A 113,266-nucleotide genomic window follows, 5' to 3' on the forward strand; every position below is an offset into this window, starting at 1 on the left:
ATTCCTTTGCTCGAGTGACTTTCGCGGGTCTCTCGAAGAATCACGCGATGACCTTCATTCATCCGGCTACGACACGCCGGTACCGCTGATCAGGTCCGACTCGTACACCACTCTGCTGGACGCAACCTTTCACCAAGCCGATGCCGATCCCGACGCCGACTACCCAGCCGTTCTGGGATGCCCTGGCCGAGCACAAGATTCGAATCCAATACTCGCCGTCGGCGCAACGGTATGTGTTCTATCCCCGGGTGCTGGCGCCGGGAACGCTGGTCGACGACCTCCAGTGGCGGGACATCTCGGGAGCAGCCTCGCTGTACACCTACACCGTGGCGTACCGCCCCGTGGCACCGCATTTCGCCGAGGACGTGCCGCAGCTGCTGGCCGTCGTGCAATGGGACGAAGGGCCGCGATTCTCCACCGAGATCGTCAACGCCGAGCCTGCCGACCTGGAAGTCGGCATGCGGCTGCGGCCGGTGTTCTTCGACTATCCGGAGTCCGGTGTGACGATGCTGCGCTACGAGCCGGCCTGAGTCAGCCGACTTTCGAGTCGGCGTCGTCGCGGCGCGCGGCGTGAAAGTGCTCGAAGCGCAGGCACACCGTGGTGCCCAGCGCCGAGCAATCGATGGTGAGGTCGTCAGCCAAGGCCCGCATGAGCGGGATGCCGCGGCCACGGGAGCGGCTCTGGGTGGCCGGGGTGGACTCACGCCAGCGGCCCTGATCGGCAATGGTGATCGTGAGGGTGGCGCCGTCGTGGACAGCCTCTACGTCAATGGTGCCGGGACCACCGTGCAGGTATGCGAACTCGGCGGCATTTGCGAGTGCTTCGTTGACCGCGAGGACGACGTCGCTGAACCGAACCCTGTCGAGATCTCCACGCGCTCGCAGCCAGGACGCGAAGTCGTCGCGAATCCTGGCTGCATTGTGCGCATCAGCGACGACGTCGTTACGGGTGAAACGGTCACCGTCAGCTGTGGGACTTGGGTAACTCGGTGTCGTCATGGCAAATCTCTTATACCCAACTTCCGAGAATTACTCACCCAGTGCGGTGCGCGCCTCTTCCAGCGTGGCGTAGAGACCGACAATATCGGCCAACCCGACCAGTTTCAGGGGCCGGCTTGTCGCGGGTCCGCTGGCCACAACGCCGAAGCCGATGTCGGCAGAAGCCTTGTCGCGGGCCGCGACAAGGACGCCCATCCCCGCCGACGCGAGGAAGTCGACGTCGGTCAAGTCGACGATGATCGCGGTCGGGTTCTTCTGCAGCGAGGTAGCGATGCTGGTCTCCAGTTGCGGCGACGTCAGCATGTCCACCACGCCTGCCGCCGAGATGACGACCGTGCGCCCGAACCAATCCTCGCTGATCACACATCCCGTGTTGGCGGTGGTAGTCGTGCCCGTGGTGGCAGTGGCTTGCTCGTCCAAGATTCACCTCACTAGCGCGCGCCGGACGGCGCACTCGCGAATACAGCGTGTCTGCGAGGCTGCCGTCTGAACCTGGCAAGAACGTAGTAGCAGTTGTGCGCCGGTCTGCTTGCGACGCGTGATCGGCTGGGTGGAAATCAACCGGCCGACCTTGTCCAGGCTAACGCACATCGGGACCGGATGCGGAAAGCAGCGTCGTCGCCGGGACCGCGACGTCGTCGTCGGGATGTAGCGTTCGGCCAGTTCGTAGACGTCGAGTTGCTCCCGCCCAAACCGACATCTGGCCGCGCAAGTGCGAGAACAACCCTCACTTTCGTCGATCTCGGCGTGCCGGGGCGAGGAATTTCTATACTGGACTCATGTCTAATACGCCCACGCCGTCGCTGCCGCCGGGCCCCCCTCTCCCACCCGCGATACAAGCCGTTCTGATGCTGCGCTACTGGCCGCACTTCGTGTCGGCCTGCCGCCGTCGCTACGGCAAGACGTTCACGCTGCGGATCGCGTCGATGGGCACGCTGGTGTACCTTGACGACCCGGCCGACATCAAACAAGTGTTCGCCGGAGATCCGGCGATTTACCATGCGGGCGAGGCCAATTCGATGCTGTCGGGTCTGCTGGGTCCGGCGTCGGTGCTGGTGGTCGACGACGAGGTGCACCGCGATCGGCGACGGTTGATGCTGGAACCGTTCGGCCGCGACGCGGTCGCCCGGCAGACCGAGGTGATGACCGAGATCGCGGCGGCCAATATCGCCGGCTGGCCGGTGGGCAGGCAGTTCCCCGTCGCACCCAAGATGTCCGAGATCACCCTGGAGGTGATCCTGCGGCTGGTGATCGGCGCGAGTGATCCCGCGCGGCTGGCCGCGTTGCGTGAGGTTCTCCCCCGGTTGCTGAACCTGTCCGCGTTCGAGCTGCTCGCGATCGGTACGCCCCGACTGCAGCACAAGCGGCCGTGGCGCGGGGTGCGCCGGCGCATCGAAGAGGCAGACCGGCTGCTGTATGCCGAGATCGCGGAGCGTCGCGCCGATCCGGATCTGGCGTCGCGCACCGACGCGCTGGCGATGCTGGTGCGCGCCGCCGACCAGGACGGGCGCACGATGACCGACTCCGAACTGCGGGATCAATTGATGACGCTGCTGGTGGCCGGGCACGACACCACGGCCACCGGCTTGTCGTGGGCGCTGGAGCGGTTGACACGACATCCCGCGGTACTGGCCAAGGCGGTCCGGGCCGCAGAGGCGGACGACACCGAATATCTGGATGCGGTGGCGAAAGAGGCACTGCGCAATCGCCCGGTGGTGTTCGACGTGGGGCGGATCCTCAAACAGCCGGTCGAGATCGCCGGGTATCAGCTACCCGCGGGTGTGATGGTGGCGCCCGGGGTCGGGCTGGTGCATTCCGACGACCGGATCTACCCCGATGCCGACCGGTTCGACCCGGACCGGATGATCGGGGCCACCCTGAGCCCGACGACGTGGCTGCCATTCGGCGGCGGGGCGCGCCGGTGCCTTGGCGCGACCTTCGCGATGACCGAGATGCGGGTGGTGCTGCGCGAGGTGCTACGCCGTGTCGATCTGGCAACCACCACCGCCCGCGGCGAGGGGCAGCGGGTCAAGCACGTGATTCTCACCCCGAAGCGGGGAGCGCGAATCACGGTGTCGCGCATCAAAACCCCGCAGCAATCACGAAACATCGGCAGCGACAAAGCGATTCAGCGATAGTCTGGCAGGGATTTCCGTACGACATGCTGGGCCGGTCGCTTGGCCGCAAGTCGAACGTATGTTCTACTGAACGGTGTCGCCAGCCCGCGCACTGCGGGCGCTGTTCAGGAGGAGATCAACGTGACGATGACCGTGGACACCCAATTGCTTCGTCCGATCGGAGCCGAGGTGCCCGAGTGCACGCCGGCGCCCGCGCCTGGTTCCGCGGAGCCCGCGAAGGCCGTCGCCAAGAAGGCCGGCAAGAGATCCAAGACGCTCGAGCTCACCCTCACCGTCACCGGGACGGCCGATGGTGAATGGCACGCCGAACTGAAGCGCGGTACCACCTGCGTAGCCCGCGATCTTGCCGTCGCGGCGGCCGCGGTGTCCCGGGCGGCCAGGGAACTGCACGAAGATCTCGCCACCCCGATCGATGCGGTCATCGAAGAGGCCCGCTCAGAGCAGGCCGCCAGGGTTGCCGCACTCGAAGCGGAGCTGGAGGCCGCCCGAAGGGCGCTCGCGAATCTGGACTGACGTTTCGATTGCGGCGATTCTGTGAACTAACTGCGTGCCGTTTCTTCAGCGAGAGAGGTTCCCAGTGAAGCGAATCATGCACTCCGTCCTTGCAGCATCGGCGGCGGCAGCCGTCCTGAGCGGCTGCTCGGCCTCCGAGGTCATCAATACCGGCGGCGACACCAAGTGCAAGGACTTCCTCACTCAAGACGAGAAGAAGCAGAACGACGAAGTCAGCAAGATGCTCAAGGACAAGAGCGGGCAGGATCCGTCGAATCTGGAGATCACGGCCACGAAGACCTCGGTCACGCTCTACTGCCAGACACTCGGCAAGGAAGACACCAAGATCTCCGAGGCACCGCACGGCTGAGCCGCTTTTCACCACACCCGAGGTCGAGTGCCCCTCGTCTACGCTGGGTAGCGCCAACGCCGTCGGGGCGCTGTGCTGGCGCGGCAGACGATAATTGTTGGTCGCGGCGCGCGCCGCACGTGCTTGGAGGTCTCACTCATGCGTTCTGTCAGCGTGGCAGTGGTCGTCACGTTTGCCGCCATGTCCGTCTCTCCTGGGCTGGCAGCAGCGGCCCCGAAGGACTATTGCGCCGACCTCAAGGGCGGCAACACCGGCAGCACGTGCGAGATCCAGCTCTCCGACCCCGCATACAGCGTCGACATCAGCATCCCGCTGGACTACCCCGACCAGAAATCGGTGGCCGACTACATCTCCCAGACGCGCGACTCGTTCCTCAACACAGCCAAGTCCGGCGCACCGTCCACGTTGAGCATCAAGCCGACGGAATACAGCTCGGCTGTTCCTCCGCGCGGCACGCAAACCGTGGTGTTCACGGTGACCCAGACCGTCGGCGCCGCCCAGCCGCAGACGACGTACAAGGCGTTCAACTGGGACCAGAGCTATCGCAAGGCGATCGTCTACACGGCCGCGCCGGACGACAAGCAGAACACGCCGCTGTGGCGGGTGGACGATCCGCTCAAGACCGTCGCGCCGATCATCCAGTCCGAGCTGCAACAGCAATTGGCACCGCCGCCGCCGGTCGCGCCGCCCACACAACCCGGACAGCCGGCCACGACGACCCCGACCACCACGACCACCACGACGCCGCCACCTCCCCCGCCGCCGTTGCCGTTCGCGCCGGGAGCGCTGTACAACGCTGCCAACTACCAGAATTTCGCGGTGGTCAACGACGGGGTGATCTTCTTCTTCGATCAGGGTGCGCTGTTGCCGGCCTCGGCCGGGGCGTTGCACGTGCTGGTGCCGCGGTCTGCGATCGACCCGATGATCGCATAAGCGACGTGCACTCAGTCGACTTGTCGTCGAGCCGCAATCCCAAATACGTTCGGCTGCAACGGAAGCTCTTCGCATCGGTTCACCGCCGACATGGAGTTGCCTGAGCGTGATGCTCAAATCCGCCGGCGGCCAAGGCTGATCCGGTCATGGCCGGCGACACTGGGCGCCCTCAGCCCCCGCGTGCTGACCCGGAATACAACCGCCACCGATCAAGACGTTGCGCCACTGCGGTCCAGGCGAGGCTCAGGCCGCGGCCGACCGAGGTGAAAGCCTTGGCCGTATTCGATACCCAGACGAATCAGTGTCTGCAGCTGGCCGGCCGTCTCCACGGCTTCGGCGACTACCGTCGCGTTCAGCTCGGCTGCCAGCGACGTCAGTGCGGTGGCTATTGCGCGCTTTGCCGGGTCGTTGTCGATGCCAGCGATCAACTCACCGTCGATCTTGATGATGTCCGGCCGTAACCGCAGCAATTGAGTGAAGCTGGCATATCCGGCGCCGGCATCGTCGACCGCGACCTTGATTCCCCGTTGGCGCAGACACTTCAGGCCTGCGCCGAGGTCATCGGGAAACGGTTCGTGCTCGGTGATCTCCATGATCAACTGTCGATCCTGTGCTACCAGAATCTCCTGAATCGCGGGCTCCAGCACCGCGTTCGGGCTCAGGTTGACCGAGACCGGGCAAGCGCCCGGGATGCCGCGAGCTGCGGCCAAGACGGCACGTAGCGCGGTGGCCTCCAGCTCGAGGCCTCGGCCCAGGCGGCGGGCCGTGCTGAACCACTGTGCCGGGGTCAACCCCGTCGACGCAGGGAAGCGCGCCAACCCTTCGTAGGCGATAGTTCTGCGGCTCGCCAGATGCACGATGGGCTGAAACGCCACGCCGAGGACGTCAGGCTGGTCGAGCAGCGCGTCCAATCGAAGTTGGTGTCCCTCGGCCTCGACCGCTTCCGGCATCATCACCGACGCGACAAATCGGGCTGTGAAAGCCCCCTGCCCGCGGTCTTGACCATCGATGATCACATCCGTCAACAGCGTCGACAGCTCCGACTGGTTGCCGATCAACGCCGAAACGAAGTCGCTCACCGCGACCATCGGGTCGATATCTGTCTGGGTGAAGGCGCCGGCGTTCCTGGCAGCCAGCATCAGCGAACCGATGGCTGTGTCGTTGTGCACCAGCGGAATCACCGCCCACGATCGGGTGCCCCACTGCTTGTTCATCGCACGGACATTCCGCGACACACTGCGGTCCACCTGCGCATCGTGGATCAGGATGGGGTGATTCTCCCGCGCAGCGATGCCCTGCACACTGCTGTCCTTGGGGATCACGAATCCGATGGCAGGCGCTAGTACGCCGGTTGCCGACACCGTCACATAGGCGTTGTCGGAGGCGCGAAGCAGATTGATAGCGGCCCCATCGGCATTTGGCATGAACGCACACGCCTGCTCCGCGACGCGGACCATTAACGAGGCTGGATCCACCGAAGCAGTCAGTGCCTGAACCAGCCGATCCATCGCACCCCTCCTCCGCATCAGCGACTCACCGCTGCAAACATCCGTTCCGAGCGAGGTATGCGCTGTCAGCGGCGGCTCCGGATGGTTCAGGGTATCGAGTTCGCCCACTGAAAATGCCCACACAACGTAATAACCGCGATCAGCGCGGCGAACTTCAGCGCCGGGGCACTGCGGCGCAATCGCGTCATCGCTACCTGCGACCGCCCCGCAGCAATGAGCCAGGAACGCTCGACGACAGGGGCGGCTCCGGGCGACGCTGTCATGGGACCGTTGTCCTTGTGGGACAACGAATCGAGTCACGTCGGCCCGCTGACTGTTTGGCCCTATCGAGCTTGGCGACGCCGTCTCGCACTGTGCGGGATCAGAAATACACTCTCTGAGCTGGGTTTTTATGTGGTGGTCCCGGCTGGTATCGAACCAGCGACCTTCCGCGTGTGAGGCGGACGCTCTCCCACTGAGCTACGAGACCCGGGGTGGCGGACACCATCGAAGGTGGCGTGCTCGCCGGACTGGAACACTAGCACGACAACCGTATCCGGCCAGAATGCCCAAGTCGCGACCCGCGAACGACGGGATTTGTGTGGCTTCGGTTGCGTCGACTATTGTCGTCCTTCGCAGCGGGCGACGATCTCGTCCGAGGCGCGCGGATGTAGCGCAGTTGGTAGCGCATCACCTTGCCAAGGTGAGGGTCGCGGGTTCGAATCCCGTCATCCGCTCGAAGGTGCAAGTGCGGCATCAGACCCAACGGTGGAGTGGCCGAGTGGTGAGGCAACGGCCTGCAAAGCCGTGCACACGGGTTCGATTCCCGTCTCCACCTCCAAGATGTACCCCGCGCGATTAGCTCAGCGGGAGAGCGCTTCCCTGACACGGAAGAGGTCACTGGTTCAATCCCAGTATCGCGCACCACCTCTGAACAGCGGTTTATCCGCCGATCAGGGCCCCGCGCGAGCGGTTCCTGCACTGTCCTCGGGGCGAACCGATGGAGATTGCGGGCCGGAAGACGCTTCCGTTCAGCCGGGCGCAGACTCTCACGCCGGGCGAGCCAGCCGGTTACCGGCATCACGGTCCACGCGATGTACCGGGTCAGACCCGCGCGATGACGTGATCGGTTTGACGGTCAAGGACGCAGTCAGCGAGCTTCGTGACCACGCTCGGCGGCGGCGACACCGGCAAGAAAGACCATCAGGCGGTCGTTTACCGGCATTCCGTTGGATGAGGTTGATGTACACCCAGTCCTACACGAAACACCCTGCACGGCAGGATTTCCCGCCCGAGGTCTACACCCGCTCGGCGGTCATGTTCATCTCGACAGTGCCCTGGCACGCGCCGCTGAAGATCTCGGTGCGCATCGTGCCGGCGAGGGACCCGTCGGCTTGCGGGGTATAGCGCACCTCAGCGTGGGCCGGATTCCACTGGACCGTCTCATCGGGCATGCGGCAATCCCATTGGAAGTCGCTTGCCTGCGCCCAGGACGACCCATCCCAGGTGAACTGAACGGGCTGCGGAACCGTCGGGTTGCTCGGGGCAGGACCGCTCGTGATCGTGGCGGTGCACTTTCCGCTCGCACAGCTCGATTGGAAGCCATAGATTTCGGTGTGCTGTTGCTCGGGCTGACCGGCCGCCATACTCGTTCCAGCCTTGGGCCCGACGATGAACGTGATCGCGTACTCACCGTTCCAGGACGCAGGGTCGGCGGACGCCACCGACGAAAGCCACACGGCACTGGCCACCGGCACGGCGCACACCCCGAGGAGCGCGGTCACGCTGCGACGATCCATGGGAGCCACGGCTCGATAGTAGAGCCGACGCAAACAAGACCAATAGTCTTAAAAAATCGACCACACGACACACGACAGTCGTACGCTGCGAACCATGACCGCCACCGCGCAGTTGCCGTTCCGCCAGACCCATCCCCTGCAATCCCCCGATCAACTGCTCGCCCTGCAGGGCACCGGGCCGATCCACAAGATCCTGACAGCCGTCGGCGACGAGGCCTGGCTGGTCACCGGTTACACGCTGGTGCGCCGGCTGATGGACGACGAACGGCTGGGGCGCACCCACCGCGATCCGGCCAACGCGCCACGCAGCCGCACGTCGGCGTTGTTCGGCGGCCCGATCGGCGACTTCGACTCCGAACCGGCCGACCACGCCCGCATGCGGCAATTACTGCAGCCGCATTTCGGCCCGCGGCACATGCGCACCCTGCAGCCGAAGATCGAGGGCCTGTGCACCGCACTGCTCGACGACATGGAACGCCAAGGACCACCGGCCGACCTGCTGACCGCCCTGGCTCAGCCGCTGCCCATCCTGGTGATCTGCGATCTGCTCGGCGTGCCCTATGCCGATCGAGATCGCTTCCGGCTCTGGGTGGATGACGCCGCCTTCTCACCCGACGACGACGTCTCCCTGAAGGGGCTCGAATCGCTGCTCGGCTACGGCATGGAACTGGTCACCGCGAAACGCGCGGATCCCGACGACGACGTCATCTCCCGGTTGTGCGACGAACCCGACCTCTCCGATTTCGAAATCGCGACCCTGGCAATGCAATTGCTCTTCGCCGGACACGAAACCACGGTGACTCAGATCTGGGTGGGCTCACTGCTGCTGCTCACCAACCCCGAGCAATGGCAGGCATTGCTGGCCGACCCCGAGCTGATCCCGAAGGCCGTCGAGGAAATTCTGCGTGCCGGCATGGTCGGCGGGGTCGGCGTTCCCCGGTATGCCCGCGCCGATATCGACGCCGACGGGGTGACGATCCGGGAAGGCGATCTGGTCCTGCTCGATCCCGGCGCCGCCAATCACGACCCCGAGTTCTTCGCCAACCCCGACCGCGTCGACCTCCGGCGCACCGGCGCTGCCCACGTCGGATTCGGCTACGGCCTGCACTACTGCGTCGGCGCGGCGCTGGCCCGTCTGGAACTCAAGACCGTCTACTCGCAGCTGATCCCCCGGTTCCCCACCCTGCAATTGTGTGCCGATCCGGCGACCATGACCGCCGGCTTCCACTCGCTGTCGCACGGCCTGGTCGCGCTGCCGGTGACCTGGTAGAGCAAGCCTTACTGATTCGTCAATTTTTCTGGTGAAGTCGGCTTCCCGCCGGCTGGGTTTGTCGTACATTTTTCCCAGAGCTGCGAACACAGCCAACCGGTCGGGGTCCCGGTACAGAATCAACCCGAAGCCTGACCGTCACAAGCGGGTCTCCAGGGGTGGGTTACGCGAAGTGGCCACCCCCTTGGGCCACCGGCCCCCCGCCCCTGGGGACCACTTGGACGCTGGCTACAGACTCACCTCGACACCACCGGACGCAGGCTCGACGGCGCCCGACGTCAACACGTCACCCGGCGACACATCACTGCGCTCGAGAGTCGAGAACAGCAGCCCGACATTGTCACCGACCACCGCCTCGTCCACCTTCTTACGGAACTGCTCGACGGCATCGACCTGAACCGCGCGCGCACCGTTGATGCGCACCTCGTCGCCGACCCGGACCGCTCCGAGTTCGACGCGGCCCGTAGCGACCAGACCGCGACCCTTGATGACAAACACGTCCTGGACCGTCAGACGAAACATGTGGCGAGACCCTACTCGACCTGGTCCTCGGACCACAGGCAGTTACCGCTGAGCGCGATGGTGAACAACTTCGGCAGCACCTCCAGCTGCAGCGGCTGGCCCGGCTGACCCTGCGAATGCACCAGGGGCGCAAGCTCTCCCGGGCCGATGACGGTCACCTGGTCGGCGCCACACACCGTGGCCGGGTCCAACGGAGCCGCGGTCCATTGCCCTGAGCGCAGGTTCGGGTTGCGGAATCCCTGACCGTGCAACGTGATCTCCGGCCCGTAACTGAGCCACCGACTGCTGGGATCGAACGGGGTGTCGACCGGAGCCCAGGTGCCATCACGGTCCGGTACCGGCTGGCATATCAGGTAGTCACGCCCGCCCGGGAGCTGCGTCATGGCGTTCGCGAAGTTCTGCGGGCACGGCGCGCCGGCCGCAGGTACCGGATCGTCGGCAGATGCCGGCGCCGAAACCGCCACCGCGGCAGCCGCCACCGCGATCAGCGCGGCACACCGTCGCACGGCTACCCGTACAGCTGATCGATGTTGTCGTGGAAATTCTCCACGACAGCCTTGCGCTTGAGCTTCAGACTTGGCGTCAAATCGCCTGCCTCGACCGTCAATTCGCGATCGATGATGGCAACCCGCTTCACCTGCTCCCAGCGGTTGAGGTGCTTGTTGAGGGTCTCCACGTACCCCTCGACCATCTCCTTGGTCTTCTCGTCGCGGGCAATCTCACTGAAAGACTTGCCCTCCAAGCCATTTCGGTCGGCCCACTCCCGAATCGCCTCTCCGTCCAGGCTCACCAACCCGACACAGTACGGCTTCCCCTCGCCGTAGACGATGATCTCGCTGGCGAACGGGCACAGGCCCTTGAAGGCCGCCGAGATCGCAGAGGGCGCCACATACTTGCCCTGCGACGTCTTGAACATGTCCTTCTTGCGGTCGGTGATCCGCAGGTACCCCTCGGCGTCGAGTTCACCGATGTCGCCGGTATGGAACCATCCGTCACCGTTGATGGCTTCGGCGGTGGCCTCGGGCAGGTCGTGATATCCGCTCATCACACCCGGCCCCTTGAGGAGCACCTCGCCGTCGTCGGCGATCTTGACGTCGGTGTAGGGCAACGTCCAGCCCACCGTGCCGAACCGGTAGGCCTCCGGGCGGTTCAGTGACGACGCCGCCGACGTCTCGGTCAGCCCGTAGCCCTCCAGCACGATCGCGCCGACCGCGTCGAACCATTGGGCGACGTCGCGGTCCAGGGCAGCCGAGCCGGAGATGAAGAAGCGCAGCCGTCCGCCGAACCGCTGGCGAATGGTGGAGAACACCAGCCGATCGGCGATCGCGCGCTGGAAAGCCAGGCCCGCACCGATTCGGTGACCGGCCTGGTTGGCGCGCGATACCCGCAAGCCCACGTCGATCGCCCAGTCGAAGAGGGTCTTCTTGAATCCGCCCTCTTCGGCGATCGTCTCGGTGATGCGGCCGTGCACCTTTTCGAAGATGCGCGGCACCGCGCCCATGAACGTCGGCTTGATGATCGCCAGGTTCTCGACGATCTTGTCGACGCGACCGTCGATGACCGTCGGGAAGCCCATCACCAACGGCATTGCGAGCATGACCTTGCCAAACGAGTGGGCCAGCGGCAGCCACAAGTAGTTGAGGTCCTTCTCGGAGAGCACGTGCAGGGATTGCAGCGCCGCCGCGGTGTAGGTCCAGGCCTCGTGGTGCAGCCGCACCCCTTTGGGCTTTCCGGTGGTGCCCGAGGTGTAGATCAGGGTGGCCAGCTGATCGGGGCGGATCGCGTCGATCCGGTCGGTCACCGCGGTCGGGTTGTCGGCCAGCAACTGCTTGCCCAGCTGTTCGAGATCCTCGAGGGTGATCACCCAGTCGCCATCACCGGCGCCGTCGATGATCACCACCTTCTCGACGGCCGGCAGTTCGCTGCGGTGCGCGACCAGCTTGTCGACCTGCGACTGGTTCTCCGCCACCACGATTCGGCTGCCGGAGTTGGCGACGATGAACGCGGTGTCCTCGGCGTTGGTGCTCGGATAGACCGTCGTCGTGGCCGCTCCGGCCGCCAGGATGCCGAAGTCGACCACCACCCACTCGTAACGGGTCCCCGATGCCAGCGCGACCCGATCCTCGGGATTGATACCCAGCGAGATCAACCCGGCGGCGATCAGTTCGACGCGATCACCGACCTGCTGCCAGGTGACACTGGTCCACCCGTCGTTGTCGGGGTAGCGAAACGCTTCGCTGGTGGGCGTAGCCGCAACCCGGTCAAGGAACATCCGCGGCACCGACGGTGCCCGGTTGTCGATCTTGCTCAGGTCGGGCTGCTCTTGGGATTTGCGCAGGCCTGCCATGGCGCCGAGTTTATGGATTCCGCCGCACCGCTCGTGGCGGAATCTCCGAAAGGCCACGGTGGGCGGCGCGGCGTTTGCTGAACGTCGCGGCGGCCTCTAGTCGAGTTCGGCCGGCTCCCGGTGCTCAGCGAGGTTGGCCAACCGCCAGGTGCATTCGCGGTTGCGCGGCCAGATGCCGGTGAGCTGGATCCGGTCGGGGACAAACCGCATCGGGCCCTCCACGGCCACCTCCGTCATCTCGACGCGACATCCGCCCTCGATATCGCTGAGCCGCAGGGTGATCCGGGCCGCGCCGGCGGGACCGAGCCGAGCCAGCAGCACTAATTCTTCCTGCGGCATGCAGCTCAGCACGACGGTCTCGTCGTCGACGACGGCCGGCCAGACCCCGATGGAGTGCAGAATGCGCGTCCCTGGCGCCGGCCAGTCGGCATCGACCGCGCGCATGCGGCTGTTGCCGACGACCCACTGCGAGTAGCTCCAGCCGTCGGCCAACACCTCCCACACCCGCATCCGAGGTGCACTGATGTCGCGACTAGCAGCAGTTGGCATGGTTGGCGGATACCCGACGGCATGACAACTACACCGTCAACTCGCGGTTGACGAATTCGGAACGTCAACTTACGGTTGACGCATGGAAGAGCCCGCTCGCATCGCCTACCCGGTACGCCTCGATGACCTCATCGACGCCATCAAGCGCGTCCACACCGACGCCCTCGAACAGCTGGCCGACGCCGTGCTCACCGCGGAGGCGCTCGGCGAACTCGCCGACCACCTGATCGGTCACTTCGTCGACCAGGCCCGCCGCTCCGGCGCGTCCTGGACCGACATCGGCAAGAGCATGGGCGTCACCAAGCAGGCCGCCCAGAAGCGCTTCGTGCCCAAGCTGACCAACCTCGACGCCAACGACCTGGACCCCGCGCAGGGCTTCGCCCGTTTCACTCCACGTGCGCGCGCCGCCGTCGTCGCCGCCCAGAACGCCGCACACCAGGCCAGTAACGCTGAAATCAATGCGGATCACCTCCTGCTCGGCCTGCTCACCGATCCGGCCGCGCTGGCCACTCCCCTGCTACGCGCCCAGCAGATCACCAACGACACCGTGCGCGACGCCATCACGTTGCCACCCGCTGCGGCCGAAATGCCCGCGCTGATCCCGTTCGACGCCCAAGCGCGCAAAGCACTCGAACTGACCTTCCGCGAAGCACTTCGGTTGGGCCACAACTACATCGGCACCGAGCACATGCTGCTGGCCCTGATGGAAGCCGAAGACGACGACGGCACGCTGCACCGGCTCGGCTTCGACAAAGCCCGCGCCGAGACCGACATCGCCCACACGCTCGCCGCGATCACGGCGACGCAGAAATCCTGAGCTCCATCACCATTCGGCGCACCGGCATCAGGTGTCTTCGACGAGGGTCAGCGCCAACCGTGGGCACCGGGCGACGGCCCGACGAGCGTGTTTCACCATCCGGCCGGGTACTGAGGGCTCCCGTGAGCCGTCACGCGCCAGCGGATATCCCCAATCGTCACGGCTCAGGAGTTGCGGCAGAAGCTCGCTGCACAACCCACGCCCGTCACAGCGTGTCCAATCGATGTGCAGTCGCAGCGCAGCAGGTTTACCTGTCACCGCAGTTCTCCGACGGCGGCCTCACGGGCGGCCAGGCAGCAGCCACGCCGGTGATGAGCGATGTCGCTTTCGAACACGGTGAGCGCGGACCTGACGAATCGTGCCGTGCCGTCGGGGTGACGGCACGATCCACGACCGTCGATCAAGCCGACCATCCGGTGGACCTCACCGAGGAGCTCATCGCTGACCTCGCCGAAGGCGAGTTCATCCAACAGCGTCGACAGCCGCGGCAGGCCAAACCGGCACGGACCGCACTGACGTGCACTTTGGTCGGCCAGGTATGCCGCGACTTCAGCAGTGCGGGCCAAACCGCATTCGTCGTACCCCAAGAGATGCAATACGCCCGCGCCCGGTGTGGCGCCAAACGCGGCCAGACCATTCCGGGAAAGCTGGGCCTGCCTGAGAGCGGTGCCTGGAACCCAGCTGCCGTGATAACCGCCCACCAGCAGTGCTTGGAGGCGATGCGGGGTGGATCCAGCGTGAGTGACGATGTCGCCCAACACAATTCCGGTAGGAACCTCGACCACCGAGGTCGGCATGAATGTGGCCGATACCGTGGCGAGCATGGTGCCCGGTTGCGCCGGGTCGCCGACGGCGCGGAACCAGGCCGGGCCGTATCGGGCGATCAACGCGATCTGGGCGAAGGTTTCCACATTGCTGACCAACGTCGGTCTGCCCCGGACACCGGATTTCGTGGGGCGTACGGTTCGGTCGCGCGGGCGCGCGGGGCCACCCGCGACGCGGCTGACGACGGCCGATTCCTCGCCGGCGAGAAAATCGTCAGGTGCCTCGACAACGGTGATTCGGCATCGGTGTGGCGCGGTCTGCGCCCGCTCGCCCAATGCGCGCTGCACATCAGCCGACGCGTGTGCCGGCACGTACAGTGATACCGATTGGGCGGCAAGCGCATTGGCAGCCAATTCCAGGCCGTCCAGAACCAGATGCGGGGCACGGGCGAGCAGCGTCACGTCCTTCGCGCTGAGCGGCTCGCCTTCGGCGCCATTACCGATCACCACCGGGTGTCGGCTACCTAAGGAGTCGATCTTGCGGCCCGTCGGGAAGCCCGCTCCTCCCCTGCCCGTGAGCCCGGCCTCGTCCAACCTCCGGACGAGCCCATCGCGAGTCACTGCCGGCAGATCACCGAACTCCGCCCGATGCGCGGCGAAGCCTGCTCCCGCCGCCGCGAACAGCCGCTGTGCCCTCATGCGTCCACCGGGGTTCGTGCGCGGGCATATTCAGCGAACTCGGCGCGCAGACGCCAGGCCAACGCGCCGGCCACGGCCACCCCGCAACAGCCGGCGAATATCCGGAACCAGAGGTGGCCGGTGTCGGTTCCGTTGCCCAATGCGTGCGCCAGCGCGACAGGCCACAATGCATACGACGTCCAATGCACAGCGCGAAAAACGCGTAGTCCCAGCCGCTGCCGAAGCACGCTGGTGACGACCACGACGATCAGCAGGTCGAAGGCCAGGGTGCCCAGACCCTGCCACAGCGGCCGGTAGGCGCCGAGGAAGGGCAAGACGAAATCGATGATCCTCAGCTGCGCGTAGGGGTCAGCGAACAGCAGTCCCAGATGCATGGCGACAAGCAATGTTCCGGCCAGTGCCGCGAATCGATGCACCTCGGCAACGGCGGACCTCGGCAGCGCAGGAAGCGGGCGGCCCGACCGGGTGACCACGCCCAGGGTCAGCGAAAGGCTGAGGAATCCCAACGCAGTGATGCCGCTGCCGCGCCCCAGCGCCCACAGCGCCTCGCTCGTCATCGCCACCTGCACTCATCGTCTGACGGCCACCCACCGAGGGTGTGCACGATCCGGTCACGATCGACCAGTCGCGCGGAAACCGGCTGTTTACCAATCCATTCGACAGCCCGCCATCCTCGGATCACCGCTGCCGTGCTGACGGTGTTGGCGGCCAAGCAGCTCTCCGCCGTCACGCTGACGGTGCGCCACACCGGGTCCGCCGACCACGTGGATCGCGGATCGACGATGTGATGCAACAGCTGACCCCCGCGCCGCCAGCGGCGGCGCAGGGTGCTCGATGTGGCCATCGCGAGGCCGGCCGGCAGCGCAACCACCACCGCGGGCTCGTCAACACCGTCACAGACCAGCACCGGCCAACCCCCGTCGGGTGCCTCTCCCGCGGTGGCGATGTCACCCCCGAGATTCACCAACACACCCGCACCGGTTGCTCGGTGCGCCCGCTCGGCACAACGATCAGCGGCGATGGCTTTGGCCGTCGCGCCGAGGTCGAGCACCACTCCGCGCGGCACGGCAGCCACTTGCCCGGCGATAGTGATCATCGACCAGTCGGCGGGCCGGGTCGCCGACACCGCGAGTGGCATCGACGCATCCGTTGCGGCGATGTCCCGGTCGTAGCCGAGTTCGATGAGCCTGGCGCCGATCGTCGGGTCGATGTCGCCATCCGTCTGCTCTGCCGCCCGCACTGCGGCGCCGAGCAATTCGGCGAGCAAGGCGCTGATCGGCATGGGCCGACCGCACCGCGCGAGGGCATTGATCTCCGAATCGGGGTTGAACCGCGACGCGGCAGCCTCGATCGCGTCGAGTTCGGAGTTCACCGCCCATCGCGCAGGACCGAGTGAGTCCGGGTCCGTGACGATGATCTGCATATCCATTGTCCAACGCCGCCAATGGGTTTCCGCGGTCGACAGGTCGTGCTCGGCGGTGATCATGATCCGCGGGACACCGTGATGTGCGGCGGCGAGTACTTCGGAGACTGCACCGTCGTCGGGGTGTTGATCCGACGCGTGGTCGTCGGCCTCGGGGCGGCCTTGGTCGGCGCGGCCGGCGCCGGCGGCTTGCGCGCCACCGGTGGCGTGTCCCCTTGGGCACTCTGCGCCGGAACGGAGTTCGTCACCCGCGGCGCCGACGTGACCGGGGGCGGTTCCGGCACCGGCGGCGGTGGCGGCGGTTCGATGGGCGTCGGGATCGCAACCGGGACCTCGACGACCGATGTTGGCACCGCACCGGTATCGGCGGCCGTCTGGACCGCGACGTCGCTCGATGGTTCGGCTTCAGGTTTCAGAGTGTCCGCGTAGGCCAGAGTCGAGGCAACCGCAACGCCGGCGACGCCGATGCCGCCCAATGCCCATGACGCGACCGCGGCGCGGCGCAGTACAGAACTGGGTGAGTCCATCAAACGAATGCTCACACCCGAATTTTTGAATCCTCGAAGAATTCGCTGGCTAGCCGATGTGGTCAGCGGCGGGGAGACTCAGGGTGAAGGTGGCGCCTTGCCCGGGTGTCGATTCGACCGTGACGTCTCCGCCGTGGGCGTGAGCGATCTCGCGCACCAATGCCAGCCCGATGCCGTAGGACTGCCGGCCGGTCCGGGTGGTGTGCTCGGCGCCATGCGCGAATCGGGTGAACAACGTCGACATGGCATCGACGTCGATACCGACGCCGTCGTCGGCGACCTCGGCAACGATCGTCGAGCCCTGCCGGCTCAGGCGTATTTCGACTGTGCCGCCGGAATGTTCGTGGCTGAGGGCATTGTCGACCAACGCGGTGAGCGCACGGCGCAGTGCAGCTCCGGATCCGATGACATCGAATTGCCCCGTATTTCCCGGATTTTCGAAGTGAAGGCGCACACCCAATGCGTCGGCGTAGGGCGCCAGACTGTGGTGCACGCCGGCTGCCACCGATGTCAGGTCCACCCGGTCTCGTGGTGACTCGCCGGCGGTCATGGTCGCCGAAGCCAGGAGGTCATCGACGATATCGCTCAATGCCCTGGTGTCGGCCACCAGCGCACCGGCGTCCGCACGGATCGCATCGGCGTCCGCAGTGCCGGCCCGCTGAGCCAGCATCTGCGCTCGGGTGTGCAACACCGTCAGAGGGGCTCTCAGCTCGTGCGATGCGTCGGCGACGAACCGCCGCTGTAACGCCAGCGCCTGAGCCAGCGGACGTACCGATCGGCGGGTGAAGAGGACCACCACCGCGATCGACGCCAGGATGCCGGCCAGCTCGGCGAGTGCCACCGACATCAGCAGCCGGTTACGGCCCGCGTGGTAGGGCGCCAAGTCCATCATCGCCACCACGCGTCCCTCAGGCCGGTCCACGACCAGCGTTCGGTAATGCCGCTCCTCGGTCCGAAGGTCACCGAATCCCGGGGAGCCCGACAGCAGCGGGACGCCGGGCTGGCCCCCATCACTGGTTGACACCACACCGTTGTCGTCGCGCAGCGCCAGTTCCATGTCCGGGGGCGGGTCGTTGGCATCGTCGGCCGACATGGCCAGGGTCTGCAATTCGGCGTCGATCTGTCGGTTCTGCGCACGCACGTACACCGTGAAAACCACTCCACCGACCACCAGCAGAACCACGGCCAGGGCAACGGAGGCCTGGATCGCCGCGATGCGGCCCGCCCGCTTCACCACGGCGAGGTCACCCGCGGGGGTCATTCGAGCCCAAAGCGGTAACCGGCACCGTGCACCGTGCGGATGACCTGCTTACCGAGCTTCCGCCGCAGGTAGTGGACGTAGAGATCGACCGCCCCGCCGGACTCGGCACCTTCGAACACCGCATCGAGTAACTGCGCGCGACTGAACACCCGTTTGGGTGCGGCCATCAGCGTCGCCAGCAGCGAGGCTTCCCGCTCCGACAACTCGACCTCGACGCCGTCGGCCGCCGCCCCGGCCACCCGCCGAGTCACCCGGTCCAGCCGCAAGCGGCCGGCCGTGATCACGGTGGCGGAGGTGTCGATCCGCCTCAACAGGGCGCGCACCCGCGCGAGCAGCTCGGGGACCTCGAAAGGTTTGACCAGGTAGTCCTGCGCGCCCGCATCGAGGCCTTCGACGCGGTCATCCACCGCTCCCCGGGCGGTCAAGATCAGAGCGGGCGTCGCGATCCCTTTCGACCTCAGCAGCGCTATCAGGTCCGAGCCGTCCATCACCGGCAACCCGCGGTCCACGATGAGCGCGTCGTAGCCGCCCGTCAGGCCGCGGTGTAGGCCTTGCTGTCCGTCGAAAGCGGTGTCGACCCGATACCCCTCGTCGACGAGGAGCTCGGCCAACATCGCGCTGAGCTCGCGGTCATCCTCGATGACCAGGAGCGCAGGGGCGACGTTCGGTGAAGGCACTCAGCGAGAGTGCCACGCAGCGCGAGACATCGCCGCCGAACCCGGCTTCTTTGAGCGCTCATAGCCAGAGAATGTTGTGTGACCGCGGCATCGATTCTGGTCGGTGACAGGCGGCGACTTCGTACCACAAACCCGATGACGTTGGACCCTGATGCTCGCGAAGCGACCGGCAATAGCGTCGAACCCACGCCATGCTCCGGGAGGTCCGACGGTGTTGACAATCCGATCCGAAGTCACCGTTCCCGGTTTGACCGGAGCGGAGGTCACCGACTTTCTGTCCGAGTGCACCGACGCGGGCTATCAGAAATGGTGGCCAGGAGTACACCTGCATCTGCGCCCCGTCGCCGTGGGGAACGTCGACCATGTCGGCGATGCGGTCTTCATGGACGAGTTCATCGGCAAGCGTCGCCTTCGGATGACGGCGGTGGTCGTCGAGGCCGAGCCGGGCCGAAAGATCGTCTGGCAACTGAAGAAGGGCATCTGCCTGCCGGCTTGGTTGACCATAGAGGTCACCGATCGCGCCGGTTGTGTCCACGTTCGTCATACGATTACGGCCGGGTGGACAGGACCGGGCCGTATCCTCGATCCGCTTCTGAAGATGTACTTTTCGCCGCGATTCGCCGCGGCAATGGATCGGCATGTCCATACCGAATTCCCGTTGATACGTGAGCGGCTGCACCCCACCGCTCAGTGATACCGCTCGAGGAGAGGAATTCATCATGAACCGCGAAGTGTGCAAATTCTTGTCGGGACCGTTCGCCGCCCTGGCCTACGCCCACGCCGCATATGCGGTGGCGACATCCCGAGGAATCATCAGCGAGCCGGTCTTTCTTGGACGACGCTGGGGGGTGGGCTTCATGTGGTCGGAGGCGGCGATATACACCGCGGTCGCCGCGGCGCTGGGGTACGCGGGGTGGGGCACCGACGACCGAGGCCAACCCCGAAGTCGCCCCGACGATGAACCCACGGTCATCACGCACGGAACGCGACCAGTGTCTGCGCGGTGACGTTCGATACGGGGAGCCTGGCTTTGGACCTGTCGCAGATCGAGCCGTTCCTGGTGTCGTTGGCCATCGGATTGTTGCTCGGCTTCGAGCGTGAACGTAGCCACCTCCGCAAGCTGCCGGCCGGTTCACGATCGTTTGCGCTGCTGTCGCTCGCCGGCGCTGCCGCGGCGAGCTTCAACCAATGGTGTGTCGGAGCCGGAATGATCGGCGTCGCAGCCCTTTTGGCGTTGGCCTACGTTCGCACCAGCCAGGAAGACCCGGGAACCACCACCGAAATAGCGGCTCTTGTCGCCTATCTACTCGGTGCGCTCGCCTACAGCCGGTCCGCGCTTGCCGTAGCACTCGCCGTGATCGTGACGCTGCTGCTGGTCTCGAAGACCAAGATCCACCACTTCGCCCGCGAGATCGTCAGCGAGATCGAACTCGAGGACGCGATCAAGTTCTTCGTGGTCGCATTCGTGATCCTGCCGCTGCTGCCCGACCGACAGATCGGGCCGTACGGTGTCTTGAATCCGGCCAAAGTATGGCTGCTGGTCGTGCTGCTCACCGGCATCGGCTGGGTCGGCTACATCGGCGTTCGCGCGCTGGGGCCCCAGCGTGGACTGCTCGTGACCGGTTTGGCCGGTGGGTTCGTCTCGGCAAGCGCGACGACGGCGTCGATGGGGCGCGCCAGTCGCACCGCGGCCGGTATGCGCGCCCCATTGGCGGGCGCACTGCTGGCAAGCGGCGCCACCTTTGTGCAATTGCTGCTGGTGATCGGCTTGGTGGATGCCGAGGTACTGCGCAGGTTGTGGCTGCCTGTCGCCGCGGCGGCCATCATTCTCGTCGGTGTCGCACTAGCGGTCTACCGAACCGCCGCCGACAGTCGCCGCCAGGCCGGCGAGCTCGACGGGGAGTCCAAGCCGGCCGCACGGCCGTTCGCGCTGAGGCCCGCTCTTGTTCTCGCCGCGGTACTGACTGTCGCGCTGTTCGTCGGGCGTTGGGGCGCTTCCGTATTGGGACCGCAAGGGGCGGTGCTTGCTGCCTTCGCCGCCGGGCTTGCCGACGCACACGCGGGCTCAGTCGCCGCGGCAAGCCTCGCCGCAAAAGGTGATATCACCGTCGACACCGCGCTGGTCGCGATCGCCGCGGCACTGGGATCCAATCTGCTCGTCAAGATCGTGCTGGCGTTCACCGCCGGCGGACGACGTTTCGGGCTCGGGTTCCTGGCCGGCATGACCGGCCCGGCCATCGTCTTCGGCGCAGCGCTGACCGCTACCCTCATCGTCGGCTGATCGGGCACGTTCTTGGTTGCCCTGTCATTCATCGACTTACTCAGGCCCACAATATAATTCAGACAACGGCCAGATCGAAGGAATACCACCTGATCGCCTAGCCGATCGCAACGGCACCGGTATCGTCGGCTTGCGCGGCAGCCATCATGGTGGTGTGGGCGTCACCGGCATCGGTGTGGGGAGGAACCACCAGCAGAGTGATTCGACCACCCGTCATTCCGAGGACTTCGATGGTGTTGATCAGCTGAAGCTGATAGCCGTCGAGTCGCACCGGCGCGCCACCCGTGACGAGCCTGCGCGATGTCTTGGCCCACGAATCCTTGCGATACAACACCCGGTCGATGCGACCAAGCCGAACCGAGAGCACCGCCAACAGATCTGGCAGCTCTACCAGGAGCTCATCGCTGCGCGGCCACCATGCCCCGTCGACGCTTCCACTTCGTGATGCCTTGGGCCTCAATCGCAATCTCGGGGTAGCCGCCGGCAGGGTGGAGTTATGGCAATTCTTTCGTGTCTGGTGTGGCGTCATGACGACGCTCCAATCTTGGCCGTGAGCCGGCCGCATATTTCTCAACTCAGCGATGACACGGCTTGATGGCCATATGCGAAGTATCGCCGGTAACCGCGATGCTACGCGCCCTGTGTACCCGCCGATGGGTGGCGACGCGTGAACTCACCACGGCCACGCGGTCGCCGACTCGAACTCCGCTCAGCCGAACACGAAATAGCGCAGCCATACATACGGGACGGCAACACCGATCGTCAGCGCTGTGACGACCGCGCCCTTGCGGGTGAACTCCCAGAAACTGATCGGATAACCCTCCCTGGCCGCGATGCCGAGCATGACGACATTGGCGCTGGCGCCGACCGCGGTCAGGTTGCCGCCGAAATCGGCGCCGACGGCCAGTGACCACCACAGTGCTTCGCCGTGAACCGGATTGGCCACTGTCGCGGCGAGGTCGGCAACCACCGGGCTCATCGTCGCGACGTAGGGAATGTTGTCGATAACACCCGACAGCAGCGCCGACACCACCAAGATCGCCATCGCCGCCAACAAGGGATTACCGCCGGTGGCCTCCCCGGCCATCCGGGCCACCACGGCGATCACCCCGGTCTTCACCAGCGCGCCGACCAGGATGAACAAGCCTGCGAAGAACAGCAGAGTCTCCCACTCCACACTGCCCAGGTAGTGCATCCGCTCGACCCCGGAGATGACGATCAGTACACCGGCGCCCAGCAGTGCCACCACCGACGGCTCGATGTGGATCACGGAGTGGCCGATGAACGCGGCGAAGACCGCACCCAGGACCACCCCGCATTTGACGAGTAAGCGCACGTCCCGGATGGCCTCGCGCTCGTTGAGCGACATCACCTCGGCAACCCGTTCCGGCTCGACGGAGAACGAGCCGCGGAACAACAGCGGCAGCGACACCAGGAACACCGTCAGCGCGATCACCACCAGCGGCGCGAGGTGCACGAGGAAGTCGTTGAACGACAAGCCCGCCCGGCTGGCGATGATGATGTTCGGCGGGTCGCCGATCAGGGTGGCCGTGCCGCCGATGTTGGAGGCGAACACCTCCGCGAGCAGGAACGGCACCGGATTGATGGCCAGCCGTTCGCAGACCAGAAGGGTCACCGGTGCGATGAGCAGCACCGTGGTCACATTGTCCAGCAGGGCCGAGGCGCCGGCCGTGATCAGCGCCAGCAGGATCATCACCCGCAACGGAGAACCCTTGGCCCGCTTGGCCGCCCAGATCGCGGTGTACTCGAACACACCTGTCTGGCGCAGCACGCCGACGATCACCATCATGCCGAGCAGCAGAAAGATGACATCCCAGTCGATCCCGGTCTCGCGGGAGTAGAAGACGTCGTCGGAGCCGACGATGCCGACGGCCACCACCACAGCGGCACCCCCGAGGGCCGCCTTGACCTTGTTGATCTTCTCGGTCGCGATCAGCAGATAGGCCGCGACGAACACGGCGAGAGCGAGAGCGGCCATCGGTTACCTCGCGCTTCCCGACGTCAGTGAGCCTGCAACGCCACTTCCAGCAACCGCGATGCGGTGATGACGCCGACAAGCTGCTTGCCGGCCACCACCGCGACAAGCGGGGAATGATCGCGCGCCATGATCGCGGCGACCTCGACGATCGTGTCGTCGCCGTGGACGGTCGGCATGTGCGGCGCCGACTTGGGCAGCACCTGCTCGACCGACTTGCCGCCCAGCTTGTCGGCGATCCGGTCGGCCGCCTGCTCGCCGAGCACACCGGCCAGCGACGGATCGTCCTGGATGTAGGCCGGCACCAGCAACCGCACCACCTGCGAGGCCGGAAGTATCGTCAGCGGCCTGCCCTGCGGATCGGTCACCACCAACCCGGGGAGCCGCTGCTCGGCCATCAACCGCACCGCGTCCAGCGCCGCCGAATCCGACGAGACGACGGGGAACTGCTCGGCAATCTGCTCTGCGCGCACCCCCAAACCGTACGTCGCGCCGGGTGCCCATCATGCATTCTCCGGCGATGCGCGTTTGGGTGCGCCTGGCTCGTCAGGCTCTGGGCGGCCGGCGGGCAGATTGTCGGGCGGCTCGACTCGTAGCATCCGGGCCACCGGGACATCGGTGGACGAATGCAGTGCAATGGACAACGCGATGGTCACCGCGACGAGATCGAAGACCAGCTGGTTGTCGGGAATGCCCGACTGCAACACCAGCAAGCCATAGACCACTGACGCGAATCCCTTGGGCCCGAACCACGCCGCCGTCAACCGCTCCCGCCGCGGCATCCCGCTGCGCAGCAACGACACCAACAGCGACACCGGTCTGACGACGACGATCGCGAGCACGGCCAGCAGCCAGCCTTGCCAGCCGAGGTGAGACAACCGTTCGGGGGTGATCAACGCGCCGAAGACCAGCAACGCGGCGAATTTGGTGAGCTCGGCCAGTAGGTCGCCGAAGGGCTCGAATCGTTCGGCCACGACCGGGTCGAGAGTCGCCAGGGTCGAGCCCGCCGCAAACGCGGCCAGGTAGGGGTTGGCATGAGTCAGGTGGCAACCGGCGTAGACGACCACCGCGATCGCCACCGGGCCGAGCGGCTGCAATCGCGGCTCGGCGGTGAGGATCTTGCTGCGCCAGGCCAGCGCCACCAACGCCGCGACACCGAAACCGAGCACCAGCCCCAGCAGGAGCTCCTCGATGATCTGCGTCCAGTGCGAGCTCTCGTGTTTGGCCGTGGCAAGAAAGATCAGCACGAACGGCAAGGCGAGGCCATCGTTGAGGCCCGATTCGACGTTGAGCAGCCGACGCAGCCGCAGCGGGATGTCCGAGCGGCCGACCAGCGCGGCGGCGAACACCGGATCGGTCGGGGACAGAATCGCGCCGAGCAGAAACGAGGTGGGCCAGTCCAGCCCGGCCAGATAATGCGCCGGGACCGCGATGCCGACCATGGTCAGCGGCATGCCAAGGCCGAGGGCACGACCCGACAACTGCCAATTCTCGCGCAGCGCACGCATATTGGCGCGCTGACCGTCGGTGAACAACACAGTGAACAGCGCAATGTCCGCCAGTGCGGCCACCATGGCATGACCAGGCTCGAGGTCAACGAGGTCGAAACCACCCGGACCGATCAACGCCCCGGCCACCAGGAACATCAACGCGGTGGACAGCACCGTCCTGGCCGCCACCCCGGACAGCGACACACTCAGCAGCAGCACCAGACCGAATGCCAGGACCAAGGCCACGCCGGAATCTCCACATTCATGCTCGAGTCGACGCCCGACGACGCGACTGCCGACCAGACTTCCCGGCGCACCTCGGTGTAAAGATGCCGTAAAGACGGGCATCAGGCAACCGAACAGGTACCACGTCGACCCGGCGGCAAACAATTCGCCGGGGACAAGCCGGTTGGCGCTGCGCCATCGCCCCTACGGAGGCGAGGCGGGCACAAGTGTTGCCCTGGCCCCGGTGGCAGACGCCCCGATCGGGCGCATCGACGACACGCCGCGGGTGCCGTCGAACGGCGTCAGCGCCGACGTGACCAGCACCCCGTGGCGCCCTGGAATTCGCGCAGGAATCGACCGTCGGCAGCCAGTGCCCTGGGAAAGTATGTGACCCGTTCGGCCCCAACGCCTTTCGAAGCGAGCGCGTTGATCAACCCCAGAGTCGCGGTTTCTTCCAAGCTTTCTCGTTGCCGGCCACGTCGGTCCACTGCCCTGCCTCGTAGCGGTGCGGCTTTCGCTCACCCCGCCGCACGACGTCCAGCGAGCCGTCGTTGTGTTTGACATACGAGTCACCGAAGCGCATGTATTCGTCGCAATCGCCGTCCGGCAGCGTCACAGTCACACTCATGATCGCAACCTCAGCGAATCGTCTCGGGGATCGAATTGAGCGCATGCAGGACTTGCACCGCCAATTCGCCCGCAGCCTTGTCGCCAAGTTTGGAGTTGGTCTTGATGATCTCCGTAACCAGATCAAGACGAAGCAGGTAGGGCGTACGGACCGTTGTTGGCGAAGCCATGGTTTCCTTCTTTGACGGGCATGTCCGCTCGCAATCGAGCTGCCCGGTAGTGCTGACAGTACGCCCATTCACGCCATCGAGGTTGACTATGGCCAGCCCGCTATGAATCGCCTTGGTTTTCAATATCTCTCACTGCAGAGCGTAGAGTTGATGTATCGGCGCCACCACGGCCCGTAATTGAGGGCCCAAAAACATTAATGCGCAACCGCTTTCGCTGGGCATTCTCGCCCGCTCCCGCAAGGAGAACGAGCGACGACTGCCGATCCATCCGGCGCACCTGAGCAGGATCGACCCCGGGCTCCGATCGCGGATATTCCTCGAGCACGGCTACGGCTCGCACTTCGGCGCCACCGACGACGCGCTGCGCGACCTGGTCGGAGGAATCGGTACCCGCGCGCAACTTCTTGCCGACTGCGACGTCATTCTGTTGCCCAAGGTGCAGGCCCAGGATCTCGCGGAAGTCAATGAGCGACAAGTCGTTCTGGGCTGGCCGCACTGCGTACAGGATGTGGCGCTCACCCAGGCCGCCATTGACCGGCGGCTGACGTTGATCGCCTTCGAGGCGATGAATCACTGGCGGGCAGACGGCGGGTTCGGGCTGCATGTCTTTCACAAGAACAACGAGCTCGCGGGCTACTGCTCGGTGCTGCACGCTATGCAACTGATGGGGATCACCGGCAGCTACGGCCGTCGGCTGCGGGCCGCGGTGATCGGCTTCGGCGCGACCGCCCGCGGCGCCGTGACCGCGCTGAACGCTCACGGTGTCGACGATGTACGGGTCCTGACCAACCGTGACGTCGCCGCGGTCGGCTCGCCGATCCCGTCCACCCAGATCATCCAGATGGGGCCCGATCCGGGCCGACCCGACCGGGTCTGGGCCGACGCAGGAGACGGTCCGATCCCGGTCGCCCGTTATCTGGCGGGCAACGACATCGTGGTCAACTGCGTCTTGCAGGATCCTGACGCACCGCTGATCTTCGTCACCGAGGAAGAGCTGGACGCGTTCGCTCCCGCCAGCCTTATCGTCGACGTTTCCTGCGACGTGGACATGGGGTTCGGGTGGGCGCGTCCCACCTCATTCGCCGATCCGATCATCGAGGTGGCCGCTGGCGTGCACTATTACGCCGTCGACCACAGCCCTTCCTATTTGTGGAACTCGGCGACCTGGGAGATCAGCGAAGCGTTGTTGCCGCACCTCGAGGCCCTGCTGGCCGGTCCTGCAGCGTGGAGGTCGAGCCCGACGATCTCACGGGCCGTCGAGATCTGCGACGGGACGGTGCTCAACCCGAAGATCCTGTCGTTTCAACATCGCGACGCGACCTATCCACATGCGGTTCGCACCGACCAGTTGGCCACGAGCAAGTCAAAGTCGTTGGGCGGGTTAGCTGTGAACCGGCCACTATCCTCCACGTAGCCGCGGCGAGATCGCCACGTGCAACACTCGCGGAGGATGAAACTGTGACCTCAGGAGCCCGGCTGGCCATCGGCGACGCCGCAGCCACCGACCTCGACGAGCTCGCCGACGTCGCCGCCGCCACCTTCCCGCTGGCCTGCCCGCCCACCTCGCCGCCTGGCGAGATCGCGGCCTTCATCGCCGCCAACCTGTCCCGCCGGCGCTTCGCCGACTACCTGGCCGACCCGTCGCGCACGGTGCTCGCCGCCCGCGACGGCGGCCGACTGGTCGGCTACGCCATGCTCATCGACGGCCTCGGGCAGGATGCCGACGTCGCCCGGGCCGTGACGATGCAGCCCGCGGTCGAGCTGTCCAAGATCTACGTGCTAGCCGACAGCCACGGGTCGGGTGCCTCCGCGGCGCTGATGGCCGCCGCCGTCGACCGCGCCACAACCGCCGGAGCCCGCTGCCTCTGGCTGGGAGTGAACCAGAAAAACGAACGGGCGCAACGGTTCTACGCCAAGCACGGCTTCACCATCGCAGGCGCCAAAACGTTCCCGATGGGCACCCACACCGAGCACGACTATGTGCTGGTGCGCCCCCTCTGAAGTCGACAAACGCCCCTGGTTTAGCAATGTGGTCGTAGTGTGAACCCCGTTGGCCTGATCGCCCCACGCCGGATCTAGCCGAAAGGACGCTTGGTGGACGTTGGCTCGGTTTCCGGCCCCGACGATCACGTCGGCCGCGATCTGTCGAAGGTGGACTGGGCGGCGACCCCGCTCGGCGTGTCCTCCGAGTGGCCCCAGAGCCTGCGGACCGCGGTCAGCATCGTGCTGTCGTCGCGCTTCTCCATGTGGATGGCCTGGGGACCCGAGCTGACGTTCTTCTGCAACGACGCCTACCGGCGCGACACGCTGGGCCGCAAGTATCCCTGGGCGCTGGGCCAGCCGCTTCGCAAGGTGTGGGCCGAAATCTGGGACGACGTCGGACCTCGTATCAGCAGGGTGTTGACCAGCGGCGAATCGACGTGGGATGAGGCGCTGCTGCTGTTCCTCGAGCGGTCGGGATATCCCGAGGAGACCTATCACACCTTCTCCTACAGTCCGCTGCGCGACGAGCCGGGCCACGTCGTGGGGGTGCTGTGCGTGGTGAGCGAGGACACCAACCGGGTGATCAGTGAGCGGCGGATGTCCACCCTGCGCCATCTCGGCTCCGACCCGTCTGTGGTGCGTACCGAGACCGAGATACTGGCCTTCGCGGGCCGTCAACTCGAACGCAACCCGCGTGACCTGCCGTTCACCCTGACCTACCTATTCGATGACGACGGTAACGCGCGGCTGGCCGGAGCCAGCGGAATGCCCGCCGGCCATCCGGCCGCACCGCCGACGCTGCCGGCGGGCGGCAACTGGGTCTGGCCGGTCGGCGAACCCGCCCGGGGCCAATCGGTGCTCGTCGACCTCGACGGGCCGCCGTTCGACGACCTGCCGACCGGCCCCTGGCAGGATCCGCCGCGCCACGCGCTCGTCACACCTCTTCTCGCACAGGGCGGAACGCCGTCAGGATTCCTGGTCGCCGCGCTCAACCGCTACCGCCCCCTCGACGACGACTACCGCGGCTTCATCAACCTGGTGGCCGGGCACATCGCGGCCGGGATCTCCAGCGCCCGCAGCTACCACGAGCAGCAGCGCCGCGCTGACGAACTCGCCGAGCTGGACCGCGCCAAGACGACGTTCTTCTCCAACATCAGCCACGAGTTCCGCACACCGATCACCCTGATCCTGGGGCCGGTAGCCGAACTGCGCGCACACTCGTCCGGCCTCGACGAGCACGCGCATCAAGAACTCGACGTGATTCAGCGCAACGGGTTACGCCTGGCCAAGCTCGTGAACACGCTGCTCGACTTCTCCCGGATCGAAGCCAACCGGGTGCAAGCCCACTACGAGCCGGTCGATCTTGCCGAAGTGACCGCGGAATTGGCCAGCGTGTTCCGCTCGGCCATCGACCGCGCGGGACTGCGGATGGTCGTCGACTGCCGATCCGTTGAGGATCCGGTCTACCTGGACCGCGACATGTGGGAAAAGGTCATCCTCAACCTGCTGTCGAACGCGTTGAAGTACACCTTCGCCGGAACGATCACCGTGCGGGTGGTCCGCGAGGGGGACGAAGCGGTGGTGACGGTCGCCGATACCGGCATCGGCGTACCCGCCGCCGAGATGCCCCGGCTGTTCGAGCGATTCCACCGGATCGACAGCGCCCGCGCCCGCTCCACCGAGGGCAGCGGTATCGGGCTTGCCTTGGTCAAGGAGCTTGTCGGTTTACACGGCGGTGAGATCACCGCCGACAGCGTCGAAGGCGCGGGCACCACGTTCTCGATCCGCTTGCCGATGGGACCGGGTCACCTGCCCGCCGACGCGATCGTCGAGCCGGGAACGGGCCGGACGTCCTCCGGTATCGCCGAGCCCTACGTGCAGGAAGCCTTGCGCTGGCTGCCCGACGACGATGCCCCCGAGCTACCCGAGATGCCGGACCCGCCGGCGGCGGCCATCGCACCCAGCCATGTGCTGGTCGCCGACGACAACGCCGATATGCGCGAATACCTGGTCCGGCTGCTGCGCGGTGCCGGCTATCGAGTCGATGCGGTGGCCGACGGGCACCAGGCCCTGGACCGGATCCGGGCCGAGCTGCCCGACCTGGTGGTCAGTGACGTGATGATGCCCCGGCTGGACGGGTTGTCTCTGGTCACCGCACTGCGATCCGACCCACGCACCCTCGGCGTACCGGTCCTGCTGCTGTCGGCGCGAGCCGGGCAGGAAGCCTCGGTCGAAGGACTGAACGCCGGTGCCGACGACTATCTGGTGAAGCCGTTCGCCGCGGCCGACCTGCTGGCGCGGGTCCGGGCGAATATCGAGCTGGCCCGGCTTCGCACCCATCACACCCGCTGGCGCACGGCACTGGTGGAGTCTCTGCAGGAAGCGTTCTTCGTCTGCGACGAAGTCGGCGCGGTCATCGAGATCAACAACGCGTTCACCGACATCCTGGGCTTCGGTCCCGAAGATCTGCCGTATGCCCCGGAGCATCCGTGGTGGCCGGATGCCGAGACCCAGCCCGAGGCACACCGGCTGATCGTGGAGGCGTTCGCCGGTATCCCCGAGAAACCCCTTGGCAGCTACACGATTCCGGTGAATCATCGCGACGGCCACCGGGTGTGGATCACGGCGAACATCGCCCATGCTGAGGACCCCGACACCGGGCGCGACGTGATGGTCGGGACGTTTCGCGACGTCACCACCGAGCATTACAGCGGGCAACGCCAGATTGCGCTGGCTGCACTGAATCAGCAACTCGCGCAAGCAGATACCGTTGACGATGCGCTGCGTGGTGCGATCGAGCAGCTGCGCAGGCAATGGTCGGCCGAGCGTGTACTGGCCGCGATCTTCCCCGCCCGCAACGCCGCGGACACGTCGGAAATCGAACCCCCGGACCTCTTCGGCGACAACGACGTTGACTTGTGGCCGACGCTCGAGGCGGCGGTCCGTGATCGGATCGCCGCGCTGGGCAACGCCAGGGATCTGCTGGCCGTCGACACCGGCTTGAGCGGTTCGGCGGGCATCGCGCTACAGCATCCACGGGGCATCCTGGTGATCTGGATCGTCCTGCCCGCCGAACGGCCCTTCACCGCCGAAGACCAGACCTTACTGGCCGTGCTGGCAGGCCGTCTCGGCCAGGGCTTGCAGCGCGTCCACCAAGTGGACCAGCAGCGGGAAACTGCTCTGGCACTGCAGCATTCGATTCTCGGTCCGGCGTCCCTGCCCGCCGGTTTCGCGGTGCGCTACCAACCGGCGTCGCATCCGCTTCAAGTAGGCGGCGACTGGTATGACGTGATCGCCCTCGACGACGGACGCATCGCCCTGGTGGTGGGTGACTGCGTCGGCCACGACCTGGCCGCGGCCACGGTGATGGGCCAGCTGCGCAGCGCCTGCCGGGCGCTACTACTCGAAAACTCCAGTCCGGCAGCTGCATTGGCGGGCCTCGACCGGTTCGCTGCCCGGCTTCCCGGCGCGCAGTCCACCACCGCGCTGTGCGCGGTGCTGAATCCCGACACCGGTGACCTCGCCTATTCCAGCGCCGGACATCCCCCGGCGATCCTGGTCTGCGCCGACGGCACCACCCGCCTGCTCGAAGGCGGGCATTCGATCGCGTTGGGCATCCGGCCGGACCGGGTTCGGCCCGAGGCCCAGCTGACCATCCCGTCGCAGTCGACCCTGCTGCTCTATACCGACGGCCTGGTGGAACGCAGGCGCCGCTCGCTCGATGACGGAATCAACCAGGCAGTCAACCTCATTCGCGATGACAGTGCCCTAGACCTCGACCCACTGGCCGATCGGATCATGCACAGCCTGGCACCGCCGGGCGGATACCAGGACGATGTGGCCTTGTTGCTCTACCGGCATCCGGCTCCGCTGAACGTCGTCATCCCGGCCGACGCCATCCATCTGGCCCCGGCGCGCGCCGCGCTGCGCGAGTGGCTCAACTCGGCCGGTATCGACCATGACCAGGCGCAGGATGTCCTGGTCGCCGCCGGCGAGGCCGTCACCAACTCCATCGAACACGGTTATCGCCACATCGACGGCGGCACCATCACCCTGCAGGCCATCTCGGAGGTCGACCAGCTGCGCCTGACGATCACCGACACCGGCGAGTGGAAACCCAAGGACACCGGGTACAGCCACCGCGGCAAGGGCATTCAGATCATGCAGGCGCTGATGGAGGACGTGTCGATACTGCGTGACACCACCGGCACCATCGTGCATCTGGCGACCAGGATCCGCCGATGAGCACCCCGTTGACAGTGCGCATCGACCGGGCGGCCGACGGCCGACTCGTGCTGTTCGCCGCCGGGGAGATCGATGCCAGCAACGTGGCCGACTTCGCCGAGGCCCTCGACGCCGGCACCAACGGTGACTCCGACACCCTGACCGTCGACCTCAGCGAGGTCGAGTACCTGGACAGCGCGGCAATCAATGCCCTTGCGCCCCATGCGGAAACGCTGCAGATCATCGCAAACCCGGTGCTACTGCGTGTGCTCACGGTCAGCGGCCTGGCCGAGCTCGCGAAGATCCGGCCCGCGCCCTCATCGGACGCGTGACCTACAGTCCCCCGGGACTGGTCAGCGCCAGCAGCCGAGACGTCGCCCGCAGGTACTTCTTGCGATAGCCGCCGGCCAGCATCTCCTCGGAGAAGATGGTGTCCAGCTTGGCGCCCGAGGCGACCACCGGAATTCCCGCGTCATACAGGCGGTCGGTCAACGCAACCAGCCGAAGCGCAACGTTCTGGTCATCGATCGCATGCACGCCGGTGATGTATACGCGCTCCACGCCCTCGATGAGGGTGAGGTAGCGCGACGGGTGCATCGTCGCCAGATGCGCGCACAACGCGTCGAAGTCGTCGAGGGTGGCCCCGGGCACCTCGGCCGCCCGCGCGGCCACCGCATCGTCGGACAGCGGCTCGGGAGCCGGCGGTAGTCCGCGATGACGGTAGTCCGGGCCTTCGATTCGGACGGTGGTGAAAATGCTTGCCAGAGTGTTGATTTCACGCAGAAAATCCTGGGCCGCGAAGCGCCCCTCGCCCAGCTGCTCAGGAAGTGTGTTCGAGGTCGCCGCGATCGACACCCCGCGCTCGACGAGCGCCGACAGCAGCCGTGAGATCAGTGTGGTGTTACCCGGATCGTCGAGCTCGAACTCGTCGATGCACAGCACCACATAGTCGGCGAGCAACTCGATGCACTCGACGAAGCCGAAAACACCGGCCAGCTGGGTCAGCTCCCCGAACGTCGCGAACGCCCTGGGGTGTTCGGCCGACGCGGGCAACTCCCGGTACGACGACGCCAGCAGATGCGTCTTGCCGACGCCGAACCCGCCGTCGAGATAGATCCCCACCCCGGGCAGGGTCTCCCGCTTGCCGAACAGCTTCTTCTTACCGGCACGGCGCCGCACTGCCTCTTCGCAGAACGCCCGGCAAGCGTTGACGGCGGCGGCCTGAGTCGGCTCGGCGGGATCCGGACGATAGGTGTCGAAGCGGACGTCGGCGAACGTGGGCGGCGGGATCAGCTGAGCCACCAACCGCTCCGGGGAGACCGTCGGATGACGATCGACGAGGCGGTCCATGACACGAACCCTATCGGCGTGTTGCAATCGACGGCATGGCCGACCCGAGCCCGACCGACCCGGATGGGACGCATTTCACACTGGTGGGCGGCGACGCACCGGTGGACGACGACCGGCTCGCCGAGCTCTACGCCTACCCCGCCGATCTGACGCGCTGTCTGGTCCGCGGCAACATGATCACGAGTCTCGACGGCGGCGCTGCCACCGACGGCACCTCCGGCGGACTCGGCGCCGCGGGCGACCGGCTGATCTTCCGGACACTGCGTGAGCTCGCCGACGTCATCGTCGTCGGAGCAGGCACCGCGCACGCCGAGAACTACTCCGGCGCGCAGATGTCGGTCGCGCAACGCGGAAGTCGGCAACGGCGCGGCCAGAGCGAGGTCCCACCGATCGCGCTGGTCACCCGATCCGGGCGGATCGATCACGACTGGCCGGTGCTGACCCGCACCGAGGTGGCACCGTTGGTCCTGACGTGTGACGACGCCGCCGCCGAGGCGAGCGCCCGACTGGCCGGCGCGGCCGATGTGATCGCCTGCTCGGCGGCCGATCCCGCCGAGGTCGACCCGGGCGCGATGCTGGCCGCGCTCGCCGGCCGGGGGCTGCGCCGGGTGCTGTGCGAGGGTGGCCCCACCCTGATGGGCACGTTCGTCGAGCACGGCCTGCTCGACGAGCTCTGTCTGACCACCGCCCCGAAGCTTGTCGGGGGCTCCGCACCGCGGATCGTCGCCGGCGGCGGTCACGTGCTGGCGGACATGCGCCGCGAGCACCTGATCTCCGACGCCGAGGGCTATCTATACGGGCGCTATACGCGCGTCGGCTGACCGTTTCCGCCTGGCGGTGTCGCTACTGTGGTGGACATGCGCGATCGTCGGGTCTGCGCCGTGGTCAGTTTGGGCACCGCGGCACTGACCGCTTTACTGACCGGATGTGCTCCCTGGCTGGCGGCGAACCCGCAGTTCGCAAGCGACAAGGCGCACAACTCCTCGGCCCCCACCTCCACCAAACCGGCCGGCGGGCCGCCGGACATCGCGGTACCCAAGAACGAGCTGGGCTGGAAGGACTGCACATCGAAGGTCTTCGGTGACGCCGGGGCGCCGGCAGCTCCCGGCGTGATCCTCGAGTGCGCCACCTACGACGCCGACCTCGACCCGATCGCCGGTGCGACCGGCACCGTCAGCATCGGTGTGGTGCGCGCCCGGTCGGTACAGACCCCGCCCGACGCCGGCCCGTTGGTGTTCACCACCGGCACCGACATCCCGTCATCCATGCAGTTGCCGGTGTGGCTGTCCCGCTCGGGCGCCGACGTGCTCAAAAGCCACCCGATCGTCTCGGTGGACCGCCGCGGTCTCGGGATGTCCAGCCCGATCGACTGCCGCGACGCGTTCGACCGTCAGGAGATGCGCGACCAGGCCCAGTTCGAGTCGGGCGACGACCCGGTGGCCAACCTCGGCGCGATCACGATGACGGCAACGACGAGCTGCACCGACACCATCGCGCCCGGTGACTCGGCCTACGACAATGCCCGCGCCGCCGAGGATCTCGAGCGGCTGCGCAGCACGTGGGACGTGCCGGCGCTGGCCCTGATCGGGGTCGGCAACGGCGCGCAGATCGCGATGGCCTACGCCGGTTCGCACCCCGACAAGGTGGCCCGTCTGGTGCTGGACTCCCCCGTCCCGCCCGGTGTGAACGCCGAGGCGGCCGTCGAGGAACAAGTCAAGGGGCAGCAGGCCGCGCTCGACGCGTTCGCGGCGCAGTGCGTCGCCGTCAACTGTGCGCTGGGCCCTGACCCCAAGGGAGCGGTCGACTCACTGCTGGCCGCCGCTCGCGCCGGTCAAGGCCCCGGTGGGGTGTCGGTCGCGGTGCTGGCCAACGCGATCGTCACCGGCATGGGCTTCCCCAGCGGCGACCGCATCGGCAGTACCGTCAGCCTGGCCAACACGCTGGCAGCGGCCCGGAACGGGGACGCCAACCAGCTCAACAGCCTGATCAACCGCGCCGAGGCGATGCGCGACAGTGACGGCCAGTTCGTCAACGCCTGCAGCGACTCCCTTAACCGCCCGACCCCCGACCGGGTGCGCGAACTCGTCGTCCAATGGGGCAAGCTCTACCCTCAGTTCGGCACGGTCGGCGCGCTCAGCCTGGTCAAATGCCTGAACTGGCCCAGTGGTGCAGCCCCCAAGGACCCCAAGGACCTGAAGGTCAACGTGCTGCTACTCGGCGTGCAGAACGATCCGATCGCAGGCAACCAGGGGGTGCCCGCGTCGGCGGCCGCGATCATCAATGCCGGCGCTGCCAGCAAGCGGGTGATGTGGCAGGGCATCGGGCACGGGGCCAGCGTGTACTCGGCGTGCGCGCTGCCGCCGATGATGAGTTATCTCGACAGCGGCAACATGCCGCCCACCGACACCTACTGCCCCGCCTGAGCGTCTGACGCATCGCGCCGGTGTACGGTGCGGACGTGGCGCTAGCTGACTCATCGCGATCCGGCCTGCTGGCCGCGTTTCGCCCCCGAACCAGCCCACCCAGCACGTCGGCGGTCCTGCGCTCGGTGCTGTGGCCGATCGCGATCATGTCGATCATTCACCGCAGCTACGTGCTGTCCACGAACGGCTACATCACCGACGACTTCGGCCCGGTCTACCGGGCGGTGTCCAACTTCCGGCGCGGCCTGGACATCTACAACGAACACTTCGACCACGTCGACCCGCACTACCTGTATCCACCCGGCGGCACGCTGCTCATGGCACCCTTCGGGTACCTGCCGGTCTTCGCCTCGCACAACTGGTTCGTGTTCTTCAACACCGTGGCGATGATCATCGCCGCCTGCCTGCTGGTGAAGCTGTTCAAGTTCTCGCTGACCTCAGTGGCCCTACCCGCGCTGCTGCTGGCGATGTTCTGCACGGAGTCGGTGACCAACACCCTGGTGTTCACCAACATCAACGGCTGCATCCTGTTGTGCGAGGTGCTGTTCTTCCGGTGGCTGCTCGACGGCAAGGTCGGCCACCAGTGGTGGGCCGGCGTGGTGATCGGGTTGTCACTGGTGGTCAAACCGGTGCTCGGCGTGCTGTTACTGCTGCCGTTGCTCAAAGGACAGTGGCGGGCCGTGGTGGCCGCGATCGTCGTGCCGGTGGTCTTCAACCTGGCGGCCTGGCCGCTGGTGGCCGACCCGATGAACTTCGTCAAGCGCACCCTGCCGTACATCTTCTCCACCCGCGACTACTTCAACAGCTCGGTGCTGGGCAACGGCGTGTACTACGGGTTACCGATGTGGCTGATCCTGGCGCTGCGGGTGCTGTTCCTGGCGCTGGCCGTGGCCAGCCTGTGGCTGCTGCACCGGTACTACAAGGACCGCGACCCGCTGTTCTGGATGCTGACATCCTCCGGTGTGCTGCTGATCGCGTCGTGGTTGGTCCTGTCGCTGGCCCAGGGCTACTACTCGATGATGCTGTTCCCGTTCCTGATGACGGTGGTGCTGCCCAACTCGGTGGTGCGCAACTGGCCGGCCTGGCTGGCGACCTACGGGTTCCTGACCATGGACCGCTGGCTGTTGTGGCGCTGGCCGACGACGGGCCGGTTCCTGGAGTACATGAAGATCACCTACGGCTGGTCGCTGATGCTGGTCGTGGTGTTCTGCGTGCTGTACTACCGCTATTCGGACGCCAAGGCGCAGGGCCGGCTGGCCGACGGAATCGATCCGCCGTGGATGAGAGCAGCCGACCCCGCACCCCCGCGGTAACGTGAACTCATGAGTTCGATCCCAGCCCCCAAGCTCGAACTGACCGACGACGAATGGCGCAAGCGGCTCAACCCGGCCGAGTACGCGGTCCTGCGTGAGGCCGGCACCGAGCGTCCCTACACCGGCGAGTACACCGACACCAAGACCGAAGGCATCTACGCCTGCCGGGCCTGTGGTGCTGAATTGTTCCGCAGCACAGAGAAATTCGAATCCCACTGCGGCTGGCCGTCGTTTTTCGACCCCTCGCACTCGGAGGCCGTTATCCTGCGGCCGGACGACACCCTGGGCATGCACCGGGTGGAGGTGCTGTGCGCCAACTGCCACAGCCACCTCGGCCATGTGTTCAGCGGTGAGGGCTACCCGACGCCGACCGACCAGCGGTACTGCATCAACTCCATTTCGCTGAAGCTGGTGCCGTCGCAGGAGTGACGCATGGCGCCGGCCCGAACCGGTCGATCACGCCGTCAAAGGTGACGGGCCGGCCGTAGAAGTAGCCCTGCGCGATGTCGCAGCCGTGCTGTCGAAGCCACGCCGCGGTGTGCGCATTCTCGACACCTTCGGCCACCGTGGTGATGTCGAGGACCCGCGCCAGACCGACCACGGCACGGACGACCGCAGCCGCTGTCGGGTCGATGAGCACCGGCGCGATGAACTCCTGATCCAGCTTCAATTCGTCACAGGGCAGCTCCCGCAAATAAGACAGCGTCGAATACCCGGTGCCGAAATCGTCGATGGCGACGCGAATCTTCCGTTCCCGCAACCGACGCAGAACTTCTCGGGTCTGCTCCAGATCCCCGAGCACCATGTGCTCGGTGATCTCGACGGTGAGGCTCGACGGCGGCAGGCCACTCGCGGCAAGAGCAGCCGCGGCCCTGCCCGGCACGGTCGCGTCGGCCAGCAATGGGGCGAACAAGTTCACCGCGACCGACGCGTGAATCCCCGCGGCCTGCCACCGCGCGGCGTCCATACAGGCCTTGCGCAATACGAGGTCGGTGACTTCGTCCATCATGCCGTTGCGGCGGACCATCGGCAGAAAATCCGCAGGCATCAGGACGGTGCCATCGGGCTGCGGCCAGCGCACCAGCGCTTCGAAGCCGACCAAATCGCCGGTCTGCAAACGGAATTGCGGTTGATATACCAACGTCAGCTCGGACCGTTCCACGGCGTGCCGCAGTTCGCTCAACAAGGTCAGCACCGCAGATCCACTCCGCTCCGGAACGCCCTTCGTGCGGAACAACTCCCGGTCGACGCGTACGGACGCCATTTCCGCGGTATAGACGTGCAGAGCGCCTGATCCGGCCCACTTGGCCGAATACATCGCGGTGTCCGCCTGTTTCAGGAGCGCTTCGGTGCTCACTGCGGAACCCTCGGCATCGACGAACGCGAAACCGGCGCTCGGCCTGATCGCCAGTTCATGTCCGTCCACCACAAACGACGCGCCGAAGGCCCCGGCCACCCGCCGCGCGATGCGCTGCGAATCTTCGATGTCACCTACCATGACGACGGCGAATTCGTCGCCGCCGAGCCGGGCCACCGTGTCAGCCCGTCGCACCACCTCGCTGATCCGGTCGCCCACCAACCTCAGCAACCGGTCACCTGTGGGATGGCCGTAGCTGTCGTTGACCAGTTTGAAGTCGTTGAGGTCCAACACCATTACGGCCACCGGAACCCCGTCGCGTTCGCGACGTTGCATCGCCTCGGTCAACCGGTCGTTGAACAGCGTGTAGTTGCCTACACCGGTGAGCGGATCCCGCAGCGCCTGCGCAGCTGCTTCTCTCAGGAGCCGCTGGTTGTCACTGATCGCCAGAAACTGGCGCGCGAAGATGGCCAAAGCCAAACACGACGCGAGCACCAGAACCGGCCGGGATGTCAGGTCCGCAACCGGCTCGGTCGTCGCCGCCACCACGACGAGAACAGCGGTGATGCCGGGCAGCCACACCGATGCCCAGGCCGACTCCGTTCGGACCTTCGGGACCGGCACCGCGGATTGTCGGGACGTCAGCGCGGCGATCGCGATGAGGAACATCCCGGCGACCCAGCCGGTGTCGACAAGCGAGCCGTGAGTGTAGGCATGATTGACCGAGATGTAGGTGTAGACACTGTCCGACAACACAATGCCCAGCAGCCCGGATGTCAACAGCGCCAATGTGACGCGCTGACTGGACGGTCCGCGGACCACGAGCAGCAGAGCGAGTGTCAGGACGGCAATCTCCATGGCAGCGTAGACCGCCGGCAGCAGAACGGTCAGATGTTCGCCGTCACCGGCAGTTTTGTACACCTCGTCCATCACCACGAGCCAGAACACCAGGAAGAACGAGCCCGACACGATGGCCGCGTCGAGAAGGAACCGGCCCACATACCGGGTGGTGATCCCGGTCGGAAACAACAGCAACGCGGCGCCCAGCCCGATCGGGAACAGCACGAAGGGCCAAGTGTCGCTGCCGGACAGCACCTCACCGGAGCAGAACGCCTCGAAACGCACGACGGACGCCGCGCCCAATCCCCAACCGACCAGTCCGACCGACAGGCACACCCAGCCGGCTCGCTGCCGCCCCGACGACGACCGAGCCGCCCATGTCGCACTACCCGCGGCAAACCACGGCGCGGCGACGTACAGGACGTGGTTGACCTTGCCGAGGACGATCGGCGGCACCCAATCGCCGATGAGCCACACGGCAATAGCGGCGGCCGCGGCGGCGATGAACGCGACCGCACCCCCGGTTCGGACCCTGTTATCCACGGTTATCCACGTCGACACCTACGAACGATCAGCCCTATTCGGCAAATTCGCCTGAATCAGGTTAGCAACGGTGGCGCGGCACAGATGGGAAATGACAGTCTCGTCAGCGACCGCGTACTCATGCCGGCCACGGGGCGGGAGCACCGGCGAGACTACGTTTGACCAGGGCGGGCACCTTGTCGGGTGTAACCGGCACGCCGAAGAAAAACCCCTGCCCGACATCGCAACCGAGATCACGCACCAGCGCCGCGGTGTCTGCATCCTCCACACCCTCCACGACCACAGTCAAGCCAAGCACATGCGCGAGGTCGACCACGGCGCGCACCACCGCCGCCGCCCGTTCATCGACAGGGATCGACGCGATGAATCCGCGATCGAGCTTCACCTCGTCGATCGGCAGATCCCGCAGATACGACAATGCCGAATAGCCGCTGCCGAAGTCGTCGATGGCGATCCGAATTCCGCTGTGCCGCAGCTGCTCCAGAACATCACGAGCCCGCTCCATGTTGTCCAGAAACATGTCCTCGGTGATCTCCACGGTCAACCCGCCCGGGCTCAGACCTCGATGGCCCAGCGCCTGTGCGATGGTTGCCGGCAGGCCGGTGGTGTTGGCCACCGACGGGGCGAACACGTTCACCGCCACCGGCACATCGAGGCCGGCGCGATGCCAGCCCTGCCTGGCGTCGAGCGCGGTGGCGAGCACGTGATGGGTGAGACGACCGGTCAGCCCGTGCCTCCGAACCACCGGAAGGAACTCCTCCGGCATCAGTACGCTGCCGTCGGACTGGGGCCAGCGCAACAACGCCTCCACGCCGACGAATTCGCCGGTGCGCAAGTCGATCTTCTGCTGGTACACCAGGGTGAGTTCGCCTTTGTCGATCGCCTGCCCCAGCTTGCCGAGTAGCTGGATGGCCCTGACTCCCGCCGAACCCCCGGGCGGCGCGGACTCCGCGAGCAGCTGATCCTCGGCGGCCTCGGTCTCCAACTGCATACTGGGGTCATAGATCTGGACGCCGCGGAACCGGGAGCGCTTCGCGGTATACATCGCGATGTCGGCTCGCCGCAGCAGCTCACCGCCGGAGAGGTCCGTTTCGTCCGGCCCGCCGACGGCCAACCCGACACTCGGACGCACACGCAGCTCATGTCCGGCGAGGACAAACGGCTTGTCAAAGGCTTCCACGACGCGCCCGCCCACCCGTTCTGCCGCATCGACATTCCGGTCCACGAGCACCGCGAACTCATCGCCACCCAACCGGGCGACAGTGTGCTCGGCCCGGATCCCGTCCACCAGCCGGCGAGCGACCTCGACCAGCAAGTCGTCGCCGACGGGGTGACCGAGATTGTCGTTGACCAGTTTGAAATCATTGATGTCGATCGACACCACACCCGGCCAAACCTTCTCCCTTCCACTGCATTCCATCGCATCGCGTAGCCGCGCGTGAAACAGCGCGCGATTGGCCAGCCCCGTCAGCGAATCGCGCTCCGCCTGATGTGCGACGGTCGCCACCAGTCGTCGATTCTCTCGCACCGCCAGAAACTGCCGGGCCAGAACAGTCACCACCAACAGCCCGGCAACGACCAGGACCGGCCTGGTCTGCCAGATCGGCACCGACCGGCCCGCCACCACAATCCCGGCCACCAACAGCGGCATGTAGGGCAGCCAGACCGACGCCCAGCCGGGCAGCACAACCGAATCGCGATGCGGGCGCGCGCCGTCACGACCCGCCGCCGCAGCCACGGTGGCAAGCAGCAGGCCGGCCGCCCACCCGATGTCGACAACGCTGCCCGAATAGTATTCGCCCCTCGCGGAAAGATAGGCGAAAGCACTGTCCGAGAACGCGAAACACGCGATCGCCGCGGTCAGGAGGATCAGCGGAAGCCGGTGTTCGTCGCCCGACCTGACCATGACCATGCCTGCGACTGCCAGGATCACGATGTCGGATACCGGATACGCCAACGAGACGACCATGCCCAGCCGGTTTTCGGGATCAGACAGGTACATCGGCTCCAGGATCAGCACCCAGCTCACCAGGAACAACGAACCCGCGATGATGATCCCGTCCAGCACCAACCGCATCCGCGACTCGTTGCTGTGCTCCACGGGGAACAGGAGCAATGCCCCGGTTGCGCCGATCGGCAGCAACAGGAAACCGACGTCGGCGAACGAGGGCGATGGGATCTCGTGCAGGTACAGTTCGTAGAACGCCCAAATCGCCTCGCCGACTCCCCATCCCGCAATGCCGGCGGCCAATGACAGCCAAGCCAGTCGGAGGCGACCGCTCCGCGACCGGGCAGCCAGGACCGCAAAAGACGCCGCCGGAATCGTCAGCGCGACGAACACGAAATCTGCGACGGCGGCCAGCGTCGACCCGTGCAGCCACCCAAGGAGAATCACCACGACGAGTGCGACGAACACCGTGGCGGCCGCGACGACGACATGGGATGTCCTCGGCAGTTCAGACCTCCTAGCGCATCAGCTCGATCTGTGGGACGTCGGATTCGACCCAGTGACAGGCGCCCTCACGGATTGAGCAGCCCAAGGTCTGGCAGGTGCCGTCGGTTTGACACTTCTTCAAGACCTCGGCGAGCTTGGCCGACGACAGCGGCGGGCTGAAGTAATAGCCCTGCCCGACGTGGCAGCCGTGTTCCCGAAGCCAGTCCGCCGTGACAGCGTTCTCAATACCCTCGGCGACGGTCGTCAGTCCCAGTTCGTCGGCCAGGCTGACCACCGCCCTCACCACGGCCGCCGCTCGCCGGTCGGCGGGGATCGGCGCGATGAAGTGCCGGTCGAGCTTGACTTCGTCGACGGTGAGGTCGCGCATGTATGACAGCGCCGAGTAGCCGCTGCCGAAATCATCGATGGCGATCCGAATGCCGTTCTCCTGCAATTGATTCAGCACGGTCTTGGTGCGATCCATGTTGTCCAGGAACAGGTCCTCGGTGATCTCCACGGTCAGGTGCGACGGGTCGATCTTCCGGTCCGCCAGCGATTTGGCGAACTTGCCGGGCAACCGCAGATCGGCCATCGAGGGCGCGAACATGTTGACGGCGATGGGTACAGTGAGACCCTCTGCGCGCCAACGCAATACGTCATCGAGTGCCTGGTTCACCACCAGATCGGTGATCGAGCCCATCAGTCCGTAGCGGCGCACCAGCGGAAGGAACTCATCGGGCGGTAGCAGCCCCCGCTTTGGATGCGGCCAGCGCACCAGCGCCTCCACCCCCACGATCGCCGCGGTGTTCAGGTCGAACTTCGGCTGATACACCAGGGTGAGTTCGAACTGGTCGATGGCCTGACGCAGCTCGCCCAGCAGCCGAATCGTGCTGGCGCCGCTGCGGGCGACCGGGAACGGCCCGCTGACGAACAGGTCACTATCCGGTGATTCGGCCAGCAGCATCTCCGAGTTGAACGGATGCACGCCACCGCTGCGGGACCGCTTCGCCGAATACATCGCGATATCGGCCCGTTTCAGCAGATCCTCGGCGGTCAGGTCGGGCTCGTCGGCGTCGGCGACCGCGAGCCCGACACTGGGCCGGATCAGCAGTTCCTGGCCGTCGACGACGAACGGCTCGTCGAATGCCTCCACCACCCGGTGGGCAACCAGCTGTGAATGGTCCACTCTGCCCTCGATGAGGACCGAGAATTCGTCACCGCCCAGACGCGCCACCGTGTCGCCTGCTCGCACACACGCGACGATCCGTTCGGCGACCAGGCTGAGCAGTTCGTCACCGACCGGGTGACCGAGGGTGTCGTTGACCACCTTGAAATCGTCGAGATCCATGGCCAGGACACCGACCGAGATGCCGTCTCGCTGGCGCATTTCCATGGCGTGGTTGAGCCGATCCCGGAAGACGATCCGGTTACCCACGCCGGTCAGCGGATCGCGCAGCGCCTGCTCGGCCACCGTGGCCAGCAGCACGCGGTTCTCGGCCATCACCAACACCTGGCGGGCGCTGAAGGCCAGCAGCAAGACGATGCCGATGGCGGGTATCGGGCCGTCCTTGATCTCCTCGGGCGACTGGGTGAAGATCGCGATGCTGGCCAGCATCAACGGTACGAACGGTAGCCACACCGCAGTCATCGAACCCGGTTGAGCCGCAACCACTTCCCGGTGCGCAAAGCCTCGCCCTGTGATCGCGGCGCCGATGAACAGCACCAAGCCGAGCAGCCATCCGAGATACACCGGGGTCACGTTCGTCGGCTGTGCTGTCGCCGTCAGGTAGACGAAGGTGCCGTCGGATATCGCAATTCCCGACATGCCGAGGGTCAGCAAGGTCAGCGTCAGCCGCTGGCCGCGTTGGGCACGCGCCACCACCAGGACGCCAATCGTGAGCACCGCGGCATCCAACACCGGGTAGCTGACCGAGACCGCTACCTTGAGTCGATCTGCGGGAACTGACTTCCGCAGCTCGTCGAGTACCACGATCCAGCCCACAATGGTCAACGACCCGGCCACGATCAGCCCGTCGAGAATCAGCCGGGTCCGCGACGTGCGACTGAGGCCGGACGACAGCAGCAACAGCGCGATCGCGGTCGCGATCGGCAGGACCAGATAAGCGATGTCGGCCACCGAGGGGTACGTGTGCTCGAGCTGGATCGCCCGGTAGACAATCCAGAGAAGCCCGCCGACGGTGAACGAGCCGAGACCGATCGCAACGACGACCCATGCGGCACGCACCCGGCCGCTGCCCGCTTGCGCGGTCGCTGCGGCAGCCGACATCGCGACCATCGCCAGCGCGATCATCGCGCTGTCGGCGACCATGAACAGCGAGACCGGCGACTCGGTCGACCAGCTGCTGATAGTCACCAAGACGGCAGTGAGGAGCACAGACGCGACCAGACCACCAACCACGGGCCTCGTCTGCGTCGCCCCTAGCCCCGTCACGCGGGCCCCCCGATCGTCCCGGCCGCGCAGAAACACGGCCACGCAATCGTAGCGAACTCTTGGCCTACCGACGGCGCGATTGCGCAGCTAGGGCAGCTTGGCGACCAGTTCCTCGACACCGATCCGGGGACCGGTGAAGAACGGGATCTCCTCGCGTACGTGGCGGCGGGCCTCCGTGGCGCGCAGATCCCGCATCAGGTCGACGATGCGATACAGCTCAGGAGCCTCGAACGCCAGGATCCACTCATAGTCGCCGAGGGCGAAGGCGGGCACCGTGTTGGCGCGGACATCCTTGTAGCTCCGCGCCGCCATCCCGTGATCGGCCAGCATTTTGCGGCGCTCGTCATCGGGCAGCAGATACCAGTCCAGCGAACGGACGAACGGGTAGACGCAGACGTAGTTGCCCGGCTCCTCACCGGCCAGGAAGGCCGGGACATGACTCTTGTTGAACTCGGCCGGCCGATGCAGCGCGACGGCGCTCCACACCGGCGATACCGCCCGGCCCAGCGTGGTGGTGCGCCGGAAGTCGCTGTAGGTGGCCTGGAGTGACTCGATCCGCTCGGCGTGCGTCCAGATCATGAAATCGGCGTCGGCGCGCAGGCCGGCGACGTCGTACAGACCGCGAACCACGACACCGTTCTCCTCCTGCTGTTTGAGGAACGTGGCGGTTTCGTCGACGACGGCGGCGCGGGACTCCTCGTCGTAGCCCAGCTCCCCCGGTTCGGCGGCGAACACCGAGAACATCACGTAGCGGATTGTGGCGTTGAGCTCGTCGTAGTCCAGTTTGGCCATGGCACCCATCGTGCCACGCGGGGATACGCCTATTGACGGATGGTGGCGGCCACCACAGCCTGCGCAGCGCGGCCTGCCACCGCCACGCACGCGGGTACCCCGATGCCGTCGAGGTAGTTGCCCGCGATCGCCAGCGTGGGTGGCACGTCGCTCCGCAGTCCGGCGGTGAGCTCCCGATGACCGGGGCCGTATTGCGGCATCGCGTCCAGCCAGCGGTGCACCAGGAAGTCCAGGGGGTCCACCGCGATGCCGAACACCGCCTCGAGGTCGGCCACCGCCCAGTTCAGCAGCGCGCTATCGGGGGTGTCGCGCGCCACGGAATCACCGAACCTGCCGAACGACAGCCGCAGCAACTCGGCATTGCCGCGCGCTCCCCACTTGCGGGTGGACAGGGTAATCGCCTTGGTGTGCAAGCGTTCTCCGCTGGCGACGAGTACACCGGACTGCTGTGGCAGCGGGGTGCCGCCGGGGACGGCCAGCGCCAGCACCGCCGCCGAGGCGACCGGGATCCGGGCGGCCGTCGCGGCGGCGTTCGGTGCGACGTCGGCCAGCAGCGGCGCCAGCCGCGGCGCCGGTACGGCGACGATGACCGCATCGGCATGGTGGTGGCCGTCCTCGTCGTCGCGCAGGTTCCAGCCCTTTGCGTCAGGGGCGATGTGCTGGATCGCGTTCTGCACCCAGCGCAGCCGGCTGCGGGCCACCAGCTCGTCCAGCAGCACCTGATAGCCGCCCTCGATAGCACCGAACACCGGACCTTGCGCGCTGCCCGGGAGCGCGCGCCGGCCGGCGTCGGTGAGGCTGGGGGCACCGGCGTCGAGGGCGGCGGCCAGCGTCGGCGCCGCGGAGCGGATGCCGATGGTGGCCGCCGAGCCGGCGTAGACGCCGGAGAGCATCGGGTCGACCGAGCGGGCGACGACCTGGTCGCCGAAGCGGTCGGCCACGACCGCGCCGACGGCCGGGTCGGCGCCGGCCTGCCAGCGCAGCGGCCGGTTGGGCTCGGCGGCCATCTGCGCGATCGTCGCGTCGTCGACCAGGCCGGTCACTGACGCCGCCGAGGTCGGGATGCCGTTCACGGTGTCCGGCGGCAGCGGGTGGCTGCGGCCCTGGCTGTAGATCGTGGGCCGCACACCGGTGGTGCTGATCTGCCGGCCGGCCAGGCCGAGCTCGGTCAGCAGGGCGGGCACTTCGGGGCGGCGCACCACGAAGGCTTCCGCGCCGACGTCCATCATTTGCCCACCGAGGCGTTCGGTGCGCAGGATCCCGCCGAGCCGGTCGGCCGGGTCGAACACCGTGATGTCGGCGTCGTCACCCGCCAGCACGCGCAACCGGTAGGCGGCGGCCAAACCTGAAATGCCGCCTCCGACAACGCAATACCGGGGGCTCACAACGAATGCACCAAGCCCACCAGATCTGTCAGCAGTCCCGGGTCGGTGGCCGGAAGAACGCCGTGGCCGAGGTTGAAGATGTGCCCGGCAGCCCCGGCGTCGACCGCGCGCCTGCCGTCGTCGACAACCGAACGTGCCGCCCGCTCGACCGCAGGCCAGCCGGCCAGCAGGGCGACGGGATCCAGGTTGCCCTGCAGGGCCTTGTTAGGGCCGACGCGCAGTGCGGCGTCGGACAGCGACGTCCGCCAGTCGACGCCGACGACGCCGGCCCCCGCCTCTCCCATCGCACCGAGCAGCTCAGCGGTGCCGACGCCAAAGTGCGTCATCGGTACCTGGTAGTCGGCCAGGGCGGCGAACACCCGCGAACTGTGCGGCAATACGTGGCTGCGGTAGTCGGCCAGCGAGAGCGTGCCCGCCCAGGAGTCGAACACCTGGATGGCATCCACTCCGGCATCGAGCTGCACCTTCAGGAACGCGATCGTCAGGTCGGCCAGAACCTCCATCAGCGCGTGCCAGGTCGACGGATCGGCCAGCATCATCGCCTTGGTCCGCTCGTGCTGCTTACTGGGGCCGCCCTCGATCAGGTACGACGCCAAAGTGAACGGGGCGCCGGCGAAACCGATCAGCGGCACCTCGCCGAGCTCGGACACCAGCAGCCCGACCGCGTCGGCGATCGCGCTGACCCCCTGCAGCTCAAGGCCTTTCATGGCGTCGACATCAGCGGCGGTGCGCACCGGATGATCGATCACCGGGCCGACGTCGGGCACGATGTCCAACGCGATGCCCGCGCCGCGCAGCGGGACCACGATGTCGGAGAACAGGATCGCGGCGTCGACCCCGTGCCTGCGGATCGGCTGCATGGTGATCTCGCAGACCAGTTCCGAGTCGAAGCAGGCCTGCATCATCGTGTTCTTGGCCCGCAATTCGCGGTACTCGGGAAGCGACCGGCCGGCCTGGCGCATGAACCACACGGGGACACGGCTCGGCTTGCGGCCGGTGGCGGCGGCCAGGTAGGGCGCCTCGGGCAGCCGGCGACGGGTACTCATCGCGTCCATGTTCCCATGAGCCCACGAGTCCGGCCCACATGCCCTCAGCCGCCGGGGCCTATCCCCGAGTCGCTTCGCTCCTGCCCGCCGGGGCCCATCCCCGAGTCGCTTCGCTCCTGCCCGCCGGGGCGGTACCCCCAGCCCGCCGGATGGCACCAAATCGGCGCGCCTGCCCCCTCGACCTCGACGATAGGGCTAGCGTCAATTGCTGTGACCACTGCGGAACCGGCGCTTTTCCGCGAGGCGGTGGCGGCGATGAACACCGCCGAGGTACGGCCGGAGATCGAGCTCGGTCCGATCCGCCCACCTCAACGTCTCGCGCCCTACAGCTATGCGCTGGGCGCTGAGGTCAAGCACGCCGAGACCGAGATCGTCCCGGAGCACACCGAGGGCGACGCGTTCGGCCGACTGATCCTGCTGCACGATCCCGACGGCTCCGAGGCCTGGGACGGCACCATGCGGCTGGTCGCCTACATCCAGGCCGACCTGGACTCCAGTGAGGCCGTCGACCCCTTGCTGCCCGAGGTTGCGTGGAGCTGGCTCGTCGACGCCCTCGACAGCCGCGCCGAGCACGTCACCGCCCTGGGCGGGACTGTCACGGCCACCACCTCGGTCCGGTACGGCGACATCTCCGGTCCGCCGCGTGCGCATCAGCTCGAGATGCGGGCGTCCTGGACGGCCACGACGATGGCGCTCGACACCCACGTCCAGGCGTTCTGTGAGGTGCTCGAGCACGCCGCGGGGCTGCCGCCGGTGGGAGTGACGGATCTGGGTTCCCGCTCGCGCGCCTGACATGCCAGAACACGACGATGACGCCGCCGCCGCGGTGTCCGATACTCCAGCCGACGACGCCCCCGCGGCCACTCCCCTGCTGTGCCCGTCCGAGGGTGTGCCGCCGCTCTCGGTCAGCGTCGACGAGATCGCCAGGGCCGCTGAGCAGCTGGCGAAGGGCACCGGTCCGTTCGCCGTCGACGCCGAGCGCGCGTCAGGCTTTCGCTATTCCAACCGCGCCTACCTGATCCAGATCCGCCGCACCGGCGCGGGCACCGTGCTCATCGACCCCGTCAACCACGGCAACAGCCCGATCGACGTGCTGCGCCCGGTCGCCGAGGTGCTCGCCGAAGACGAGTGGATCCTGCATGCCGCCGACCAGGATCTGCCCTGCCTGGCCGAGGTCGGGATGCGACCGCCCGCCCTCTACGACACCGAGCTGGCAGGCCGGCTGGCCGGCTTCGATCGGGTAAATCTGGCGGCAATGGTGCAACGCCTGCTCGGATTGGGGCTGGCCAAGGGACATGGCGCGGCGGACTGGTCCAAACGCCCGCTGCCCGACGCATGGCTGAACTACGCGGCCCTGGACGTCGAGGTGCTGATCGCGCTGCGCGAGGCGATCGCCGACGTCCTGCACCAGCAACGCAAGACTGATTGGGCCGCAGAGGAATTCGAATACCTCAGGTGTGCGGAAGCGACCCCGACGCGGCGGGATCGGTGGCGTAAGACATCCGGGATCCACAAGGTCCGCAACCGCCAGGCGCTGGCTGCGGTCCGCGAGTTGTGGACGGTGCGCGATCAGATCGCCCGGAGCCGCGATATCGCGCCGGGGCGGATCCTTCCGGACTCGGCGATCATCGCCGCCGCGGTGGCCGACCCCAAGACCGTCGAGGACCTGACCAAACTGCCGATCTTCGGCGGGCACAAACAGCGTCGCAGCGCGCACATCTGGCTGGCCGCCCTGGAGTCCGCTCGCACCAACCCAGAACTGCCAGACACCTCCGAGCCGCAGAATGGCCCGCCGCCGGCAGTGCGATGGACCAAGCGCAAGCCCGAGGCGGCCGCCCGCCTGGACGCCGCCCGCGCGCAGCTCTCCGAACTCTCCGAGCGGGTACACATCCCGACCGAGAACTTGGTCTCCCCCGAACTCATCCGCCGGCTGTGCTGGGACTGGCAGGACAGCGGCGATGTCAGCGGGGCGATCGAGACCTTCCTCCGCGACGGAGGGGCCAGGCAATGGCAACGCGCGCTTGTGGTTCCGGCGTTGACGACGGCACTGAGCCCGCCGGCTGAAAAGGATTGAGCGCTTACCGCTTGTCGGCCGAGTCGCTGACCGTGTCGTCGACCGCGTTCAGTGCGGCCACCCAGCCGGTGACCTGACGGGCGATGTTCTGCTCGGTCAGGCCGACGGCTTCGAGCACCTCACCTCGCCCGGCATGGTCCAGGAACTGTTGCGGCACAGCGATATCGCGGCACGGGATGTCGATCTCGGCGGCGCGCAGCGAGGCGGACACCGCAGAGCCGACGCCGCCACGCACGCCGTTGTCCTCCATCGTGACCACCAGCTTGTGCGACTTGGCAAGGGAAGCAATCGCATCCGGCACGGGGATCACCCAGCGAGGATCCACCACGGTCACCCCGATGCCCTGATTACGCAGCCGCTGGGCGACCTTGAGCGCCATCGGGGCGAACGATCCCACCGCGACCAACAGCACATCGTTGCTCAAACCCTCTGCCGGAAACGCCAGAACGTCAATGCCCGAGAGCCGTTCGAGCGCCGGAATGTCTTCACCCACTTCCCCTTTGGGGAAACGGATGGCAGTCGGGCCGTCATTGATCTCCAGCGCTTCGCCCAGCTCCTCGCGCAGCCGGGCGCCATCACGCGGCGCGGCCACCCGGATGCCGGGAACGATGTTGAGCAGCGACAGGTCCCACATGCCGTTGTGGCTGGCGCCGTCATTGCCGGTGATCCCGGCGCGGTCGAGGACCATGGTGACGGGCAGTTTGTGCAACGCGACGTCCATCATGATCTGGTCGAACGCGCGGTTGAGGAACGTGGAGTAGATCGCGACCACCGGGTGCAGCCCGCCCATCGCGAGCCCGGCTGCCGACGTCACCGCATGCTGCTCGGCGATCCCGACGTCGAACAATCGATCCGGAAAGCGCTGCCCGAACGCCGACAGGCCGGTCGGACCGGGCATCGCGGCGGTGATCGCCACGATGTCGCGCCGCTTGGCGGCGTACGAGATCAACGACTCGGAGAACACCGATGTCCACCCCGGCGCCGCAGACTTGGTGGCCAGCCCGGTGTCCGGGTCGATCACCCCGCAGGAGTGCATCTGCTCGGCCTCGTCGTTCTCGGCCGGTGCGTACCCCATGCCCTTGCGCGTGACGACGTGCACGATCACCGGGGCGTTGAATCCGCGGGCGTGCCGCAGCGCGGTCTCCACCGCGTGTTCGTCATGGCCGTCGATCGGGCCGACGTATTTCAGGCCGAGGTCGGTGAACATCACCTGTGGCGACAGCGCGTCCTTGATACCGGCCTTCACGCTGTGCATGGCCTGGTAGCAGGGTTCGCCGACGACCGGGACTCCGCGCACGGCGACCCGGGTGCGCTCCAGCAGCCGCTCATAACCCGGTTGCAAACGCAGCCCGGCCAAATGATCGGCCAGACCCCCGATCGTCGGAGCGTACGAGCGGCCGTTGTCGTTGACGACGATGACCACCGGCCTGCGGGCAGCGGCGATGTTGTTCAGCGCCTCCCAGCACATGCCGCCGGTGAGCGCGCCGTCACCGACCACCGCGACGACGTGGCGGTTGCGGTGGCCGGTCAGCTCAAAGGCCTTCGCCAACCCGTCGGCATAGGACAGCGCCGCCGAGGCGTGGCTGGACTCGACCCAGTCGTGCTCGCTTTCGGCGCGGGACGGGTAGCCCGACAGCCCGTCGCGTTTGCGCAACGTGTCGAAGTCGGCCGCGCGGCCGGTGAGCATCTTGTGGACGTAGGCCTGGTGTCCGGTGTCGAAAAGGATAGGGTCGTGCGGAGAGTCGAAGACCCGGTGCAACGCCAGCGTCAGCTCGACGACACCGAGGTTCGGCCCGAGATGACCACCCGTGGCAGCGACCTTGTGAATCAGAAACTGGCGAATCTCGGCGGCCAGATCGGTCAGCTGCGCTTGGGACAGGTGTTGCAAATCGGCGGGGCCGCGAACCTGTTCGAGCATCTGGCCAGTCTACGCACTGCTCCGTAGATCAGTCCTGATGAGACTCGTAGATGTCGGGCACACCGTCGTGGTCGCGATCGGTGTTCTCCAGCTCCCACACCGTGCGGTAATGCCGGTTGCGCAGCCGCAACACGACTGCCGCGAGCACGGCGGCCAGCAAACTTCCCGTGAGCACCGCGACCTTCACCACGTCGAGCCGCTCCGAGCCTGGTTCGTAGGCCAATTCGCCGATCAGGAGGGATACCGTGAAGCCGATCCCGGCAAGCATCGAGATGCCGAATACGTCGATCCAGCGCAACGCCGAGTCGAGACTCGCGCGGGTCAGTTTTGCCAGTGCCCAGGTGGTCCCGAACACCCCGATCGTCTTGCCCGCGACCAGGCCCACGACGATGCCCATCGCGATCGGATCACGCAGAGCTGTGATCAAACCGTGATACCCGCCGAACGTCACACCGGCGGCGAAGAACGCGAACACCGGGACCGCGAAGCCCGCCGACAGCGGCCGCATCCGGTGCTCGAAATGCTCGGCCAGGCCGGGTCCGGCCTCCGGGCCGCCGGCCGCCGCGCTGCGCAGCACCGGCACGGTGAAACCGAGCAGTACCCCCGCCACCGTCGCGTGCACGCCCGACTCGTGGACGAACGCCCAGGTGAGCACCGCGAGCGGGATGAGCAGCCACCACGAGGAGACCCGGCGCTGCACGAGCACGGCGAACAACGTCAGCGGGATCAGCGCGACCAGGAGCGCGACGACGTTGATCTTGTCGGTGTAGAACACCGCGATCACCGTGATCGCGAGCAGATCGTCCACGACGGCCAGCGTGAGCAGAAACGTCCGCAGGGCGGCCGGAAGGTGCGTGGAGATGACGGCGAGCACGGCGACCGCGAAGGCGATGTCGGTGGCCGTCGGTATCGCCCAGCCGCGAGCCGCACCGTCACCCGCGTCGAGTGTGAACGCGACGAAGATTGCCGCAGGTATCACCATCCCGCCCAGCGCCGCCGCGATCGGCAGGGCAGCCTGGCCTGGGTCCCGCAGATCGCCGGCGACGAACTCCCGCTTGAGCTCCAGGCCGACGACGAAGAAGAAGATCGCCAGCAGCCCATCGGCCGCCCAGCCGCCCAGGCTCAGATCCAGATGCAGGCCGAGCCGGTCGGTGCCGACGTGCAGGTCCTCGAACCGGTCGTAGGCCGCCGACCACGGCGAGTTGGCCCAGACCAAGGCGACCGCCGCGGCCAGCAGCAGCAGCGCCCCACCGACGGTCTCCTTGCGCAGGATCTCCGATATGCGCGCGGTCTCAGCCCACGAACCCCGGGCAAACAGTGCGCGGGCCACCAACGGCTTGCGGTCGGCCACAATTCCCCTCAGATGTCGACGAGCATCAAAAAGTTTCCGCCGACCAGACTTCCCGGCACACCGGGACCTAACTCTAGTCGCCGGTGATCGATCTCACTGGGCGGTGCGCACCGGCGTCAACGCGTCAGAACCGCGATGCACTCCACGTGATGGGTCAGCGGAAACGAGTCGAACACCCGCAGCTCCTCGACGGCGTAGCCGTGCCCGCGGTACAGGCCGATGTCGCGCGAGAACGAAGCGGCCTCGCAGCCGATGTGGATCACCCGCGGCACTCCGGCCTGGGCGAGCAGGTCGATGATCTCGCGCCCAGCCCCCGATCGAGGCGGGTCCAGCACCGCGATATCGGCGCCTTCGCGCTGCGTGGCCAGCGCCCGGCGCACCGAGTCGGTGAGCACCTCGACGCCAGGCAGGTCGGCCAATGCCGTGCGCGCCGCCGCGGACGCCGCGCGTGAGGTGTCCACCGTCAGCACCCGGCCAGTGTCCCCGACCGCGTCGGCCAGCACGGCTGCGAATAATCCGGCGCCGCCGTACAAGTCCCACGCGGTCGCCCCGGCGACATCCTGCGCCCAGCCGGCCACCAGCGCGCTATAGGTCGTGGCGGCGTCCCGATGCGACTGCCAGAAACCGGTGACCGGCACCTTCCACACACGCGGGCCGACCCGCTGCACCGCGTCGAATTCACCTTCGGCGCGGTGACCGCGCCGCTGCTGTTTGTTGTTGCATACGACGTGGCGGGTGCCGTCGTCGTCGGCGACCACGTGCACCTGGTCGCCCGGCTTCCAGCGTGATCCGTCCAACCCGTCGACCAGGCCGTCGCGCAGCTGGCCGCAATGCAGATCGGTGACCAGGTCGGCACTGTGGTAGCGGTGAAAACCCGCACGGCCGTCGGCATTCACGGCCAGCCTCACCCGGGTGCGCCAGCCGCGGGCCGCGCCGTCGCCCAAGGGCTCGGCCAATCCTTCCCACGCGAAGTCACCGAGCCGGGCCAGCTGGTTGGCCACCACCTGACCCTTGAGCACGCGGGCCGCCTCGGGCGCAGCGAACGCCAGATCGCAGCAGCCGGCCTTACCGACGCCGGCGATCGCGCACAGCGACTCCACTCGGTCTTGCGATGGTTCGAGAACCTCGATTGCCTCAGCGTGCCAATAGGATCCGCGGTCGCCGGTGACTCTCACCCGCACCACCTCGCCGGGCAATGCGTAACGGACGAACACCACGCGTCCCTCATGGCGCGCCACACAGCTGCCCCCGTTTGCGGCCGCGCCGGTTGTGAGCACCAGCTCGACCGAATCCCCCTGCTCCACTATCGAGTCACTCCAGAAAGCCTCGGCGCACATCGCCAGGCGCGTTCTGCTCATGCAACTCGCTCACCCGCTCCGACGAATTGAGCTGCCACGGAACCGAAGTCACCATCACGTTCGGCATGAACAGCAACCGGCCCTTGAGCCGCAACGCACTCTGGTTGTGCAACACCTGCTCCCACCAGTGCCCGACAACATATTCGGGGATGAACACGGTCACCACCGTGCGTGGAGCTTCCTTGCTGATCCGCTTGACGTAGTCCAGCACCGGGCGCGTCACCTCCCGGTACGGGGAGGCAACGACTTTCAGCGGGACGGTGATGTCGCTGTCCTCCCATTTGTGCACCAGCTGGCGGGTCTCGGAATCGTCGACGTTGACCGTGATGGCCTCCAGCACGTCGGGCCGGGTGGCCCTGGCGTAGGACAGCGCGCGCAAGGTCGGCATGTGCAGTTTGGAAACCAGCACCACGGCGTGGTTGCGGCTGGGCAGCACCACATCGCCCTGCTCGGCCTCCTGCTCGGCCAGCTCCCGCGCCACGGTGTCGTAGTGCTTGTGGATCGCCTTCATCAGAATGAAAAGGCTTGACATGGCCAGTATTGCGATCCAGGCGCCGGCGACGAATTTGGTGACCAGAACGACGATCAACACGGCCCCGGTGGAGATGAAGCCGATCGTGTTGATCACCCGCGAACGCATCATGTGCCGACGCGCCCGCGGATCGGTCTCGGTACGCAAGTGCCGCGTCCAGTGCCGGACCATGCCGATCTGGCTGAGCGTGAACGACACGAACACGCCCACGATGTAGAGCTGGATCAGCGCGGTGACTTCGGCGCGGAACGCGACGACGAACGCGATCGCCGCCGCCGCCAGGAACAGGATGCCGTTGGAGAAGGCCAGCCGGTCACCGCGGGTGTGCAGCTGCCGCGGCAGGAACCGGTCCTGGGCCAGGATCGAGCCCAGCACCGGGAAGCCGTTGAACGCGGTGTTGGCGGCCAGGACCAGGATCAGCGCGGTGACACCGGTGATCAGCCACAGGCCCAGCGGGAAACCGGCGAACACGGTGTCGGCCAACTGGGCCACCAGCGTCTTCTGGTGATATCCCGACGGCGCCCCGATGAGCTGCTCCTCGGGCCGCTCGGCAACCTTGGCACCGGTCTGGATAGCCAGCAGGATCATTCCGATGAACAAGGTGATCGCGATGCCGCCCAGGAGCAGCAGCGTCGTCGCGGCGTTCTTGGACTTCGGCTTACGGAACGCGGGCACACCGTTGCTGATCGCCTCCACACCGGTCAGTGCCGCACAGCCGGACGAGAACGCCCGCGCCACAAGGAACACCAGCGCGAACCCCATGACGTCGCCGTGCTCGGAATGCAGTTCGAAATGCGCCGACTCGGCCTCCAGGTGGTCACCGAGCACGTAGATCTGGAAGAAGCCCCAGATGAGCATGATGAACATGCCGACGATGAACGCATACGTCGGGATGGCGAACGCGGTGCCCGACTCCCGGATGCCGCGCAGGTTCACCGCGGTCAACAACATGATCGCGGCGACGGCGAAGGCCACCTTGTGCTGGGCGATGAACGGGAACGCCGACCCGATGTTCGACATCGCCGAAGCCATCGACACCGCGACGGTCAGCACATAGTCGACCAGCAGCGCGCTGGCCACCGTCAGACCCGCGGTCGGGCCGAGGTTGGTGGTCACCACCTCGTAGTCGCCGCCGCCGGACGGATAGGCGTGCACGTTCTGCCGGTAGGACGCCACCACCACAAGCATCACCACCGCGACCGCCACCCCGATCCACGGCGCCATCGTGTAGGCGGACAGTCCCGCCACCGAGAGCACCAGGAAGATCTCCTCGGGTGCGTAGGCCACCGAGGACATGGCGTCGGAGGCGAACACCGGCAAAGCGATCCGCTTGGGCAGCAGCGTGTGGCTCAGCTTGTCGCTGCGGAACGGCTGCCCCAGGACCAGCCGGCGGGTGGCGGTCGAAAGCTTAGACACGAGTGCCAAGACTAGGCCCATGGCCGTTTGGCTGTAGCGTTCCCCATACGGTCGGGTCGGCGCAGGACTGAGTCGAGAGGACGCCAGGTGCGGGTAGTGGTGATGGGGTGCGGCCGGGTAGGCGCGTCGCTGGCCGACGCGCTGTCCCGGATCGGCCACGAGGTGGCGATCATCGACCGGGATCCGACGGCGTTTCACCGGCTCTCCCCGGACTTCTCCGGCGAGCGCGTGCTTGGCATGGGATTCGACCGAGAAGTGCTGCTGCGCGCGGGAATTCAGGATACCGATGCATTCGCCGCGGTGTCCTCCGGCGATAATTCGAACATCATTTCCGCGCGGGTGGCCCGCGAGACGTTCGGAGTGCAGCGGGTGGTCGCCCGCATCTACGACGCCAAGCGTGCCGCGGTCTACGAGCGCCTGGGCATCCCGACGGTGGCGACCGTGCCCTGGACGACCGACCGGCTGCTGAACGCGCTCGTGCGCGACACCGAGACCGCCAAATGGCGTGATCCGACCGGCACGATGGCCGTCGCGGAGGCGACACTGCACGAAGGCTGGGTCGGGCACCGGCTCACGTCCCTCGAGGAAGCCACCGGCGCGCGCGTCGCCTTTGTGATCCGGTTCGGCACCGGAATCCTGCCCGAGCCCAAAACCGTCGTCCAGGCCGGCGATCAGGTCTACATCGCGGCGGTGTCCGGGCGCGCCGCCGAAGCGCTGGCGATCGCCGCGCTCCCGCCCGGCCCGGACGTCGGAGAGGGGCACTGAGATGGGCGACAAACGGCTCAAGGTCGCGATCGCCGGGGCTGGCGCGGTCGGCCGCTCGATCGCCCGCGAACTGCTCGAGAGCGAGCACGAGGTGACGCTCATCGAGCGCAACGCCGAACATCTGGACGTCGACGCCATCCCGGCCGCGCACTGGCGGCTCGGAGACGCCTGCGAGATCAGTCTGCTGGAGTCGGTGCACCTGCATGATTTCGACGTCGTGGTCGCCGCCACCGGCGACGACAAGGCGAACGTGGTGCTCTCCCTGCTGGCCAAGACCGAGTTCGCGGTGTCCCGCGTGGTGGCCAGGGTCAACGACCCCCGCAACGAGTGGCTGTTCGACGACTCGTGGGGCGTGGATGTCGCGGTGTCCACCCCGCGAATGCTGGCCTCGCTGGTGGAGGAGGCGGTCGCGGTGGGCGATCTGGTGCGGCTGATGCAATTCCGTCAGGGTCACGCCAACCTCGTCGAGATCACCCTGCCCGATGACACGCCGTGGGGCGGCCGGCCGGTACGCAAGCTCGTCCTGCCGCGCGACGCCACGCTGGTGACGATCCTGCGCGGCACGCGGGTGATCGTGCCCGAAGCAGACGAGCCTCTGGAGGGCGGCGATGAACTGTTGTTCGTCGCGGCGCCCGAGGTGGAAGACGAGCTGCGGAATACCGTGCTGACGGCGGCGAGCAGCTAGGTTCGGCGGGCTGGAGCGAAGCGACCCGGGGATGTGCTCAGTCGGCGGCCGGCGCGGCACCGGGGACATTGTGCCCGGCGTGCCCGGCGTGTATCGCCCGTTGGGCGACGCGGATCGCCAGGTAGGTGACCAACGCGGCGACCGCCGTCAGCGGCCAGCCCATCGAGATGCGGGCCACCCCGAGCCAGCCGGTCTGGTCGAGGTCGTACAGGTGGCGTTGCACCACGAACCGCGACGCGAACACCAGTACCCAGGTCAGGGTCGCGATGTCGAAAGCCAGTACCGCGCGCCGGTTACCGCGCCAGGTGCGGTCGTGGCTTTGAATCCAGCTCCAGGCGTAGCCGACGATCGGCCGGCGGATCAGGACCGACACCGCGAACACCGACGCCCAGATCAACGATGACCAGATGCCGAGTAGGAAATAGCCCTTCGATGCCCCGACAATCCAGGCGATCAGCGCGCTGATCCCGACGCCGATGAAGCCGGAGATGGCGGGCTGCACCGAGTCGCGGCGGATCAGGCGCCACACCAAGATCAGTCCGGCGACGCCGAGCGCGGCGTAGATGGCGGGCATCAGGCCGAATGCGGAGTTGACGGGTACCAGCACCGCGACGGGTAGCGCGGAGTAGATCAGGCCGCTGATGCCGCCCATCTGGGCCAGCAACGCCTGCGCCGGCGTCTTCTCAGGAGGCGACTCGACGTCCTCGGAGTGTGGGGACCGATCGCTGTCCTCGACGGGAAGACTCAAGTCTGGATCTCGTAATGCGGGTTGTAGATCGCCTTGGCACCGTTCTCCAGCGTGCCCAGCCGGCCGCGTACTCGCAGAGCGCGTCCCGATTCGATTCCGGCGATTCGGCGCTGTCCCAGCCAGACCAGCATCACGGTGTCGGTGCCGTCGAACAACTCGGCCCGCACCCCGCCGGCGCACCCCTTGGCATTCGTCTCGACACTGCGCAGGGTCCCCACCATCGTGACTTCCTGGCCGCGCTGGCAATCGATTGCTCGCTGCGCTCCGGTGCCCGCGGCCTCGTCGGTGAGCTCTTCGACATCGCGCTGCTCAGGATCCTCCGTCAACCGACGGGTGAGACGGCGGACAAAACTTTCGGCCGTAGCCATGGCCTCTCCTGATACTTCAGCGGATCACAATGCCAACGCAACGGTAGACCTGTTGGTTCCGCGACGCCATCTCGCGTGCCCGCGCTGCCACATGGCATACCCGCGGCAGCCCTTGCTAATCCGCCACAGGCAGGATCATGAGATGACGATCACATTCCGCGGCACCACGGCGGTGCTGCTGCCGGGCACCGGTTCCGACGACGACTACGTCTACCGGGCGTTCGCCGGGCCGTTGCACGCGGTCGGCGCGGTGGTGACGACGCCACCGCCGCAACCGGCCCGCCTGGTCGCCAGTTACCTCGAAGCACTCGACAATGCCGCCCGTCAGGGCCCGATCATCGTCGGCGGGGTATCCATCGGGGCGGCGGTGACGACCGCGTGGGCCCTGGCCCACCCCAGCCATGCGGTGGCCGTACTGGTCGCGCTGCCGGCGTGGACCGGTGCGGCGCCGTCGGCTCCGGCCGCCCTGTCGGCCCGGCACACCGCCCACCAGTTGCGCACGGCCGGCCTGGTCGCCACGACCGCACAGATGCGGGCGTCGAGCCCGGCCTGGCTGGCCGACGAGCTCACCCGGAGCTGGCTGGGCCAATGGCCCGAATTGCCCGATGCGATGGAGGAGGCCGCGAGCTACGTCGCACCGAACATCACCGACCTGGAACGGCTGAGCGTGCCGATGGGCGTGGTCGGCGCGGTCGACGACCCGATCCATCCACTGGAGGTGGCGCTGGAGTGGGTGTCGGCGGCGCCGCGCGCGGCGCTGCGCACGGTCAGCCTCGACGACTTCGGCCCCGACCCGTCAGTGCTGGGGGCGGCGTGTCTGGCGGCCCTCGACGAAGCGAGCGGGTTCGGCGGGCTGCAGCGAAGCAACCCGGGGGTGTGATCAGCCGCCGGTGCTGGAGCTGCGCAGCTGCTGCATGGCCGAGCCCGACGCGCTGCGCCGCTCGGTCGGCGGCTGGCCCTGCGCCTGTTGCTCCTGTACCAGTGCCTGTTGGGCGGCAACCATCTGCGCCTGCTGGGCGGCGGCCTGCCGCAACTGCTCGAGCATCGGCTCGGGCAGCTGGACCGGTAGTGGCGTGCGCACCGGCAGCGGCGTGTCACCGCGTCGTACGACGGTGTCGCCCAACGCTTCTCGTGCCTCGGCAACGAGGTTCTCCATGGCTTCCGGTGCGCCGTTGACCACGCAGCGGATCATCCAGCGGTAGCCGTCGACCCCGATGAAACGCACCACACCGGCGCCGATACCGACCACCTCGCGCCCCCACGGGCCGGACTGGATGGACACCTGGGCGTTGTCCTTGCGCAGCGAGTCGGCCAGCTCTTTGGCCACTTCGCGCCACAGGCCCGGCGACTTCGGTGCCGCGTAGGCAGCGATGGTGAACCGCCCGTTCGGCGTGACCACCCACACCGCGCTCGGAACGCCAACCTCGTTCAGCTCCACCTGAATCTGGCCGGCCGCGGGCATCGGCACCAGCACGGAGCCCAGGTCCAGGCGCGCCTCCAGGGCGTCGTCGGGGTTGTCGAAATCCTCGACATCGAAAGGGCCGCCGTCATAGTCGGCGTCGACCTCGTCGACCTCGTCGGGCTCGGCGGCCGAGGCCGCTTCCGGGACCTCGGCGGCGGGCGTGTCGTCCGCAGGGGTCGCAGGTTCGTTCTTACGTCTGCCGAATGCCATCACAAACTCGCATGTCCGCCGGAGGATCCGTAGCCGCCCACGCCACGTGTGGTGTCAGCCAGTCCGGCCTCGTCGAACGAGGCCACCTCGACCAGCTCTGGGAGTTCGACCCGCTGAACCAGCAGTTGAGCGATGCGGTCACCGCGCCGGATAGTGATCGGCGTGGTGGGGTCGAGGTTGATCAACGACACTTTCACTTCGCCGCGATAGCCGGCGTCGATCGTGCCGGGGCTGTTGACGATCGAAAGTCCAACGCGCGCAGCCAAACCGGAGCGCGGGTGAACCAGGCCGACCATGCCGTGCGGGATCGCCACCGCGATCCCGGTGCCCACCAGGGCACGGTGGCCAGGCGCCAGGTCGACGTCGTGCGCACTGAACAAATCCACACCCGCGTCGCCATCGTGGGCGCGGCTGGGCATCGGGAGATCGCGGTCGAGGCGAACCACCGCGAGACTGGTCGGCACGATGCCACAGACTACCCTTGGCCGCGTGTCCGGTTCGCGTGTGACCTCGCAAACCGTGCGGTACCGCGAGCGGCTCTGGGTGCCGTGGTGGTGGTGGCCGCTCGGCCTGGGGCTGGCAGCACTGATCGCCAAGGAAGTCACCATGGGTGTGCGCACGCTGCCCGTCTGGCTGCCCTACTCGCTGCTGGGCGCCGTCGCGGTCGGCGTATTGCTGTGGCTGAGTCGCACCGAGGTCCGGGTGGTCACCGATGGAGCCGACGTCGAACTGTGGGCCGGTCAGGCCCACCTGCCCATGTCGGTGGTGTCGCGCTCGGCGGAGATTCCCCGTACGGCCAAGTCGGCGGCGCTGGGCCGCCAACTCGATCCGGCCGCCTACGTCGTGCACCGGGGCTGGATCGGCCCGCTGGTCCTGGTCGTCCTCGACGATCCGGACGACCCGACGCCATATTGGCTGGTCAGCGCCCGCCACCCCGATCGGGTGCTGTCCGCGCTGAGGACCTGATTGTCCCGCTCCTCCTCAGCCAGGCCCCTCGGCAGCATCGTCGCGGGACGGGAGCTGAGCTACGCGGCGCAGTCCGTGCAGATCATCACGCCGTTCTTGTCGCTGGCGAGCCGGCTGCGGTGATGCACCAGGAAACAACTCGAGCAGGTGAACTCGTCGGCCTGTTTCGGAACAACCCGGACTGACAACTCCTCGCCGGACAGGTCAGCGCCCGGCAGCTCGAAATTCTCGGCGGAATCGGTTTCGTCGACATCGACAACGGCCGACTGCGCCTCGTTGCGGCGTGCCTTCAGCTCCTCGAGCGAATCCTCAGAGACCTCGTCGGTCTCGGTGCGCCGTGGGGCGTCGTAGTCGGTAGCCATCTCTTGTCCCCTCCAAACCTCAGCATGGCTTTGTATCAGCGTCGAACGGATCCACCAAACAATTCGTGCCCAGATCACCCATATCTGCGTGTGATTTACGTCACACAGATTGATCTGGTTCAACGGGCGTGTTCCGCGGGCCCCCACCCACTGCCTCTAGAGTGCATCCGTGGTCGCTCAAATCACAGAGGGCACGGCCTTCGACAAGAACGGTCGTCCGTTCCGTCGGCGCAACTACCTGCCCGGAATCATCGCCCTCGGCGTCATGTTCGCGATCACCGCCGTGGTGTGGGCGTTCGTGCTGACCCGCCCGGTCGACGTGCGCGAGGCGGCGACCTGCAACCCGCCGCCACCGGCCACCGACCCGGCCGCCCCCAAGCTCGGCGAACAGGTGTCGCACGCCTCGATGCTCGACGTCGCCCCGGCCAAGCTCGTGGACACCAAGATCCGGGTTCTCAACGCCAGCGGCCAGGGCGGTCAGGCCGGCGAAGTCGCAGGCGCCCTGCGGGACCTCGGCTTCGCCCAGCCCACCGCGGCCAACGATCCGATCTATGCCAGCACCCGGCTGACCTGCCAGGGCCAGATCCGCTTCGGTTCCAGCGGCCGGGCCGGTGCGGCAGCGGTCTGGCTGGTGGCGCCCTGCGTCGAGCTGTTCCAGGACGACCGCAAGGACGATTCGGTGGATCTCGCGATCGGCACCGACTTCACCACGCTGGCGCACAGCGACGACATCGACGCCGTGCTGGCCGGCCTGCGCCCGGATGCCACCGAAACCGCCGACTCGGCGCTGGTGACCAAGATCCACAACGGCACCTGCTGAGCGGCTATGGCAGCGGCCGTAAGCCTCCGGCGCGTTCCAGCGCCTCGCTGAGCGCGGCCGCGATACCGGGCGCCGCGGCCACCGCCAACCCGCCTTCCTCGTCGACGGGCGGCAGCTCCACCAGCGCGCCCGCTTCGGCCGCGATGAGCGCCCCGGCCGCCCAGTCCCAGACATGCAGGCCGTGCTCGTAGTGAGCGTCGAGGCGTCCCGCGGCGACCAGGCACAGATCCAGTGCCGCCGACCCGATCCGGCGGATGTCCCGTATCTGCGGCAGCAGCCTGGCCAGGATCTCGGACTGTTCGGCGCGCCGCTGCGGGGCGTAACCGAACCCGGTGCCCACCAGCGCCATCGACAGCTCGGTCACCGCACTGCAGCGAAGGGTTCGGCGCTGCCCGTCGCGCTGCACGTGGGCACCGTGACCCGCGGCCGCCGAGTACACGTCACCGCTGACCACATCGACGACTGCCCCCGCGACCGGCACGCCGCCGAGCTGTGCGCCGATCGAAATCGCGTACGCCGGAATGCCGTAGACGAAGTTGACCGTCCCGTCGATCGGGTCGATCACCCAGCAGACTCCGGCGTCCGCACCGACCGCCGGACCGCCGCCCTCCTCGCCGAGGATCGCCTCACCGGGCCGTAGTGCGGCCAGCCGATCCCGCACGAGCAGTTCGGTTTCGGTGTCCACAATGGTCACCGGGTCGGTTGGCGTGCTCTTGGTGTGGACTGATTCCGAGCCGAACGCGTCGCGCTCGTCGCCGAGGATCTCGCCGCGCCGGCGGCGGACGAATGCGGCGGCTTCGGCGGCCAACTGCTCGGCCACCTCCCGTAATTGCTCAGGCCGGTTGTCGGTCACCGGCTTATCGCAGCACAGAGGGGCGCACAGCCACTAGTGTGGGCAATCGCGCAGACCGCCCGCCTCGCCGAGGAGCAGCCCATGCCAGAGACCGAACCTCCCACCCCCGGACAGAATCACGGCTTCGGGGTCGACGTCGGCGGCAGCGGGGTCAAGGGCGGCGTCGTGGATCTCGACACCGGCAAGCTCGTCGGGGACCGCTTCAAGATGCTCACTCCGCAGCCCTCGACGCCCGAAGCGGTCGCGGCGACCGTCGCCGAGGTGGTGCGGCACTTCGGCTGGACCGGACCCCTGGGCGTCACCTACCCCGGCGTGGTGGTCAACGGAGTCGTGCAGACCGCGGCCAACGTCGACAAGGGCTGGATCGGCACCAATGCCGCCGACGTCATCAGCGCCGCGCTGGGCGGCCAGCACGTCACCGTGCTCAACGACGCCGACGCCGCCGGTCTGGCTGAGCAACGGTACGGTGCCGGGCGCAACAAGCCCGGCGTCGTCGTGTTGCTCACGTTCGGCACCGGAATCGGCTCGGCAGTGATTCACAACGGCCAGTTGCTGCCCAACACCGAGTTCGGCCACCTCGAGGTGGGCGGCAAGGAGGCCGAGCACCGCGCCGCCTCCTCGGTGAAGGAACGCAAGGACTGGAGTTACGACCGGTGGACAGAGGAAGTCACGAAAGTGCTGGTCAGCATCGAGAATGCGATCTGGCCTGACTTGTTCATCGCCGGCGGCGGCATCAGCCGTAAGTCCGAGAAGTGGATACCGCTTCTGAAAAACCGGACCCCCGTGGTTGCCGCGGAACTGCAGAACGAGGCGGGCATCGTCGGCGCGGCGATGGCGGCTCAAGCCGACGTCACACGCTGATTTTCACCGCTCGGCGCGGTAGATGCGCTCACTGTCGTTACAATGGTCGACGGCGGCCGCCTACCGGATAGCGGCGAGTATCCGCAAACCGAGATCCACGCCAACAGTCCTCATAGCCGACGCTATCGGTGGAGCCCTGCGCCCACCGAGAGCCAGCACGACCGAAAGGGTGTACGTGGCAGCGACGAAAGCAAGCCCGGCAACCGAAGAGCCGGTGAAGCGCACCGCCACCAAGACTCCCGCGAAGAAGCCGGCGGCCAAGGCCGCCAACGGTTCCGCGCCCGCCAAGCGCGCCACCAAGGCGGCGCCCCGCGCCGCCGCTGCGGAAGCCGGCGATTCCGAGATCCTCGACGAGACGGCCGCCCCGGCCAAGGCCCGCGCCGCGAAGGCGCCCGCCAAGAAGGCGGCCGCGCGCGGCCGCAAGAAGGACACCGTGCCCGCCGAGGGTGCCGCCGATGGCGATGCTGAACTCGGCGCCGATGACGAACTCGACGGCGACCTCGACGTCGACCCCGAGCTCGAGGTAGTCGACGACGATCTGGTCCTCGATGATCTCGAGGACGTCGCCGACGACGACGCTGAGGAACCCGCCGACGACGAGGCCGAGGACGGCGAGGAAACCGTCGCCGTGGCCGCCAAGAAAGCCCCCGCCGCCGAGGGCGACGCCGCCGACGACGAGGACATCTCCGAGCCATCGGAGAAGGACAAGGCCTCCGGCGACTTCGTGTGGGACGAAGAAGAGTCCGAGGCGCTGCGACAGGCCCGCAAAGACGCCGAGCTGACCGCGTCGGCCGACTCGGTCCGCGCCTACCTCAAGCAGATCGGCAAGGTCGCGCTGCTCAACGCCGAGGAGGAGGTCGAGCTCGCCAAGCGGATCGAGGCCGGCCTCTACGCCACCCAGCTGATGGCCGAGAAGACCGACAAGGGCGAGAAGCTGCCAGTGCAGCAGCGTCGCGACATGCAGTGGATCTGCCGCGACGGCGACCGCGCGAAAAACCATCTGCTGGAAGCCAACCTGCGCCTGGTGGTGTCGCTCGCCAAGCGCTACACCGGCCGCGGCATGGCGTTCCTGGACCTCATCCAGGAAGGCAACCTCGGTCTGATCCGCGCGGTGGAGAAGTTCGACTACACCAAGGGCTACAAGTTCTCCACGTACGCAACGTGGTGGATCCGGCAGGCGATCACCCGCGCGATGGCCGACCAGGCCCGCACCATCCGCATCCCGGTGCACATGGTCGAGGTCATCAACAAACTCGGCCGCATCCAGCGCGAGCTGCTTCAGGATCTGGGCCGCGAGCCCACTCCAGAAGAGCTGGCCAAGGAAATGGACATCACGCCGGAGAAGGTGCTGGAGATCCAGCAGTACGCACGTGAGCCGATCTCGCTGGACCAGACCATCGGCGACGAGGGCGACAGCCAGCTCGGCGATTTCATCGAGGACAGCGAGGCCGTCGTGGCCGTCGACGCCGTCTCCTTCACGCTGCTGCAGGATCAGCTGCAGTCGGTGCTCGAGACGCTCTCCGAGCGCGAAGCCGGCGTGGTGCGGCTGCGATTCGGCCTGACCGACGGCCAGCCCCGCACCCTCGACGAGATCGGACAGGTCTACGGCGTGACCCGCGAGCGGATCCGCCAGATCGAGTCGAAGACCATGAGCAAGCTGCGCCACCCCAGCCGGTCTCAGGTGCTGCGCGACTACCTGGACTAGGGGACACAAGGCCTTGGTAAAGCCTTGCAGCACAAGGCATTTGCGGGATTGCTTCGCAACGGTAGATCGCGCAGCCCACCGCGAACCCTCTCCCGGCGAATCTCTCTTCGTCGGCGTCAAATTCCCGTGGGCGGCGGTACTCGGGTGCCATGATCGACACGGTCAGCTCAACCCAGACCTCCAGCCGAAGGGGTTCCCGTGTCTCCACGCTCTGCTTCGCGGCGGAATTTCTCCGTCTCAAAACCAGCCGTGTGCCTCACCATCGGAGCCGCGTTCGCCGGCGCCGGCCTGCTTCTGACCACTGCGGGTACCGCACAGGCTGCCCCGGCCGAGGCGTCCACGCCGAGCGGCCTGCGGTGTCTGATGACGAACACGGAGTGCCCTTCCGGCAGTCAGACGGCCACTGCCGACACCATCTCCCCCACCGCGCTGGCTGCGGCCGTGAGCAACATCTCCATCCGCGACGTTCCCGTCATCGGCATCTTCATCGGCAACGGCGCCGACGCCCAGCCAGGTTGCGTCGGTGCCGCGTGCAACGGCGGTAACGCCGGCCTGCTGTTGGGCAACGGGGGGAACGGCCTCGACGGCGGCAACGGCGGAGCGGGCGGCTTCTTCTTCGGCCGCGGTGGGAACGGCGGGGCCGGTGTCACCGGCACCTCAGCCACGATTCCCGGTGACGACGGCGGGCACGGCGGCAACGGCGGCAGCGGCGGCGCCGGTGGCTTCTTCTTCGGGCGCGGCGGCGACGGCGGAGCGGGCGGCGTCGGTGGAGGCGGCGGCAACGGAGCCAACGACACCCCGACATTCGGCGGAACCGGTGGCGACGGTGGCAACGGTGGGGATGGCGGGGCAGGCGGACGAGGGGGGTTGTTCGGCCTCTTCGGCCTTGACGGCAACACCGGCAACGGCGGCGACGGTGGGACCGGCGGCGCCGGTGGCGGCTCATTCACAACAGAATTCGCCGGCGTCGGCGGCAACGGCGGCAGCGGTGGCAACGGCGGCCAACTCGGTGGCCGGGGCGGCACCGGCGGCCAGGGCGGCACCGGCAAAACCGGCGGGGACGGCGGCAACGGCGGCCAGGGTGGTACCGGAGCTACCGGCGGCGCTGGCGGCACGGGCGGTGCAGGCGGACTGGCATCCGAAGGTAATGGCGGCCCGGCCGGCAACGGCGGCCAGGGCGGCACCGGCACCCAGATCGGTGGCGCCGGCGGCAACGGCGGCTACGGCGGCACCGGCGGTCCGGGCGGTAACGGTTTCGACGGCGGTGCCGGCGGCTCGGGCGGCACCGGCGGCCAGGGCGGCACCGGAGCTACCGGCGGCACCGGCGGCACGGGCGGCACCGGAGGCTTCGGCGGCGTGAACTTCGACTTCGGACAGACCAATACCGCCGGCGCCGGCGGCACCGGCGGCACCGGAGGCAGCGGCGGTCTGGGAACGGTGAAGTCCGGCGGACGCGGCGGTACCGGCGGCACCGGCGGCTTTGGCGGCAACGCCGAAAACGGACAGACGAACGTCGGCGGCGCCGGCGGCACGGGCGGCGCCGGCGGCACGGGCGGCTCCGGCGTCAACGGCGCCAACCCGGGCGACACCGGCGGCACCGGCGGCCCGGGCCAATCCCAATCCGGCGGCGTTGGCGGCCATGGCGGCACCGGGGGCGCGGGCGGCGAGGGCGGCGCGGGCACGAACTGATCGACGAGAACTCACGTCGCAGACCATCCGCGACAACCGGGGCGAAAAACTCGGATGCGCGGGCGCGTTACACCCGCCTACCCTGACCGGCGTGACCGATCGGGTGAACCTCTCCTCGGAATCCGCCTACGAGGCTGAGGTCGGGTACTCGCGTGCGGTGCGGACGGGTGCGGTCATCGCCGTCTCCGGCACGACGGCCCCGGGCACCGATATCGCCGAACAGGCCCGAAATGCGTTGCACCGCATCGAGAAAGCGCTTTCGGAGCTGGGCGCCGCCCGGTCCGACGTGATCCGCACCCGAATCTTCGTCACCGACATCTCGCGCTGGCGCGACGTCGGTGCCGTCCACGCCGAGTTCTTCGGAGCCATCCGCCCCGCCGCCACCATGGTCGAGGTGGCCGCCCTCATCGAGCCCGGGCTGCTGGTCGAGATCGAGGCCGACGCCTACGTCGAGGTCGCGAACGGCGGAAACCGGCCATCCGAACCGGGCTGATACCGGGTGACGTTCATTACCGCAGCCGTGGGCAGCCGACCGTACAGGTGCGGGAACCTCATCGACTCCAGATCCGTTGGCACTCCAGGTTCCCATCGCACGGGTGCGTCCAGCCCTTGCGGGTCGATGTGCAGCAGAACCAGGTCCGTCCGGCCGGCGTAGAGCCGGTTGGCGGGCAGGTGCACCTGCTCACGCGTCGACAGGTGGATGAATCCGACTTCGCTCAACGATGGGGGGCAAAGTTCGCCGACGGCCTCGGCGGCGTCCCATTCCCGCTGTCCGCACAGGTGGAGTAAGAATTCCGGATTCGGGTACATACGACCACACTGCACCACCCGCAACAGGACAGGGCGTGAGACACGACACAGCGTTAAACCCCCGGGGAACAAGGCCGAAACAGAGAACGTCTGAGACAGTGGAGATACGTGACGGTGGCACCGAATCACCGAAGCGCTGAGCACCTTACGGAGGAGCCCAAATGAACGCGACCCTGACCAGTCCCGAATTGACCAAGGCTGATCGCTGCGACCGCTGTGGTGCGGCCGCCCGGGTCCGCGCCAAGCTCCCTTCCGGTGCCGAGCTCCTGTTCTGCCAGCACCACGCAAACGAGCACCAGGCCAAGCTCGTCGAGTTGGCCGCGGTGATCGAAGTCGCAGCGTCGGAGGCATAACCGCAACTCACGGCCACGTCGCTGGGCAGGACTGCCGTCGTCAGGAATGCTGGTCTGGTCATGACTGACCAGCCTGCGAAGCCCTCGCGCCATCACATCTGGCGAATCTCGAAACGGACACTGTCCAAGAGCTGGGACGACTCGATTTTCTCCGAGTCGGCCCAGGCGGGGTTCTGGTCGGTCCTGTCGCTTCCCCCGCTGTTGCTGGGAATGCTGGGCAGCCTGGCCTACATCGCGCCGCTGTTCGGGCCGGACACCTTGCCGACCATCGAGAACCAGCTGATCAACTTCGCCAACAGCTTCTTCTCGACGAACGTGGTCAACGAGATCATCGAGCCGACCGTGCACGACATCGTGCAGGGGGCGCGCGGCGAGGTGGTCTCACTGGGTTTCGTGATCAGCTTGTGGGCCGGCTCGTCAGCCATCTCGGCCTTCGTCGACTCGGTGGTGGAGGCCCACGACCAGACGCCGCTGCGTCATCCGGTGCGGCAGCGATTCTTTGCGCTGGGGCTCTACGTGGTGATGCTGGTCTTCGTCATCGCTGCCGCGCCGTTCGTCGCACTCGGCCCGCGCAAGATCTCCTCATACCTGCCCGACAGCTGGGACAACATCCTGCAGTACGGCTACTACCCCACCTTGGCGCTGGCCCTGGTGCTGGCGGTGACCATCCTCTACCGGGTGTCGCTGCCCAAGCCGTTGCCCACGCATCGCCTGGTGTGGGGCGCAATCCTGGCGACGACGGTGTTCGTGATCGCCACGATGGGCCTGCGGTTCTATCTGACCTGGATCACCAGCACCGGCTACACGTACGGGGCGCTGGCGACACCGATCGCGTTCCTGCTGTTCGCGTTCTTCCTCGGCTTCGCGATCATGATCGGCGCCGAACTCAATGCCGCGATCGAAGAGGAGTGGCCGGCCCCGACCCCGCACGCCGACCAGGTGCGCAGGTGGTTACAGCGCAAGGCGAAGTCGTTGGGCGACAAGGACGTCGACGCTGACGAGCAGGCGCCGCAACCCGAAGGGCCCGAAGCGAAGGCGCCGGTCAGCCCTTCTTGAGGCTCTCGTAGACACGCTTGCAGTCCGGGCAGACCGGCGAGCCGGGCTTGGCCGCACGGGTCACCGGGAACACTTCACCGCACAGCGCGACGACGTGGGTTCCCATGACCGCACTCTCGGCGATCTTGTCCTTCTTGACATAGTGGAAGACCTTCGGCGCGTCGTCATCGGTGCCGTCGTCGACGCGTTCGTCGGTGTCGGTGCGCTCGATCGTCTGGGTCTGCATGACAGACATTGTGCCCGGTCGAGCCACGGCGCGAAACCGGCCTGCATAACGGCCGACGAATGTGGAACAGTGGACGTATGAAGCGTGAGCTGGGATTCGACGACGACGGTCGGCCCGTGCTCATCACCGCCGCCTCGACGCCCTACGAAGAGCAGCATCGCGCGCGGGTGCGGAAGTATCTGACGATCATGTCGTTTCGAATCCCGGCGCTGATCCTGGCGGCCGCCGCCTATGGGCTGTGGCACAACGGACTGATCTCGCTCGCGATCATCGCGGTGTCGCTGCCGTTGCCGTGGATCGCGGTGCTGATCGCCAACGACCGCCCGCCGCGGCGGGCCGAGGAACCGCGTCGGTTCAACGACACCGGACGCCGCAACCAGCTGTTCCCCCGCGCCGAGCGGCGCGCGCTCGAACCCGGGATCTCCGCGACGCAACCGCATTCAGCCGGTGGCGCCGAGCCCGGTTCCCGCTGACCGCCTGCGCGGTCGTTTCTCAGGACATTCTCAGGGCTCCGCCGTATTCCCGCACGTCAGAGGGTGTGAGAAGGCGACGCCGCGGGAACTCTTTGCTCCGATCGCACGTTGGACCGTGTGACAGTTGCAGCCGATCAGGAGGCCACCATGGCAAATGCCACCACCAGCCGATTTGACAGCGACCTGGACGCCCAGAGTCCAGCCGCGGACCTGGTGCGCGTGTATCTGAACGGCATCGGCAAGACCGCTCTGCTGACCGCCGAGGACGAGGTCGAATTGGCCAAGCGCATCGAAGCGGGCTTGTTCGCCGCCCATCTGCTGGAGACCCGCAAGCGCCTGTCCGACAACCGCAAGCGTGACCTCGCGATCATCGTCCGCGACGGCCAGGCCGCCCGCAGCCATCTGCTCGAGGCGAACCTGCGCCTGGTTGTCTCGCTGGCGAAGCGCTACACCGGCCGCGGTATGCCCCTGCTGGACCTCATCCAGGAGGGCAACCTGGGCCTCATCCGGGCGATGGAGAAGTTCGACTACACCAAGGGGTTCAAGTTCTCGACCTACGCGACGTGGTGGATCCGTCAGGCCATCACCCGCGGCATGGCCGACCAGAGCCGCACCATCCGGCTGCCTGTGCACCTGGTGGAGCAGGTCAACAAGCTGGCGCGGATCAAGCGTGAGATGCACCAGAGCCTGGGCCGCGAAGCCACCGACGACGAACTGGCCGAAGAGTCCGGTATCCCGGTCGAGAAGATCAACGACCTGCTCGAGCACAGCCGCGACCCGGTGAGCCTCGACATGCCGGTCGGCAGCGACGAAGAAGCCCCGCTGGGTGATTTCATCGAGGACGCGGAAGCCATGTCGGCCGAGAACGCCGTCATCGCCGAGCTGCTGCACACCGACATCCGCCATGTGCTGGCCACGCTGGATGAGCGTGAGCAGCAGGTGATTCGGCTGCGCTTCGGCCTCGACGACGGCCAGCCCCGCACCCTCGACCAGATCGGCAAGCTCTTCGGCCTGTCCCGGGAGCGGGTCCGCCAGATCGAACGCGAAGTGATGTCCAAGTTGCGCAACGGAGATCGAGCCGATCGGCTGCGTTCCTACGCCAGCTAATTAAGCAACCCCCTTAGCGTGCCCGTCGGCGATGCCGGCGGGCACGCTGCTGTGGGCGATGGTGTTGCACAACCATTTCCCCAGCTCGCCAAGTAGACTCGGACCCGACGAAGGGTGCCCCATGAACGACCTGGTCGATACCACCGAGATGTATCTCCGCACGATCTACGACCTCGAAGAAGAGGGTGTGATCCCGCTGCGCGCACGCATTGCGGAGCGGCTGGATCAGAGCGGTCCGACGGTCAGCCAGACAGTGGCGCGCATGGAGCGCGACGGCCTGCTGCATGTGGCCGGTGACCGGCACCTCGAACTGACCGAGAAGGGCCGTGGGCTGGCCGTTTCGGTGATGCGGAAGCACCGCCTGGCCGAGCGGCTGTTGGTGGACGTCATCGGGTTGCCGTGGGAGGAGGTGCACGCCGAAGCCTGCAAGTGGGAGCACGTGATGAGCGAGGACGTCGAGCGCCGCCTGGTGCAGGTTCTCGACGACCCCACTGTGTCCCCGTTCGGCAACCCGATCCCGGGCCTGTCGCTGCTGGGGCTGGACATGAACCAGCGCGAGGATGCCCACCTGGTGCGACTGACCGAGCTGCCGCCGGGCACCCCGGTCGCCGTGGTTGTCCGCCAGCTGACCGAACACGTCCAGGGTGATGTGGAACTGATCGGCCAGCTCAAAGACGCGGGCGTGGTGCCCAACGCCCGCGTGCAGGTCGAGAACAGCGCCGTCGGCAGTGTGACGATCGTGATCGGTGGTCACGAGAACGTGCAACTCCCCCACGAAATGGCTCACGCGGTCAAGGTCGAGAAGGTCTAGCCCAGCTCACACGGCGCGGCGGCCGTACGAGCGCCGCGGGGGAAGCCGGACCCCGAGCTGTTTGGCCAGCCGATACCCGGTGCTGGCCAGCTCCCGAATCTGCTCGGGTCGCAGACCGGACTGCAGCGCGGTGTCGAGCATGCCGGCCATCCGATGCTCGGGATCGCTGCGCAGCGCCGCCTCCAACGATAGGCCGGCCAGCGGGCCGTCACCCCGGGCATAGGCCGAAAAGGCCAGTAGCACAAGCGCTTCAATTCGCCACGGCTCGGGAAGCGTGCGCGCCAGCAGTGCCCATAACGCCTCGGCCCGCGCGGCGTCGGCGCCGACGGCCAGCGCATACAGCGTGTCGCGAACGGCGACGTCGCCCAGCGCGCAGGCCAGCCCCGCCAGCTCGGTGTCGTCGAGTTCCCCGCCGTCGCATACCCGGGCACTGAGTGCCATCGCCGCCTCCACATCGCGACGGCCGCACCCGTCGGGATCGGTGCGCCAGTCCACTTCCCGCGCCTCGCCACGATCGGAGATGACCGGAACCAGTGCCGCACTGCGCCGTTCGTCGGCCACCGCGATCACCGCCTGCAGGTCGGAGCGCCGCCGATACAGCCGTCGACCGTCGAGGACCGCAGCAGCCGCCAGCGGAGAGGCCATCGGATCCTCCACCGCACCGTTCGCCCCGCACCCGTCGACGCAATGCCAGCGGCCCCCGGCCTCGATCCGGTCGACGACGTGGCCCGCGTAGAGCTCCATGTCATGTGCCGACAGTGCCGTCGTCAGCTCGTCACACAGCTCGCGGTAGTCCTGGTTGCACATCGGGCACCCCGCGCCCTCGGCATCCACGATCACCGCTACCACCCTGTCCGCGCCCGACGCCGACGCGATCTCGGCGAGCTGCGTGAGATCACCGTCGAGGGCCTTGGCCAGGTCGAGGCGCATCACAGCACCCATCTCGCCGTGCTCGAGGGACATTAGGACCAGCGATTGTTCCGGCACGAAGCCGAGGATGGCGGGCAGGGCGGCAATCATGGCGCCGGGGCGGGTGATGCGGTGGTCGGGTTCGTGTGTGGTCATGGCAGTGACGCTGTCAATCGGCACCGTCGGGACCGCCTCGACCGCGCACCGAGGAGACCCGTCCTGTGGATGAAATCGGGACTGGGGATCAGCACCGATGCTCGGTCAGAGCGGATTTGTTCATGTCGTATTGACATCGTCGGCATGCGAGATTCGGCAAACCGGCGTACACCTTGTCCTCATGGGTTTGGAATACGACCTCGTCGTCATCGGATCGGGACCTGGCGGCCAGAAGGCCGCCATCGCCGCGGCCAAGCTCGGCAAGTCGGTGGCCGTCGTCGAGCGGGGCACGATGATCGGCGGGGTGTGTGTGCAAACCGGGACGATTCCGTCCAAGACACTGCGTGAGGCCGTCCTCTACCTGACCGGTATGAGCCAGCGCGAACTCTACGGGGCCAGCTACCGGGTCAAGGACAAGATCACCCCTGCAGATCTGCTCGCCCGCACCCAGCATGTGATCGGCAAAGAAGTCGACGTGGTGCGTAACCAGTTGATGCGCAACGGCATTGAGCTCTACATCGGCCGCGGCCGGTTCGTCGACGAGCACACCGTCGAGATCGAGGACCCCAGTCGCGCCGAGCACATCACCATCAGCGGCCGCTACGTCATCATCGCCACCGGCACCAAACCGGCCCGGCCCGCGGGCGTCGAATTCGACGAGAACCGGGTGCTGGACTCCGACGGCATCCTCGACCTCAAGACCATCCCGAGCTCGATGGTGGTGGTCGGCGCCGGGGTCATCGGCATCGAGTACGCCTCGATGTTCGCCGCACTGGGCACCAAGGTCACCGTCGTGGAGAAGCGCGATTCCATGCTGGACTTCTGCGATCCCGAGATCGTCGAGGCGCTCCGATTCCACCTGCGCGATCTGGCGGTGACGTTCCGGTTCGGCGAGGAGGTGACCGCCGTCGACGTCGGCTCGGCCGGCACCGTCACCACCTTGGCCAGCGGTAAACAGATCCCCGCCGAGACCGTCATGTACTCGGCCGGCCGACAGGGCCAGACCGACCACCTCAGCCTGGAGAACGCCGGCCTGGAGGCCGACAACCGTGGCCGGATCTACGTGGACGACAAGACATTCCAGACCAAGGTCGACCACATCTACGCCGTCGGTGACGTCATCGGCTTCCCCGCCCTGGCCGCCACGTCGATGGAGCAGGGCCGGCTGGCCGCCTATCACGCCTTCGGCGAGCCGACGGCCGGCATGAGCCTGCAGCAGCCGATCGGCATCTACTCGATCCCCGAGGTCTCCTACGTCGGGGCCACCGAGGTAGAGCTCACCAAGGACGCCATCCCCTACGAGGTCGGCGTGTCCCGCTACCGCGAGCTGGCCCGCGGCCAGATCGCCGGCGACTCGTACGGCATGTTGAAGCTACTGGTGTCCACCGAGGACCTGAAGGTGCTGGGTGTCCACATCTTCGGCACCGCGGCCACCGAATTGGTGCACATCGGCCAGGCCGTGATGGGGTGCGGCGGAACGGTCGAATATCTCGTCGACGCGGTGTTCAACTACCCGACGTTCTCCGAGGCCTACAAGACCGCCGCACTGGACGTGATGAACAAGCTGCGGGCGCTCAACCAGTTCCGCAAATAGGTCAGCACTCGCTGTCGAACGACGCCGGCGCGGCATCGCCGGGGCCGCCCGCCTCGGCGCGCGCCAGCAGCGCGGCCGTCGCGGCATCGAACGGCGACGAATACGACACGTTGTCCTGGCAGCCGCCGCCGTTCCACCCGCCGATCACGCCGATCACCGTCGCGCCGGTGATCCAGGGCCCGCCGCTGGTGCCGTCGACCAGACCACCGCAGCGCAGCGCGGGGTATCCCTCGGAATTCATCCCGGCCGTCGTGTCGCAGCCCAGTGGCGGGCCGCCTACGCCCGCGGGATACCCGACGACCGTCACCGCAGCGGAGTGCCCGGGTGCGACGCCGAGCGTCAATGCCTGCCCGGCGACCGATTCGACGGTCCCGCCCCCATCCCGACTGACCCGCGCGAACGCGTAGTCGGCTTTGGGGTCCTGGGAGCTGACCCAGCGAGGATCGAGGTAGACGGCGTCGACGGTCCACACGTCGCCGGGCGCTGCCTTCTCGCTGAAGCCGGGGACGAACGTGGCAGGCAAGCCATCGGCCAGGCAGTGGGCCGCGGTCAGGATCAGATCCTCCGTTGTGGAGTGCACGACGGAAGCGGTGCAGGTGTGGGCATCGGTTCCGCCGAGGAACAACGCCCCCACCGCTGGTTCCGGCGCCACCGGCCGGGCACTCTTGTCTTGCGCACCGGCGGGTTCGGCGGCCTTCGCCGGCGGCTCATCCGACGTGCGGCAACCGGCGATCAGCAGCATGACCAACGCCAGGCTGAGTGCCGCCGCAACCGTCCGCATCTGGTCGATCATGCCTGATAGGGAACGGCGAGCACCGCGACTGCGTTGTGCAACACAGGCGCTCTTGCCAGCGCAGGCCCGAATCTAAGAGACACTGGTTGTCACGGTACAAGGGCATGACATCATGCCCGGGCACCGCGAGGAGGCGGAGACGATGACTGACGAGCAAGGACAGCAGTACCAACCCGAGCAGACCGGAATGTACGAACTGGAGTTTCCGGCGCCGCAATTGTCCGCGCCCGACGGGCGTGGACCGGTGCTGATCCACGCGCTCGAGGGGTTCTCCGATGCCGGGCACGCCATTCACCTGGCCGCCGAACATCTGCGGAGCAAGCTCGACACGGAGCTGGTTGCCTCGTTCGCGATCGACGAACTGCTGGATTACCGGTCCCGGCGGCCGCTGATGACGTTCAAAACCGACCACTTCACCGACTACGACGATCCGCAGCTGAACCTGTACGCCCTGCGTGACAGCCTCGGCACGCCTTTTCTGCTGCTCGCCGGTCTGGAGCCGGACCTGAAATGGGAGCGCTTCGTGACTGCGGTGCGGCTGCTGGCCGAGCGGCTCGGGGTGCGTCAGACGATCGGGCTGGGCACCATTCCGATGGCGGTCCCCCACACCCGCCCGGTGACACTGACCGCGCACTCGAACAATCGCGAGCTGATCACCGAATTCACCCCGTGGGTGGGCGAGGTGCAGGTCCCCGGCAGCGTGTCCAACCTGCTGGAATACCGGATGGCTCAGCACGGCCACGAAGTCGTCGGGTTCACCGTCCATGTGCCGCACTATCTGGCTCAGACCGACTACCCGGCCGCCGCCGAGGCGCTGCTGGAGCAGGTGGCCAAGCTGACTTCGCTACAGGTGCCGTTGCGGGCGCTGACCGACGCCGGCGCGAGTATCCGCACCAAGATCGACGAGCAGGTAGAGGCCTCGCCGGAAGTCTCCCAAGTGGTGACCGCCCTGGAGCGACAGTACGATGCTTTCGTTGCCGCTCAAGAGAACCGGTCGCTTCTGGCACGCGATGAGGATCTCCCCAGCGGCGACGAACTGGGCGCGGAATTCGAGCGATTCCTGGCCCAGCACGCCGAGGACTTCAAAGACGGTTTCACCGACAACGGGGATACCTAGCGAAGTCCGCCGCACCGACGACGGGGTTGCCTATGACGCAGCGAAAGCCCAATCTGCAACCCGTGCGGGAAGTGACGCCCACACTGCATTTCCGGACCATTCACGGTTACCGGCGAGCATTCCGGGTGGCCGGGTCGGGGCCCACGCTGCTGCTGATCCACGGGATCGGCGACAACTCGACGACGTGGCATTCGGTGCACAGCAAGCTCGCCCAGCGATTCACCGTGATCGCCCCGGACCTGCTGGGGCACGGCCAGTCCGACAAGCCGAGAGCCGACTATTCGGTGGCGGCCTACGCCAACGGCATGCGCGACCTGCTGAGCGTTCTCGAAGTCGACAAGGTCACCGTCGTGGGGCATTCACTCGGTGGCGGCGTGGCGATGCAATTCGTCTACCAGTACCCACAATTGGTCGAGCGGCTGATCCTGGTCGGGGCCGGCGGCGTGACCAAGGACGTCAACATTGCGCTGCGAGCCGCCTCCCTGCCGATGGGCGGCGAGGCCTTGGCCCTACTGCGGCTGCCGCTGGTGTTGCCTGCCCTGCAGGTCGCCGGGCGGGCGCTGGGTGCGGTCTTCGGCTCGACGGGCCTGGGCCGCGATCTGCCCGACGCGCTGCGCATCCTGACCGATCTGCCCGAGCCGACCGCGTCGTCGGCGTTCACCCGCACGTTGCGCTCGGTGGTCGATTGGCGCGGGCAGGTGGTGACCATGCTCGACCGATGTTATTTGACCGAATCCGTTCCTGTGCAACTTATTTGGGGTGACCAGGACGCGATGATCCCGGTCAGCCACGCCAAGATGGCGCACTCGGCGATGCCGGGGTCCCGATTGGAGATCTTTGGTCGCTCCGGCCATTTCCCGTTTCATGACGACCCCGACCGTTTTGTGGAGGTCGTCGAGCGGTTCATCGACTCCACCGAACCCGCCAAGTACGACCAAGACCTGCTGCGTGACCTGTTGCGCACCGGGCTGTCCGAGGGTTCGGTAACCGGCACGCTCGACACCAGGGTCGCGGTGCTCGACGCGATGGGCACCGACGAGCGCAGCGCTACCTGACCGCGGGCCCGCCCGGGCGTCGTACAGTCGGGGTATGACCGTCGACGTGACCGTGTTGCGGGTGTTCACCGATGCGTGCGGCAATTTCGGGAATCCGCTCGGCGTGGTCGATGCGGCCACCGTGGCCGCCGGTGAGCGTCAGCGCGTCGCAGCCGAATTGGGTTACAGCGAAACGATTTTCATCGACGTGCCGAACAGCGGGTCGACGACCGCACATGCGCGCATCTTCACCCCGTCCACCGAGCTGCCGTTCGCGGGGCACCCGACAGTGGGCGCGGCGTGGTGGCTGGCCGAACGCGGAACCCCGATCCGCACCCTGCAGGTGCCGGCCGGCATCGTGCAGATCAGCTACGACGACACGCTCACCGTGGTGCGGGCACGCGCGGAATGGTCACCGGAGTTCGCCCTTCACGAGCTGGATTCGGTGGACGAACTGCTGGCCGCCGAGCCCGACGATTACCCCGACGACGCAGAGCACTACCTGTGGGCGTGGCTGGATCGCGACGGCGGGCATATCCGGTCCCGCATGTTCGCCACCGACCTGGGCGTTCCCGAGGACGAGGCGACGGGTTCCGCGGCGGCGCGGCTCACCGACTACCTGAGCCGGGACCTGACGATCACCCAGGGCAAGGGGTCGCAGATCTATACGACGTGGAATTCCGAAGGATGGGTGCTGGTCGCCGGTCGTGTGGTCAGCGACGGCACCCGTCAGCTGGATTGACGATGCTCAGCCTGAGGTATTGACCGCGCGGTGGGCTCGCAGCGCCTCGATTTCGCGCTCGAAGTCCTCGGCAGAACTGAACGAGCGGTACACCGAGGCGAATCTCAGGTAGGCGACCTCGTCGAGTTCGCGCAGCGGACCGAGAATGGCCAGGCCCACCTCGTGGCTGGGAATCTCCGGGGAGCCGGCTGCTCGCACGGTGTCTTCGACCTGCTGAGCCAGCAGGTTGAGCGCATCGTCGTCGACGTCGCGGCCCTGGCAGGCCCGGCGCACCCCGCTGATGACCTTCTCCCGGCTGAACGGCTCGGTGACACCACTGCGTTTGACGACCGCCAGAACGGCAGTCTCCACGGTGGTGAACCGCCGACCACATTCCGGACAGGACCGGCGCCGTCGGATGGCCTGGCCCTCATCGGCCTCACGGGAATCGACGACCCGGGAGTCGGGGTGGCGGCAGAACGGACAATGCATGGCCGCTCCTTCGACTCCGCCGCAGCTCGATGCTTCGAGCCACCCAGAGCCTACCTGTGCGGTCCAGCGAGCGGCCACGTCCGGGAAGGGTGGTCAGCCAATGGGAGCGATGAGCGTCTGACCGGCGTCCAACGAGGCCGAATCGAGCTTGTTGAGGTCGCGGATGCGCGCCATGACCTGTCCGGCGGGCGCGTCGGGCGCGACCCGGCCGGCCAGTTGCTCCAGCGTCTCCCCCGCCTGGACCTGGACGACAGCCAGCTGATCCGGCAGCTGATCGGCGGCCATCGGGGCAGCACTGAGATGCCCGACCAGCCCCAGCCACAGGGTGATCAGCGCGGCCACCCCGGCCAGGGCGATGGTGACGGCGGTGCTGACCGGCCGTCGCGTGTGCGCCGCGCGAGAGAAGGCGACGCCGCTACCGCGGTACTGGATCGGCGCGACGGCCGGACGGGCCGGGTACGGCCGGTACGCGCGGGGCCCGGCGGGACGGCCGCGAACGGGCGCGACGGGCCTGACGGCCGCCGGACGGCGCATCGGCCGCACCGGTGCCGCTGGGAAAACCTGCCGATCGTCGATGACTGTCACGTCTGTTTCCTTCCTCGCAAGACGCCCATTGTTCGCTCTTGTGTTCGAACAGTACTCGATCATCCGTTCGAATACCGAACATGCGAGCGAGCGTGTCTGAAGAATAAATCCGGCCACCGACAAGTTTTGATTCCTCGCGATTCACCAGGTCACTCGCTCGACCACGCTCGGCGCGACACGCCGCGGTCGAACAAGTGTTTGATTATCTTGGGTCCCGCGACTACATTCGGGCCCATGAGCGACCGCAGTGAGACATCAGGTGCCGACACCGCGCTGACCGAGCGGCAGCGAACCATTCTCGAAGTGATCCGAGCCTCGGTCACCAGCCGCGGCTATCCGCCGAGCATCCGCGAGATCGGCGACGCCGTCGGTCTCACCTCCACCTCGTCGGTGGCACATCAGCTGCGCACCCTGGAGCGCAAGGGCTACCTGCGCCGCGACGCCAACCGCCCGCGCGCCGTGGACGTCCGCGGCGCCGACGACAACGTGTCAGCCGTCCGCACCGAGGTCGCCGGCTCGGACGCCCTCCCCGAACCGACGTTCGTGCCGGTGCTGGGCCGGATCGCCGCCGGCGGCCCGATCCTGGCCGAGGAAGCCGTCGAGGACGTCTTCCCACTCCCGCGTGAACTGGTCGGCGAGGGCTCGCTGTTCCTGCTCAAGGTCGTCGGTGAGTCGATGGTCGACGCCGCGATCTGCGACGGCGACTGGGTCGTGATCCGGCAGCAGAACGTGGCCGACAACGGCGACATCGTCGCGGCGATGATCGACGGCGAAGCAACGGTGAAGACCTTCAAGCGCACCAGCGGTCAGGTCTGGCTGATGCCGCACAACCCGGCTTTCGACCCGATTCCCGGTAACGATGCCGCCATCCTCGGCAAGGTCGTCACCGTCATCCGCAAGATCTAGCGGACGGCGACCTCATTCCGCTTTGAGGAATCCGTTCGCCTGAGCGAGTTCCTCACTGGCGAACCACACTTCGGGCACCGTGTGGTCGTAAAGGGCCGAATCCGGGGTGTAGTAGAGCCCCGAATGGGTGTTCGCCTTGATGACGTATCCGTCGGGCGCCTGGTACGGATCAGACAGCGGAAGATGGATCGCCGGGCGTGACGATGCCGCGGCCGGGACGTCGGACTGCAGCACCTCCGCCGGTTCGGTGACCGGCTGATCGGCGCCCTCCTCCGGCTCGACAATCTCAGCCTCGAACTCCTCCGGCTCCGGTTCGGGTTCGGGTTCGGGTTCGAGATCCGGCTCGGCGGCGCGCCGACGCCCACCTGGCCTGCCGGACTCGCCCAGGTTCAGACGCCAGATCGACTGCGACTCACCGAGATTCACCGCCGCGTGGCGTCCTGAGTCGCTCGCGTCGTCGGCCTCGATCTCCTCGACTTCGGCATACTCGTACTCGACGGCCACCTCGGGCTCTTCGGTATCACCGGAATCCGCGGGCTCCTCGGGAATCCGCGTCGGCGTCGTGTCGATCGAGTCCTGATCACCGTCGAACACGTCCTCGGGCCCGGGCTGCGACTTGTCCTCATCGTCCGGCTGCGCCCAGGAGAATCCGGGTGCCTGCGCGACCTGGCCACGGCCACCGTCGGGGTAGGTCGAAAAGCGCTCGGCCGCAGTGGGACCCGAAGATCCGGAATGCTCGTGGGGCCAATGATCGTCATCGTCGTCGTAATCTGGCTCATGAAAGTCGTCGTCGACCTCGATGTCGGTGCCGCGGCGGCGCTGCAACCAGAGCAGCCCCAGCGCGATCACGGCCACCAGCAGCAGCGCCGGAATGATGATCAGCAACCACCACCAGTGCCAGGTGAAGCCCTTGCCCGACTTGGGCGCCGCCGCCGGGCCCGCTTGCGGCCCGGTCGCGTTGGGCACCTGCAGTCCGGCCAATTGTCCGGCCAGTTCCGGTGGTTTGGTGGTGAACTTGTTGCTGGCCTTGTTCCAGGAGATCTCGCCACCGGTGAATTTCTGGGTGACGGTGTCACCGTTGACGCTCTGCTCGGCGGTCGGCGCACCGAGCTTGCCGCCTCCGCCGCCGAGCTTCGCCCAGGCGGCGTTGATCGCACCGCGCACCACGACGGCGCCGTTGTCGGGCGTCCAGACGATCACCGGCTTGTCGGCAGCACTGAACGAGCTGACGCGGCTGTTCGGGGCACCGCCGTCGGCCTCGGTTCCGGTCGGCAGACCGAGGTCACCGGTCGGTCCGCCCGCAGCCTCGTACTTCGCCAGGATCGCGCCGGTCACCGCGTGGGCGCCGGTCGCCGGTGAGTAGAAGATCTTGCCGCCGGCGTAATCCTGCACCGCGCCATCGGTACCGACGGGACTCTGCGCGCCCTGGCGCGCGCCGAGCGGCCCCGAGAGCCCGCCCGCGGCGCGCCACGCCTGATTGATCGCCGTCGTCGCGTCGGTCGGCACCTCGACACCCGCAAGGTTGTCGGCCAGTTCGGGGGGAACCGTGGTGAACGTCTTGGAGCTGCTGTCGTAGGAGATCTCACCGCCGGTGAACTTCTGATTCACCACAGTGCCGTCGAAGGTCTCGTCACCGGTGGGCACGCCCATCGTGCCTGCCGAGCCGCCGAGCTTGTCCCACGCCGCATTGATCGCGCCGCGCACCACCCACGCGCCGGTGTCGGGGGTCCAGAAGATGGCCGGCTTGTCGCTGGCGCTGAATGTGCTGACCAGGCTGTCCGGACCCACCAGGCCCGCCACCTCGTCGATGGTGGGGAAACCGAGGTCGCTGTCGGCAGGACCGCCGAGCGCCTGGTACTTGTCCAGGATCGGCCCGAAGAGCAGGTGCGCCCCGGTTGCGGGGGTGAAGAAGATCTTGCCGCCGCTGAAGTTCTGGGCGAAGCCGTCGCCGACGCCGTAGACATCGCCGTCCTTGGTACCTACCGGAGAAGTGTCGCCGCCGGCGGCCTGCCAGGCCTGGTCGATGGCGTCAGTTGCGTCACTTTCGGGGGTTGCGATCGCCCCGGGTGCGAATAGCAGCGCCGCAGTAGTCGTCGCGATGACGGCGAGCGCCATCCGCCCGACGCCTCGACTGAGACGACTTCCAAGCCAGGTCATGCACTCTCCCCGTAGTTTCGGTCAAGATGCCTTCCCCATATCCTCCGCGTCAACTGTGCGTCAGCACTTCACGACACGCGGCATTTCCCTAGATAAGCCACAGGTGGCACGGGGCAAAACTGTCCGAAAAGTCGAGCACAACGCGACCTTATTCGATTCACCGGGTCTCGAATTGTGGCTCGCAAGGGGTCAAACTGCCAGCTCAGCGCACGCGTCTGGCTAGACGCCCAGGCTGCGGCCGATGATTTCCTTCATGATTTCGGTCGTCCCGCCGTAAATCGTCTGGACTCGGGCGTCCAAGTACGAGCGCGCCACCGAATATTCGCGCATGTAGCCGTAGCCGCCGTGCAATTGCAGGCACCGGTCGACCAGATGCACCTGCTTCTCGGTCGAATACCACTTCGCCATCGAGGCCTGCTCGGCGGACAACTTCTTGTCCAAATGCAGGCGGATGAACTCGTCGACCATGATGCGCACCGCGGTCGCCTCGGTGGACAGTTCGGCCAGCAGGAAGCGGCTGTTCTGCTGGCTGCCGATCGGCTTGCCGAAGGCCTTGCGTTCCTTGGTGTATTGCAACGTCTGCTCGAGCACGGTCTCCATGCCCATCGCCGCCATGACCGCGATGTTGAGCCGCTCCTGCGGCAGATTCTGCATCAGGTAAATGAACCCCTGCCCCTCCTCACCGAGCAGGTTCTCGGCGGGCACCTTGACGTCGGTGAAGGACAGTTCCGCCGTGTCCTGGGCATCCAGACCGATCTTGTCGAGATGGCGGCCGCGTTCGAAGCCCTCCATGCCGCGCTCGACGACCAGCAGCGAGAAGCCCAGCGCGCCCTTGTCGGGATCGGTCTGGGCCACCACGATCACCAGGTCGGCGTTGATGCCGTTGGTGATGAAGGTCTTGGAACCGTTGAGGATGTAGTGGTCGCCCTCTTTGACCGCGCGGGTCTTGATGCCCTGCAGATCGCTACCGGTGCCCGGTTCGGTCATCGCGATGGCGGTGATGTACTCGCCACTGCAGAACTTGGGCAGCCATCGCTGCTTCTGCTCCTCGGTGGTCAGCTCCAGCAGGTACGGCGCGATGATGTCGTTGTGCAGGCCGAATCCGAGCCCGCTGTAGCGCCCGGCGGTGGTCTCCTCGGTCAGCACCACGTTGTAGCGGAAGTCCGCGTTGCCGCCGCCGCCGTACTCTTCCGGCACCGCCATCCCGAGAAAGCCTTGCTTACCCGCCTCGAGCCAGACCCCGCGGTCGACGATCTTGTCCTTCTCCCACTGGTCGTGGAACGGCGCGACGTGCCGATCGAGGAACGCCCGGTAGGACTCGCGGAACAGGTCGTGTTCGGGCTCGAACAGGGTCCGCTCGTACTTGACGGTTGCGTTCTTCTCTGGGCTCTTTTGCGAGGCCATTGACTTCCCTCCGGACGGCGCTGGGTTCTTCCGACGAGAATAACCAACCGGATGGTTGGTCGCCCCATCGGGCCCTGCCGATCGATCTGCGCCTGATGTTTGCGCGATGTTCGGTGAGCGGCTGCCGCGCGGCGATATTGTTCGCCAAAGAAGCTGGTCACAGCGGGTCGAGGGGGCTCCATGATGAGCACGTGGCTTCGCTGCGCCACGGCGCTGGCCGGGTTGGGCGCGGCATTGCTCATCTGGCCGGCAACGGCGTCGGCGGTACCCGGCGCCGATTCGCAGGCAGGCCATCGCCCCCATCCGCAGTCCAAGTCCACGGCGGCTCCCGAGCGCGTGCGGGCACCCGGGACGGCATCGTCGGCGAGGAAGCACCGGCAGCCGGCGCTCGCAGCGAGACCACAGACCCAGAACCCCGGCCAGAGTCCGCAGCAGCGCACCGGCGAACCGGAGCGACGCACTCTGGTGCTGACCGCCTTCCCGGCCGAGGCCGACGCCATCCTCGCGCGCACCACACTCGACCCCGAACCGTCGGTGGTTGTCGACGGCAGGCACTTCTACCTCGGTGAACTGGGCGGCAAGCAGGTCATTGTGGCGATGACCGGCATCGGCATGGTCAACGCCACCAGCACCACCCAGGCTGCCTTCAACCACTTCACCCCGGACACCGGGATCGCCATCGGCGCAGTCGTTTTCGTCGGGGTCGCCGGCGGGTCCGGCCGAACGAACATCGGGGCGGTGGCCGTACCGGCGCGCTGGACATCCGACGGCGGCCAGACCTGGCAGGCCGTGGACACCGGCATGCTCGCAGCGGCCAACTCCCTGACGGTCGACCTCGGCAGTTCGGACAGCATCGTCGATCCCGTATTCGGGTGCGGACTCCTGAGCCCGATTCTGAGGATCGATCTGCGGCGCGAACCCCACATTTTCGTCGGGGGCGACGGCTTCAGCGACGACAACAACAATGGCACCGCCTTTCCCACCATCCCCCTCGGCGGATGGGTCTTCGGTCCGCAGCCCTTGGCGGCCCCGGATTTCTCACCCCTGTTCACCGGGAATTTCTTCGACGCGATAGGCCCGTTCCTCACCAAGGGTTTGATCAGCAACATCACCGGATACCTGGCGACCACCATCCCGCCGGTGGACGCGGTCGACCAGGAAACCGCCGCCGCGCAACAGGTCGCCGACAGCTACGGTGTCCCGTTCCTCGGCATCCGCGGCATCTCCGACGGTCCGGGCGACCCCCTTCGCTTGCCGGATATCCCGTTCCTGCAGTTCTTCGTCTACGGCCAGCTCGCCGCGGGCAACGCCGCCACCGTCGCCGAGGCCTTCCTGCAGACGTGGGCGCCCGACGCCCCCGCATAGACTTTCCGGCATGCCCGACGCCCCCAGGAGCCTCACGCACTGGGGTGCATTCAGCGCACAGGTGACCGACGGTGAGATCACCGCCGTCACACCGATTCCCGGCGATGCCGATCCCTCTCCCCTGCTCGGCAACATCCCGGGCTCCCTGCGTCACCCGTCCCGTATCGCCACCCCCGCCATCCGCCGCGGCTGGCTGCGTGACGGGCCCGGACCCAGTGCCGCGCGCGGCGCCGACGAGTTCGTCGCCGTGGGCTGGGATGAGCTCACCGAGCTGCTCGCCACCGAGCTGCGCCGGGTGGTCGACATGCACGGCAACGAAGCCATCTACGGCGGCTCCTACGGTTGGGCCAGCGCGGGCCGGTTCCACCACGCCCAGAGCCAGGTGCACCGATTCCTGAAACTGCTTGGCGGATATACCTTTTCGCGACATTCCTACAGCCTGGGCGCCACCGGCGTGATCATGCCGCGGGTGGTCGGCACGCACGACGACCTGTTCAAGCGATCCACCGAGTGGAACGTCATCGTCGAACACACCGACCTGCTGGTGTGCTTCGGCGGGGTGAACCTGAAGAACACCGGGATCAACCACGGCGGCACCACCGGCCACCCGGCCCGTGGCGCACTGCAGCGGTTCCGCCACAAGGGCGGGCGCATCGTCTCGATCAGCCCGCTGCGCAGCGATGTCGACGGCGATTGCCAGTGGCTACCGGCCATCCCGGGCACCGATGTCGCGATCATGCTCGCACTGGCCTACGTGCTGGCTACCGAAAACCTGGCCGACCACCGGTTTCTCGAGACCTACTGCACCGGTTACGAGCGATTCGAGCGCTACCTGCTCGGCACCGAAGACGGCCGGCCGAAGTCACCGCAGTGGGCCGCGGACATCTGCGGGATCGACGCCGCGGTGCTGACCGAGTTGGCCAGGACGATGGCCGCGCAGCGCACCATCGTCACCGTCAGCTGGTCGCTGCAGCGCCTGCGCCACGGTGAGCAGGCCCCGTGGATGGGGCTGACACTGGCGGCCATGCTGGGCCAAATCGGTCTGCCCGGAGGCGGTTTCGGCCACGGGTACGGGTCGATGAACGAACCCGGCCTGCCGCCGGTGCGGGTCCGGCTGCCATCGCTGCCCCAGGGCGTCAACCCGGTGCAGACCTTCATCCCGGTCGCGGCGGTCAGCGATATGTTGTTGCACCCCGGCGAGGAATTCACCTACAACGGGCGCACCCTGACCTATCCCGACATCAAGTGCGTCTACTGGGCCGGCGGCAATCCCTTTCACCACCACCAGAATCTGCCCCGGCTGCGTCGCGCACTGGCTCGCGTCGACACCGTCGTGGTGCACGACCCGTACTGGACGCCGATGGCCCGGCACGCCGATATCGTCGTCCCCTCCACCACCGCGTTCGAGCGCGACGACTATTCCGGGTCACGCAATGACCCGCTGCTGGTGGCGATGCCGGCACTCGCGGACCCGTATGCGCAATCCCGCGACGACTACACGACGTTCGCGGCGCTGGCGCAGCGGTTGGGCTTCGGCGAACAGTTCACTTTGGGCCGCACCGCCCGGCAGTGGTTGCGGCACATGTATGAAAAGTGGTCGGCGGAAATCGATTTCACGGTTCCGGACTTCGACCAGTTCTGGGCCGACGGATTCCTGGCCCTGCCGGTCGAATCCGGCCTTACCCTGCTGGCCGACTTCCGCACCGACCCGCTGGCGCATCCACTGGCCACCCCGAGCGGCCGGATCGAGATCTTCTCCGACGACATCGACGGGTTCGGTTACCCCGACTGCGCGGGGCACCCGCGCTGGTACGAGCCCGTCGAATGGCTCGGCGGGCCGCGCGCCGAAGCCTTCCCGCTGCACCTGATCGCCAATCAGCCCGCTACCCGGTTGCACGGCCAGCTCGACGGCGGCGCGGCGAGCCAGAACGCGAAAGTTCACGGCCGCGAACCGCTCCGGATGCATCCCAGCGATGCCGTGCCGCGCGGTCTGGCCGACGGCGACGTGGTTCGGGTGTTCAACGACCGCGGCGCGTGTCTGGCGGGGGTGGTTGTCGACGAGGCGCTGCGGCCCCGGGTGGTGCAGCTGTCGACGGGCGCCTGGTACGACCCGCTGGATCCGGCAGACCCGGATTCGATGTGTGTGCACGGCAATCCCAACGTGTTGACCGACGACGTCGGCACCTCGTCGCTGGCCCGTGGCTGCACCGGCGCCGCCGTGCTGGTTCAAGTCGAGAAGCTCGAGGGTCCGCTGCCGCCGGTGCGGGCGCATGAACCCCCGGTGATCCGATGAGCGGCGTCGTCACCGTCACCGAACGGGGACGCGAACTCGCCTTCAGCTTCGAGGACATGAACCGCTTCCACGGTGGAGGTTCACCGGCCGGCGTCGCGACTGCGTTTACCGTGCTGCAGCGAGCGTTCTCACTACTCTCGCCGCAGGACCCGCCCGCACGGCGCTCGGTGACCATCAGGACTGCGTTTCGCGGGCCCGGCGCCCGCGACGGGTTCGAGGCCGTGACCCGGGCAGTCAGTGACGACCGCTTCGCCGTCGACCGCACATTGCTGCGTCCCGATCTGGGCCGGCTTCGCGAGGACTTCGTCTTCGCCGTCAGCATCGGCGGCAGCCTCGTGACCCTGGTGCTGCGGGACGGCTTCGTCACCGAGGAATTCATCGACCTGGCCCGGACCCAGCACCGCACAGCGGCACAGGAAGCCCAACTCGATACGCTGAAAGCCGCGCTGGCCGCCCGGATCCTCGCCGCGCCCGCCGAGGAGTTGTACGACCTGGCATGACCCTTGCCGGGTCGCTGTTGGCTACGCTCACACCGGAGTCAGTCGAGGTTCCTCAAGAACGGGCGGGCGATGGATCGGACGGCGGTCGCGGTGGTACTACTCGCCGCGGTTGTCTGCGGCCTGGGGGCGGCTGCCCTGATCACCCGGTGCCGTCGACGGCGGGCTCACTTCGACGCACTGCTCGGCGAGCGCGGCTGGATGCGGCTGCGCGACGGCGATTCGACGACCGTGCGACCCGAGCGCGGCGACTGGGAGGTTCGGACCACCCGCTCCTTCGCCACGCAGCAGTCCCCGCCATCTACTCACATCATCGTGAGCACGTGGTCGTCGACGTGGCCGACAAGCTCGCACGGCACCCTGCTCGCCGGACCTTCACCGCCGGGTCCGCTGCGTGACATGGCGATCGGGCTCATCGGCTCGCTGAATGGTCCGCTGCGCGGCTGGCTGGGGTTGACCCGGGTCGGAGACGGCGCCGAACTACGGGCCCTGGATACACCCGACCCGCGGCTACTGGCGTTCACCACTGCCGACGGCGATGGGGCCGGACTCGCCGGTGTGGCCGATGCTGTTAGTGCCTGGTGCGCGCGCTACGACAATGAGCGCGATCAACCGGCGGTGACACTGGACACCGACGGTGTCACGGTACGGGTGCGCAGCGACGCGATGCAGGCACCCGAGCGTCTGCTGGCGTTCGTCGAGCTCGGCCTGGCCTGCCGCACCGCGCTCGGAGAACTCCGTCGATGAACCTGGCCGCGGCGTGGTTGGCCATCGCCGTCGCAACCGCTGCACTGGTCTACCGCTGGCGTGACAAGGCCCTGCGCCTGTGCGTGGTGGCGGCCGGATCGGCGGTTGCGTTGGGCGCCGCCTTCCTTCTCACCGGCCCCAGCGTGACGGCGATCTTCGAACGGGCGGCAAAAGCCTTCGGGGGCACGGTGATCGCCGTGATCTTGTCGATGGTCGTGGTAGTGGTCGTGCTTCCCCGCCTGCGAAGCCGGGCCGACAGATGGGCAGCGGCCACCCTGTGCACAGTGCTGGCGACCGCGTTCGCCGCCGTTTCGATGATGTTGTGGCGCATTGCCGACGACGGGTTACAGTTCGCGACGCTGCCCGAGATCCGCACCGGCGACGGCATCTTGGACTGGCGCAACAGCGCGCCCCGCCACCGAATCTACGGTGTGCTCGTCGAAGGCCGCCTCGGCGAGCGGGCACCCGGCCAAAGCCGCGACGACGCCACGCTGCTGGCGTCGTATCAGTGCGACAACGTCGGGCCGCCGGCCCCGGCAACGATTCAGCCCTGGCTGCCGTCGTCGTTCACCTTGCATCTGGCCGACGACACGCAGGCCTGGGCACAGGGCATCAGCTCGGTGCGCCACGCCTGGAACTGGCCGGCAAGCGGCTACCGGCTCGCAGAATGCGGGTTGCGAGCCGGCGATCCGGTGGTGTTCTGGGGCCATCCGGGCGCCACTCACGCCAACGGAACCGATAAGCAGGAGCCGGCGATCAACGAAACCGCCCTGATCGCCTACGGCGACATCGCCGGCTTCCGGGCCAGCTTCGGACCCGGGGCGCAGCGCACCGGTCGAGCCGCTTTGGCGTTGGCCGGCCTCAACGGCGTGCTGGCGGTGGCCGTCGCCGTGGTCGGGTCGCGGTATTTTCGCCGGCTTCGGCGTGACGGCACCGACGAACCGCCCCGGCTCACCTGGTCGTCGAGCTGATCGCGTATTGGCGCAGGCTCGCAGCCAGCGCCGCAGGTACCCGCGCGCCTGTGGCTGCACCGGCGCCGCCGTCCTGGTTCAAGTCGAGAAGTTCGCCGGTCCGCTGGCGCCGTGCGGGCGCATGAACCACCGCTGATCCGCTGACCAGAGCGATTTTCTCAGGTTCTTCTCACATTCCACTGCGGGCATAAGTCGACTGATGCGACGATCTCAGCAATCCCGCTCACAACGACGAAGGTTTGCTGATGCCCCAGATGATCCGCACCGCCACCCGCTCGGCCGTGGTGGCCCTCCTGGCGATGATCACCGCGGTCGCCCTCGCGGTGGGCAGCACGATCACCGCAGCCGTCAGCCTGGCCGCGGTGGCGTTGATCGTGCCCGGCACCGGCACCCCCAACCCGGCCGTGCCGCCGCTGGGCACCAACTACATGGAGAACGCGGTCAACTACTACATCCAACCGCTGGATCCCGCCTGTGCGACGACCTGTACCCCTGAGCCGGTCCCCTACACCGCGCAGTTCTGGCCGTTCCCGTTCGCCGGCTGGGGCGGGTTGAACGGCGCGAAGTGGAATGTGTCGGTGGCCGACGGCGTGCAGAGCCTCAACACCCAGCTCGCCGCCACCGACCCTGCCGACGACGTGGTCATCTTCGGCTACTCGCAGGGCGCGACGGTCTCGAACGTCGTCAAGCGGCAGCTCGCCGACGCCAACGGCGGGGTCATCCCCGACCGGTACTCGTTCGTATTCATCGGTGACCCCAACCGTCCGAACGGCGGTCTGTTCGAGCGGCTGGCCGCACTCGGCACGGTGCCGATCCTGGACGCCACCTTCGGCCAGCCGGCTCCCACCGACACCACCGTGCTGCCCGGGGTGAACACCACCGACATCGCGTTCCAGTACGACGGTGTGGCTGATTTCCCGGCCAACCCGCTCAACGCGCTGGCCGTCCTCAATGCCCTTGCCGGATTCTGGTACATCCACGGGACGTACATCTCCCCGCGCGGAACCCAGCCGTCGACCGAGCTGCCCTACGGCTACACCCTTGCCGAGCTCCAGACCGCGATCGACTGTTCACAGAGCCCGAAGAACTGCCAGACCTTCAACGACACGCTCTACATCACGATCCCGGCCAAGACGCTGCCGATCATGCAGCCGCTGCTGGACATCGGCGCCGCCACCGGCACCACCGCGATCATCAAGCCGTTCGTCGACCTGATCTCGCCGGTCACCCGGGTACTGATCGAAACCGGTTACGACCGAAGCAATTACGGCCAGCCGACGCCGTTGACGATCTTCACCCCGATCAATCCGGCGAAGCTGACCGTCGATCTCGCCAATGCCGTCGTCCAGGGCATTCACGACGCGCTCGGCGATGTGGGTGTGTCACTACCGGCAGCGCCCGCACCTGCCACGTCGTCGACAGTGGCCGCCGCGGGCACCAGCGAGCCGGCCCCCGAGGCCGCATCCAAGCCGGTGCAGCCCAAGGCCTCTGCACACTCCGGCGCGGTGGCCAAGCCCGACAAGCCGACTACCGGTGGTTCAGTGAAGAGTGCCGGCAAGCTGGCCAAGCCCGCCACGGGCAAGGGCGGAAAGCCCTCGGCGGCAAGTGCTTCCGGGCGGGGGAAGTCTGCAAGAGACGCCGCCTAGGCTGCTACTCGAGCAGATCTTTCGGGGACCCGGTGCCCCGTTGTCCCCGACGATGCGTCCGCGCGTTCCGTGACCTTCTTGGGCAATCGGGCCGATGTGAAACGCTCGCTCGGCGTGGCGAGCCTCGAGCCGCGTGCACCGTGTGCCGCCGTGGTCACCGGGGGTGTGAACACCAGCCGTCCGTGAGAGAAGTACGGGCCCGCATCGGGGGTCAGCTTCGAGTAGCCCGCATCGACAATGGGCTTCAACGCCGAGTTCAGTGCGTTGACGACTGGCTTCGGCACACCGAGCTGTTGAAGCGGTTTGAGGAGGGGCAGGGTCGGTGACGGGATCATGAAGGTGGTGGTCGTCCCACCCAGGTCGCTGGTTACCTGCGACACCGCCACCGCGTCAGACCGCGTAGCCAGGGGCGTGGCCTCGTGGAAGTAGGCCATTCCGGCCAGCGCGTTGGCCACAGCGAGCAGATTCCACGGCCGGTCGGGCGGATCGCCCCAGAAGTCGTACTGATGGAAGACGACGCTGACGTCGTATTGGCTGTCGGCCAGACTGTGCGCGGTGTAATTCATCAGCGGGACCCATGCACCCACCCGAAAATAGATGTCGGCCAGACCCAGCTCCGGGCTCGAATACATCGCAAAGGACACCAGATCCGCTGGCGGCGCGCTGGGAGATGCCGCCAGATGGGCTAGCTCGCGATTGACGACGAGGGTCCCTTCCGATAGCGCGGCGACCACGACCGGGGCGCCCCCAGCGACCGCGCTCCTGATCTGGTCATCGAGCGAACGGCGCCCAGCGGCGACCGCGTCGTCGACGCCGGGCGCGGCCCGACTGAAGCTCAGCACACCCATGCTCGCCGGATAGTCGACCACCTGGGCGGTGCTGCGGGGAAACCAATTCACCCCGATCTGGTGATTGAGCAGGTCGTAGCCATCCAGAACCGACAGCGGCGGCCCAGCGGCCTCGCTGGTACCGAAAAAGTAGAGCCGTCCCAACGGTAGGTGCTTGACGATGTCCGGGTAATAGAGCGGCCCGGCGCCCGGAACGGTGATCCTTGTCTGTGCGTGCGCTCGGCCTGCCCCGTCCATCCCGACGCCGATGACCGCGGAGACGAGTGCCGCGATGGCCGCTCCACGCAGTAGTCGTGACCCCTTCATCCGCTGCCTCCCCGGTGCGGTATAGCTCACACTGGCTCAAGCCTGCTAAGGCCGCTGCCGGGGATATAGAGCAATTCGGCACATACCCGAAGGACGTCGGCACCCGGGCCCCTCTGCCGGACCGGGACCGGGACGCCGCCTAACTCGCGAATTCGCGCAGGCCGGCGGCCAGCGCCGCGGGCACTCGCGCTTTGAGCCGGGTGCCCGCATCCGTGTGCTCGACGGCGTCGACGTGCCCGTCGCTGTGTAGCCGCGCGACCAGGTCGCCACGGTCGTACGGGATCGTCACGTCGATGGTGATCTCCCGGGGTTCGACGAGCTCGCCGAGCCTGGCGCGCAGCCGCGGCAAACCCTCCCCGGTGTGCGCCGAGACGAACACCGCTCCCGGCAAGGCGCGGCGAAGCTGGGCCAGCGTCAGATCGTCGGCGGCGTCAATCTTGTTGACCACCAACAATTCCGGCGCCGGAGGTGCGTGGTGATCTCGTTGCACCTCGGTGATGACCTGGCGCACCGCCTCGATCTGGGCCAGCGGGTTGCTGTCGGATCCGTCGACCACGTGCACCAGCAGGTCGGCGTCGACGACCTCCTCCAGGGTGGAGCGGAATGCCTCGACCAGCTGGGTCGGCAGGTGCCGGACGAAACCGACGGTGTCGGTGAGCACGAACGGGCGGCCGTCGTCGAATTCGCCACGGCGCGTGGTTGGTTCGAGTGTGGCGAACAACGCGTTCTGCACCAGGACCCCGGCGCCGGTCAGCGCGTTGAGCAGGCTGGACTTGCCGGCGTTGGTGTAGCCGACGATCGCGATCGACGCCACGTCGCTGTGCAGCCGGCGGCTGCGCTGCGTATCGCGGATCTGCTTCATGTCCTTGATCTCGCGGCGCAGCTTGGACATTCGCTCCCGAATGCGGCGCCGGTCGGTCTCGATCTTGGTCTCACCGGGGCCACGGGTACCCACACCCCCACCGGCGCCGCCCGCCCGGCCGCCGGCCTGCCGTGACATCGATTCACCCCAGCCGCGCAGCCGCGGCAGCATGTACTCCATCTGCGCGTACGCCACCTGCGCCTTGCCTTCGCGGCTGGTGGCGTGCTGGGCGAAGATGTCCAGGATCAGCGCGGTCCGGTCGATGACCTTGACCTTGACCACCTTTTCCAGCGCGTTGAGCTGGGCCGGGCTGAGTTCACCGTCGCAGATCACGGTGTCGGCGCCGGTCGCGATCACGATCTGGCGCAACTCCTGGGCCTTGCCCGACCCGATGTAGGTGGACGGGTCCGGCTTGTCGCGGCGCTGGATGAGTCCTTCCAGCACCTCGGAGCCCGCGGTTTCGGCCAGCGCGGCCAGCTCCGCCAGGCTGGCTTCGGAGTCGGCGGCGCTGCCTTCGGTCCACACGCCGACCAGCACGACCCGTTCCAGCCGCAGCTGGCGGTACTCGACCTCGGAGACGTCGGTGAGTTCGGTGGACAGCCCGGCGACGCGCCGCAGCGCGGCGCGGTCCTCGAGCGCGAGTTCGCCGACGCTGGGGTCGGGAAAGTCAGCCTTGTTCATAGGTCTCTGTGTCATAAGCCGTCATCGATGGTGTCACGCCACTGGTACCTCGTGCATCCGAATAATGTGCTCCTCAGCGCTGGGCCGCCCACCACGTGTCGGCCACCTCACCGTGCGCCACCAGGCACGACGGACCCCGCAGCGAGCTGCTGGTATCGCTGATCCCGACGGTGACCTCCCCGCCCGGAATACGGACCCGCAGCGTGCCCGTCGACAGGTTGAGGTGGGCCAGCGCGGCGGCCGCGGCCGCCACGGTCCCGGTGCCGCAGGAACGGGTCTCGCCGACCCCGCGCTCGTGCACCCGCATGCTGACCGCACCGTCGCCGGCGATGGTGAGCACCTCGACGTTGACGCCGTCGGGGAACTGCTGGTGGTCGAACTGCACGGGTGCGGCGACGTCGAGAGCGGCCAGCGCCGCCTCGGACAGGCCGGGATCCAGGCAGGCCAGGTGTGGGTTGCCGACGTCGACGCCGATGCCGGTGAAGTGCCGGCCGCCGACGGTGGCGGTGCCGGTTCCGAGCCGGTTGACCTTGCCCATGTCGACGGTGACCTCGGCGTCGAGTGCGTCGGCGTGATGCACGGTCACCGGCCGCGGCCCGGCCAGCGAGCCGACCACGAACTCGTCGCGCTTCTCCAGGCCGCTGGCCCGCAAGTAGTGCGCGAACACCCGCACCCCGTTGCCGCACATCTGCGCGATCGAGCCGTCGGCGTTGCGGTAGTCCATGTACCAGTCGCCGGCGTCGACGCCCTCGGGCAGCCGGTCCAGCACGCCGGCTGCGACGACCGCACCGGCGGTGGTGACCCGCAGGACGCCGTCGGCGCCCAATCCCCGACGGCGGTCGCACAGCGCGGTCACCGCGGCGGGTGCCAGCTCGAGACGCGCGTCCAGGTCGGGCAGCAGCACAAAATCGTTTTCCGTGCCGTGCCCCTTGGTGAAGATCACCTGATCAGGATACGTGCCGCCATCGGGCGATCACCTCGTCGGCAAGGCCGCCTGCCGCGCCGTCGAGCCAACCGATGCGGTGGTCGCGCCGAAACCACGACCGCTGGCGGCGCACGTAGCGGCGGGTCCCGATGAACGTGAGCTCACGAGCCTGCGCCAGCTGCTCGTCGGCGCCACCGGCGTCCAGGGCGGCGATCACCTGGGCGTAGCCGAGCGCACGGGCGGCGGTCACGCCCTGACGCAGCCCGCAGTCCAATAAACCCCGCACCTCGCCGACCAGGCCGGCGTCGAACATCGCGTCAGTGCGCTGCGCCAGCCGGTCGTCGAGAATGGCTGTCGGCCAGTCCAATCCGATGATCAAGGTGTCCCAGCGGGGAGCCCCGATCCGGGGTGCGGATGCGGCGAACGGTTGACCGGTCAGCTCGACCACCTCCAGTGCCCGCACGATCCGGCGGCCGTCGGTGGCCAGGATCGCCGCCGCGGCGGCCGGGTCCCGGCGACCCAGCTCGGCATGCAATGCGGCCACCCCGATCTCGGCGAGTCGCTCTTCCCAGCGGGCGCGCACGTGCGCGTCGGTGGCCGGGAAGGCCCATTCGTCGAGCAGCGACTGGATGTAGAGCATCGAGCCGCCGACGATGACGGGCGGCACTCCGCGGGCCGCGATCGCTTCGACGTCGGCGGCGGCGGCCTCCTGATAGCGCGCAACGGTGGCGGTTTGGGCCACGTCGAGGACGTCGAGCTGATGATGCGGGATGCCGCGGCGCTCGGCGACGGTGAGTTTGGCGGTGCCGATGTCCATCCCGCGATACAGCTGCATGGCGTCGGCGTTGACGATTTCCCCGCCGAGCCGTTCGGCGACGTCCAGGGCAAGCGCGGACTTGCCGGTGCCGGTCGGCCCGATGACGGCGATCGGCCTCATGTCAATTCCCGGGTCGCTGCGCTCTCCCCCTTGCCTTCGGCGGGGCGGTACCCCCAGCCCTCCGCTGGCTTCCAGACGCCGACGAAGTACCCCACCCCGTAGGGGGCACCCCGCACCAGTTCCTTGGCCTCCCGCGGCCCGGAACCCACCAGCCCGGCCAGCACCTGGTAGGCCACCCGCCCGACGATCCCGCCGGGCAGCCAGGTCAACGCCGTCGCGTCGCCGCGGGCCAGCGCGTCGTCGAGCGCGGCCTGCACCGGTTCGGCGTCCGGGTCGTATCCGCCGGGTGCGGGCGGCGTCAGCGTGTTGGCGCCGTCGGCCACCACCAGCACACCGACCGGGTCATCGCCGGCGTCGATCTCGGCGCGCAGCGTCCGGCCGAACTCGAGGGCCATGTCCGCGTCGTGGTCGCCGCGGTACACCCGGACCTGCGCGCGCGCCGCCGGGTTCGCCTGTCCGCGAAGCCATCCGGCGAACAGCGCGCACAGCGGCAGCGCGCTGACAGCGGCAGCGGCGTCCGGGGACAGCGACACCGGGACGTCCACCCCGTAGCCGGCGAACGTGCCCCGGGTGTTCGCCTCGAAGCGTTGATCGCGGGGTCCGACGCCGATGGCGATCCAGCGGTCCGGCAGCTCGGCGGCCGCCGCCAGCGCCGCGGCGCGGAACTCGCCGACCTCGGCGGCCGCCGCACCCGCCAGCTCGGGCACCAGGACGGGCGCCGACGGAGTCAGGGCGATGGCGGAGAGCACGCCACCACGGTAGTGGCCGTCAGCCGGGCACCGTCTCGGTGGCGGGCTCGCCGGTGGAGGTGACCTCGCCGCGGGCCAGCGCTGCAGTGGCGAACACCATGGCCGCAACCGCGACGATCAGCACGAACCAGCCGGCGTCGCCGGGCCGCAGCGTCTCGCCGAGGACGAAGATGCCCAGCACCGAGCCGACGATCGGTTCGGCGACCGTCATCGTCGGCAGCGACGCGGCCATCGACCCGGCCCGGAACGCCGACTGCTGCCATGCGGTCGCGGCCACCGCGACCAGCGCCCACGCATAGAGTTCCGGGCTGGCCAGCACCGCCTCGATACCGTGGTCCAAGCGGCCGACGACACCCTTGGTCAGGACCGCGAACAATCCCCACAGCGAGCCGGAGACCAGCGCCAGCAGCACCGCGGCGGCCGGCTTTCCCGCCCACACCCGAGAACCGATCACGCACAGCGCCAGCGCGGGGCCCATGATCGCGATCACCCAGACCCACAGCTCGAAGCCAGCGCGGGAATGTCCCTCGGTGGGGTTGCCGACGGTGACGATCACGGCCACCGATGCGGCCAGCAGCACCGCCCACAACCATTGCGAGCGGCTGATCCGCCGGTGCGCGAAATAGGCGCTCATCGGCAGGGCGAACAGCAGCGAGGTGACCAGCAGGGCCTGGACCAGCAGCACCGAACCGAATCCGAGCGCGGCGGCCTGAAATCCGAAACCCGCGCCGCCGGCCACACTGCCCACCCACCACGTCTTGTCGCGCAGCAACCGGGTGAACAGCTCGATGGGGCTCACCTTCTCGTCGGTGACGTCGTGCGCCGAACGTTGCTGGATGACGTCACCGATCGCGATGAAGAAGGCGGCGCACAACGCAAGCAGGACAGCGATATCCGCCTTTGCCATGGTCGACTCCTCCACCCTCGAATCCGCCAGCCTGCCCGCCGATCACCGTCGTCCGCAACCTCAGACCGCCCAACCCGGACGCACATGTGGCATCGACCTGGTTCAATACCAACGAGGACGGCCACCCGCAACCGACGGAGGTCGTCGACCATGCAGTAGTGGCGCCGCGTCGCGCGGCAGATGCGCGGGGTTTCCCGCGCGGAGGGTAGGTAAGACGCGTGACCATCGACGAACCCAACGCCGGCGGACCCCCGAGGCCCGGACCCCGACCGGGACCCGCACGGCCCGTCCCCAAACCCCACCCGCCCACTGCTCCCCTGGCGGTGCCGCCGTCCAGTGACCCGCACCGGTTCGGCCGCGTCGACGACGACGGCACGGTGTGGCTGATCACCTCGGCCGGTGAACGCTCGATCGGCTCGTGGCAGGCCGGCGACACCGAGGCCGCCTACGCTCACTTCGGCAGGCGCTTCGAGGATCTGGCTACCGAGGTCACCCTCATGGAGACCCGGCTGGCCTCAGGTACCGGTGATGCGCGCAAGATCAAGGCAGCAGCGGCCGCACTGGCTGAAACCCTGCCCACCGCAAGCGTTCTCGGCGATCTCGACGCCCTGGCCGAGCGGCTGGGCGCGATCCGCGACCACGCCGAGGAAACAGCCGCCGCCGACCGGGCGCGCCGCGACGAACATCGCGCCGAGCAGACGGCCCGCAAGGAGGCGCTGGCCGCGGAGGCCGAGGAGCTGGCCAACGCCTCGACACAGTGGAAGGCCGCCGGCGACCGGTTGCGCGCCATCCTCGACGAATGGCGCACGATCACCGGCCTGGACCGCAAGACCGATGACGCGCTGTGGAAGCGGTATTCGGCGGCCCGCGAAACGTTCAACCGCCGCCGCGGCTCGCACTTCGCCGACCTGGACCGGGAACGCGCCGGGGCCAAGCAGGCCAAGGAACAGTTGTGTGCGCGCGCCGAGGAACTCGCCGGGTCCACCGAGTGGTCGGCCACGGCGACCGCGTTTCGCGATCTGCTGGCCCAGTGGAAGGCCGCCGGCCGGGCAGCCAAAGACGTCGACGACGCCCTGTGGCATCGGTTCAAGGCCGCACAGGACACGTTCTTTGCCGCGCGCAACGCGGTGAACGCCGAGCGCGACACCGAGTTCGCGGCCAATGCCACCGCCAAGGAGGCGTTGCTCGCCGAGGCCGAGAGGCTCGACACGTCCAATCCCGATGCGGCCCGCTCGGCGCTGCGGACGATCACCGACAAGTGGGACGCGATCGGAAAGGTGCCGCGTGAGCGGTCCGCCGATCTGGAGCGACGGCTGCGTGCGATCGAGAAGAAGGTGCGCGACGCCGCCGACTCCAGCCGGATCGATCCCCAGGCGCAGGCGCGTGCCGAGCAGTTCCAGGCCCGCGTCGAACAGTACGAAAAGCAGGCGGAGAAAGCCGAAGCCGCCGGTCGCACGAAGGATGCCGAAACCGCACGGGCCAACGCCGACCAGTGGCGCCAGTGGGCGGATGCGGCGGTCGAATCGCTGGGTAAGAAGCGCTAGCTAGGAGTTGTCCTCGCGCCGGTCGACGTCGTCGAGCAGCGAGCGGGACTGACTTTCGGCCGACGCGGCTCGGCGCTGCTCCTCGGCGGCCAGCTGCACCGCGGTGCGCGTCCACACGACCCGCGCCCAGTGGAACGTCAGCACGATCACCGCAAGCCAGCCCAGCAGTAGCCCGATGCCGGGGCCCGGGTGTCCGTGCACGGCGGTCTGCCGCGACCAGACAGCCAGCAGCCCGACAGCGCTGGACAGCGCCGAGCCGGCCAGCGCGATCCAGGCCAGCACCCAGCGCCTGGTCAGCAGCGCGAGCATCGAGAATCCGACGCCGAACACCAGGACCAGCCAGGTGAAGATGCGCGATGGCACGGCGATACCGACACTGAGCGCCTTGCTGTCCCCCATCAGCACGTCGACGCCGCGCGCGTCGCCGGTGTGCGGCAAGATCAGCGACAGCAGCAGGACGAACACCAGGATGGCCACGACCATGGCGCGAGCTCCGGGCTGGATCTCGCCGGCGACTTTGCGTTCGGCCTTCTCCAGGTCGGACCGGTAGCTCTCCCATCCGTCGTTCTCCGGGCGACTCATCGCGAACATCCCGTCGTCTCTTCGATGATGGGCCTACCCACCGGGGGCAACCCCAGCCCGACCGTGCGCGGCCGCAGGCCCGCGGCGTGCGCATCGCCGGCGCGGGTCCGGCGGTGGCCGAGCAGCGGCGCGTCGGCGATCAGGTGGTGCGGAGCGGCGCCGGTGACCGTGGTCGTGACGATGTCCCCGGGGCGCGGCTCGGCGTCACCCGGTGTGAAGTGCACGAGGCGGCCGTCGCGGGCACGTCCGCTCATCCGCGCGGTGCTGGCGTCCTTGCGACCCTCGCCGGTGGCGACCAGCAACTCCACGCGGGTGCCGATCTGGGCGGTGTTCTCCTCGAACGAGATCCGCTCCTGCAGCTCGATCAGGCGGTCATAGCGTTCCTGCACAACGGCTTTGGGCAGCTGACCGTCGAGCTCGGCAGCCGGGGTTCCGGGCCGCTTGGAGTACTGGAAGGTGAACGCGGCGCAGAACCGGGCCTGGCGGACCACGTCGAGGGTGGCGGCGAAGTCGTCCTCGGTCTCGCCGGGGAAGCCGACGATGATGTCGGTGGTGATCGCCGCGTGCGGCATCGCCGCACGCACCCGCTCGATGATGCCGAGGTACTTCTCGGCGCGGTACGACCGGCGCATGGCCTTGAGCATGCGGTCGGAGCCGGATTGCAGCGGCATGTGCAGGGCCGGGCAGACATTCGCGGTCTGCGCCATGGCCTCGATGACGTCATCGGTGAATTCGGCCGGGTGCGGTGAGGTGAACCGGACCCGTTCCAGCCCGTCGACCCGCCCGCAATCCCGCAGCAGGGCGGCGAAGGCGCCGCGATCGCGGGGGCTGTCGGTGAACGAGACACCGTAGGCGTTGACGTTCTGGCCCAGCAAAGTGATCTCGAGGACGCCCTGGTCGACCAGCGAGCGCACCTCGGCGAGGATGTCGTCGGGGCGGCGGTCCACTTCCTTGCCGCGCAGCGAGGGCACGATGCAGAACGTGCAGGTGTTGTTGCAGCCCACCGAGATGGAAACCCATGCCGCATAGGCAGATTCGCGCGCGGCGGGGAGCGTGGACGGAAATTCGCGCAGCGACTCTTCGATCTCGACCTGAGCCTGCTGATTGTGTCGCGCCCGGTCGAGCAATGCCGGCAGCGAGCCGATGTTGTGGGTGCCGAAGACGACGTCGACCCAGGGCGCCTTCTTCAACAGACCGTCGCGGTCCTTCTGTGCCAGGCAGCCGCCGACGGCGATCTGCATGTTCGGGTCGGCCTGCTTGCGCGGGGCGAGGTGGCTGATGTTGCCGTACAGCTTGTTGTCGGCGTTTTCCCGCACCGCGCACGTGTTGAACACCACGACGTCGGCGTCGGCGCCCTCGGGTGCGCGGTGATAGCCGGCGGCCTCGAGCAGTCCGGCCAGCCGCTCGGAATCGTGGACGTTCATCTGACAGCCGTAGGTGCGCACCTGATAGCTGCGCCCAGCCCCCGAACCAGGCAGTTCGCCCGCGGGGTGGTCGTTGGTCAGCACCGATGTCACAGGCTCATCGTACGGAGCAGGTGGTGTGGCGGAGAAATCGCGGATTGGTCAACGCTGCGCAATCTGCGGGTTACCTGGGTAGGGTCTGAACGCATGGGGCGCAGCGGCGGCGAGCCGATGATCTCGATCAAGGGCGTCAATAAGCATTTCGGCGACCTGCACGTACTCAAAGACATCAACCTCGAGGTCGATCGCGGCCAGGTGGTGGTGGTTCTCGGCCCGTCGGGTTCGGGTAAGTCAACGTTGTGCCGCACCATCAACCGGCTGGAGACCATCGATTCGGGAACGATCGCCATCGACGGTCAGCAATTGCCTTCCGAGGGGCGCAAACTCGCGCAGTTGCGCGCCGATGTGGGCATGGTGTTCCAGTCGTTCAACCTTTTCGCGCACAAGACGATCCTGGAGAACGTTGCTCTGGCACCGGTGAAGGTGCGCAAGGTCGACAAAGGCAAGGCGCGTGAGAACGCGCTGTCGTTGCTGGAGCGGGTCGGGGTGGCCAACCAGGCGGACAAGTACCCCGCGCAGCTGTCCGGCGGTCAGCAGCAACGCGTCGCCATCGCCCGATCGCTGGCCATGAGTCCGAAGGTGATGCTGTTCGACGAGCCGACCAGCGCGCTGGACCCGGAAATGATCAACGAGGTGCTGGCCGTGATGACCTCGCTGGCGTCCGACGGCATGACGATGGTGGTGGTCACCCACGAGATGGGCTTCGCCCGCAAGGCCGCCAACCGGGTGGTGTTCATGGCCGACGGCGCGATCGTCGAGGACGCCCCACCCGCCGAATTTTTCGACAATCCGCGCTCGGAGCGCGCCAAAGACTTTCTCGGCAAGATCCTCAACCACTAGGGCGAAAGGAACACCCGTATGCCTTCTCTTTCCTGGCGGCTCGTCGGCGCCGCTGTACTCGCTGTCGCGTTGCCGTTCGCCGCGACCGCCTGCGGTGGCGGTGACAGCGGCGACAAGCTGGTGATCGGCACGAAGTTCGACCAACCCGGTCTGGGGCTGAAGAATCCGGACGGCACGCTGAGCGGTTTCGACGTGGACGTGGCCAAGTACATCGCCAAGGAGCTCGGCTACCCCGAGGACAAGATCGAGTGGAAGGAATCTCCCTCCGGTCAGCGCGAGAACCTGATTCAGAACGACCAGGTGAAGTACATCGTCGCGACCTATTCGATCACCGACTCCCGCAAGGAGAAGGTCAGCTTCGCCGGACCGTATCTGATCACCGGCCAGAGCCTGTTGGTGCGGGCCGACAACTCGGACATCACCGGTGCGGAGTCGCTGCAGAACGGCAAGAAGTTGTGTTCGGTCAGCGGATCGACGCCCGCGCAGCGGATCAAGGACAAGTACCCGGGTGTTCAGCTGCAGCAGTACGACACCTATTCGGCCTGTGTGGAGGCACTGAAGAACGGCGCGATCGACGCGGTGACCACCGATGAGGTGATCCTCGCCGGGTACGCCGCGCAGACCCCCGGCACGTTCAAGATCGTCGGCGAGCCGTTCTCCGAAGAGCGTTATGGCGTCGGCCTGAAGAAGGGTGACACCGAGTTGTGCACCAAGATCACCGACGCGCTGAAGAAGATGGAGGCCGACGGCGCCTGGAAGGCGGCGTTCGACAAGAATCTCGGTCCGGCCGGGATCACCGCTCCCGCACCGCCGGCGTTCGACGCCTGCTGAGGTCGCGCGGGAGTGGAGATCTTCAGCGAGTATCGCGGCCAGATCTTCGAGGCGTTCTGGACGACGATCCAGCTCACGGTGTTCTCCGCGATCGGAGCGCTGATCCTCGGCACGGTGCTGGCCGCGATGCGGTTGGCACCGGTGCCGATGCTCAACTGGCTGGGCACCGCCTACGTCAATGTGGTGCGCAATACCCCGCTGACGCTGATCATCCTGTTCTGCTCGTTCGGGTTGGCGCAGACGCTGGGGATCACGCTGGTGGACCCGAAGTCGATGACGTCCATCGAAGACAGCAACTTTCGGCTCGCCGTGCTCGGGCTGACGGTCTATACCGCGTCGTTCGTGTGTGAAACGGTGCGCTCCGGGGTGAATACCGTGCCGCTGGGACAGGCCGAGGCCGCCCGCTCACTGGGCTTCTCGTTCGGCCAGAACCTGCGAATGATCCTGTTGCCCCAGGCTTTTCGATCGGTGATCATTCCGCTGGGCTCGGTGCTGATCGCCTTGACCAAAAACACGACGATCGCCTCGGCGATCGGCGTCGCCGAGGCGGCCCTGCTGATGAAGGGGATGATCGAGAACACCGCGGCGCTGCTCACGGTGGGCACCATCTTCGCCGTCGGTTTCGTGATCCTGACGCTGCCGTTGGGCTTGTTGTTCGGCTGGCTGGGCAAGCGGCTGGCGGTGGCACGATGAGCGCTTGCGCGAAGAGCAGACGATCATGAGCACGGCCTCGGTCCTGTTCGACGCGCCCGGCCCACGGGCGCGAGTCCGCAACCGCATCATCACGGCGGTGACGATTGTCGTTGCCGCACTGGTGGTCTGGGGCGTGGTCGCTAAGCTCGCCGGCAAGGGTCAGCTGACCGAGGCCAAGTGGCGGCCGTTCCTGACCGCGAACCTGTGGACGACCTACGTGCTGCCGGGCATCGAGGGCACATTGAAAGCCGCGGCGCTCTCGATCGTGCTCGCCCTGATTCTGGGGTTCCTGCTGGGCGTCGGGCGGCTGTCGCACAACGGCTTCATCCGCTGGCCGTCGGCGGTGATCGTGGAGTTCTTCCGCGCCGTGCCCGTGCTGATCATGATGATCTTCGCCTACTTCCTGTTCGCGCTCTACGACGTGTTCCCGTCCAAATACCTGGCGCTGGCCGGTGTGGTGACCGGCCTGACGCTGTACAACGGCGCGGTGATCGCCGAGATCGTGCGCTCCGGCGTCGGCTCGCTGCCGCGCGGGCAGAGCGAGGCCGCGTCCGCGCTGGGTCTGCGCTGGGGGCAGACGATGCGGTCAATCCTGTTGCCGCAGGCCATCACCTCGATGCTGCCGGTGCTGGTCTCGCAGTTGGTGGTCGTGCTGAAGGACACCGCGATCGGATATCAGATCACCTTCGTCGAGATGGTGCGCCAGGGCACGGTCGTCGGCTCGTCGTACGGCAATTATGTTCCCGCGCTGATCGTCATCGCCGTGTTGATGATCAGTGTGAACTTCGCATTGTCGGTGGCGGCGACACGACTGGAGCGACGGCTGCGGCGTTCCAAGCGCGCGGCCACCCCGATGCACGCGGATTCCGCGCTGGAACCCGGCGATTAGCCTGATCGGGTAGGGTCGGCGCACTGTTGCCGCCGACGATGGGACGCACGTGAGCACCTTGTCATCCGACCTGCGCACGCTCAGCTACGAGGCCTTCATCTATTTCTATCCGCTGGTCACGATGGATATCACCCGGTTGCAGGCGATCAACGGGACGGGCATCGGCGCGGGGCCGCCCAACCAGTTCAACCATGTCCGCCAATACCCCGACGCCGACTTCCGTGCCGTCGTGCGGCCCAATTTCGACACCTTGTATTCGTCGGCCTGGCTCGACCTCGGCCACGGGCCGGTGATTCTCGAGGTCCCCGACACCGATGACCGCTACTTCATGCTCCCGCTGCTCGACATGTGGACCGATGTCTTCGCCAATCCCGGCAAGCGGACCTCCGGAACCGGGGCGCAGCGCTATGTGATTGCCGGTCCCGGACACACCGGCCCGCTACCGAAGGATGTTCCGGTCATCCACGCCCCCACGCCATACGTGTGGATCATCGGCCGTACCCAGACCAACGGTCCGTCCGACTACCCGGCAGTGCACGCCGTCCAGGACGGCTACACCCTGACGCCGCTGGTGCCGCCGACGACATCGTTCGTCAGAGACGAGTCCTACGACGTCACCACCGAGCCACTGCGCAAGGTCAACGAGATGGCGGCGCTCGACTATCTCGCCTATGCCGCCGATTTGCTCGCCGTCAATCCGCCTCACACCACCGACTTTTCGATCTTGGCCCGGCTGTCGGGACTCGGTATCGAGGTCGACAAACCGTTCGACGCGCAGCGGTTCTCCCCCGACCAGCAGGCCGAGATCGAAGCAGGCAAACAGGATGCGCTTGCGGCGATCACTTCGGCTGCCCCGACGCTGGGCAACATCGTCGACGGGTGGATGAGCCTGACCGAGGGCATGGGCGTGTACGGCAACTCCTATCTGCGGCGCGCCGCCATCACACTGGTGGGGCTGGGAGCCAATCCGCCCGAGGACGCGGTGTATCCGCTGCTGATAACCGACGCCGACGGTCAACCACTGTCCGGCGAGAACGACTACGTCATTCACTTCGACGCCGGGAAGCTGCCGCCGGTGGATGGTTTCTGGTCGGTGACGATGTACGACGCCGAGGGCTACCAGGTGGCCAACGAGATCAATCGGTTCGCGATCGGCGATCGGGATGCATTGCAGTACAACACCGATGGTTCACTCGATCTCTATCTGCAGCACGCCAATCCGGGCGCCGAGAAGGCGGCCAACTGGCTGCCCGCGCCGCTGGGCACCTTAGGTGTCACGATGCGGCTTTATGCCCCGCACCGCGCAGCGATCGCCGGAACGTGGCATCCGCCCGCAGTCCGCAAGGTGTGATCCCGGGCTAGGCCAGCTGCGCACAGCGCTCCAGCAGCTCGATCGACGGCGGCTGGTAGAAGCTCAGCACAGCGTGCTCGCAACCCAGTTCGGCGAATTGCGGCAGCAGATCCAGCTGGGTGGCGACCTGTTCGGGTTCGCGCGGGTGCAGAAAGATCTGGACTGATCGCCGGATCTCGGCCGGGTCGCGGCCGACCTCGGCGCAGGCTTCGTCGAGCCGATTACTGACCTCACCCCACTGCCCCGGGGTGCCGTGACTCGGCATGTTCCACTCGTCGGCGTGACGTGCGATCACGCGTAGCATCTTGGGCTGCGATCCGCCGACGACGATCGGTGGGTGCGGCCGCTGTAAAGGCTTGGGCTCGCAGATGGCCTCGCTCAGCGTGTAGAACCGGCCCTCGAAGGTGACCGACGCTTCAGTCCACAGCCGCCGGATGACGGTGAGCGCTTCGTCGAGCATCGCGACTCGTGTTCCAGCACTGGGAAATTCCAGGCCGTAGCCGCGGTGCTCGGCCTCGTGCCAGCCCGCACCGATGCCGAAGTCGAGCCGCCCGCCACTGATGTGGTCGACGGTGACCGCCATCTTCGCCAGGATCGCCGGGTTGCGGTAGGTCACGCCGGTGACCATGCAGCCGATCCTGGCCCGCCTGATGACCACCGCCATCGCGGCCAGCGTGGTCCACCCCTCATGCGTCGGCGCGGTGTCGTCGACCAGACCGTAGAAGTGGTCGTAATTCCAGATCGCCTCGAAGCCGAGTTCGTCGGCGGCGCGCCAGAACTGTTCGAGTTCGGGATAGTCGAAGGTGGGTGCGAGCTTGGCCGAGATCCGCATGCCCGCAGCCTAGTCTCGGACTCGAATTCGCCGGTGGACGGCCGGCGTGCGGCTACAGTAACGACTCACCGTTGCCGATCAGCTCCAGGACAGGACTCCGATGGCCCTTACCCGCATGGCAGCTACCGTATGGGCGCTAGGTGCCGTCGTGGCAACGCTCTCAGTAGGTTCGGCGTGGGCCGGCGGGCCCGATGGCGCAATCGAGAGCAGCGACAACATTTCTCAGGCGGTCGGCTCGGGTGTGCTGGGCGGCGCCCTTGCCGGATTCTCCGCTACCGGTCCGACCAACGAAGCGGCCTCGGCGGCCGTGATTGCTGCGTGCCAGCAAGCCGGCGCCCAAGAGTGCACCCGCGACGAGGTGACCAACGACAACCTGTGCGTGGTTTCTGTCGGCGCCGACGACGGCAGCGGAATCGTGTCCGGCGGCGCCGGGCCGACTGTCGAGGCCGCGCGTGACGACGCGTTCCGGCACTCCCAGGATGCCAACGCGCCGCTGGACCCGGGCGCTCGAATTCTCGTGTCGGCCTGCCCGTGACACGTCATGCACTCATTCCCGGCGAAAGGAACTCCCGGATGACCATGCAAGCAAAACTCTCAATCCTGACGGCGGCTGTGGTTGCGGCATCGCTGATTTCGGCTCCCCTGGCCGGTGCCCGGCAGACCTGTCACGACGCGGGCAGCCACGTGATGTGCGAGACCAGCGGCAGCGTGTCGATCAAGGCAGTGCCCCAGACGCGCGCACCCAACGTCAGTGAGATCACCCCGACCGGACGGGACCGGCGCCGCGGCATCGTCTGGAGCTGGTGACCCGAGCACGCTCCAGCCGAGGGCGTGCGGACCGCTTGGCAAGATCCCGGCGCCTGCTGTCGATGCCGCCACTGTTGGTGACCGGCCTGCACAGCCGACGATGTCGGCATGCATGCACAGATAGTCCTGTTCGACGGATTCGACCCTCTCGACGCCATCGCCCCGTTCGAGGTGCTGGCCGCCGGCAGCGATGCGGTCGGTGGCGAGCTGGTGGTCGAGATGGTCACCGCCGAGGGGCCACGCGCGGTGCTCAGCGGAACCCGTGGGCTGGTCATCCCAGCCACCGGTCAGCTCGACCCGGCCAAGCCGGGCTATATCGTCGTGCCGGGCGCGTCCGGCCCGATCGAGGGTGATCCCGACGAGGGTGTCGAGACCATCCCCGTTCTGCTCGCCCGGTTCGGCGAAACAGCTGCAGTGCCGTTGCTGCGCAAGGCCTTGGACAATCCGGACATCATCGTGGCCACCGTGTGCGGCGGTTCGCTCGCGCTGGCGATGGCAGGACTGATCGAGGGCCGCAACGCCAACACCCATCACCTCGGGGTCGATGTCCTGGAAGCCACCGGGGTGACCCCGGTGGCGGCCAGGGTTGTCGACGACGGCGACCTGGTGACGGCCGGCGGTGTGACGTCCGGCCTGGACCTCGCATTGCACCTGCTGCACCGAAGTTACGGTCCCCGAGTGGCTTTGGCCGTCGAGGACATGTTCGCCTATGAACGGCGCGGAACGGTGTGGACCAACACCGGGCGCCTCCCGATGGCGATCTGACGATGGGCATCCTCGGCGACTGGGACGTCGCGATCAAGACACCGATCGGCACGCTGCACGTGGTGTACAACTTCACCGAGCTCGATCAGGTCATCGTCGGCAGCGCGGCCGGTCAGGGCGAGACCGTCTCGCTCAGCGACATCGTGGTCACTCCGGCCGCCGGCGGTCTGCGCGCGACCTGGCGCCAAACCGTCACCAAGCCAATGCGATTGAAGCTCGACTTCGACGTGCTGGTGTCCGACGACGAACTGAAGGGTCATTCTCGCGCCGGGCGGCTACCGCGAACGGCGGTCACCGGCCGACGCCGAACCTGACCCGAGCCGTCCGGTCGAAAAGGTATCGTCAGCAAGTGCCGAACCCGCTCGACGTCCTACCCGTCGCCGACGGCGTCGGGCTGCCATGGGATGTCGCGGTCGACGACGCGGTGGCCGCGATCGCCGCGGCGCGCGAACGCTGCGGCGACACCTTTGTGGTGCAGAGTGGAAACGATCGGTACCTTTTCACCTTTTCGCCGACCGGCGTCGAATCGTTCTACGCGCTCGCTGAAGAAGCGGCGAGCAAGGGTGTCGCGGACTTCCTGATGCTGCGGCGCAAGCTGCCCGACGAGGTGTTTGCCGGCAGACGACTATTGCCGAGTTCACTGTTTCGCCGCGACGACGTCACCTCATACCTCGCGAACCTCGACCGTGCCCTCGACGCGACGGAGGTGGAGCTCGGCAAGAGCGGCTCCGTCGAGCTGTTCGCACTGACCCGACGGCTCGGCCACCGCATGGGGTTGGCGTCGTGGGCGGGGCCGGGCTGCGCCGACGGGGAACCGTTCGAGCGGCTGGTGCGCGCGTTCGACGTACTCGACGGTTCGGACGCCTTCGTTCACCCCGACGCGATGGCCGCCGTGGCCGCCTCGGGTATGCAGGCCGAGCGAGCTGCCTTGGCGGAGGTTTCCGAGGTGATTGAAGCCTCACTGCGACAGCATGATTCGACGCCCGATGCCGGCGCAGGGTTGTTCAGCCGAATCGTCGATGCCTGGGCATCGGAATCGCCGGACGTCCGCAATCGCGGTATCGCGATGGATGTCGTGCTCATCCACATCGCCTCGATGTCGAACCTGATGGCGGCGCTCGGCTGGGCACTCGTCGATCTGATCGTTCATCCCGATCAACTCCGGCTGGTCGCGGGCGGCGATCGCGAGCTCGCTTCCAGCTGCGCCCTCGAAAGTACCCGGCTGGCGCAGCGTTCGATCATGGCCCGCGCTGTACTCGAGCCGGTCGCATTCGACACCGGGGCAGGTGTGGTCGATGTACCGAAGGGCTGGACCATCGCGACGCTCCTGCCGCTGCTGAACACATCGGCGGCTGCCGGCTTGGAGAAGTGGGATCCCAGTCGATGGCACCGGTACCGGCTCGCCGATGCGCATGCGTTGCCGTCACCGATGCTGGTGACCGCCTTTGGCCACGGCAAGCATTCCTGTCCGGCACAGCCCTTTTCGTTGGCCGCAATGACGATGGCGATGACCCGCCTCTTCGGCTGTTATGACATGAGGCCCGAGTGGGACAGATATCCGCGTCCGGTACCCGCTCAGATCGGCGGCGTGGCGCGCGCGGCTGATCCCTGCCCGGTGGGCTACACAACGCGCTGACCGAAGCTAGACCGCCCGGCGTTCCCGCTCGGCCGCCAATCCCTCGCTGACCACCGCCACGGCCATGCTCTGGTGGTAGCCGCGCCGGGCCAGCATCCCGACCAGCCTGCGCATCACCTTGACGTCATCCCCGTCGTCGAGCTTCTCGCGGCGCAGCTTCTGCTCCACCAACTGCTCGGCGCGTAGCCGCTCGGCACCGGCGTCGATCCCGTCGAGCGCCGCGGCGATCAATTCGTCGTCGACACCTTTGGTCCGAAGCTCAGCAGCCAAGGCGCGCTTACCTTTTCCGGCCCGTTGCCGCCGGGATTGGACCCACTGCTGCGCGAAGTCCGCATCGTCGATCAGGCCGACGGCGGCCAGCCGATTCAGGATCGTCGCAATGACCTCGCCGGAATATCCCCGCTTGGTCAGCTGCCCGGCCAGCTCAGATCGAGTCCGCGGCCGCGCGGTGAGCAGGCGCAGGCACAGCGCATGCGCCTGCTCTTCGCGGCTCTCAGAAATCGACTGGGGCCGGCAGGACGTCATCGATGGGCCCATCGGTCATCACCGCGCCGATACCGAGCTTCTCCTTGATCTTCTTCTCGATCTCGTTGGCGACGTCGGGGTTCTCCATCAAGAAGTTGCGGGCGTTCTCCTTGCCCTGCCCGAGCTGCTCACCCTCGTAGGTGAACCACGATCCGGACTTGCGGATGAAGCCCTGGTCGACGCCCATGTCGATGAGCGAGCCCTCACGGCTGATGCCCTTGCCGTAGAGGATGTCGAACTCGGCCTGCTTGAACGGCGGCGACACCTTGTTCTTGACGACCTTCACGCGGGTGCGGTTACCCACCGCGTCGGTGCCGTCCTTGAGTGTCTCGATCCGCCGCACATCCAGGCGCACCGAGGCGTAGAACTTCAACGCCTTACCGCCCGTTGTGGTTTCGGGCGAGCCGAACATCACGCCGATCTTCTCGCGGAGCTGGTTGATGAAGATCGCGGTGGTGCCCGAGTTGTTCAGCGCGCCGGTCATCTTGCGCAGCGCCTGGCTCATCAAGCGGGCCTGCAGGCCGACGTGACTGTCGCCCATCTCGCCTTCGATCTCGGCGCGGGGCACCAGGGCAGCCACCGAGTCGATGACGATGAGGTCGATGGCGCCCGACCGCACCAGCATGTCGGCGATCTCGAGCGCCTGCTCACCGGTGTCGGGCTGGCTGACCAGCAGTGCGTCGGTATCCACGCCGAGCTTCTTGGCGTAGTCCGGGTCCAGTGCGTGCTCGGCGTCGATGAAGGCCGCGATACCACCGGCAGCCTGTGCGTTGGCCACCGCGTGCAGCGCGACGGTGGTCTTACCCGACGATTCCGGGCCGTAGATCTCGACGACGCGGCCGCGCGGCAGGCCGCCGATGCCGAGCGCGACGTCCAGGGCGATGGATCCGGTCGGGATGACCGAGATCGGCTGGCGCACCTCATCTCCGAGGCGCATCACCGACCCCTTGCCGAAGTTCTTGTCGATTTGCGCGAGCGCCAGCTCGAGGGCCTTCTCGCGATCAGGTGCCTGCGGAGCCATGGTGATACCTCTTCCGGTAGTCGTCTGCTGACCGTGTTGGTCAATTGGCCGTGACGTTAAAGGAGGCCTCTGACAAAAACTCGGTCCAACGTCGACCACCATAGCGAACAGGTGTTCGAAAGCAAGCGAGGCGCGCCGCGCGTGTCAAACAAGCCGGTGCAAGGCGTCGGCCAGAGCTGCCGGCCGGGAGTAGAACGGCGAATGCCCCCCGGGAAGCTCCACCAGCTCCGCACCGAGTCGCTCCGTCGCCACCCGTCGCGACCAGCCCGGATCGATCATTCGGTCCTCCGCGCACACGACGTAGGTGGCCGGAGTCGACGGGAGCCGATCGAACGTGCAGCGCTGCGCCATCGGCTCCCGTGCCTGAACTCGCAGCCGCGCGATCGCCGACTCGACGATGTCGTCGTCGCAATCCGGGTAGAAGATCGATCGCGCCACATCAACGTCGATCCAACGGGTGCCGCCGTCAACCTTGGCAAGTCCGGCCGAATATTCCGGATTGAGTATGTGCTGCTCCCGATTCAGCTCGGCGAAGGTGCGGCCGGGTTCGGCGACCACACCGCACAGGTACACCTGGTGGCGAATCGGCCGGCGGTCGGCGATCCAGGGGAACGCGTAGCTTCCCAGCGAATGACCGACGGCCACGACGTCGTAGTCGCTCTCGTCCAGCGCGGCGGCGAACGTCGCGGCGTGGTCTTCGAACGTCGCCGCCGGGTCGTCGAACCGGACGTCCACCGCGACCGCCCGGTGCCCGCGCCGCTCCAGTTCGGGAATCAACCGCTCCCAGCACCACGGGCCGTGCCAGGCGCCGTGGATCAACGCGAAGGTACTCACCCGCTCA

General features: G+C 67.2%; 115 protein-coding genes and 4 tRNA genes (1 of these 119 cut by a window edge). 59 read left to right on the forward strand and 60 right to left on the reverse strand.

The window, feature by feature from the left end; genetic code table 11:
• Nucleotides 1-140: 140 nt before the first annotated feature.
• Nucleotides 141-530 carry a Zn-ribbon domain-containing OB-fold protein gene (locus tag HPC46_RS08055; protein WP_179468590.1) on the forward strand — a complete coding sequence of 130 codons (390 nt, stop codon included), beginning with the start codon at nt 141-143 and terminating at the stop codon, nt 528-530.
• Nucleotide 531: 1 nt separating this feature from the next.
• Here the strand turns inward: HPC46_RS08055 and HPC46_RS08060 are convergent, their stop codons facing one another.
• Both HPC46_RS08060 and HPC46_RS08065 read right to left on the reverse strand, forming a co-directional pair.
• On the reverse strand, nt 532-999 hold the full coding sequence (locus HPC46_RS08060; protein WP_179468592.1) for an ATP-binding protein: 468 nt from the start codon (nt 997-999) through the stop codon (nt 532-534).
• Between the two features lie 30 nt (nt 1,000-1,029).
• Nucleotides 1,030-1,419 carry an STAS domain-containing protein gene (locus HPC46_RS08065; protein WP_179468594.1) on the reverse strand — a complete coding sequence of 130 codons (390 nt, stop codon included), beginning with the start codon at nt 1,417-1,419 and terminating at the stop codon, nt 1,030-1,032.
• Nucleotides 1,420-1,778: 359 nt separating this feature from the next.
• On the opposite strand from HPC46_RS08065, the gene HPC46_RS08070 reads away from it, so the two are divergent.
• From HPC46_RS08070 to HPC46_RS08085, 4 genes are all read left to right on the forward strand, one after another.
• Nucleotides 1,779-3,137 carry a cytochrome P450 gene (locus HPC46_RS08070; RefSeq protein ID WP_179468597.1) on the forward strand — a complete coding sequence of 453 codons (1,359 nt, stop codon included), beginning with the start codon at nt 1,779-1,781 and terminating at the stop codon, nt 3,135-3,137.
• A gap of 120 nt (nt 3,138-3,257) precedes the next feature.
• Nucleotides 3,258-3,650, forward strand: coding sequence for a DUF6319 family protein (locus tag HPC46_RS08075; protein ID WP_179468599.1), 393 nt, complete (start codon nt 3,258-3,260; stop codon nt 3,648-3,650).
• Nucleotides 3,651-3,726: 76 nt separating this feature from the next.
• Nucleotides 3,727-3,999, forward strand: a complete 273-nt coding sequence (locus HPC46_RS08080; RefSeq protein ID WP_179468601.1) for a hypothetical protein — start codon at nt 3,727-3,729, stop codon at nt 3,997-3,999.
• A gap of 138 nt (nt 4,000-4,137) precedes the next feature.
• The gene (locus HPC46_RS08085; RefSeq protein ID WP_179468603.1) at nt 4,138-4,932 is read left to right on the forward strand and encodes an RsiV family protein; all 795 of its coding nucleotides are present in this window, start codon (nt 4,138-4,140) and stop codon (nt 4,930-4,932) included.
• Between the two features lie 209 nt (nt 4,933-5,141).
• Here HPC46_RS08085 and HPC46_RS08090 read toward each other — a convergent pair whose 3' ends face one another.
• Nucleotides 5,142-6,440: a sensor domain-containing phosphodiesterase gene (locus HPC46_RS08090; RefSeq protein WP_179468605.1), complete on the reverse strand. Its 1,299-nt coding sequence runs from the start codon at nt 6,438-6,440 to the stop codon at nt 5,142-5,144.
• A 394-nt stretch (nt 6,441-6,834) separates the two neighbouring features.
• A tRNA-Val gene (locus HPC46_RS08095) sits at nt 6,835-6,909 on the reverse strand.
• 174 nt (nt 6,910-7,083) lie between these two features.
• Between HPC46_RS08095 and HPC46_RS08100 the strand changes: the two genes are divergently transcribed.
• The 3 genes from HPC46_RS08100 (at nt 7,084) to HPC46_RS08110 (ending at nt 7,346) form a co-directional block, all read left to right on the forward strand.
• A tRNA-Gly gene (locus HPC46_RS08100) sits at nt 7,084-7,156 on the forward strand.
• A gap of 30 nt (nt 7,157-7,186) precedes the next feature.
• Nucleotides 7,187-7,260, forward strand: a tRNA-Cys gene (locus HPC46_RS08105).
• An 11-nt stretch (nt 7,261-7,271) separates the two neighbouring features.
• A tRNA-Val gene (locus tag HPC46_RS08110) sits at nt 7,272-7,346 on the forward strand.
• Nucleotides 7,347-7,717: 371 nt separating this feature from the next.
• Here the strand turns inward: HPC46_RS08110 and HPC46_RS08115 are convergent.
• Nucleotides 7,718-8,218 carry an Rv2253 family sensor-like surface protein gene (locus tag HPC46_RS08115; RefSeq protein ID WP_179468884.1) on the reverse strand — a complete coding sequence of 167 codons (501 nt, stop codon included), beginning with the start codon at nt 8,216-8,218 and terminating at the stop codon, nt 7,718-7,720.
• A 94-nt stretch (nt 8,219-8,312) separates the two neighbouring features.
• On the opposite strand from HPC46_RS08115, the gene HPC46_RS08120 reads away from it, so the two are divergent.
• Nucleotides 8,313-9,488 (forward strand): cytochrome P450, encoded by a 1,176-nt coding sequence (locus tag HPC46_RS08120; protein WP_179468607.1) that lies wholly within the window; start codon nt 8,313-8,315, stop codon nt 9,486-9,488.
• A 228-nt stretch (nt 9,489-9,716) separates the two neighbouring features.
• On the opposite strand, the gene HPC46_RS08125 is transcribed toward HPC46_RS08120, so the two are convergent.
• The 4 genes from HPC46_RS08125 to HPC46_RS08140 all read right to left on the reverse strand — a co-directional run bounded on the left by HPC46_RS08125 (nt 9,717) and on the right by HPC46_RS08140 (nt 12,906).
• Nucleotides 9,717-10,010 (reverse strand): EF-Tu/IF-2/RF-3 family GTPase, encoded by a 294-nt coding sequence (locus HPC46_RS08125; RefSeq protein WP_179468609.1) that lies wholly within the window; start codon nt 10,008-10,010, stop codon nt 9,717-9,719.
• An 11-nt stretch (nt 10,011-10,021) separates the two neighbouring features.
• Nucleotides 10,022-10,516, reverse strand: coding sequence for a hypothetical protein (locus tag HPC46_RS08130; RefSeq protein WP_179468611.1), 495 nt, complete (start codon nt 10,514-10,516; stop codon nt 10,022-10,024).
• A gap of 2 nt (nt 10,517-10,518) precedes the next feature.
• The gene (locus tag HPC46_RS08135; protein WP_179468612.1) at nt 10,519-12,357 is read right to left on the reverse strand and encodes an AMP-dependent synthetase/ligase; all 1,839 of its coding nucleotides are present in this window, start codon (nt 12,355-12,357) and stop codon (nt 10,519-10,521) included.
• Nucleotides 12,358-12,453: 96 nt separating this feature from the next.
• Nucleotides 12,454-12,906 carry an SRPBCC family protein gene (locus tag HPC46_RS08140; protein ID WP_179468614.1) on the reverse strand — a complete coding sequence of 151 codons (453 nt, stop codon included), beginning with the start codon at nt 12,904-12,906 and terminating at the stop codon, nt 12,454-12,456.
• A gap of 82 nt (nt 12,907-12,988) precedes the next feature.
• Here HPC46_RS08140 and HPC46_RS08145 point away from each other — a divergent pair, with 82 nt between their 5' ends.
• Nucleotides 12,989-13,723, forward strand: a complete 735-nt coding sequence (locus tag HPC46_RS08145; protein WP_179468616.1) for a Clp protease N-terminal domain-containing protein — start codon at nt 12,989-12,991, stop codon at nt 13,721-13,723.
• 27 nt (nt 13,724-13,750) lie between these two features.
• Here HPC46_RS08145 and HPC46_RS08150 read toward each other — a convergent pair whose 3' ends face one another.
• Genes HPC46_RS08150 through HPC46_RS08180 form a run of 7 tightly spaced genes read right to left on the reverse strand, consistent with a single transcriptional unit; the run spans nt 13,751 to nt 19,074 of the window.
• Nucleotides 13,751-13,981, reverse strand: coding sequence for a ferredoxin (locus HPC46_RS08150; RefSeq protein ID WP_179468618.1), 231 nt, complete (start codon nt 13,979-13,981; stop codon nt 13,751-13,753).
• Nucleotides 13,978-15,186, reverse strand: a complete 1,209-nt coding sequence (locus HPC46_RS08155) for an NADH-ubiquinone oxidoreductase-F iron-sulfur binding region domain-containing protein (RefSeq protein ID WP_179468620.1) — start codon at nt 15,184-15,186, stop codon at nt 13,978-13,980. The genes HPC46_RS08150 and HPC46_RS08155 overlap by 4 nt, the downstream gene beginning before the upstream one ends.
• Complete coding sequence (locus tag HPC46_RS08160) at nt 15,183-15,743, reverse strand: ferric reductase-like transmembrane domain-containing protein (RefSeq protein WP_179468886.1); 561 nt, start codon at nt 15,741-15,743, stop codon at nt 15,183-15,185. The genes HPC46_RS08155 and HPC46_RS08160 overlap by 4 nt, the downstream gene beginning before the upstream one ends.
• Nucleotides 15,740-16,672, reverse strand: coding sequence for an FAD:protein FMN transferase (locus HPC46_RS08165; protein WP_233716307.1), 933 nt, complete (start codon nt 16,670-16,672; stop codon nt 15,740-15,742). Before HPC46_RS08165 ends, HPC46_RS08160 begins: the two co-directional genes overlap by 4 nt.
• Nucleotides 16,669-17,136, reverse strand: a complete 468-nt coding sequence (locus tag HPC46_RS08170) for a hypothetical protein (RefSeq protein ID WP_179468622.1) — start codon at nt 17,134-17,136, stop codon at nt 16,669-16,671. Before HPC46_RS08170 ends, HPC46_RS08165 begins: the two co-directional genes overlap by 4 nt.
• 49 nt (nt 17,137-17,185) lie before the next feature.
• The gene (locus HPC46_RS08175; protein WP_218893871.1) at nt 17,186-18,397 is read right to left on the reverse strand and encodes a sensor histidine kinase; all 1,212 of its coding nucleotides are present in this window, start codon (nt 18,395-18,397) and stop codon (nt 17,186-17,188) included.
• Entirely contained in the window at nt 18,394-19,074 is a 681-nt protein-coding gene (locus HPC46_RS08180) for a response regulator transcription factor (protein WP_179468624.1), read from the reverse strand. Before HPC46_RS08180 ends, HPC46_RS08175 begins: the two co-directional genes overlap by 4 nt.
• Nucleotides 19,075-19,321: 247 nt before the next feature.
• On the opposite strand from HPC46_RS08180, the gene HPC46_RS08185 reads away from it, so the two are divergent.
• From HPC46_RS08185 to HPC46_RS08195, 3 genes are read left to right on the forward strand one after another with little or no spacing between them, the layout of a single operon-like run.
• Complete coding sequence (locus HPC46_RS08185; protein WP_179468626.1) at nt 19,322-19,768, forward strand: SRPBCC family protein; 447 nt, start codon at nt 19,322-19,324, stop codon at nt 19,766-19,768.
• Between the two features lie 25 nt (nt 19,769-19,793).
• Nucleotides 19,794-20,081, forward strand: coding sequence for a hypothetical protein (locus HPC46_RS08190; protein WP_179468628.1), 288 nt, complete (start codon nt 19,794-19,796; stop codon nt 20,079-20,081).
• Nucleotides 20,078-21,355, forward strand: coding sequence for an MgtC/SapB family protein (locus HPC46_RS08195; protein WP_325096595.1), 1,278 nt, complete (start codon nt 20,078-20,080; stop codon nt 21,353-21,355). Before HPC46_RS08190 ends, HPC46_RS08195 begins: the two co-directional genes overlap by 4 nt.
• 97 nt (nt 21,356-21,452) lie before the next feature.
• Here the strand turns inward: HPC46_RS08195 and HPC46_RS08200 are convergent, their stop codons facing one another.
• From HPC46_RS08200 to HPC46_RS35940, 6 genes are all read right to left on the reverse strand, one after another.
• Entirely contained in the window at nt 21,453-21,884 is a 432-nt protein-coding gene (locus HPC46_RS08200) for a DUF5994 family protein (protein WP_179468630.1), read from the reverse strand.
• A 180-nt stretch (nt 21,885-22,064) separates the two neighbouring features.
• Nucleotides 22,065-23,354 carry an ArsB/NhaD family transporter gene (locus tag HPC46_RS08205; RefSeq protein WP_179468632.1) on the reverse strand — a complete coding sequence of 430 codons (1,290 nt, stop codon included), beginning with the start codon at nt 23,352-23,354 and terminating at the stop codon, nt 22,065-22,067.
• 23 nt (nt 23,355-23,377) lie between these two features.
• Nucleotides 23,378-23,824, reverse strand: a complete 447-nt coding sequence (locus HPC46_RS08210; protein WP_179468634.1) for a CBS domain-containing protein — start codon at nt 23,822-23,824, stop codon at nt 23,378-23,380.
• A 30-nt stretch (nt 23,825-23,854) separates the two neighbouring features.
• Nucleotides 23,855-25,087, reverse strand: a complete 1,233-nt coding sequence (locus tag HPC46_RS08215; protein ID WP_179468636.1) for a cation:proton antiporter — start codon at nt 25,085-25,087, stop codon at nt 23,855-23,857.
• Between the two features lie 409 nt (nt 25,088-25,496).
• On the reverse strand, nt 25,497-25,694 hold the full coding sequence (locus tag HPC46_RS08220) for a hypothetical protein (protein WP_179468638.1): 198 nt from the start codon (nt 25,692-25,694) through the stop codon (nt 25,497-25,499).
• A 10-nt stretch (nt 25,695-25,704) separates the two neighbouring features.
• Nucleotides 25,705-25,986, reverse strand: a complete 282-nt coding sequence (locus tag HPC46_RS35940) for a DUF6307 family protein (protein ID WP_179468588.1) — start codon at nt 25,984-25,986, stop codon at nt 25,705-25,707.
• Between the two features lie 70 nt (nt 25,987-26,056).
• Between HPC46_RS35940 and HPC46_RS08230 the strand changes: the two genes are divergently transcribed.
• From HPC46_RS08230 to HPC46_RS08245, 4 genes are all read left to right on the forward strand, one after another.
• Nucleotides 26,057-27,277, forward strand: coding sequence for a N(5)-(carboxyethyl)ornithine synthase (locus HPC46_RS08230; protein WP_179468894.1), 1,221 nt, complete (start codon nt 26,057-26,059; stop codon nt 27,275-27,277).
• Between the two features lie 44 nt (nt 27,278-27,321).
• Nucleotides 27,322-27,864 (forward strand): GNAT family N-acetyltransferase, encoded by a 543-nt coding sequence (locus HPC46_RS08235; RefSeq protein WP_179468641.1) that lies wholly within the window; start codon nt 27,322-27,324, stop codon nt 27,862-27,864.
• 93 nt (nt 27,865-27,957) lie between these two features.
• Nucleotides 27,958-32,091, forward strand: a complete 4,134-nt coding sequence (locus HPC46_RS08240; RefSeq protein WP_179468643.1) for a SpoIIE family protein phosphatase — start codon at nt 27,958-27,960, stop codon at nt 32,089-32,091.
• Complete coding sequence (locus tag HPC46_RS08245; RefSeq protein ID WP_179468645.1) at nt 32,088-32,402, forward strand: STAS domain-containing protein; 315 nt, start codon at nt 32,088-32,090, stop codon at nt 32,400-32,402. The genes HPC46_RS08240 and HPC46_RS08245 overlap by 4 nt, the downstream gene beginning before the upstream one ends.
• Nucleotide 32,403: 1 nt before the next feature.
• On the opposite strand, the gene zapE is transcribed toward HPC46_RS08245, so the two are convergent.
• A complete protein-coding gene (gene zapE, locus HPC46_RS08250; RefSeq protein ID WP_179468647.1) occupies nt 32,404-33,420 on the reverse strand; it encodes a cell division protein ZapE in 1,017 nt (338 codons plus the stop codon).
• 35 nt (nt 33,421-33,455) lie between these two features.
• On the opposite strand from zapE, the gene HPC46_RS08255 reads away from it, so the two are divergent.
• The 4 genes from HPC46_RS08255 to msrB are packed head-to-tail and all read left to right on the forward strand — an operon-like array spanning nt 33,456 to nt 37,585.
• A complete protein-coding gene (locus tag HPC46_RS08255) occupies nt 33,456-34,241 on the forward strand; it encodes a pyrimidine reductase family protein (protein ID WP_179468649.1) in 786 nt (261 codons plus the stop codon).
• A gap of 36 nt (nt 34,242-34,277) precedes the next feature.
• Entirely contained in the window at nt 34,278-35,843 is a 1,566-nt protein-coding gene (locus HPC46_RS08260; RefSeq protein ID WP_179468651.1) for an alpha/beta fold hydrolase, read from the forward strand.
• A gap of 20 nt (nt 35,844-35,863) precedes the next feature.
• Entirely contained in the window at nt 35,864-37,156 is a 1,293-nt protein-coding gene (aftC, locus tag HPC46_RS08265) for an arabinofuranan 3-O-arabinosyltransferase (RefSeq protein WP_179468653.1), read from the forward strand.
• A 9-nt stretch (nt 37,157-37,165) separates the two neighbouring features.
• The gene (msrB, locus tag HPC46_RS08270) at nt 37,166-37,585 is read left to right on the forward strand and encodes a peptide-methionine (R)-S-oxide reductase MsrB (RefSeq protein ID WP_179468655.1); all 420 of its coding nucleotides are present in this window, start codon (nt 37,166-37,168) and stop codon (nt 37,583-37,585) included.
• Here the strand turns inward: msrB and HPC46_RS08275 are convergent.
• The 6 genes from HPC46_RS08275 to hemE form a co-directional block, all read right to left on the reverse strand.
• A complete protein-coding gene (locus HPC46_RS08275) occupies nt 37,545-39,896 on the reverse strand; it encodes a putative bifunctional diguanylate cyclase/phosphodiesterase (protein WP_179468658.1) in 2,352 nt (783 codons plus the stop codon). The genes msrB and HPC46_RS08275 overlap by 41 nt on opposite strands.
• 118 nt (nt 39,897-40,014) lie before the next feature.
• On the reverse strand, nt 40,015-42,312 hold the full coding sequence (locus HPC46_RS08280; RefSeq protein ID WP_179468660.1) for a putative bifunctional diguanylate cyclase/phosphodiesterase: 2,298 nt from the start codon (nt 42,310-42,312) through the stop codon (nt 40,015-40,017).
• A gap of 49 nt (nt 42,313-42,361) precedes the next feature.
• Complete coding sequence (locus tag HPC46_RS35735; protein ID WP_325096596.1) at nt 42,362-44,704, reverse strand: putative bifunctional diguanylate cyclase/phosphodiesterase; 2,343 nt, start codon at nt 44,702-44,704, stop codon at nt 42,362-42,364.
• A gap of 165 nt (nt 44,705-44,869) precedes the next feature.
• A complete protein-coding gene (gene hemQ / locus HPC46_RS08290) occupies nt 44,870-45,574 on the reverse strand; it encodes a hydrogen peroxide-dependent heme synthase (protein WP_179468662.1) in 705 nt (234 codons plus the stop codon).
• Between the two features lie 29 nt (nt 45,575-45,603).
• Complete coding sequence (locus HPC46_RS08295) at nt 45,604-46,959, reverse strand: protoporphyrinogen oxidase (protein ID WP_179468664.1); 1,356 nt, start codon at nt 46,957-46,959, stop codon at nt 45,604-45,606.
• On the reverse strand, nt 46,956-48,005 hold the full coding sequence (gene hemE, locus HPC46_RS08300) for a uroporphyrinogen decarboxylase (protein ID WP_179468666.1): 1,050 nt from the start codon (nt 48,003-48,005) through the stop codon (nt 46,956-46,958). The genes HPC46_RS08295 and hemE overlap by 4 nt, the downstream gene beginning before the upstream one ends.
• A gap of 255 nt (nt 48,006-48,260) precedes the next feature.
• On the opposite strand from hemE, the gene HPC46_RS08305 reads away from it, so the two are divergent.
• Together HPC46_RS08305 and HPC46_RS08310 are read left to right on the forward strand one after the other, a co-directional pair.
• Entirely contained in the window at nt 48,261-48,797 is a 537-nt protein-coding gene (locus HPC46_RS08305) for a DUF3000 domain-containing protein (protein WP_218893891.1), read from the forward strand.
• 1 nt (nt 48,798) lies between these two features.
• Nucleotides 48,799-50,079, forward strand: coding sequence for an HRDC domain-containing protein (locus HPC46_RS08310; protein ID WP_179468670.1), 1,281 nt, complete (start codon nt 48,799-48,801; stop codon nt 50,077-50,079).
• Nucleotides 50,080-50,083: 4 nt separating this feature from the next.
• Here the strand turns inward: HPC46_RS08310 and dxs are convergent, their stop codons facing one another.
• The 4 genes from dxs to HPC46_RS08330 all read right to left on the reverse strand — a co-directional run bounded on the left by dxs (nt 50,084) and on the right by HPC46_RS08330 (nt 56,663).
• Nucleotides 50,084-51,997: a 1-deoxy-D-xylulose-5-phosphate synthase gene (gene dxs, locus HPC46_RS08315; protein WP_179468672.1), complete on the reverse strand. Its 1,914-nt coding sequence runs from the start codon at nt 51,995-51,997 to the stop codon at nt 50,084-50,086.
• 28 nt (nt 51,998-52,025) lie between these two features.
• Complete coding sequence (gene nhaA, locus HPC46_RS08320) at nt 52,026-53,351, reverse strand: Na+/H+ antiporter NhaA (protein ID WP_407665482.1); 1,326 nt, start codon at nt 53,349-53,351, stop codon at nt 52,026-52,028.
• Nucleotides 53,352-53,464: 113 nt separating this feature from the next.
• Nucleotides 53,465-54,685: a class I SAM-dependent RNA methyltransferase gene (locus HPC46_RS08325; protein ID WP_179468896.1), complete on the reverse strand. Its 1,221-nt coding sequence runs from the start codon at nt 54,683-54,685 to the stop codon at nt 53,465-53,467.
• Nucleotides 54,660-56,663, reverse strand: a complete 2,004-nt coding sequence (locus HPC46_RS08330) for an APC family permease (RefSeq protein ID WP_179468676.1) — start codon at nt 56,661-56,663, stop codon at nt 54,660-54,662. The genes HPC46_RS08325 and HPC46_RS08330 overlap by 26 nt, the downstream gene beginning before the upstream one ends.
• Before the next feature lie 78 nt (nt 56,664-56,741).
• On the opposite strand from HPC46_RS08330, the gene HPC46_RS08335 reads away from it, so the two are divergent.
• Together HPC46_RS08335 and HPC46_RS08340 are read left to right on the forward strand one after the other, a co-directional pair.
• Nucleotides 56,742-57,419: a potassium channel family protein gene (locus HPC46_RS08335; RefSeq protein ID WP_179468677.1), complete on the forward strand. Its 678-nt coding sequence runs from the start codon at nt 56,742-56,744 to the stop codon at nt 57,417-57,419.
• Between the two features lies 1 nt (nt 57,420).
• Nucleotides 57,421-58,104, forward strand: a complete 684-nt coding sequence (locus HPC46_RS08340) for a potassium channel family protein (protein ID WP_179468679.1) — start codon at nt 57,421-57,423, stop codon at nt 58,102-58,104.
• A 37-nt stretch (nt 58,105-58,141) separates the two neighbouring features.
• Here the strand turns inward: HPC46_RS08340 and HPC46_RS08345 are convergent, their stop codons facing one another.
• Nucleotides 58,142-58,852, reverse strand: a complete 711-nt coding sequence (locus HPC46_RS08345; RefSeq protein WP_179468681.1) for a DUF3159 domain-containing protein — start codon at nt 58,850-58,852, stop codon at nt 58,142-58,144.
• Nucleotides 58,849-59,220, reverse strand: coding sequence for an OB-fold nucleic acid binding domain-containing protein (locus tag HPC46_RS08350; protein WP_005145730.1), 372 nt, complete (start codon nt 59,218-59,220; stop codon nt 58,849-58,851). Before HPC46_RS08350 ends, HPC46_RS08345 begins: the two co-directional genes overlap by 4 nt.
• Before the next feature lie 142 nt (nt 59,221-59,362).
• Between HPC46_RS08350 and HPC46_RS08355 the strand changes: the two genes are divergently transcribed.
• The gene (locus HPC46_RS08355) at nt 59,363-60,100 is read left to right on the forward strand and encodes an alpha/beta fold hydrolase (RefSeq protein WP_179468683.1); all 738 of its coding nucleotides are present in this window, start codon (nt 59,363-59,365) and stop codon (nt 60,098-60,100) included.
• On the opposite strand, the gene HPC46_RS08360 is transcribed toward HPC46_RS08355, so the two are convergent.
• Entirely contained in the window at nt 60,101-60,895 is a 795-nt protein-coding gene (locus HPC46_RS08360; protein WP_407665479.1) for a DUF3710 domain-containing protein, read from the reverse strand. It lies immediately after the preceding gene.
• Nucleotides 60,892-61,356, reverse strand: coding sequence for a dUTP diphosphatase (gene dut / locus HPC46_RS08365; RefSeq protein ID WP_179468687.1), 465 nt, complete (start codon nt 61,354-61,356; stop codon nt 60,892-60,894). Before dut ends, HPC46_RS08360 begins: the two co-directional genes overlap by 4 nt.
• A 25-nt stretch (nt 61,357-61,381) precedes the next feature.
• On the opposite strand from dut, the gene HPC46_RS08370 reads away from it, so the two are divergent.
• A complete protein-coding gene (locus HPC46_RS08370; RefSeq protein ID WP_179468689.1) occupies nt 61,382-61,858 on the forward strand; it encodes a DUF3093 domain-containing protein in 477 nt (158 codons plus the stop codon).
• 59 nt (nt 61,859-61,917) lie between these two features.
• Here HPC46_RS08370 and HPC46_RS08375 read toward each other — a convergent pair whose 3' ends face one another.
• Nucleotides 61,918-62,220: a DUF4193 domain-containing protein gene (locus HPC46_RS08375; RefSeq protein WP_005145714.1), complete on the reverse strand. Its 303-nt coding sequence runs from the start codon at nt 62,218-62,220 to the stop codon at nt 61,918-61,920.
• A 169-nt stretch (nt 62,221-62,389) separates the two neighbouring features.
• Here HPC46_RS08375 and cei point away from each other — a divergent pair, with 169 nt between their 5' ends.
• On the forward strand, nt 62,390-63,040 hold the full coding sequence (gene cei / locus HPC46_RS08380; RefSeq protein ID WP_179468691.1) for an envelope integrity protein Cei: 651 nt from the start codon (nt 62,390-62,392) through the stop codon (nt 63,038-63,040).
• Between the two features lie 4 nt (nt 63,041-63,044).
• On the opposite strand, the gene HPC46_RS08385 is transcribed toward cei, so the two are convergent.
• Nucleotides 63,045-63,893 (reverse strand): inositol monophosphatase family protein, encoded by an 849-nt coding sequence (locus tag HPC46_RS08385; RefSeq protein ID WP_325096597.1) that lies wholly within the window; start codon nt 63,891-63,893, stop codon nt 63,045-63,047.
• Nucleotides 63,894-63,974: 81 nt separating this feature from the next.
• Between HPC46_RS08385 and ppgK the strand changes: the two genes are divergently transcribed.
• The 4 genes from ppgK (at nt 63,975) to HPC46_RS08405 (ending at nt 68,641) form a co-directional block, all read left to right on the forward strand.
• Nucleotides 63,975-64,754, forward strand: a complete 780-nt coding sequence (ppgK, locus tag HPC46_RS08390) for a polyphosphate--glucose phosphotransferase (RefSeq protein ID WP_179468693.1) — start codon at nt 63,975-63,977, stop codon at nt 64,752-64,754.
• A gap of 175 nt (nt 64,755-64,929) precedes the next feature.
• Nucleotides 64,930-66,459 carry an RNA polymerase sigma factor gene (locus HPC46_RS08395; RefSeq protein ID WP_407665480.1) on the forward strand — a complete coding sequence of 510 codons (1,530 nt, stop codon included), beginning with the start codon at nt 64,930-64,932 and terminating at the stop codon, nt 66,457-66,459.
• 249 nt (nt 66,460-66,708) lie between these two features.
• Nucleotides 66,709-68,148: a hypothetical protein gene (locus tag HPC46_RS08400; protein WP_179468697.1), complete on the forward strand. Its 1,440-nt coding sequence runs from the start codon at nt 66,709-66,711 to the stop codon at nt 68,146-68,148.
• Between the two features lie 91 nt (nt 68,149-68,239).
• A complete protein-coding gene (locus tag HPC46_RS08405; RefSeq protein ID WP_325096598.1) occupies nt 68,240-68,641 on the forward strand; it encodes a RidA family protein in 402 nt (133 codons plus the stop codon).
• Here HPC46_RS08405 and HPC46_RS08410 read toward each other — a convergent pair.
• A complete protein-coding gene (locus HPC46_RS08410; RefSeq protein ID WP_179468702.1) occupies nt 68,593-68,958 on the reverse strand; it encodes a DUF952 domain-containing protein in 366 nt (121 codons plus the stop codon). The two genes, HPC46_RS08405 and HPC46_RS08410, sit on opposite strands and share 49 nt — an antisense overlap.
• 161 nt (nt 68,959-69,119) lie before the next feature.
• On the opposite strand from HPC46_RS08410, the gene HPC46_RS08415 reads away from it, so the two are divergent.
• A complete protein-coding gene (locus tag HPC46_RS08415; RefSeq protein ID WP_108059338.1) occupies nt 69,120-69,311 on the forward strand; it encodes a DUF7455 domain-containing protein in 192 nt (63 codons plus the stop codon).
• Between the two features lie 60 nt (nt 69,312-69,371).
• Nucleotides 69,372-70,367, forward strand: a complete 996-nt coding sequence (locus HPC46_RS08420) for a YihY/virulence factor BrkB family protein (RefSeq protein WP_179468704.1) — start codon at nt 69,372-69,374, stop codon at nt 70,365-70,367.
• Here the strand turns inward: HPC46_RS08420 and HPC46_RS08425 are convergent.
• A complete protein-coding gene (locus tag HPC46_RS08425) occupies nt 70,354-70,593 on the reverse strand; it encodes a DUF3039 domain-containing protein (RefSeq protein ID WP_036425466.1) in 240 nt (79 codons plus the stop codon). The genes HPC46_RS08420 and HPC46_RS08425 overlap by 14 nt on opposite strands.
• 59 nt (nt 70,594-70,652) lie before the next feature.
• Between HPC46_RS08425 and HPC46_RS08430 the strand changes: the two genes are divergently transcribed.
• The 3 genes from HPC46_RS08430 to HPC46_RS08440 all read left to right on the forward strand — a co-directional run bounded on the left by HPC46_RS08430 (nt 70,653) and on the right by HPC46_RS08440 (nt 72,984).
• Nucleotides 70,653-71,066, forward strand: a complete 414-nt coding sequence (locus HPC46_RS08430; RefSeq protein WP_179468706.1) for a DUF3099 domain-containing protein — start codon at nt 70,653-70,655, stop codon at nt 71,064-71,066.
• Between the two features lie 117 nt (nt 71,067-71,183).
• A complete protein-coding gene (locus HPC46_RS08435) occupies nt 71,184-72,173 on the forward strand; it encodes a sigma-70 family RNA polymerase sigma factor (RefSeq protein WP_325096599.1) in 990 nt (329 codons plus the stop codon).
• A gap of 121 nt (nt 72,174-72,294) precedes the next feature.
• Nucleotides 72,295-72,984 (forward strand): iron-dependent transcriptional repressor DtxR, encoded by a 690-nt coding sequence (locus tag HPC46_RS08440; protein WP_179468708.1) that lies wholly within the window; start codon nt 72,295-72,297, stop codon nt 72,982-72,984.
• Between the two features lie 6 nt (nt 72,985-72,990).
• Here HPC46_RS08440 and HPC46_RS08445 read toward each other — a convergent pair whose 3' ends face one another.
• Entirely contained in the window at nt 72,991-74,049 is a 1,059-nt protein-coding gene (locus HPC46_RS08445) for a DUF4192 domain-containing protein (protein WP_179468710.1), read from the reverse strand.
• Between the two features lie 181 nt (nt 74,050-74,230).
• On the opposite strand from HPC46_RS08445, the gene sthA reads away from it, so the two are divergent.
• Nucleotides 74,231-75,643 carry a Si-specific NAD(P)(+) transhydrogenase gene (gene sthA / locus HPC46_RS08450; protein WP_179468712.1) on the forward strand — a complete coding sequence of 471 codons (1,413 nt, stop codon included), beginning with the start codon at nt 74,231-74,233 and terminating at the stop codon, nt 75,641-75,643.
• A gap of 1 nt (nt 75,644) precedes the next feature.
• On the opposite strand, the gene HPC46_RS08455 is transcribed toward sthA, so the two are convergent.
• Nucleotides 75,645-76,436, reverse strand: a complete 792-nt coding sequence (locus tag HPC46_RS08455; RefSeq protein ID WP_233716308.1) for a trypsin-like serine peptidase — start codon at nt 76,434-76,436, stop codon at nt 75,645-75,647.
• 142 nt (nt 76,437-76,578) lie between these two features.
• Here HPC46_RS08455 and HPC46_RS08460 point away from each other — a divergent pair, with 142 nt between their 5' ends.
• The 3 genes from HPC46_RS08460 to HPC46_RS08470 are packed head-to-tail and all read left to right on the forward strand — an operon-like array spanning nt 76,579 to nt 79,329.
• The gene (locus HPC46_RS08460; RefSeq protein ID WP_179468714.1) at nt 76,579-77,553 is read left to right on the forward strand and encodes a proteasome assembly chaperone family protein; all 975 of its coding nucleotides are present in this window, start codon (nt 76,579-76,581) and stop codon (nt 77,551-77,553) included.
• Between the two features lie 32 nt (nt 77,554-77,585).
• A complete protein-coding gene (locus HPC46_RS08465) occupies nt 77,586-78,608 on the forward strand; it encodes an alpha/beta fold hydrolase (protein ID WP_179468716.1) in 1,023 nt (340 codons plus the stop codon).
• Nucleotides 78,609-78,642: 34 nt separating this feature from the next.
• The gene (locus HPC46_RS08470) at nt 78,643-79,329 is read left to right on the forward strand and encodes a PhzF family protein (RefSeq protein WP_179468718.1); all 687 of its coding nucleotides are present in this window, start codon (nt 78,643-78,645) and stop codon (nt 79,327-79,329) included.
• A 6-nt stretch (nt 79,330-79,335) separates the two neighbouring features.
• Here the strand turns inward: HPC46_RS08470 and nrdR are convergent, their stop codons facing one another.
• Nucleotides 79,336-79,800 (reverse strand): transcriptional regulator NrdR, encoded by a 465-nt coding sequence (nrdR, locus tag HPC46_RS08475; RefSeq protein WP_179468721.1) that lies wholly within the window; start codon nt 79,798-79,800, stop codon nt 79,336-79,338.
• Nucleotides 79,801-79,893: 93 nt separating this feature from the next.
• Nucleotides 79,894-80,385 (reverse strand): LysM peptidoglycan-binding domain-containing protein, encoded by a 492-nt coding sequence (locus tag HPC46_RS08480; RefSeq protein ID WP_179468723.1) that lies wholly within the window; start codon nt 80,383-80,385, stop codon nt 79,894-79,896.
• 234 nt (nt 80,386-80,619) lie between these two features.
• On the opposite strand from HPC46_RS08480, the gene lexA reads away from it, so the two are divergent.
• Nucleotides 80,620-81,291 carry a transcriptional repressor LexA gene (lexA, locus tag HPC46_RS08485; RefSeq protein WP_179468725.1) on the forward strand — a complete coding sequence of 224 codons (672 nt, stop codon included), beginning with the start codon at nt 80,620-80,622 and terminating at the stop codon, nt 81,289-81,291.
• 12 nt (nt 81,292-81,303) lie between these two features.
• Here lexA and HPC46_RS08490 read toward each other — a convergent pair whose 3' ends face one another.
• On the reverse strand, nt 81,304-83,448 hold the full coding sequence (locus HPC46_RS08490; RefSeq protein ID WP_179468727.1) for an LGFP repeat-containing protein: 2,145 nt from the start codon (nt 83,446-83,448) through the stop codon (nt 81,304-81,306).
• Between the two features lie 219 nt (nt 83,449-83,667).
• Nucleotides 83,668-84,852 carry an acyl-CoA dehydrogenase family protein gene (locus tag HPC46_RS08495; protein ID WP_179468729.1) on the reverse strand — a complete coding sequence of 395 codons (1,185 nt, stop codon included), beginning with the start codon at nt 84,850-84,852 and terminating at the stop codon, nt 83,668-83,670.
• A gap of 180 nt (nt 84,853-85,032) precedes the next feature.
• Between HPC46_RS08495 and HPC46_RS08500 the strand changes: the two genes are divergently transcribed.
• The 6 genes from HPC46_RS08500 (at nt 85,033) to HPC46_RS08525 (ending at nt 92,371) form a co-directional block, all read left to right on the forward strand.
• Complete coding sequence (locus tag HPC46_RS08500) at nt 85,033-86,217, forward strand: phosphorylase family protein (RefSeq protein WP_233716309.1); 1,185 nt, start codon at nt 85,033-85,035, stop codon at nt 86,215-86,217.
• A gap of 10 nt (nt 86,218-86,227) precedes the next feature.
• Nucleotides 86,228-88,510 (forward strand): molybdopterin-dependent oxidoreductase, encoded by a 2,283-nt coding sequence (locus tag HPC46_RS08505; RefSeq protein ID WP_179468732.1) that lies wholly within the window; start codon nt 86,228-86,230, stop codon nt 88,508-88,510.
• Nucleotides 88,507-89,010: a hypothetical protein gene (locus HPC46_RS08510; protein ID WP_179468734.1), complete on the forward strand. Its 504-nt coding sequence runs from the start codon at nt 88,507-88,509 to the stop codon at nt 89,008-89,010. The genes HPC46_RS08505 and HPC46_RS08510 overlap by 4 nt, the downstream gene beginning before the upstream one ends.
• Before the next feature lie 69 nt (nt 89,011-89,079).
• Nucleotides 89,080-89,754 carry a hypothetical protein gene (locus HPC46_RS08515; RefSeq protein ID WP_179468736.1) on the forward strand — a complete coding sequence of 225 codons (675 nt, stop codon included), beginning with the start codon at nt 89,080-89,082 and terminating at the stop codon, nt 89,752-89,754.
• Entirely contained in the window at nt 89,751-90,725 is a 975-nt protein-coding gene (locus tag HPC46_RS08520) for a hypothetical protein (RefSeq protein WP_179468738.1), read from the forward strand. The genes HPC46_RS08515 and HPC46_RS08520 overlap by 4 nt, the downstream gene beginning before the upstream one ends.
• Nucleotides 90,726-90,970: 245 nt before the next feature.
• Nucleotides 90,971-92,371, forward strand: coding sequence for a PE-PPE domain-containing protein (locus tag HPC46_RS08525; RefSeq protein WP_179468740.1), 1,401 nt, complete (start codon nt 90,971-90,973; stop codon nt 92,369-92,371).
• On the opposite strand, the gene HPC46_RS08530 is transcribed toward HPC46_RS08525, so the two are convergent.
• From HPC46_RS08530 to HPC46_RS08555, 6 genes are all read right to left on the reverse strand, one after another.
• Nucleotides 92,368-93,525, reverse strand: coding sequence for a PE-PPE domain-containing protein (locus HPC46_RS08530; protein WP_179468743.1), 1,158 nt, complete (start codon nt 93,523-93,525; stop codon nt 92,368-92,370). The two genes, HPC46_RS08525 and HPC46_RS08530, sit on opposite strands and share 4 nt — an antisense overlap.
• Before the next feature lie 139 nt (nt 93,526-93,664).
• On the reverse strand, nt 93,665-95,068 hold the full coding sequence (gene hflX, locus HPC46_RS08535; protein ID WP_179468745.1) for a GTPase HflX: 1,404 nt from the start codon (nt 95,066-95,068) through the stop codon (nt 93,665-93,667).
• 73 nt (nt 95,069-95,141) lie between these two features.
• Complete coding sequence (gene dapF, locus HPC46_RS08540; protein WP_179468747.1) at nt 95,142-96,011, reverse strand: diaminopimelate epimerase; 870 nt, start codon at nt 96,009-96,011, stop codon at nt 95,142-95,144.
• A gap of 4 nt (nt 96,012-96,015) precedes the next feature.
• Nucleotides 96,016-96,930, reverse strand: coding sequence for a tRNA (adenosine(37)-N6)-dimethylallyltransferase MiaA (miaA, locus tag HPC46_RS08545; RefSeq protein WP_179468749.1), 915 nt, complete (start codon nt 96,928-96,930; stop codon nt 96,016-96,018).
• Nucleotides 96,927-97,679 (reverse strand): class III extradiol ring-cleavage dioxygenase family protein, encoded by a 753-nt coding sequence (locus HPC46_RS08550; RefSeq protein WP_179468751.1) that lies wholly within the window; start codon nt 97,677-97,679, stop codon nt 96,927-96,929. Before HPC46_RS08550 ends, miaA begins: the two co-directional genes overlap by 4 nt.
• A 19-nt stretch (nt 97,680-97,698) precedes the next feature.
• Nucleotides 97,699-98,586, reverse strand: a complete 888-nt coding sequence (locus HPC46_RS08555) for a DMT family transporter (RefSeq protein ID WP_179468753.1) — start codon at nt 98,584-98,586, stop codon at nt 97,699-97,701.
• Between the two features lie 218 nt (nt 98,587-98,804).
• Between HPC46_RS08555 and HPC46_RS08560 the strand changes: the two genes are divergently transcribed.
• Nucleotides 98,805-100,130 carry a DUF349 domain-containing protein gene (locus HPC46_RS08560; protein WP_179468755.1) on the forward strand — a complete coding sequence of 442 codons (1,326 nt, stop codon included), beginning with the start codon at nt 98,805-98,807 and terminating at the stop codon, nt 100,128-100,130.
• Here HPC46_RS08560 and HPC46_RS08565 read toward each other — a convergent pair whose 3' ends face one another.
• A complete protein-coding gene (locus HPC46_RS08565; RefSeq protein ID WP_179468757.1) occupies nt 100,131-100,721 on the reverse strand; it encodes an Rv2732c family membrane protein in 591 nt (196 codons plus the stop codon). It abuts the gene before it with no gap.
• Nucleotides 100,709-102,229, reverse strand: coding sequence for a tRNA (N6-isopentenyl adenosine(37)-C2)-methylthiotransferase MiaB (gene miaB / locus HPC46_RS08570; protein ID WP_325096600.1), 1,521 nt, complete (start codon nt 102,227-102,229; stop codon nt 100,709-100,711). Before miaB ends, HPC46_RS08565 begins: the two co-directional genes overlap by 13 nt.
• A 117-nt stretch (nt 102,230-102,346) precedes the next feature.
• Between miaB and HPC46_RS08575 the strand changes: the two genes are divergently transcribed.
• The 5 genes from HPC46_RS08575 to HPC46_RS08595 are packed head-to-tail and all read left to right on the forward strand — an operon-like array spanning nt 102,347 to nt 106,839.
• Nucleotides 102,347-103,075 carry an amino acid ABC transporter ATP-binding protein gene (locus tag HPC46_RS08575; RefSeq protein WP_179468905.1) on the forward strand — a complete coding sequence of 243 codons (729 nt, stop codon included), beginning with the start codon at nt 102,347-102,349 and terminating at the stop codon, nt 103,073-103,075.
• A gap of 18 nt (nt 103,076-103,093) precedes the next feature.
• Nucleotides 103,094-103,906, forward strand: coding sequence for a glutamate ABC transporter substrate-binding protein (locus HPC46_RS08580; RefSeq protein WP_179468759.1), 813 nt, complete (start codon nt 103,094-103,096; stop codon nt 103,904-103,906).
• Nucleotides 103,907-103,918: 12 nt separating this feature from the next.
• A complete protein-coding gene (locus HPC46_RS08585; RefSeq protein WP_179468761.1) occupies nt 103,919-104,599 on the forward strand; it encodes an amino acid ABC transporter permease in 681 nt (226 codons plus the stop codon).
• Nucleotides 104,600-104,624: 25 nt separating this feature from the next.
• Nucleotides 104,625-105,488: an amino acid ABC transporter permease gene (locus HPC46_RS08590; RefSeq protein WP_179468763.1), complete on the forward strand. Its 864-nt coding sequence runs from the start codon at nt 104,625-104,627 to the stop codon at nt 105,486-105,488.
• A gap of 49 nt (nt 105,489-105,537) precedes the next feature.
• Complete coding sequence (locus HPC46_RS08595; RefSeq protein WP_179468765.1) at nt 105,538-106,839, forward strand: DUF1254 domain-containing protein; 1,302 nt, start codon at nt 105,538-105,540, stop codon at nt 106,837-106,839.
• A 7-nt stretch (nt 106,840-106,846) separates the two neighbouring features.
• On the opposite strand, the gene HPC46_RS08600 is transcribed toward HPC46_RS08595, so the two are convergent.
• On the reverse strand, nt 106,847-107,671 hold the full coding sequence (locus HPC46_RS08600) for a TIGR03560 family F420-dependent LLM class oxidoreductase (RefSeq protein WP_179468766.1): 825 nt from the start codon (nt 107,669-107,671) through the stop codon (nt 106,847-106,849).
• A 148-nt stretch (nt 107,672-107,819) separates the two neighbouring features.
• Here HPC46_RS08600 and HPC46_RS08605 point away from each other — a divergent pair, with 148 nt between their 5' ends.
• From HPC46_RS08605 to HPC46_RS08625, 5 genes are all read left to right on the forward strand, one after another.
• A complete protein-coding gene (locus tag HPC46_RS08605; RefSeq protein WP_325096601.1) occupies nt 107,820-108,206 on the forward strand; it encodes a DUF4189 domain-containing protein in 387 nt (128 codons plus the stop codon).
• 38 nt (nt 108,207-108,244) lie between these two features.
• On the forward strand, nt 108,245-108,478 hold the full coding sequence (locus HPC46_RS08610; RefSeq protein WP_179468770.1) for a hypothetical protein: 234 nt from the start codon (nt 108,245-108,247) through the stop codon (nt 108,476-108,478).
• A 108-nt stretch (nt 108,479-108,586) separates the two neighbouring features.
• Complete coding sequence (locus tag HPC46_RS08615; RefSeq protein ID WP_179468772.1) at nt 108,587-109,243, forward strand: DJ-1/PfpI family protein; 657 nt, start codon at nt 108,587-108,589, stop codon at nt 109,241-109,243.
• Nucleotides 109,244-109,245: 2 nt separating this feature from the next.
• Nucleotides 109,246-109,557, forward strand: coding sequence for a hypothetical protein (locus tag HPC46_RS08620; RefSeq protein WP_179468774.1), 312 nt, complete (start codon nt 109,246-109,248; stop codon nt 109,555-109,557).
• 35 nt (nt 109,558-109,592) lie between these two features.
• Nucleotides 109,593-110,879, forward strand: a complete 1,287-nt coding sequence (locus HPC46_RS08625; protein ID WP_179468776.1) for a cytochrome P450 family protein — start codon at nt 109,593-109,595, stop codon at nt 110,877-110,879.
• 6 nt (nt 110,880-110,885) lie between these two features.
• On the opposite strand, the gene recX is transcribed toward HPC46_RS08625, so the two are convergent.
• From recX to HPC46_RS08645, 4 genes are all read right to left on the reverse strand, one after another.
• Nucleotides 110,886-111,404 (reverse strand): recombination regulator RecX, encoded by a 519-nt coding sequence (gene recX / locus HPC46_RS08630; RefSeq protein ID WP_179468777.1) that lies wholly within the window; start codon nt 111,402-111,404, stop codon nt 110,886-110,888.
• Nucleotides 111,373-112,425: a recombinase RecA gene (gene recA / locus HPC46_RS08635; protein ID WP_179468778.1), complete on the reverse strand. Its 1,053-nt coding sequence runs from the start codon at nt 112,423-112,425 to the stop codon at nt 111,373-111,375. Before recA ends, recX begins: the two co-directional genes overlap by 32 nt.
• Nucleotides 112,426-112,569: 144 nt before the next feature.
• Nucleotides 112,570-113,259 carry an alpha/beta fold hydrolase gene (locus HPC46_RS08640; RefSeq protein WP_179468779.1) on the reverse strand — a complete coding sequence of 230 codons (690 nt, stop codon included), beginning with the start codon at nt 113,257-113,259 and terminating at the stop codon, nt 112,570-112,572.
• A gap of 4 nt (nt 113,260-113,263) precedes the next feature.
• Nucleotides 113,264-113,266 carry the 3' end of a DUF3046 domain-containing protein gene (locus HPC46_RS08645; protein ID WP_005148761.1) on the reverse strand. It continues 192 nt past the right edge of the window, so the window shows 3 of its 195 coding nt (coding positions 193-195); the start codon falls outside the window, past its right edge; the stop codon is at nt 113,264-113,266.

The sequence above is a fragment of the Mycolicibacterium vinylchloridicum genome (genome assembly GCF_013404075.1).
GTDB lineage: Bacteria > Actinomycetota > Actinomycetes > Mycobacteriales > Mycobacteriaceae > Mycobacterium > Mycobacterium vinylchloridicum.

Excerpts from the sequence above, each read along its gene's own strand:
- HPC46_RS08610 (WP_179468770.1), top strand. The coding sequence starts at position 108,245 with ATGACCATGCAAGCAAAACTCTCAATCCTGACGGCGGCTGTGGTTGCG.
- HPC46_RS08305 (WP_218893891.1), top strand. The coding sequence starts at position 48,261 with ATGAACACCGCCGAGGTACGGCCGGAGATCGAGCTCGGTCCGATCCGC.
- HPC46_RS08410 (WP_179468702.1), bottom strand. The coding sequence starts at position 68,958 with ATGTACCCGAATCCGGAATTCTTACTCCACCTGTGCGGACAGCGGGAA.
- hflX (WP_179468745.1), bottom strand. The coding sequence starts at position 95,068 with ATGAACAAGGCTGACTTTCCCGACCCCAGCGTCGGCGAACTCGCGCTC.
- HPC46_RS08055 (WP_179468590.1), top strand. The coding sequence starts at position 141 with ATGCCGATCCCGACGCCGACTACCCAGCCGTTCTGGGATGCCCTGGCC.
- HPC46_RS08600 (WP_179468766.1), bottom strand. The coding sequence starts at position 107,671 with ATGCGGATCTCGGCCAAGCTCGCACCCACCTTCGACTATCCCGAACTC.
- HPC46_RS08060 (WP_179468592.1), bottom strand. The coding sequence starts at position 999 with ATGACGACACCGAGTTACCCAAGTCCCACAGCTGACGGTGACCGTTTC.
- HPC46_RS08425 (WP_036425466.1), bottom strand. The coding sequence starts at position 70,593 with ATGCAGACCCAGACGATCGAGCGCACCGACACCGACGAACGCGTCGAC.
- HPC46_RS08575 (WP_179468905.1), top strand. The coding sequence starts at position 102,347 with ATGATCTCGATCAAGGGCGTCAATAAGCATTTCGGCGACCTGCACGTA.
- HPC46_RS08465 (WP_179468716.1), top strand. The coding sequence starts at position 77,586 with ATGACGCAGCGAAAGCCCAATCTGCAACCCGTGCGGGAAGTGACGCCC.
- HPC46_RS08260 (WP_179468651.1), top strand. The coding sequence starts at position 34,278 with ATGCGCGATCGTCGGGTCTGCGCCGTGGTCAGTTTGGGCACCGCGGCA.
- HPC46_RS08170 (WP_179468622.1), bottom strand. The coding sequence starts at position 17,136 with ATGGACTCACCCAGTTCTGTACTGCGCCGCGCCGCGGTCGCGTCATGG.
- HPC46_RS08590 (WP_179468763.1), top strand. The coding sequence starts at position 104,625 with ATGAGCACGGCCTCGGTCCTGTTCGACGCGCCCGGCCCACGGGCGCGA.
- zapE (WP_179468647.1), bottom strand. The coding sequence starts at position 33,420 with ATGGACCGCCTCGTCGATCGTCATCCGACGGTCTCCCCGGAGCGGTTG.
- HPC46_RS08125 (WP_179468609.1), bottom strand. The coding sequence starts at position 10,010 with ATGTTTCGTCTGACGGTCCAGGACGTGTTTGTCATCAAGGGTCGCGGT.
- HPC46_RS08355 (WP_179468683.1), top strand. The coding sequence starts at position 59,363 with ATGACGATCACATTCCGCGGCACCACGGCGGTGCTGCTGCCGGGCACC.
- HPC46_RS08200 (WP_179468630.1), bottom strand. The coding sequence starts at position 21,884 with ATGACGCCACACCAGACACGAAAGAATTGCCATAACTCCACCCTGCCG.
- HPC46_RS08515 (WP_179468736.1), top strand. The coding sequence starts at position 89,080 with ATGGATCGGACGGCGGTCGCGGTGGTACTACTCGCCGCGGTTGTCTGC.
- HPC46_RS08340 (WP_179468679.1), top strand. The coding sequence starts at position 57,421 with ATGGGCGACAAACGGCTCAAGGTCGCGATCGCCGGGGCTGGCGCGGTC.
- HPC46_RS08510 (WP_179468734.1), top strand. The coding sequence starts at position 88,507 with ATGAGCGGCGTCGTCACCGTCACCGAACGGGGACGCGAACTCGCCTTC.
- HPC46_RS08490 (WP_179468727.1), bottom strand. The coding sequence starts at position 83,448 with ATGACCTGGCTTGGAAGTCGTCTCAGTCGAGGCGTCGGGCGGATGGCG.
- HPC46_RS08415 (WP_108059338.1), top strand. The coding sequence starts at position 69,120 with ATGAACGCGACCCTGACCAGTCCCGAATTGACCAAGGCTGATCGCTGC.
- HPC46_RS08505 (WP_179468732.1), top strand. The coding sequence starts at position 86,228 with ATGCCCGACGCCCCCAGGAGCCTCACGCACTGGGGTGCATTCAGCGCA.
- HPC46_RS08470 (WP_179468718.1), top strand. The coding sequence starts at position 78,643 with ATGACCGTCGACGTGACCGTGTTGCGGGTGTTCACCGATGCGTGCGGC.
- HPC46_RS08455 (WP_233716308.1), bottom strand. The coding sequence starts at position 76,436 with ATGATCGACCAGATGCGGACGGTTGCGGCGGCACTCAGCCTGGCGTTG.
- HPC46_RS08140 (WP_179468614.1), bottom strand. The coding sequence starts at position 12,906 with ATGCCAACTGCTGCTAGTCGCGACATCAGTGCACCTCGGATGCGGGTG.
- HPC46_RS08520 (WP_179468738.1), top strand. The coding sequence starts at position 89,751 with ATGAACCTGGCCGCGGCGTGGTTGGCCATCGCCGTCGCAACCGCTGCA.
- HPC46_RS08080 (WP_179468601.1), top strand. The coding sequence starts at position 3,727 with ATGCACTCCGTCCTTGCAGCATCGGCGGCGGCAGCCGTCCTGAGCGGC.
- HPC46_RS08115 (WP_179468884.1), bottom strand. The coding sequence starts at position 8,218 with ATGGATCGTCGCAGCGTGACCGCGCTCCTCGGGGTGTGCGCCGTGCCG.
- HPC46_RS08090 (WP_179468605.1), bottom strand. The coding sequence starts at position 6,440 with ATGGATCGGCTGGTTCAGGCACTGACTGCTTCGGTGGATCCAGCCTCG.
- HPC46_RS08420 (WP_179468704.1), top strand. The coding sequence starts at position 69,372 with ATGACTGACCAGCCTGCGAAGCCCTCGCGCCATCACATCTGGCGAATC.
- HPC46_RS08145 (WP_179468616.1), top strand. The coding sequence starts at position 12,989 with ATGGAAGAGCCCGCTCGCATCGCCTACCCGGTACGCCTCGATGACCTC.
- nrdR (WP_179468721.1), bottom strand. The coding sequence starts at position 79,800 with ATGCATTGTCCGTTCTGCCGCCACCCCGACTCCCGGGTCGTCGATTCC.
- HPC46_RS08325 (WP_179468896.1), bottom strand. The coding sequence starts at position 54,685 with ATGTGCGCCGAGGCTTTCTGGAGTGACTCGATAGTGGAGCAGGGGGAT.
- HPC46_RS08445 (WP_179468710.1), bottom strand. The coding sequence starts at position 74,049 with ATGACCACACACGAACCCGACCACCGCATCACCCGCCCCGGCGCCATG.
- HPC46_RS08615 (WP_179468772.1), top strand. The coding sequence starts at position 108,587 with ATGCATGCACAGATAGTCCTGTTCGACGGATTCGACCCTCTCGACGCC.
- HPC46_RS08175 (WP_218893871.1), bottom strand. The coding sequence starts at position 18,397 with ATGACCCCCGCGGGTGACCTCGCCGTGGTGAAGCGGGCGGGCCGCATC.
- HPC46_RS08220 (WP_179468638.1), bottom strand. The coding sequence starts at position 25,694 with ATGAGTGTGACTGTGACGCTGCCGGACGGCGATTGCGACGAATACATG.
- HPC46_RS08155 (WP_179468620.1), bottom strand. The coding sequence starts at position 15,186 with ATGAGGGCACAGCGGCTGTTCGCGGCGGCGGGAGCAGGCTTCGCCGCG.
- HPC46_RS08120 (WP_179468607.1), top strand. The coding sequence starts at position 8,313 with ATGACCGCCACCGCGCAGTTGCCGTTCCGCCAGACCCATCCCCTGCAA.
- HPC46_RS08495 (WP_179468729.1), bottom strand. The coding sequence starts at position 84,852 with ATGGCCTCGCAAAAGAGCCCAGAGAAGAACGCAACCGTCAAGTACGAG.
- HPC46_RS08085 (WP_179468603.1), top strand. The coding sequence starts at position 4,138 with ATGCGTTCTGTCAGCGTGGCAGTGGTCGTCACGTTTGCCGCCATGTCC.
- hemE (WP_179468666.1), bottom strand. The coding sequence starts at position 48,005 with ATGAGTACCCGTCGCCGGCTGCCCGAGGCGCCCTACCTGGCCGCCGCC.
- HPC46_RS08530 (WP_179468743.1), bottom strand. The coding sequence starts at position 93,525 with ATGAAGGGGTCACGACTACTGCGTGGAGCGGCCATCGCGGCACTCGTC.
- HPC46_RS08375 (WP_005145714.1), bottom strand. The coding sequence starts at position 62,220 with ATGGCTACCGACTACGACGCCCCACGGCGCACCGAGACCGACGAGGTC.
- recA (WP_179468778.1), bottom strand. The coding sequence starts at position 112,425 with ATGGCTCCGCAGGCACCTGATCGCGAGAAGGCCCTCGAGCTGGCGCTC.
- ppgK (WP_179468693.1), top strand. The coding sequence starts at position 63,975 with ATGCCAGAGACCGAACCTCCCACCCCCGGACAGAATCACGGCTTCGGG.
- HPC46_RS08160 (WP_179468886.1), bottom strand. The coding sequence starts at position 15,743 with ATGACGAGCGAGGCGCTGTGGGCGCTGGGGCGCGGCAGCGGCATCACT.
- sthA (WP_179468712.1), top strand. The coding sequence starts at position 74,231 with ATGGGTTTGGAATACGACCTCGTCGTCATCGGATCGGGACCTGGCGGC.
- HPC46_RS08620 (WP_179468774.1), top strand. The coding sequence starts at position 109,246 with ATGGGCATCCTCGGCGACTGGGACGTCGCGATCAAGACACCGATCGGC.
- HPC46_RS08565 (WP_179468757.1), bottom strand. The coding sequence starts at position 100,721 with ATGTTCGCGATGAGTCGCCCGGAGAACGACGGATGGGAGAGCTACCGG.
- HPC46_RS08135 (WP_179468612.1), bottom strand. The coding sequence starts at position 12,357 with ATGGCAGGCCTGCGCAAATCCCAAGAGCAGCCCGACCTGAGCAAGATC.
- HPC46_RS08555 (WP_179468753.1), bottom strand. The coding sequence starts at position 98,586 with ATGGCAAAGGCGGATATCGCTGTCCTGCTTGCGTTGTGCGCCGCCTTC.
- HPC46_RS08430 (WP_179468706.1), top strand. The coding sequence starts at position 70,653 with ATGTGGAACAGTGGACGTATGAAGCGTGAGCTGGGATTCGACGACGAC.
- HPC46_RS08070 (WP_179468597.1), top strand. The coding sequence starts at position 1,779 with ATGTCTAATACGCCCACGCCGTCGCTGCCGCCGGGCCCCCCTCTCCCA.
- HPC46_RS08350 (WP_005145730.1), bottom strand. The coding sequence starts at position 59,220 with ATGGCTACGGCCGAAAGTTTTGTCCGCCGTCTCACCCGTCGGTTGACG.
- HPC46_RS08205 (WP_179468632.1), bottom strand. The coding sequence starts at position 23,354 with ATGGCCGCTCTCGCTCTCGCCGTGTTCGTCGCGGCCTATCTGCTGATC.
- dxs (WP_179468672.1), bottom strand. The coding sequence starts at position 51,997 with ATGCTCGAACAGGTTCGCGGCCCCGCCGATTTGCAACACCTGTCCCAA.
- msrB (WP_179468655.1), top strand. The coding sequence starts at position 37,166 with ATGAGTTCGATCCCAGCCCCCAAGCTCGAACTGACCGACGACGAATGG.
- HPC46_RS08190 (WP_179468628.1), top strand. The coding sequence starts at position 19,794 with ATGAACCGCGAAGTGTGCAAATTCTTGTCGGGACCGTTCGCCGCCCTG.
- HPC46_RS08310 (WP_179468670.1), top strand. The coding sequence starts at position 48,799 with ATGCCAGAACACGACGATGACGCCGCCGCCGCGGTGTCCGATACTCCA.
- HPC46_RS08460 (WP_179468714.1), top strand. The coding sequence starts at position 76,579 with ATGACTGACGAGCAAGGACAGCAGTACCAACCCGAGCAGACCGGAATG.
- HPC46_RS08580 (WP_179468759.1), top strand. The coding sequence starts at position 103,094 with ATGCCTTCTCTTTCCTGGCGGCTCGTCGGCGCCGCTGTACTCGCTGTC.
- HPC46_RS08500 (WP_233716309.1), top strand. The coding sequence starts at position 85,033 with ATGATGAGCACGTGGCTTCGCTGCGCCACGGCGCTGGCCGGGTTGGGC.
- HPC46_RS08165 (WP_233716307.1), bottom strand. The coding sequence starts at position 16,672 with ATGATCACCGCCGAGCACGACCTGTCGACCGCGGAAACCCATTGGCGG.
- HPC46_RS08245 (WP_179468645.1), top strand. The coding sequence starts at position 32,088 with ATGAGCACCCCGTTGACAGTGCGCATCGACCGGGCGGCCGACGGCCGA.
- HPC46_RS08525 (WP_179468740.1), top strand. The coding sequence starts at position 90,971 with ATGCCCCAGATGATCCGCACCGCCACCCGCTCGGCCGTGGTGGCCCTC.
- miaA (WP_179468749.1), bottom strand. The coding sequence starts at position 96,930 with ATGAGGCCGATCGCCGTCATCGGGCCGACCGGCACCGGCAAGTCCGCG.
- HPC46_RS08440 (WP_179468708.1), top strand. The coding sequence starts at position 72,295 with ATGAACGACCTGGTCGATACCACCGAGATGTATCTCCGCACGATCTAC.
- hemQ (WP_179468662.1), bottom strand. The coding sequence starts at position 45,574 with ATGGCCAAACTGGACTACGACGAGCTCAACGCCACAATCCGCTACGTG.
- recX (WP_179468777.1), bottom strand. The coding sequence starts at position 111,404 with ATGACGTCCTGCCGGCCCCAGTCGATTTCTGAGAGCCGCGAAGAGCAG.
- HPC46_RS08255 (WP_179468649.1), top strand. The coding sequence starts at position 33,456 with ATGGCCGACCCGAGCCCGACCGACCCGGATGGGACGCATTTCACACTG.
- lexA (WP_179468725.1), top strand. The coding sequence starts at position 80,620 with ATGAGCGACCGCAGTGAGACATCAGGTGCCGACACCGCGCTGACCGAG.